Genomic DNA, 115343 nt, shown 5'->3' on the forward strand with positions numbered 1-115343 from the left:
TTGCCTAAAACAAAATAACGATTAGCCTCAACGATTGATGTGGCTGCACCACATTGCTCACATACTTTTTCTTCATAGCCAGAATTATTATCTCGGCATTTTTTGCATGAAACAAGGTGTGATAAACAAGGAAAAATAGCCGGGACGAATGCCCAGCTAATGATGAAAAACTTTATTCTCTAGACATGCCCGAGTGCTTGCCATTGAACTGTAGCCCCTCGTATGGCGCGTTGCTCTGGTCTTCAATTGCTTTATGGTACAAACCAATCGTAAATAAGCTGCCCTTACCTACCGTCGAGCTAACTTCAATGGTGCCACCAATACGTTTAATAATACCGTAACTAAGCGATAGGCCTAAGCCGGTACCATCTTTACGTGTGGTATAAAATGGGTCAAAAATACGGTTAAGTTCCTCTTCAGGAATTCCTTTACCTTCATCTTCAACTTCAATTTTTACTCCAACCGGTTCACCCTGCTGTACCCAATCATAAGTACGGATCCAGATTTGGCCCTTACCGTTCATTGCGTGAGCCGCGTTTACTACCAAGTTAATCAATACCTGCAATAACTGCGGACGGTTAACTTGAATAGGATAGCTAGCGTTAAGATCTTGATTAAGTACTACTTGCTGCTTTTGAATTGAATGACGTACCAACACCAACATCTCTTCGATAATTGGCGTGATCTGGTGCATTTCAAGTGGCGCGTTAAACTCACCAGGACGGCTATATTGCAATAAGCTACGGATAATCGTACTAATACGACCAACCTGCTGAATAACCAGCTCAATCTCTTCTTCTACATCGTCAGCTAGATCGCCTAACTCGTACTTAAGCAGCTCCATATTGCCCAAAATCACCGCCGTTGGGTTATTTATCTCATGGGCAATACCCGCTGTTAACTCACCCAGCGCGGTTAGCTTTTCATTGATCACCAACTGCTGACGGGTCTCGTTAAGCAGTGCTACGTTAGCTTGTAGCTCCTCAGTTTTCTCTTGTAAGCTGCGAGTACGCTCTTCTACTTTAACTTCTAGTTGTTCTGCCGCCGCTTGAATTTGGCTATTGCGACGCTGCAATAGATCAAGCATACGGTCAAATTGCTCGGCCAAGTTAGATAGTTCATTATCACTATCTAAACCTAATGAACCGATACGTAAGTTGCGTCCAGATTGCACCGCTTTCACCACATGGTGAATACGTTCAATGGGTTGTAATAAGCTGTAAGCACCACGATAAACTAACCAACCCGATACCAGTAGTACCAACATCAAAATGGTGCCGAGCTCGATAATGTTCAGCAGGTAGTTATGGATAAATGGTGACTCTGAAAAGCCAGTGTAGATCATACCAATACGCTTGCCGTTGATATCTTCAAGCGGGGAATAAGCTGAAATAAACCAATCGTTAAATACAAACGCACGATCGACCCAAAGCAGGCCTTGATTAAGTACTTTTTCACGCACCTCTGATGACACTAAGCTACCCAAGGCACGGCCTTGCTGGTCATCACCTTTAGGAAAGAAGTGCAGCGGCACGTTAGTACTAATACGGATATTATCGAGGAAAATAGTCACAGTACCGATAGAGCGTTCAGGTAATGTGCCTTTGTCGTAAACCAAGTCACGAATATGGTCAACAATACGGGTATCGCGGTTTAGCATGATCCCACCGTCGAGATACCAAGCCACATGACCATCTACACCGACGACAGGTAGTAAGCTACGGCTAAGTAAACCGCGCTTCTCTTCATGTTTAATCGGCTCTTGCGCCCGCTGAGTTTTCATCACGGTCACTTTAGCTCTGTCGGCAAGTTCAGGATCAATCCGTGCCAAGCGACTAGGCTCAAGTACCATAAGTCCAGAAAAAGGCTCGGTTCCTTCAATATGCGGTAGCATCTGGCGTAAATCAGGATCGGCAGCAGCATCAGATACGTTGATAAGACGTAAGAAGTCTAAATTAAGATCTTTCTTCGCTTTATCTAATACCTGCTGCAGATTAGCCTGCTGCACACTCGAGTCTTTGTTTATCTGTCTAAAGTCATTTTGAAATGGCCAAGACTCCATTACCAGCTCAAGCTGCTTTTCTTGATTGTCTTGTACTGTTATTAGGGTGCTATTTGCCACGGTCAAATCGGCTTTGACCTTCATAAACAGCTGTTTGCCTGTGTAGCTAATATTCCAATAGATAGTAATAAAAACCAAACTCACCAGTGTTAGCAAAATAGGCAACAGGGTTAAAATCAAGATGCGATAGCGCACCTTAGCCTGCATTTGTTGCCAGCTAACACCAAACATATTGGAAAAAAACGACACCTAGACTCCCCTTAGAGTGACTTTGTAATAACTATTCTTCTTTGTCGGCGTCACCGCCAAACCACTCTTTATATTTACGATCCAACGTCTTACGTGAAACCCCTAGGTCTCGTGCTGCCGCAGATTTATTACCACCGTGCAGATCAACGACTCGAGTTACATGGTCACGCTCAACATCTTTAAGCGCCCATTGTAATGGATAACCTGACTCGACTGCCATTTCCGCTTTAGGTTGAACCTTCCAGTACTCTGCAGGCGGCTTACCTAACAAGATGCAACGTTCGATCATATTGCGTAGTTCGCGAATATTACCCGGCCATTCGTGCTGTTGCAGCTTTAATAAATCTTCATGGCTCCAAACAACTTCTTTTACGCCTAACTCTGCCGCTAATTGGCAGGTAAAGTGATGCGTTAGCTCAACAATATCTTCAGGACGTTCGCGCAGTGGCGGAATCACAATGTCGAGTACGTTCAAGCGATAATATAGATCACGTCTAAAGTTACCCGCTTCCACTTCTTCAGATAACTTGCGGTTAGTTGCCGCTAGAACGCGCACATCAATATTGATCTCTTTCTCGCTACCGACAGGGCGAATGGTACGTTGCTCCAGCACACGTAATAATGCCGTTTGCATCTTCAGCGGCATTTCACCGATTTCATCAAGGAAGATTGTACCGCCAGAAGCAAAACTAAATAGACCTTCACGATTACCCTTAGCACCAGTAAACGCACCGGCTGAGTGGCCAAATAGCTCGCTTTCGAGTAACTCTGGGGCAATCGCGCCACAGTTAACCGGTACAAACGGTCCTTGGCGACCACTAAGGATATGCAGCTGGCGAGCCACTAACTCTTTACCTGTACCCGATTCACCTTCTATCAGCACCACAGCATTGGTTGGCGCGACACGTTCAATAACGTGCTTAACCTCGGTCATGGCATCGCTTTGACCAATAATGGTTGAAGATTGATTGAATGACACTTCGCGGCGTAACATCAGGTTTTCACGCTTTAACAGACGGCGTTCAATACAGCGGTCAACCGCTTTCATCATCTGCTCAAGGTGGAATGGTTTCATAATAAAGTCTGACGCACCGGCGCGCAGCGCTTTAATAGCCACATCCATATCAGCGTAACCTGTCATAAAGATGATGTCTGAACGTCTTTCTTGATCGTTCAATGCCTCATGCCATTCAATACCAGAACGGCCTGGCAGACGAATATCGACAATTAGCAGATCAAAATGGCAACGCGAACGTAGCTGCTCAGCATCTTCAACACTCGATGCCGTTTCAACTAAGGCAAACTTCTTGGCTAACGCTTTTTTCAAAAAGCTGCGCATGCCTGGCTCATCATCAACAATCAATACAGATACAGCGGAAGGAAGTGGCTTCATATTATTCATTCTCTGTCCCACCTTGTCTGTCAGGCGGACATTTTGACTCATTATATACAGAGTCTATCATCGAACTCGTCTAAATTGGTCACTATGAACCATGTAATCGCGATCTTGGGACATAATGTCTGTGACTTTTCTGCCACCGACGGGATCTGGATCACACAAGTGATACAAGTGTGAACTCAAATAATGCAATCTAAGTATGGCATCAAACTTGCTTTTAACGGGGGTATTCGATTTTGTTCAGACCCTCAGGTATCGAGAGGTCTATTTTATTTTCCATAGGAGCTAAAATGTTAAACCTTAAACGCGCTATTGGTCTTGCGGTTACCGCAGCACTATTTGTTGGTATGCCAGTTCAAGCTAATGAAGTGATTAAGCTTGCTACAACTACCAGTACTGAAAATTCAGGCCTACTAAAGAACCTATTACCAAAGTTTGAAGCTGAATCTGGCTACAAAGTGCAAGTTATTGCAACAGGTACAGGTAAGGCGCTAAAACTTGCTCGCCAAGGCGACGTTGATGTGGTTATGACTCACGCTCCAGGCGCTGAAGCAAAATTCGTTGAAGAAGGTTACGGCCGTCTACCACGTGGCATTATGGAAAATGACTTCGTAGTTCTTGGTCCTAAGAGCGACCCAGCTAAAATCCGTTCAAGCAAAACTGCTGAAGAAGCCTTTGCTAAAATCGCTAAATCAGGTGTGCCTTTCATTTCACGCGGTGACAATTCAGGCACCAACATGAAAGAACTACTAGTATGGAAGAATGCTAAAATCACTCCTGACTTCAAAGGCTACACTTCAGTTGGTCAAGGTATGGGCAAAACGCTATTAATGGCTAGCGAATTAGAGGCTTATACGCTATCTGACCGTGGTACTTTCGTTGCTTATTCAGGTAAAATAGACCTAGCAGTTGATTTTGATGGCGGCCCAGCACTCGCTAACCCGTACCAAATCATCCTAATCAGCGAAACTAAGTACCCAACGCTAAATCACAAAGGTGCTCAAGCACTAAGTGACTGGCTGATCGGCGCTGAAGCGCAAGGCATGATCAACAATTACAAGGTTCAGGGAGAACAATTGTTCAAGGCAACATATAGCGAATGAATGAAGGCTGGTTAGCCCTTATACAGCAGGCGTTAAGCCTGCTGTTTTCATTGGACCCCGAAGTGTGGTCCATTATTTCCGTTTCTTTTGCGGTATCTTTTGCGGCTTTGGCGATTACGCTTCTGCCCTCTATGGTGCTGGGCTTTCTATTGGCCTTTACCCGTTTTCCGGGCCGCTGGTTAGTCACCAACCTTATCCAAACTCTGCAGTCTATCCCCACAGTTGTCATTGGCCTTTTGGTTTACCTTCTACTGACACGCATGGGTCCGCTAGGCGATTTAAAATGGCTATTTACCCAGCAAGGTATGATATTGGGGCAGATGATGATCTGCGCACCAGTGCTTGTTGCTATGAGCCAAGCCGCCTTTACCAGTGTTGACCGCAGAGCCTGGGAAACCTCTCGCACCCTAGGCGCACCAGCACTCAGCGCTATATGGGCTGTCTGCAGAGAGCTGAAAGTTCCACTATTATTAGCTATTGTTGCTGCCTTTAGTCGTATTCTGACTGAAATTGGTTGTTCTATGATGGTTGGTGGCAACATTGCAGGGGTGACACGAAACATTCCAACAGCTATCGCATTGGAAACCAGTAAAGGTGACTTTGCCCAAGCTATTGCACTCGGGCTAGTACTACTGGTACTTGCACTTATTTTAAACTTTGCTTTAGGTACACTAAGAGGCAAAGCTGAGCCGAGGAGTCATTAACCAATGACGACTATAATGGCAGCGAAAAAAGCCACAAACACAGCAAGAATCATTGCGAAGAATATTGATATGCGCTTTGAAGATAAGCATCTTTTTAGCGCAGAGAAATTAGTGTTTGAACAAAACCGCGTGATCCACCTGCAAGGTGATAATGGCTGCGGCAAAACCACGTTAATGAAGTTACTAGCTGGCTTTAATCAGCCCTCTAAAGGCACAATTTACGCCGAAGGTTTTGCGATGGCTCCTTGGTGGCGCAGTAAGTCTATTACCGGTAAAGCACTGTATTTGCACCAGCACCCTTACCTGTTTGAAGGCAGTGTGTTGTATAACCTAACGTATCCACTGAGGTTTTTAACCGCAGATAAAGAGCAGCTAAAAGCCCGCACTGAGCTAGCAATTGATAAAGCGCAGTTGCGCCATCTATTAAGCCAAGCCGCATCAAGCTTGTCTGGCGGTGAAAAGCAGCGTTTAGCCATTGCTAGAGCTTGGATCATCCAGCCTAAGCTATTAATGCTTGATGAACCCACCTCCAATATGGACAAGCATTCTCAGCATTTAGTGCTGCAAATGATCACCGACTTAAAACAACAAGGCACTGGTATGCTAATTAGTAGCCATCAGACTTGTATGTTAACTAAAGTATGCGATCATGCTTGGCTTGTTAGCAATAAAACCATCACCACCGACAATGTCAGTGCTTTTAACTGCGTTGATGATACTCAGGTTGAACTTTCGACAAGTTTGCACGTATCGGTAGGATAGGTTCATTAGCAATTTTTCAGTAAAAACAGCAACAAATAATTAGGTAACAGTAATGGCAGCACAAGTTGATGCAGTAATCCTTGCTGGCGGTATGGCCAGACGTATGGGTGGAAACGATAAAGGTTTAGTCGAACTGAGAGATCAGCCAATGATTAAACATGCTATTGATCGGATAAAACCTCAAGTTAAGGAGATCCTGATCAACGCAAATCGTAACCAAAACCGTTATTCTGAGTTCGGTTTTAAAGTGTTCAGTGACCAAGATAGCGGCTATTTAGGCCCATTGGCTGGCATGATCACCGCAATGAGCGAGACTAATGCAGAATATTTATTGGTCGTTCCTTGCGATTGCCCACTGTTACCAACTGATTTAGTCGCTAGAATGCTAGCGAAATTAACGGCTGAAGATGCTGAACTTGCAGTAGCAAGTGACGGCAAGCGCGAGCAACCTGTAGTTATGTTGCTAAAGCCGAGTTTACGTGCATCAATGAAAGCCTTTTTAGATGCTGGAGAACGCAAAATCGATTTTTGGTATGCCAAGCACCATTATGTCGTCGCTGAGTTTGCCGATCAGCCCAATGCGTTTGTAAACGTAAACACACCAGAACAAAAACAGCAGCTAGGCGATGCCATAGCTAATGAAGAAAATCACTAGAGGTGTAAATGAGCATACCTTTTACTAATCCGTTACCGATCCCAGTACTCGGATTCTGTGCCTACAGCGGCACAGGCAAGACCACATTATTAAAGCAATTAATCCCAGAGCTTAATCGCCGTGGTGTGCGACTCGCAGTCATTAAGCATGCTCATCATAACTTCGATGTCGATATTCCAGGCAAAGACAGCTACGAAATGCGCAAAGCTGGCGCAAAGCAGATGCTAGTTGCCTCTCATGTGCGCTGGGCGTTAATGACTGAAGATGCCAAAGACGGCGACCCTGAGTTACCGCATTTGCTAAAACAGATTGAAGCCGACAAGGTTGATATCGTCCTTGTTGAAGGTTTTAAAAAGCTCGAACTTCCTAAGATAGAACTGCATCGCGCCGCACACGGCAAGCCTTTCATCCATACTCACGACGATAACATCCAAGCGATTGCTTGCTGTGATGACACCGAATTACCGAGTGAACTGCGCCGTTTAGATATCAACAATGTAGCGCAAATTGCCGACTACGTCGGCGAATACATTGCCGCGTGGCAGCCTTGCCCTGTTGATCTGCCTATGGCGCCAGCTTGTGGCTGTGAACTCGATACCAGCACTACGCTGTCAGTTCGCCAAGGTATTGATAAAATTCTTTCTTACGTAAAACCAGTAACCGCTATCGAGTCAGTTGATCTGGACGAATTAGAAAACCGCGTACTGGCAAGCGACGCCATTTCTCCTGTGGATGTGCCGCAGCACACTAACTCAGCGATGGACGGCTACGCATTTAAGCTAAGCGACACAGCAAATGCATCATACAAGATGGTTGGCGAAGTCATGGCAGGCCACGCTTATAACGGCACCATTGCTAATGGTGAAGCCGTGCGCATCATGACAGGCGCGCCACTACCGGCAGGTGCAGACACCATTCAACTACGTGAACTTGCTAACGAGCAAGACGGCGCAGTTAGCTTTGAAGGCGACATGAGCCTAGGTCAACACGTACGCCAAGCCGGTGAAGATATTGCTCAAGGTGCAACCGCCTTAGCCGCACATTCTCGTCTACACGCTGCAGAGCAAGGCTTATTAGCCTCATTAGGTTTTGGTGAGTTACCGGTATTTAAGCGTCCAAAAGTCGCTGTATTCTCAACCGGTGATGAAGTTTGCCAGCCAGGCGAGCCCCTAAAAACCAACTGCATTTTTGACTCAAACCGCTACACCATTAAATCAATGGCGAAAAAGCTAGGTTGTGAAGTCATTGATTTAGGCATTATTCAAGATTCTGAAGCAGCACTGGCGCAAGCGTTAAAAGATGGCGCAGCCAAAGCTGATATCGTGATCAGTTCAGGCGGTGTATCAGTCGGCGATGCCGATTACATTAAAACCGTACTAGAACAAGTTGGACAAATTAACTTCTGGCGCATCAATATGCGTCCGGGTCGCCCACTGGCCTTTGGTCAAATCGACGATAGCTTATTCTTCGGTTTACCAGGTAACCCAGTCGCGGTAATGGTATCGTTTTTACAGTTTGTACAGCCAGCCATTCGCAAGCTTGCCGGTGAGCAAAACTGGAGCCATACCATGGTGCCAGCGATTACCGACAAACCGCTACGTAGCCGCACAGGCCGCACCGAGTTTACACGCGGCGTGTATCACTTAGCGGCAGACGGCAAGTTACATGTAACTACAACAGGTGCTCAGGGCTCAGGGATGCTTAGCTCTATGGTAAAAGGAAACTGTCTCATCGTGATAGGCGAGAAAGATGACCAGTTAAATCCAGGTGACACAGTTTATATTCAACCTTTTGCCGACCTCCTTTAAGAGGTCATGTAGGTAGCCAGTATGAGTTTGATCGTTGACACTTTTGGTCGCACGGTAGAATACCTGCGCCTTTCAGTCACTGACCGCTGTGATTTTCGCTGCGTGTATTGCATGAGCGAAGATCCGTGCTTTTTAAGCCGAGAACATGTTCTTAGTCTTGAAGAGTTAGCTTGGGTCGCACAAGCCTTTACCGAATTAGGTGTAAAGAAAATCCGCCTAACGGGTGGCGAACCGTTAGTGCGCACCGACTGTGATCAATTGGTCAAACTACTGGGTAAACTCCCCGGACTTGAAGAGTTGTCGATGACCACCAACGGCTCGCGTTTAACCCGCTTCGCCGCAGAGATGCACGACTCAGGCTTAAATCGACTCAATATTAGTCTCGACACTCTAAAACCAGACTTATTCACCAGCTTAACCCGCAACGGTAAAGTCGACCGCGTCATCGCCGGCATCGACGCCGCCATCGCCGCAGGTTTTAAGAAGATTAAAATCAACGCAGTGATTTTGCGTGGTCAAAACGATGATGAAGTCTTAGATCTCATCGAGTTTTGCCGCGAACGCGACCTCGATATCGCCTTTATCGAAGAGATGCCATTAGGCGTCATCGATGAGCGCAAGCGCAGCCGCCATTGCAGCAGCAAAGAAATTCAAGACATCATCAGCGAGCGTTATGAGCTTATTCAGTCAAACCGCCGCACAGGTGGCCCAGCGCGTTACTTCACCATGCCCGGCAGCGACATCCACGTAGGATTTATCTCGCCCCACAGCAACAACTTCTGCCACGAATGCAACCGCGTCCGCGTCACCGTAGAAGGCAGATTGTTATTGTGTTTAGGCAATGAAAACTCGGTAGATTTAAAAGCGATAGTGCGTGAATTCCCCGGCGATATTGAAAAGCTAAAAGTGGCGATTCTAGACGGCATTCAACACAAGCCAAAAGAGCACCATTTTGACCCAAATGGGGAAACACAGATCTTGCGGTTTATGAACGCAACGGGCGGTTAACTGTTGCTTGAACAGTTACTTATTCGCTTGTTGGTGGTCTGGTGTTTTCTGCAGCCACAGAGCTGACTGTTAGCTTATGTTTTAACTTAGCTGTACGCTAGATACATAAAACCCGACGTAAATGTCGGGTTTTGTTTAGTTCCATGACACTGTGTAAAATAAAAACAACTAATAGTTTTATTTTACTCTTAAGCCTAAGCCACGTTTTATCATAGGCATTACGCCTGAGCAGAATGAACATCCTTTATCGACGATAACACCGCACATATTGCCATTATAACAAGAAATAGCTCACTAGCCTCTGGGTCGCTATTTTTAGCTTCAGCAACCATACTGTATTTTTGGCTTGAAACGTAATTTATTAAATCTGTCACTTTGTGCTCAATTCCCTTTGGCTCAAGGCTATGTGCAAGCTTATTTCTTAAAGAATTTAGTTTCTTTGCCGCCAACCAAACCCAACCAAGTTTAGGTGTTAGAGGGCAGATAGCCTCTACTAAACAAATTACTTGATGACATTCAAATGAAGTACCATTTGATCCTTCTAAAGCATGTGGTTGATTGAGCGATAATTTAAATATCTCCCTTAGAATCTCCTCTGCCAAAAGATGACCCTTTAAAATTTGTAAAGTTAAATCATCATTAAAAGGATAGTGCTTTGAGAACTTATCTCCGTCTATATCTATCAACTACATTCCCCTAAAAAATATCATGCTACGATTTATACCAAGCACAAAGTTGGCACTACCTATTCTTTACCTTTAATCCTGAGTTCTTTTAGATCACTTCTATTTTTCTTTAAAAACTTATTCGGTGATTTAAAGCCATTAATAACTGTTCCAAAATCATCAAAATGATAAAAAGTTAACGACAAAATACCTAACATATAAAAACCACCAACTAACTTATATAAACCTTGTTCCAGATAAAGAAAAGTAAAGCCGGTAAAGCACATTAGCATAGTCATTAAAACAACTAATCCTATGTTTCTTGCACAGTATGAAATCAACAATTTATTATCATTATCAATACTTTTAAACATAAAGTATTGCCCTCTCAACTTTCCAATTCTATGAAACCTCAATCTGCGATTTAACTTTGCTATTTGTTGTTTAAAACTATTCGCAGCCTTAGAAAATAAAAAGTTAAACCCACCAATCACTGTGATAGTTGCAGCTAGAAAATTCAATATATCAAACCAGGAAACTGTAGATAGCACTTTAAAAACCTTAAATATTATTCAGATTGTATATTCTTTAGCTTATCGCTCTTCAAACTGTTATCCAATAGAAAAGAACACTCAAGTAACCACATTTAATAATACAGAAAACACCAACTCTCCATCGAAAGTGACTCCAATTGCCTGCGGCAGGTGTATCTGCAGGTTCTACCGTGACACGCTGTAACTCTTCATAAAAGAAAGGGTCCGTGGAGGCTCGACCATGACATCCATGACATCCATGTCATGGATGGTCACGGCCGCATCTACACTGGGTTCGAAAAGCACAACCTTTTAACCTCTGCGTAGACCTATAAAAAGACAAAGAAGACAAAGAAAATATAGACACACCAAGACCAACAACGACTCAAAGGTTACAGAAAACGCCAACTCCCCATCGAAGTTGCCGAAGTCATTGAAGAACAATCGCGTGAGCGAGGCATGGATGCCGAGATAGCCTTAGGTGATCCATGGATGGCGAATATGAGGCGATAGCGATTGTCGAAAATGAGTGAGGATTAACAACTTCGTAGGGGCGGCAGGGGTGATCCAAGAGGGGATTGCTGTTGATCCCCTCTTGGCCGAGTGTGAGCTGGAAGCTCACGACCTTTATCAAGCGCAGCTTGATTGCTTAAGTTGTTAGACGAAGTCTAACTTAAAGGTCAAGCGTAGCCTGATACATTAAAAAAAACGAGCATGAGTCTCGTTACTCAAACATCTGATGACTCTTGATCAAAGTACACGATGGGTCATCTTCGCGTTTATTGATATTAACCAACTGGTAAGCAGCCTTAATCTCTTTACCAATTTGCTGGTTTACCGATTCAACACCACTAGCCTCAACAGCCTTAAGGTAAGCCTGCATCAATTCACGGTCATTCTGAATGATCAAAAAAATCTCGTTAGATAACTTCTTATTTAGCTTCTGCACAGCCAATTGAGCAATTTCTTTAGGTAACATGATTATTCTCTTCAAGTATCAGCTAGATCGCTGATTTCATAGTTATTAAGCGACTATACACCGAAAAATATGAAATGAGTTAGCAAGCTAGAATAGCAATAACATTAACTCAGAAGCCACAGAAAACACCAACTCCCCATTGAAGTTGCCGAAGTCATTGAAGAACAATCGCGTGAGCGAGGCATGGATGCCGAGGTAGCCTTAGGTGAGCCATGGATGGCGAATATGAGGCGATAGCGATTTTCGAAAATGACTGAGGATCAACAACTTCGTTAGGGGCGGCAGGGGTGATCCAAGAGGGGATTGCTGTTGATCCCCTCTTGGCCGAGTGTGAGCTGGAAGCTCACGACCTTTATCAAGCGCAGCTTGATTGCCTTTAACTCAGGCGCAGCCTGACAGAATTATCAAACGAAGTTTGATTGCTTAAGTTGTTAGACGAAGCCTAACTTAGAAGTCAGGCGCAGCCTGATAAATTCATCAAACGAAGTTTGAAACCAACCATTTGTGGTTAAACCAACTTGCAGATACACTTATAAAATAACCACTCATACAAACAACCACATAAACAATGGCACTCTCACGTAAAAAGTGGAACACCATCATTATCGTCGCCTCCGTGCTGATGATCTCCGTGCTGACTGTGATTGAAAAAAACAGCCAACAAACACCACTGCATACCCAAGCCCTATTTGATAAAGCGGCGCCATTATCACAACTACAATATGGTGAGCATTGGTTGCAGAAACGCCAATCTGGCTGGCAATGCAGTAGCAATGTGCTCAACTGCTTAGAGTGGGCTAACGCTTGGCAGCAAGTACATATCTCCGCACTAACCGATAAACCAGAAACGGCAGGTGAACCGATAGAGTTAGTGATTCAAGTGGATGATCTCGATGATGCGCAGCTGTGGGTATTGTTTCAACAACAAGGTTTATTAAAGTCGCCCGCAGGCAACTGGTATCAAGTGCCACCCAGTCTACGCGAAGCACTCAAACCGATTATTCGCGCGCAAGTAAACTGATCACGCTAAATACTCGTAATGGCAGTTATCAATAGCAGCATAGAAAAATAACAACAAGAGAGAATATAAATGCCGGAACTTCCCGAAGTTGAAGTCACTCGCCAAGGTGTATCACCTTATCTAATTGATAACCAAGTCACCGACTTAATTGTGCGTAATCCGTCACTGCGTTGGCCGGTACCTGAAATTGCTAAGCAGATTGTTGGTCAAACCATACGAAATGTACGCCGCCGCGCTAAATACTTACTTATCGACACTGATGCCGGTACCACTATTGTCCATTTAGGCATGTCGGGGAGCCTGCGTATTTTGCCTGCTTCAACCCCGGTTGAAAAACACGACCATATCGATTTAGTGCTCGCTAGCGGCAAAGCACTGCGCTACAACGATCCAAGACGCTTCGGCGCCTGGCTCTGGTGCGAGTTACCGGAACAAGCACACCCATTATTAGCTAAATTAGGCCCTGAACCGCTGACTGACGCCTTTAATGCCCCATACCTATTAGAGAGTTTGGCTAACAAGAAAAAGGCCATCAAGCTGTGTTTAATGGACAATCACATTGTGGTTGGTGTAGGGAATATTTATGCCAATGAAGCGCTATTTGCGGCAGGGATTCATCCGCAAGCAGAAGCAGGCAAAGTCGATGCGGAGCGGATTGAGATTTTAGTCGCTGAAGTGAAGCAGATCCTTGCTGGTGCGATCAAACAAGGCGGCACCACCCTTAAAGACTTTACCAATGCCGATGGTAAACCGGGATACTTTGCGCAAAAGCTGCACGTTTATGGCCGTGGCGGTGAAACCTGTACTCAATGTGGCCATCTACTCAGTGAAATTAAGCTTGGCCAACGGGCGACGGTGTTCTGTAGTTTATGCCAGCAAAAATAACCCGCTAGCGCATATCAAGTTACAATGGTTAAGCGAGATTACTTCTCTTCTATGATCTCGCTTATCTGCTGCCTTAAGCGAGTTTTATACAAGTAAAAGGCGATGATTGAGGCACACACAAATAATCCCGCGCTGATTAGTAAACTGGTATTGTCTGACAGTCCAAGTCCTGCTCCAGCAAAACTAAACACCATCATTTGCGGAATAAAACCGATACCACTGCCAGTAAAAAAGCGCCAAGCACTAATGTGAGTTGAACCCGCAGCCAGATTGGTCAGAAAATTGCTGCTCAGCGGCAAAATACGGATCATAATCATCTTCAATATCGTGCGCTGAACAATTAAATTCTCTAGGCGAGTCAACTTAGATTGAAAGCGTTTTTTTAAGCTATCCCTAAACACAAATCGAGCAAAATAGAAGGTAAGAACGCAGCCTAGTAGCGCCGATAAGCTCCCCACTAGCGCGCCTTTTATCCCGCCAAGTGCAAAACCAAAAGCAAAAGCCATAAACTGCCTTGGCCCACCAACACTGGTATAAGCCGCGCCAATAAAAAATAGCACCACAAGGCCCTTATCACCCTGCTCAGCTAAATAATCGGCAATCCAGTTACTATCAGCAACCGTTGCAAATGCGCCTTGTTGAAACGCGTAGATAACCAGCGATAGCACGGTAATAACTGACAATATTTTCGCAAAACGCTTCATACCCAATCCGCAATCATTGTTTAAACGCCCAAGCTGTCCAGATCTAGTATCAGCAGCAGTAAAAAAGCCAACGTATCAACGTTGGCTTTTTCAATGCTAAGAGGTTAATTAAAACTTATATTCGTATGTACCGAATACCGTTGCATTGGTGTCACTTTCTTGTACCTCAAACTCTGATTGAGATACTGTGCCACCCACACTCATCATGCCGTACCAAATAGGCATTCGATAGCTCAGCTCTAACATCAACAAGTCCTCTTTAAGAGGTTGTGGCGCCCAGCCGTGAGTAGGGCTTTTGCCGTCTTTGTTTAGCTGTGCATAACGTAGTAACGAGGTAAAACCTTTACTATTGGCAAACTGGCCTATTAACCCTAACACGTAGACATTCGCGTCACTGTCGTAAGTGCTGCCTAGTGCGCGACCGTAGTAACGTGAACCACTTCTATACGTTGAGTGCTCATAAAAACAGTTGAAGGCGTTTTCATCTTCGCCACAGAACACCATGGTATCTGTGTATTCGAGGAACAACTTATACTGCTGACCGTCGAAGTTAAAACGTGTATCAGCACCAAACATTGAGCCACAATCTACGATATCCCAAGGGGCAGAGCTCTTAGCGTCTTCACAAGTTCTTTGGTAATAAACCCCAAACGGCACGTTGTACCAAGTGTCGCTAAAGCGAATATCATAACCCGCAATTTGGTTACCATAGTTAGAACAACCGAATTCATCTACGTTATCCGCGCGACAATCGCGTTGACCCGTAATAGACTTAAACGCACTGTCCCAAGTACATTCTTGGCCTTCACCACAAAACTGTGTAGTCCATGACACGCCCATTTCTAATTGCTTAAACGGGCGGATTGAACCTCTAAAGTTCCACAGTAGTGCATTAGGAGCATAGCGCTCCTCTTCAAACATGCTGATGCCAGCACTCAAAGTCCATGGGCCTAACCACGACAACCAAGGTGTTTCAAATGCTTGCGCATTATTGCGGCTCAGCATCAATGATGGCATTGGCCTAGCGTTATTTGACTTGTGCAGTGACGAGTCAAAACCTGGGCCCCACCACTGTTCAACAGTGCCGGCGGTAAACATCCAATTACCCAGTGCCATAGCAAGATATGAATCGTCAAAACGGAATTCTTTATCGTCTAACGGATCATAGTTGGCTGATGCTGAGATCTTGTAAGCAAAACGGTCACCTAGATATTCATAAGAGGCCGTTGCTTCGCCTTGTTCGCGATAGTCTGAACCAAAATGTTGAAAACGTGCAGGGTCGCTAGCGGCAGCAAGCTTAATGCTGGCATTGCCACGATTATCGATAGCATTACGGTAATAAAAGTTCACCCGCGAAAAAGCATCAACCAGCGCTGGCGTTAACGTTGATGGCTCTACCTTGGCTAAGTCACCGCCAATACCAGACCACATCAATGGATAAGTATTAACAGGTACTGTGATCACACCGGCATCGGCCAGTGCTTGAATATCGGCACGCAAATAGATGTCAGAAGTATCAACCCATGGCGCTGCAGCAGCCATGCTTGAAAACATCAGTGTTGCAGCAGGTAATGTTTGCAGCGTTTTCACTTTAATAAACTTCAACATGGGTCGCTATTTGCCCTTTTTCATTAATGCATTGGCCACTTCGGCGTGAACAAATTGGCTCACATCGCCACCATGCAGCGCAACCTCTTTAACTAAGGTTGATGAAATAAATGAGTTCTCTTCTGCTGGGGTCAGAAACACACTTTCAAGATCTGGGCTTAAACGGCGGTTCATATTGGCAAGCTGAAATTCGTACTCGAAATCAGATACGGCGCGTAGGCCTCGCACTAATACGCTAGCATTTTGATCTTTTGCAAAATCAACTAATAAGCCACTAAAGCCAACGACTTCAACGTTATCAAGATGGGCGGTTACGGTTTTTAATAATTCAACGCGTTCATCAAGCGTAAATCTAGGCTGCTTAGAAGGATTGGCTGCAATACCAATAATCACGTGCTCAAATAGGTTTGCCGCACGCTCAATTAGATCGGCATGACCATTGGTCACCGGATCAAATGTTCCTGGATAAATAGCTCGCTTGTGCACGTTAAATCAGCCCTTAATCTTGTCATCAAGTGAACATGTAGTCACTCAAATTACTGTCCTGAAAGCAGGAGTTTTTAGGGGCTCTATCCTACTCGTTATGGGCTGATTTGTGAATCCAAAAGCAGATATTAGTAAGATGAATTAATACAGATTTAGCTTAGCGGTTAAAATTAGCTAACATTCAGCTTACATCTACGGCTTAGCTGGATTTTTTCAACGATGGCCAAGCTAAATCAGCAGGTTGCGACCATGTCATAAGCTGCTCTTTCACGGCGGCGGAATCAAATAGCTCACCAGATGGTGGCGCTACCGTATAGCGATAGGCTTGATCTAGGTATTGAAAATCTAAACTGTAAGCATGTAAATAACCTCTGTCAGCTGTCACGCCGCCGTATAGGGTATCGCCTAGAATTGGCGTACCTATACTCGCTAATGCCACTCTTAACTGATGCGTCTTTCCGCTATGAGGTTTTAATAGATACAGGCGCTCACCGTCTCCAATTGAGTGCGAGAAAAACTGGGTAATCGCCGGGTTGTCTGTGGTGCGTAGCAACTTATGCATGCTACGACGAGATTTAGCCATATCGCCAATCACCCAGCCTTGCTTCTTTTTAGGTTTACCTTGTGCCAATGCTAGATAATATTTTTGCACTAAATGCGCCGAAAACATCCGCGTAAACTCGGCGGCGGCCTCACTGGATTTAGCTAAAATAATCAGCCCAGAAGTTAAAGTATCAAGTCGGTGAACAGAGTAAAGCTTTATGCCAAGATCGGCTTCTGCTTGGGCGACAACGCCTGCTGTGCCATCTTGGCTATGAAAGTGAACTTCTGCCGATTTATTAATGACAATAAAATCGCGCTCATCGGCAATGACTTGGTACATATTGGGCGTTCTCAAAGATTGGCAAACAGGCGCTAAGGCCTATATTGCTGACTAAAAGGTGATGATCACTTTTAGTCCAGGCTGATTATCGGTTAAGGCTATTTTAGCATTATGGCGCGACAGAATCGCCTTCACCATAGATAAACCTAAACCTGTACCTTTATGATGGCGACTAGGGTCTAAACGCACTAAACGCTCAAACACTTTTTCCCTAGAGGCTTCGGGGATCCCTGGGCCGTTGTCTTGAATAGCAATGACGTTTCGATTTTGCGAAATGCTAATCTCTGCGCCTTCGCCAGAATACTTAATCGCATTATCGACTAAGTTAAATAGGGCTTGGAACAACAAATATTTATCACCGCTAACCTGAAAGCCTTCACCTGTAGTCAGTTTCAATGACTGACCATTAAATTCGGCCATAGCCTCTGCCATTTCAAACAAATCTTGGCTAATGGTTATTAAGCTCACGTCTTGTAATTCAAGGGTTTGTTGCCCCTCTTCAATACGCGTTAACGACAGCATGGCATCGAACGTGGCTAAGCAGTGATCCAGCTCTTCGGTAATAATCGCGCAGCTTTCTTGTAACTCTTCTTGCGGCTTACTCGGTAATTGTTCTAAACCGATACGAAGGTGTGACAAGGGGGTCCGCAAATCATGGGCAATGTTATCGGTGACGCCACGCACTGCAGCTAAGTTCTTCTCTAGTGCATCGAGTACACCATTAAATTGTTTAGCCAACATATCGAATTCGTCTTGGCGCCAACTAACAGGTAGGCGAGTTGAATATTGCCCTTGCTCTATACGCTTACTCAAACGGTTATATTGCACCAGGCGGCGTAAAATCGCTTTGGAAAACAGATAACCCAACGCCAATGTTAGCACCACGGTTAACATCAAGGCGGTTATCGCTGCGTTAGTAAATTTGTCAATTAGGCTGCCGAGCTGATCGACACGAGTTGCAATAAGCATAGGCCCGTAGCGGGTCATCACCATGCCACCGGTTAAGATATGCAGCTTTTCAGGCCCACCAGTAAACACCGGAAACTCGCGTTTTTCCGGTAACATAGGCATATCTTTAGGGATCATGCTCAACGAGCCGACAAGATCGAGCGAGTTGCGCCAAACAATAAGGGCAACTTTAGGATCGGCACTACGCACCTGAGTCGCAAAGCTGCGACGATCAAGCGTTAATGCCATTTGTTGGTAGCGGGTTTTTTCAGCGTCGAGATGCAGGTCCAGCTGATACTCTTGTTCATTGATCAGCTGGCGGTACATCCCCAGTAACAAGGTGCCAATAATGACAGTTACTAGGGCTGAGAAAATAATGGTAATGCGCCAGGCACTACTCTGATAGGGCTTAATGCCCTTGGCGTAACCGATATCCAGCACCTCGAACAGTTTCGATTAATTCGCCATGACCCAGTTCTTCAAACTTACGTCTTAGCTTGGCGATATGTACGTCGATAACATTAGTGCGTGGATCGAAATGGTAATCCCACACAGCTTCAAATAACAGCGTACGGCTAATCACTTGATTCACGTGTTCCATAAGGTATTTAAGTAGCTGAAACTCTTTCGGCTGCAGTAAAATTTCGTGGCCATCTAGGGTCACTTTACGTGTCAGTAATTCAATCGTTAATGGACCAACATTGAGGTCAGTAATCGTTGGTTGTGATTCACCACGTTGCATTAGCTTTTCGGCCCGAACCAATAGCTCAGAAAAAGCAAAAGGCTTAGTCATGTAGTCATCACCACCTGCACGTAGGCCTTTGACTCGCTCATCAACATGGCTCAGAGCTGACAAAATAAGCACCGGCGTTTGGCTGCCGGTAGCGCGCAATGCGGCCAACAGTTTTAAGCCATCAAGCTGTGGCAACATACGATCAAGAATGATCAAGTCGTACTTCATGCTCGTCGCTAACAACAAGCCTTGATGGCCGTCGGTTGCGGTTTCTATATTGTGCCCTTGCTCAACAAATCCTTTTACGACATATTCGATGGTAGTCGCGTCATCTTCAACCATGAGTATTTTCATGTTTAATCCCATTTGAGCAGTGGTAGTAATTGTTTATTTTCAATATCAAAGGCTAGCTTACGCTTACCGTCAATATCAAGGATCTCTAGTTCGATATAACTAATCCCAAGATCATTATCGACTTCGGCCTTAATAATATGGCCTTCACTTTCTTCGGCGACCAAGGTCAGCATTTCCGACAGCGATAGACCATTTTGTTGCAGCATCATCACACCGGACAATTCGTCTTTGTCATCTTTATCAAGACGCTCAACTTCACGCTCTTTTAAGCTGCCATCTATCGCACGGTATTCATATTCAGTAATGGTTTTTGCTTGTGGGTCAATCATCTTAAACTCGTAGATTAACTCCCCGTTTTCGATATCGGCCTCAAATTCAGAGATCACGCCTTCATGCTGCTGCTCAAGTTGCTGCATCATTGCAATTGGCAACGGATACTCTCCCGTTGTCATCAATGAATACAAGCCTTGTCCAGCAAACGAGCTACCAGAAACTAACAACAAACCAATTAGCCAGCGAGCCATGGCTCCTCCGAAAAATAAACGCTAAACCACTTTCAATAAAGGATTATTCAGAAATCAGACGTATGCTGTCAATTTCTATTTCAATACCTTGCCATTCATCGTCAACTTCGCCGACCAATGTCACTTTAGAGTCACTTGAAACTTCAATATCACGCCAAAGCGCATTATCTATTTCAACTTCAACGTCACCGCTATCATCGCGGAAAAGGTACTTTTCATCGCCTAAGCTTTGCACTAAATAACCGGTAAGCTCAACTGGAGTATCGTCTTTTGCTTTAGCCGCATCAGCCGCTGTTTTTACGTGATTTGCAGGGCCAGGACCATTGTAGGCAGCCATAGCTGGAAGCGTTAACACTGCAGACAACATAATTAAACCAGTTAATTTCTTAGACATAAAATAAAACTCCTCACTAATGTAGGAGCACATAGTATGACATTCTATATAACATCTAGATGGAGCAAAGATTAAACTTTGATCATATGCTTAACCTTAGCTTAATTAAGAGTTTGCCAAGCTTGAACAGCCACTAATCCAATATATAGATCAACTCTGATTGTAGAGCGACTGTGATTTCAGTACCAACTGTTAGTGTTAACTTTTTGCACTAAATACAGCTACACTAATCTAAGATATGGATCAGCTCAGATTTCAGCGCGACTGTGGTTTCAATAACAACAGCTAACTCTAGCTTCTCTGCACTAAATCCAGCAGCACTAATCTAAGATATGAATCAATTCTGACTTGAGTGCGACGGTAGTTTCTGTTCCGACTGCCAGTTCTAACTTCTGTGCTAAATGTAACGGAACTTCAGCATGGATCTTATGCTCAACCCCAACCACACTCGCTAACACTCTTACGCTTTCGCCCATCACCAGCATTGAGTCGATGGTAATGTCGAGTTTGTTAAAGCTACGACACAACCTGCCCTTTTTAATCGAATTAAAGCGTATGCCTTGATTAGGAATAACCCAGCGTACTTTGGTGCCCACATCTAAGCTGTCAAAATAAGTACTCGCAATTAAATGCTCACCAAATTTAAGCCAAGTGATCTGCCGTTCTTCTTCTTGCGCTATCACTTCAGCATCAAAGATATTACGCAGACCCATCTGTTTAGCCACAGCTTCATCTCGTGGACGAGTCAGCACTTCATGGGGCCTACCTTGCTGCAACATCTTACCTTGGCTAATCAAAATCATGCTGTCGGCTAGCAAGAGTGCTTCATTTAAGTCATGAGTCACCATAATAACGGGAATAGCCAACTGCTCTTTAAGTCTAGCTAGCTCTAGGTATAAACGTTCGCGGGTTTCTCTATCAACCGCAGAAAAGGGTTCATCAAGCAATAACACCGATGGTTCACGCGCAAGCGCTCTCGCCAGCGCTACACGCTGTCGCTGACCACCTGAAAGGTGCGCAGGCAATCTATCAGGCAAGCCATGCAGATTAACTCGCTCTAGCCAATCCTTTGCTCGCGCTTCGCGCTCCGCTTTAGGGATATGGTCTAACGCGGCCACCACATTTTGTAACGCGGTTAAATTAGGGAACAGACCAAAGTGTTGGGGCACATAGCCTAAATGACGTTGCTGCGGCGTGAGTTGCACTTTATCGGTATCACTAAACCATTGGCGATCACCGTAACGGATCTCACCATTTTCTGGCTGTGATAAACCAGCAATCATCCGCAGTAAGGTTGATTTCCCCCCGCCAGATGGGCCAACAACAGCCAGTACTTCACCGGCTTTGCAGCTAAACTCAGCATCCAATTTAATCGGCTTGTTTTGTTTAATCCGGCAATAAAGATCAGCGACGGTTTGCGACATGCTGGCCTCCAACACGGCGTGATAGACTGGTGGTTAATGCCAATACCGTAATCGCAAACAAGAGTAATACCAGCGACATATTACCAGCACTGGCAAAGTCGAATGCTTGTACGCTGTCATAAATAGAAATTGCAATCGTCTTGGTCTCGCCAGCAATGTTACCGCCCATCATCAGTACCACACCAAACTCACCCAACACATGGGAGAAGCACAATACAATAGCGGTTAGTACACCCGGCCACACCATAGGTAGCTCAATCTTGAATAGCACTTTTAAACGGCTCATACCGCAACAGGCCGCCGCATCACGCACGTCTTCAGGTACGGCTTCAAATGCTCGCTGAATTGGCTGAATCGCAAACGGAATATTGACTAAGATGGACGCGACCACCAGCCCAGAGAAATGAAACACCAGTTGATGACCAAGCAATTGCTCTAGCATACGGCCAATCCAAGATTCACTGCCTAAGCCCACCAGCAAGTAATAACCGATTACTGTAGGTGGCAACACTAAAGGCACCATCACTAAGGCTTCAACCCAAGATTTACCCGGGAAATGGCGATAAGCCAAAAAACGTCCCGCTATAATAGCTAGCGGGATTAAGATAAGCACAGTCACTGTGCTGAGCTTGATTGATAGCAGTAAGGCTTGCCAATCCATTAATGAGTCGCTCTCGCAAAGCCGTAATCGGCAAATACAGCCTGAGCAGCGTCAGATTGTAGGTAGGTATAAAAGAGTTTAGCGGTTTCACCTGCTTTCAAGGTCAACACCATACGCTGATCGAGCGGCGTATAATATTCTTGCGGGATCACCACGTAATTTGCCCGGGCCTTAAACGGTTTAGCCACCGCTAACGATAAAGCGACTAAGCCACCTTGCGTTGCGCCGCTCACCGCAAATTGCGCTGCTTGAGAAACGTTTTCGCCAAACACTAAATTCGGCTGAATATCTTGCCAAAGCCCCAGTTTTTGCAGCACTTCTTTAGCGCGCTCGCCATAAGGTGCGTGGTCAGGATTAGCAATCGCAAAACGTTTGAGCTGCTTAGCCTCTAAAAACTGCTTCACTCCCTCTAAATTGGCATCTAGCGGTAAAGGTGAAGACTTAGGTGCGGCAATCGCTAATTGACCTACGGCGTAAATCACACCTTGATCAGGTGTTTGCTGCGCCTTAGCTAACTGAGTGATATAACGCTCGTCAGCCGATAAAAATAACTCAAAAGGCGCGCCATTACGGATTTGCGCTACAAAATTACCCGAAGAACCATAAGAGATCCGCACATTACGGCCAGTCTCATCGGCAAATTGCTTGGCGATATCATCGAGAGCAAATTTAATGCTCGACGCCGCCGCAATAGCTGGAACATCTTGCGCTGCTAAAACCACTTTACTCATTGCTAAAAAGGGCAGCAATAATGCCAGTAACATCACCCTAAACTTCATTTAGCCAATCTCCTTGCGTCCTTTAACAGCGCCAATGTAACGCTTTACTTATCCCACATTTTTGCAGCTTGCTCATCAGCGTCACGGGCTTCAACCCAGTTAGCGCCTTTGTCACCGGCCTCTAATTTCCAAAACGGCGCTTTGGTCTTTAGAAAATCGATTAAGAACTCACAGGCAGCAAATGCCGCTTTACGGTGTGCGCTAGTCACGCCAATAAATACGATTTGCTCACCCAGCGCCATAGCGCCAACACGGTGAATAATAGTGACATTGTTTAGCGGCCAACGCTCACGCGCCTCAGCTTCAATCTGATTAAGCACCGCTTCTGTCATGCCAGGGTAATGCTCAAGCGTTAAATCAGTTACCGCACTACCATCATTAAAATCACGCACTTTGCCAACAAAAGTGACGACTGCGCCATCGCTGTTATCTTGGCTGATTAAGTGATATTCCTCTGGAACATTAAAGTCCTGAGTTTGTACTCGGATCATCTTAGCCTCCAGTTACTGGTGGGAAGAATGCCACTTCATCACCATCTACAATAGCGCTGTCCCACTGGCTGATAGTTTGGTTTACCGCAACTAACAGTTTGTCTGATGCCAGTACTTTAGCCCACTTGTCATCTGTTGCAGCTAAAGTGGCACGTAGGCCTTCAGCTGTTTGGGTGTGTTCACCGGCTTCAACTTTAACGCTTGCGGTGCCTAGGAGCTCTCTAACTTGTGCAAAAAATAATACGTTAATCATAATCTTCTCTATACCTTAAAGTGCCCAGACTTACCGCCACGCTTCTCAGTTAAACGTACCTGAGAAATCACCATATCTTTTTGAACTGCTTTACACATATCGTAAATGGTCAAGGCGGCTGTAGAAGCTGCTGTTAATGCTTCCATTTCTACACCCGTTTTGCCAGAAAGTTTACATAAGCTACGGATCCACACACGGTTGTGCTCAGGCTGCGCTTCCAGCTCAACTTCCACCTTGGTCAACATAAGAGGATGACATAGCGGGATCAAATCAGAGGTTTTCTTTGCCGCTTGAATACCAGCGATACGAGCTGTAGCAAATACATCACCTTTGTGGTGGCTGCCACTCATTATCATCTCTAGGGTTTCGCTCGCCATTTCAATGTAGGCTTCTGCACGCGCTTCACGCTCTGTTACAGACTTATCGGTCACATCTACCATGTGAGCATTGCCATCTGCATTAATATGGGTAAAAGCATTGGTCATTAGAGTTACGCCTTTTTCTAAAAATATGGTCAAAGTACCGCAATATAGAGCTCTAACAAGGTCTATTCGGTGATTTTTTTCACGTGCATCACAAAGTTACAAGGGCGATGTGTTGCATCAAGTTGTTCTTTAATCAGCTTATTCCAACCAGTCTTACACGCCCCCGTTGAACCTGGTAAGCAGAAGATTGCCGTTTTATTAGCAAAACCACCCAGCGCGCGCGATTGCACTGTTGAAGTGCCAAGTTCGGTGTAAGTAATATGGCGAAACAACTCACCAAAGCCTTCAATCTCGCGATCAAATAACGGCTTAACTGCTTCAGGTGTGTTATCTCTATCGGTAAAGCCTGTGCCACCAGTGGTAATAATCACTTGCACTTCATTCGATGCTATCCATTGAGATAACACTGAGCGGATCTGGTATTTGTCATCTTTAATAATCTGGCGGTCAGCCAAAGTATGACCCGCTTCTAGCAATGCACTTTCAAGGAAAGCACCAGAAGTATCAGATTCAAAGTTACGGGTGTCAGATAAGGTTAAAACAGCAATGTTTAGCGCAGTAAACTTGCTTTGAGTGCAGTGTCCCATAATGGTCTCTTATTTTACCGAGTCATATTTTACTGAGTCTTGGTGACAATTATACCTAGTTTTTGACGCAACTTACGTTGCGTCAGATCAGAGTTTAATTAGCCGCCAATAGATGCCAAGTGCTGTGTTACACCTGTAATGCCGTCATGTAAGAAGTGAGTTTCTTTTTTCTGGGCAAGTTGGCCATGCAAACGCTCAATCAACTCAGCTTGCTGATCTGGTGTCTGCAGTAAGTCACGTAGATCCACACCATTTTCGGTAAACAGGCAAAGGTGCAATTTACCTTTGGCAGATACTCGCAAACGATTACAGCTAGCACAGAAGTTTTTCGCGTACGGCATAATCAAGCCGATACGACCTTGGTAATCTTGATGACTGAAGTTTTGCGCTGGACCATCGTCAACCGCAGGGGTGTCAAACTGCCAACCCGCATCTTCTAGCTGCAACTTGATATCATTACCGGCTAAGTGATGCGCCTTAAAGTAATCATGGCCTAAGCCCGTTTCCATTAACTCAATAAAACGTAAGTCAATTGGGGTACTTTTAATCCAGTGTAAAAAGCGTGGCAGATCTTTATCGTTCAGGCCTTTTAGCAGCACAGCATTGATTTTTACTCGCTCAAAACCCGCTTCTAATGCCGCATCAACACCACGCATCACTTCATCAAACTTATTCTCACCCGTGATCTGGTAGAACATTTTTGGGTCGAGACTATCGACCGAAATATTGATGCGTCTTAAGCCTGCATCATACCACTCTTGGGCATGTTTAGCTAAGCGATAGCCGTTAGTGGTCGTCGCAATGGTATTGATCTTATCGTTATCTTTTACGATACGGATAATGTCAGTGAAGTCTTTTCGCAAAGACGGCTCACCACCAGTAATACGGATTTTTTGAGTGCCGACCTGTGAGAAAGCCGAAACTAGATGCTCGATTTCATTGAGATCGAGAAACTTTGGCTTACCATCAGGGCGGTAGCCATCGGGGAGGCAATACGTGCATTTAAAGTTACATACGTCAGTTACCGACATACGTAAATAATGAAACCGTCGACCAAAATTGTCTTGTAGTTGGGACATGATCACCTTTCCAAGTAAGGGGAGGTGAGATCATTTCTTTTCTCACCCCGGTGGCGTTATTGCCACGGCTAAAAACCCGTATCTGTCTCGACGTAGGGTAAGAAGCTCGGAGAACCGTCAACCTTGATTATAGGCGTATTTGTGTGACAAACCATACCCTTTAGGCCACATTTCTCGTCAAAAACCATCACATATAAAGTTTTTGTGACAGTAATCACGCCAAAAAACGCTTAAAATATCTGCATTACAAGCATGGAAACGCTGTGACCTTGCGCGATTTTCAGGTAAGGTGAAACAAAACATTAAAACACCCGTTTATAGTGTGGTTGATTCAATTTGCACTATTGTCATCGGGGGAAAGAAGGAAAGGTGATCTGATGGAACGCGAATCGATGGAATTCGATGTAGTAATCGTGGGTGCAGGCCCCTCAGGATTAGCTGCTGCATGTCGTTTAATGCAAATATCTAAAGACAGTGGCCAAGAGCTGACTGTTTGTGTTGTCGAAAAAGGCTCTGAAGTGGGTGCGCACATTTTGTCTGGTGCAGTATTTGAACCCAAAGTACTCGATGAGTTATTTGACGATTGGCGCGATAAAAACGCGCCTTTAAACACCGCTGTGACTGACGATGAAATCTATATGCTTAGCTCGGCAAGCGATGCCCGAGCGATGCCCAACTCGCTTGTTCCTAAGACTATGCACAACCATGGCAACTACATTATCAGTGTCGGGAACCTTTGCCGCTGGCTAGCTGAGCGCGCCGAAGAATTAGGCGTTGAAGTATTTCCTGGATTCCCTGCCAGTGACCTGCTGTTTAACGAAGATGGCAGTGTTAAGGGCATTCAAATTGGCGATATGGGCGTAGGTGAAGATGGCCAGCCTAAAGATGGTTATGAACCAGGTATGGAGCTACACGCTAAATACACCGTATTTGGCGAAGGTTGTCGCGGCCACCTAGGCAAGCAACTGATTGAGAAGTTCCACCTCGATAACGGCAAAACACCGCAGCATTACGGCTTAGGCTTTAAAGAAATTTGGACAGTGCCGAGCGAGCAACATCAACTTGGTAAAGTGGTCCACACCGGCGGCTGGCCATTAACGGAAGGCGCTTCGGGTGGTGGCTTTATGTATCACCTAGAAAACAATCAAATAGCTGTAGGTTTAATTGTTGACCTTAACTACAAAAACCCACATCTAAGCCCGTTTGATGAGTTCCAGCGTTTTAAAACGCATCCAGTGATTGCTAAAACCTTAACTGGCGGCGAGCGTATTGCCTACGGCGCGCGCGCAATCACCAAAGGCGGCCTCAACTCTCTACCTAAGCTCACCTTCCCTGGCGGCATGATTATTGGCTGCGATGCTGGCACACTGAACTTTGCCAAAATTAAAGGTACTCATACCGCGATGAAGAGCGGTATGTTAGCCGCAGAAACACTAGCCCAAGCTATGATGGCCGGTGTTGAAGCCGGTAAAGATCTTGATTGTTTGCAAGACCGTTTTGATAAAAGTTGGCTCAAAGAGGAGCTCTATTGCTCTCGCAACTTTGGCCCTGCAATGCATAAATTCGGTACCTACTTAGGCGGTGCATTTAACTTTATCGACCAAAACTGGTTCGGCGGTAAATTTCCTGTCACCCTCCGTGATGAAAAACCGGATTACGCCCAAATGGCAGAGTCCAGTGCTTACAGTAAAATTGATTACCCTAAACCCGATGGCAAATTAAGCTTCGATAAGCTGTCATCGGTTTATCTTTCAAATACCTTTCATGAAGAAGATCAACTGTGCCATTTGCGATTAAAGGATGCCCGTATCCCGATTGATGTTAATTTGGTTAAGTTTGATGAGCCAGCGCAGCGCTATTGCCCTGCTGGCGTATATGAAATTATAGAGGAAGCCGGTGAGAAAACCTTCGTCATCAATGGCCAAAACTGTATCCACTGTAAAACTTGTGACATTAAAGACCCTAGCCAGAATATTACCTGGGTAACACCTGAGGGTGGCGGTGGTCCAAACTACCCGAATATGTAACTTGATATAAACCAAAACTCTGTATTTAAATAATGTAAACGCACACCAAAAGGTGTGCGTTTTGGGTTGCAGAGCAAACAAAAACTCGACATAATCCGCCGCTCTAATAAAAGCGTACAAATTTCAGACTGAAATTCAGATACCTACCTTTAAATCCTACAGTTTATATCCATTTACTCGTCATCGACTTCATGGGCTACATTTAGCTTGTGTGCTTGCTGACAACTCTGCAATTAACAACTTCCGGTCATGTACTTGGCTGTATAGGCAATCACATTTTTATGAAATTGAATATGCTCACCATCAAACAGAAAATTCTGCTTACCGTCGCTCTAGCAGTATTACTCTCGACAGCTCTTGTCGGTATTCTGAGTCAACAAAGCGCTAAACAAGTGATTGAGCAGCGCATGCTAAGCTCTGAAATGCCTAATATCATGGCGCAGATCCGCAATAAGCTTGAGTTAAATATCTCCAGCTTAATGCATGCTGCCGAGCAGTTAGCCAATAACAGAATGCTATTACAGTGGCTCGAAGAAGATCGCCCGCAAAGTCATGAAGCACTGGTAGTCGATCTGCTGGGTGATTTAACTCGTCAATATGGTTTAGCACAAGCCTCTTTTGCTGATAGAGAAACTGCAGCTTATTACACCCAAGATGGCTTCTTACGCATTTTGTCACCAAACCAAGACAACTGGTTTTTTGACTACAAAAATAGCGGCCAAGAAAAGATGCTCAATGTGTTCACTGAAAGCAACGGTGAAGTAAAACTCTTTATCAACTACCAGCAGCCACATGGTCGCGGTTTGGTAGGCCTTGGCAAGTCACTTGATGATATGGTGCAATTACTACGTTCATTTAAAATTGAACAATCGGGTTTTGTTTATCTAGTGGATGCCAAGGGCCAAGTAAAGCTGCATCAAGATACCCGCCAAATTGGCCAAGCTAGCATCAACAGTCTGTATCCGGGACTTAATACTGCCGACTTAATGCAGAAAAACGATTTTAGTCTTATGAAAGCAGAGCTAAATGGCGAATCAATGCTGATCGCCAGTAGCTATATTCCATCAATGGACTGGTACTTGATCGCGCAGGTTCCTGAAGCAGAAATTTTCTCGTTACTTGAAGACTCAGCGTACAAAATCTTAATTTGGACTGCGATTATTGCTGCTACTTTCATCGCGCTCGCAAGTTTAGTGGCAAGCTCTGTAAGCCGCCCTATCGCTAACGTCGCCAATATGCTCGACAATATTGGTGAAGGTGAAGGCGATCTACGTCAACGCTTACCGGTTGAGGGTAACGATGAGCTGGCGCAATTAGCTAAAGGCTTCAATAGCTTTATCAGCAAAATTCAGGCATCAGTGATAGAAGTCGGTGAGGCTAGCGCTCAGCTGACAGCATCAGCTAACGATGTCTCACGTCAAGCGCAGCGCACATTAGCAGACAGCCAACTGCAAAAAGACCAAACCATTATGGTGGCGACTGCGATTAATGAGATGGGCGCAACAGTTAATGAAATAGCTAGCAATGCCGCCCAAGCAGCAGATACTGCTAGAGCCGCAGATACAGACTCAAATAACGGCCAAGTGGTAGTAACCCGTGCCCGCGAGACGATCAATCAGTTATCTGATGATGTTGAGCAAGTGGGTGAAGTGGTTGAGTCTTTAGCAACACATACCAAGTCTATCGAGTCTATTTTGGATGTGATCCGCGCTGTATCAGAGCAAACCAATTTACTCGCACTGAACGCTGCAATTGAAGCTGCGCGTGCAGGTGAGGCTGGTCGTGGCTTTGCTGTAGTAGCCGATGAAGTGCGTAACTTAGCCTCACGTACAGCAACGTCGACCAACGAAGTACAAGTGATGATCAATAAGCTACAAGCTGAAGCCACCCGCGCAGTAGAGGCAATGGAGCAAAGCCGTGCCCGCTCAGTCGCGGGGGTAACTGCGGTCGATGAAGCTAGCCAATCGCTAACTGGAATTAGTGACCGTATCGGCTCTATCAGCGATATGAACACTCAGGTAGCCGCCGCAACAGAAGAGCAATCAACCGTGGTTGAAGATATCAATCGCAATGTCAGTGATATTAATGATATTACTCAACGCACAGCTGAAACTGCTGAAGATGCAGCACAAGCAAGCCAGACACTTATTCAATTAGCCCGTAGGCTCGACTCACTCGTCGCCAGCTTTAAAGTGTAATTCAAATAAAAAACCGCCTAATGAAAGCTCAATAGGCGGTTTCTTTAATGCTGATAACTCGCTTACACTTTATTCAGCTCTTGGCTTAATAAAATTAATCGTCAGCGGATATTTATAGCTTTCGCCTTCGCTGGCTTTAATCGCTGCAATAATGGTAAACACTATGTCAGCTATGGCTAATATTGCTAATAGGATAAAACCGATACCTACCAACATTAAAATCGCGCTAATAGTGACATAGATAAATAGACTAATTTTAAAATTTAGACAGTTACGGCCACATGATTCCACAAATGGAAACTCATCGCGCTTCATCAACCACACGATCAATGGTCCCAAAATACTGCCAAATGGCACTAGATACCCAGAAAAGCTTGCTACTTGTACGATGATCCCCATATTTTTTTCATCTTGGGTCATGCATTTCACTCCTTTGAATTATAATATTAAAATCTGTTGAATAACGTTTACCGCAGCCTACTTTGGGCCATATAAGCGCATCTGCCAATCTTCGATTGCTTGATTCTCAATACGGCGTTGTAAGCTATTTACCCATGCCACAGCTAGCCCATCGCAGTCAGCTAAACGCTGATACTCCAGTGCATCAAACTCAGGTAAGAAATAGATATGCATCGCTTCTGCAATGCTGATATCCGTCAAGCGCTTAACTAACACAACCGAGTCATTTGCAGATATGGTCCCTGGTGTTAATACACGGTAGAACCAACCGCAGCGTCCACTTTGCTGCATCGCTAGCGCAAACTCTTGATGGCCAAATTGGCGATTAAGCTTAAAGCAGGGGGAGCGCGGCTGAGTCACCTGTAATTCAACATCACCAATTTTGATGATATCGCCAATATGCACTTGGGTTTCATCTAGGCCAACGGTACTAATATTTTCGCCCATAGCTGGTGCATCTTTAAAGCTTGCCATCATATCCCAGCGACGATACTGACCGTAGTGTTCTCTAGGAAAATGATGTAATACCCGGTCAGCGCCGCCATGATGCTTAGGATCTGCTTGCACGTCGCCCACGACACCTAACGCCCCAACAGTTAATGCTGTTACTGCGTTTTTATTATTTATTCCTGAGGTAACACCACCAAGATCGACTATCACTTCGCCTTGATATAGGCCTGAGATCTGTTCAGCTAAAGTTTGCACCGGCATCAAATCCACTCTATTGAAAAACTTAAACTATCCTAACATTGCTGGCATAAATTAATGCAGCTACTTTATCAAGATAAATACCAATCAAACTAATACGACAGGACCACTCTATTTCGTCCCTGCTCTTTGGCTTGGTAAAGTGCGATGTCGACTCGGTTAATTAACTCTTCAGCTTTTTCTGCGTGACGATATTCAGCAACGCCACAACTAATCGTCACATTAATCTGACTACCATTAACGCTCAGCTCTCGCTCAGCGACTAATCCCCTAATCCTTTCGGCCAATTCACCACCTTGGCTTAAACTGCACTTAGGTAGCAAAATTAAAAACTCTTCACCTCCCCACCGGCACAATAGCTCTTCTTCACCCAATTGGCCCTTAAGCAGGTGACTTAATGTTTGGATAACTAAATCTCCGACATTATGACCATGACTATCGTTAACCTTTTTAAAGTGGTCAATATCCATCAACAATATCGAGATCGGCGAGCCATCGAGTACCGATTGCGTCAAGACTTTAGCAAAGTGCTCTTCAAAGGCCTGGCGATTTGCCGCGCCGGTAAGCTTATCTGTTGATGCCATGACTTCCAGTTTGCGCTGATACTTTCCAAGAGTCATATTAGCTATGATTAACACACCGATGGTAACTAACAGGCTCAAACCGATATTAACCCAAAAGGTGGTCAGTAACTTTTGTTCACTTTGGGCATCGTCCTGTTCTACCACCAAATGCCACTTAAACTCTGATACCAAACGACTATTTAGATAAACCGTTTGCCCTTCTTTTTGATAAGCAAAAGAACTGCTTGGGCTGGTAAGAATACGTGTCGCTAACTTCTCAAGCCCCGGGCTGTCCTGTAAGTTCGAAGCTCCTTGATACAGCTCACTGTGAAGAGTGATATTACCTTGCCTATCAGTGAAATAAACATTGCGATTATAGCGCTGCTGATATAACTCAATCAGGCGCTTTACACTTTCAACGGCTAAACCAACGCCGGTAACCCCGATAAAATTACCGTCAAAGTCGAATACTTTATAATTTACATAAATCACGGTGCGATTTTGATCAGCACTATCAGGATCGATATTCACTTCATAGTGCTCTGACTTAGGCAGTGATCGCACCCGAAAATACCAAGCATCATCAGGGTTAATATCTTCAATTCGTTTAAGTACGCCGCTGGAGTGGTAATAATTACGGCTAGACTCAGACACAAAGAAGCTGGTCACTGTTTCGTATTTTTCTTGGATCTCTTTCAGATAACGGATCAAATCATCGGGAGTTTGCTCTTGATTAATCGCCCAATCTCGAACGAAAGTATCTTGAGCCATGAGTGAGGAAATAAAAATCGGCCGTAATAAATCTTGTTGGATTTCAGAGTAAATATTATCGCTGGTTAACGGCAGATTATTATCTTTAATTTGTTTACTTAATGAGTCATGAGCAACTTGATAGCTTATGCCACTGGTCACCGCAAAGGCGGTTAATAATAATAACGACAAAATCCAAATAAAACGTTTCTTATCGCTAAAAACTCTATTGCCCATATAACAGCCCTCACTCAACTACAGTGATCTAACTTAGTGAAACACAATGATTGTTAAACTTTTGTGAATAATAACCAAAAAAGATAGCGCTCGCACGACTTTCGATGCAATCGCCTTAGAAACTAAAAAAAATGCCCTGTTAGGGCAACAGGGCATAAATAGACAAATTGGAAGTATTACAGTCAGAGATTATCTGCTTACTATATTAAGCAGCAAAAATGACTGTCATATGACGCCAAGATGACAGAACTAAGTCAGCGTTGAACTTGGAGTCAGCCAAATTAAGGTGTTTCTGTCAGGTAATGCTTTAAACCTTTACCTGGGATTGAGCTATTGCAAGCCACAGCAAAACCGGACCAAACAGCAGCTTCTTGCATAGATCCTAAAATGCTTTGCTGACGAACTAAACCATGAATAAGCCCTGCTGCATAAGCATCGCCCGCGCCTGTGGTATCGATCACATCACTTGGTATGGCAGCAACCCGCTTGGTTTCTTTTTCGCTATAAAGCGTCGCACCATTTTCGCCGTCAGTTACGACAAAATACTTAAGTTTATCGCCAGCTATCGATTGTGCGAATAACCAAGGTTCCCCATCACAGCGCCCCTCCATATCACTGAGCGACGCTATTAATATATGGCAAGGTCGAGAACGCTGATCTTTGGCTAATTGTGCAACTACCCAGCAGTGATTCATCGCCGTTTTCGCCCAGCTAGCCGCACCTTCAGTCGACGAGTTGATATATAGTGCATCGACATCTTGCCAGTTTGGCGGCAATGGCAACTCAAATTTGGGTCGCTCAGGTCTGATAATGGTGCGCTCACCGTCAGGTGTCATCATCAATAACATTTCGCAAGTATTGCCTGCACGCCTTTGGATCAAACTGCAATTGATCCCTTGGGTACTCGCCTCAGCAAGCAACCAGTCTCCGACGTCATCTCGGCCCACTTCTGTTACCAGCGATACCTGATGTCCAGCCCAGACGAGGCCTATGCCCGTATTGGCACCACCACCACCTAAACGCTGACCACCATCTTGATAATGGAATCGTCCACCTGTTTTAAGAGGTTGGTTGAGGTTGAAAATACGATCGCAGTTGAGGTTTGCTACCAACAAGATATTCGCCATAACAGCTCGATATAAACAAGAGTTCATTCGATAGTAAGAGATTTTATTCAGGGTTCCAAGCTCTGCCCTGAAGTAACGACAGGGATAAGGCTTTTATCGTTAACCCTGTAAGCGATCTCTTAAGCTAGTGTAAGAGCTAATACCCAGCGATTAACACCTTGTTTTTGCACTTTATTGGTAACTTATTGAAAATAATATTATCAAAGCAGAGCAATTCGCTAGAAATCAACTATTATTAGCATACACAAGCCGATACAGCGCTACGCAAATAAAAATTTGCGATATAAGATATTGGCAAGCCTACTTACAGGATAGTTGAATGGACTCAATTATTGGCATCCACGACCAAATGGAATTTGGCACGACACCAGAAGCACAATTGGCTCGCTACCAGGCGTGTTTGTTTGAATTTGAGCAACTGCAATACACAGATGACTATGTGTTGCAGATCAAAGAAGACATCAAGAAATTACAGCGCCTAATAGAAACAAAAGGGTGAAGCTTGTTAGCTTCACCCTTTTTTGTATCTAATAACCGCCAACGGTAGCTGACGGCAAATTACGAGTCTTACATATCGCAAGCTTTAAGTGGCTTACGTAGCTGAGCGCGGACGTTATCCATGCCAGAATAGAACTCTTTCATCATCAACAATCCCATCATCTTACCGTTATCGGTGATAATCAGGTTGTCTGGATCAGTTGGGTCATTCTTAATTGCGCCGATGGCTTTCATCGAAGTCATCTCTTTAAATAGCGCAGTGTCTAAGTTAACCCCAAATGTTTCGCGGAAATACTTACGTGATAGGCGACCCGAGAACATGCCTAATAGGAAGCGATACTGCATCACTTCTTTACGACCATAGCGCTTCTGTTGGTCCACACCCATTTTGCCATTCGCAATACGCTCTTGGTAATTACGCAATGAGAAGGTGTTTACATAAAGCGTGTCATTTAAGAAGCTAAATGAGCCCGAGCCCACGCCTAAGTATTCATCAAAATCAATCACATACTCGTCAAACCCTTCATCATTTGCTTTACCAAACGCCCATGCCGATAGCTGGTTATATTGACCGTTAAGGCTGTTTAGGATTTGACGATACTGACGCGCCATATCACCTTGAGGAGCCGCGAGCTTACCTTTAACACTCTTACGAGTTTGGTGAGTGATCATTAATGGGTAAGTGGTGATTTGGCGAGGATCAAGCTTAGATGCCATATCCAAATCATGCTGGATCACTTCGTCAGTTTGACCACGGAAACCAAAGATAAGATCGACATTGATGATTGGAAACAGCTCTTTGGCCGCCATGATCTTATCAAACGTCTGCTGGCCAGTACCGAACTTTTCAATACGGTCTGTCATCGCCAAGATGTCGTCATTAAAGCTTTGTACGCCGATAGACATACGGTCGACTAGGCCTTCAAGCTGCTTAAAGCCTTCGCTATCTAAGTGTTGCGGATCTGACTCACATGAGACTTCTTTAATACTTGGGAACAGCTTTTTAGCATGCTCAATAGTTCGTGCAAGCTCATCTTCTAATACCGTGGTTGTACCGCCACCGATATACATAGATTCAAAGTCATAACCTAAAGCTTTAACCATATCCATCTCTTTACGCAAAGAGATGAAGTAAGCGCGTGCCTTGTCTTCTTTAAATAGGAAGCGATGGAAAGTACAGTACGAACATAAGGTATGGCAAAACGGTACATGTGCATACAACATATACTTCTTACCTTCGATTGGGTTTGGCATCATTTCAGCCGAAACCGTATCGAGTCGTAAATTACGATCCACATAAAACTGCATGACTTTTTCCATACCGCTAATCATCCAGTCAGGCGTAGTGATGTTGGCGTTATAAGGTTGAACTGAATCAGGCAGAATAATTGACGACATATAAATTCCTATAAAAGAATGCTAATGGCAAAAGAATCGGAAACATTGGAATGCACTAGCGATGAGCAAAATTAGCACTTTAAATGAGCTTAAAACGTGATTAGGTTACGATTTAGCGTTTCCTATCAATGAAATGTAAGTTTTTTTGTTAAGTAAGTCATACTTTAGCGTTTGCGCATAAAACGTACAATGCTTCACAGATAAAAAAACACCCCAGCTACGAATAGCTGAGGTGTTTAAGCATTAAGTGAAAAGAGGATTACTCTTTGTACTTAAGCGTACCGTTTTCTTTGATCTCATCGAACCAAAGATTGTGGTGCTGGCTTGCCCATGTTTCGTCACAGTAACCAGAAACCATACACTCCATACCACCTTCAGACATAACCGTTGCCATAAAGATATGCACGATTGAGAAAGCAGTAATGATAATAGCACTGACTGAATGAAGAATTAGCGCGATTAAGCTTAGTGTGCGGCTAGGCTCGAACAAGTTCGGGAATAGTAGCAACATACCAGATGCAGAAATTACTAGGCCGAAAGCAGCGAATGCCCAGAACCATAATTTCTCACCCGCGTTAGCGAAACCAGCGTCTGGGTGCTTACCTTTGAATGGACCGAAGTTGATGTAACCACCAACAACCATCATCCACTTAAGGTCATACATCTTAGGCATCTGGTTCTTAGCCCATAACGTCACCATTAGCGCCCAACCTAACATGAACGGAATCGCCATGATGTCGTGGATCTGCTTAGAAGCGTTAACTAGACTAGCCCATAGGCCTTCACCGATGTAAGGCTGAACGAAGTATCGGCCAGCAATTAGCATTAAGCCTGTTAGGATCAATAGCAGACAAGGAATCGCACCTAGCCAGTGAATTGATACGTCAAACTTAGACCAACGGTAAACCAGCTTGCCTGAGTAACCACCGTGAAGCTTAGAAATTCCATTCACTTTGATAAACAGGACAAAAATAATGATCATGCCGAACAAGGCAGCCATTAATGCTGGAGCAAGAATATCACTACGCAATTCAAGTACACGTAAGTCATACGTGTTGATTGCTTGCGTGTGGAATTCACTTGTTGAAGTTGTACGACCTTCTTCGCCCGCTTTTAGCTGAGCCCAGATTTGGCCGTTGTTCACTTCAATAGTGTCACCCACTTTATCAGTAGCGTTAGCAAATACAGACACACTGAAAAACAGTGCAATTGCTACGCCTATGTGTTTTAACCATTTGTTCATAATACGTCCTCTATTACCACTGGGCGGCTCACGTTAATGAGCCACTCAGGGTACGCCAGAAGTTAGTCAACCTAAGTTGATTAACCCCAAGCTGCGTTTTTAGAACCACGGTATGCAACACGCTCACGGAAGATTGAAGAAACAACTTCTGCATCACCCGCTAGTAGCGCTTTAGTCGCACACAACTCAGCACACATAGGTAGCTTGCCTTCAGCGATACGGTTTGCACCGTACTTCTGATGCTCTGCCTCAGAGAAGTTCTCTTCTGGGCCACCCGCACAGAAAGTACACTTATCCATCTTACCGCGAGCACCGAAAGCACCTGATTTAGGGAACTGTGGCGCGCCAAATGGGCAAGCGTATAGGCAGTAACCACAACCGATACACGTATCTTTGTCGTGAAGTACGATGCCGTCTTCTGTCTTGTAGAAACAGTTTGCAGGACAAACTGCCATACAAGGTGCATCATCACAGTGCATACAAGCAACAGAGATAGAGGCTTCGCCTTTAACACCGTCATTGATAGTCACTACGCGACGACGTTGAATTCCCCACTCTAGAGCAGAGTCGTTTTCGTTCTTACATGCTGTGACACAACCGTTACACTCGATGCAGCGCTTGGTATCACATAAAAATTTCATTGTAGCCATTCTGGCAATTCTCCTAGCTAATACAGCAATTAAGCTTTAGCAATCTGACAAAGTGTGGCTTTAGTTTCTTGCATCTGAGTCACAGGGTCATAACCGTAAGTCATTACCGTGTTACAAGATTCACCCACTACGTAAGGCTTAGTGCTAATTCCACCAGATTCTGGATATTGCAGATCTTCACCGTGCATTACACCCGCGAAGTGATAAGGCATCCAAGTGACACCAGCACCAACACGTGGAGTTACCATCGCCTTGATCTTGATGCGTCCGCCTTCAGCACCTTCAACCCAAACGTCATCACCGTCACGAATGCCGCGATCTGCCGCATCAGCTGGGTTAATTTCGATGAACATTTCTTGTTGAAGTTCAGCCAACCATGGGCAAGAACGAGACTCTTCACCACCACCTTCGTACTCAACCAAACGGCCAGAAGTAGAGATTAGTGGGTACTTCTTATCTAGATCATCGCTAATAACCTTGTCTTGTAACGTTTTGTACAAGGTTGGTAGACGGTGAACTTGCATGTCGTTATGAGTTGGGTATTTCTCAATTAGATCGCGACGTGCTGTGTAGATTGGCTCACGGTGAACAGGCACTTCGTCTGGGAAAGTCCAAACGCGACAACGTGCTTTAGCGTTACCGTATGGCACCATGTTGTGTGCTAGCGCAACACGTACGATACCGCCACCTAAGTCAGTAGCCCAAGTACGGTTTTCAGCTAGTGCTTTCTCTTCAGCAGTTAGCTCATCCCACCAGCCAAGTTGCTTCAGCATCTTGTCATCAAATTGTGGGTAACCGTCTTGAATGTCAGCATCAACAGAAGCTGAATCTTCAGCTAGGATGCTTACGCCTTCGTGTTCAACACCAAAACGAGCACGGAAGTTACCACCACCTTGGTTAACGTTCATACCTGTGCGGTATAGAATCTGTGTACCAGGGTGCTTCTGCTCTGGAGTACCCCAACATGGCCAAGGTAGACCGTAAGTCTCGCCCTTGTTCACGCCGCCAGCAGCTTCTAGCGTTTCAGAAGAGAAATCGCCCCAGTTCATGGTGTGAGCACGGATACGCTCTGGGCTCCAACCTGTGTAACCCACTGAACGCATACCTTTAGTGTATTCGCGCATGATGTCATCAGGATCAGGCATGTTGCCATTAACCTTGATGTGCTTAGTCCATGTGTCAGCAATGCCTACATGCTTCGCTAAGCGGTACATGATTTCTAGGTCATTCTTAGACTCGAATAACGGCTCAACAACCTGTTGGCGCCACTGTGCACTACGGCCAGAGTTGTTTACAGAACCTTCGCCTTCGTACTGAGTAGCAGCAGGTAGGATGTAAACGCCATCTTGACGACGGTGCATAACACCCGCCATTGTTGGATACGGATCAACAACAACTACAGTTTCTAGCTTGTCCAATGCGTCACGCACTTCCATCTGACGCGTTTCAGTGTTCACTGATTGGCCCCAGAAGAATGCTAGACGTAGGTTATCTTTTTGAGCAAGAGTGTCTTTAGCGTCTAACACACCATCTTGCCAGCGAGAACATGGCATACCAGGAGTAGTCATAGGGCTACGACCTAAGTAAGACTTTTGGTCGAAACGTGCTTTAACTGAATCGAATGGTAGATCCCATACGCGAGACCAGTGGTGCCATGCGCCTTCACCAACGCCGTAGTAGCCTGGTAAGTTATCGAATAGCAGACCCATATCCGTTGCGCCCTGAACGTTGTCGTGGCCACGGAAAATGTTAGTACCACCACCAGACACACCCATGTTACCTAGCACTAGCTGCAGGATAGAGTACATACGCGTGTTAGCGTTACCAACGTGATGCTGAGTACCACCCATACACCAAATTACAGTACCTGGACGGTTAGTCGCCATTTGTTTAGCAGCAGCATAAACAGCTTCGCGAGATACGCCAGTTACGTTTTCAACTTCTTCAGGAGTCCAACGCGCAGCTTCTTCACGGATCTTGTCCATGCCGTAAGCACGTGTACGGATAAACTCTTTATCTTCCCAACCATTTTCAAAAATGTGCCACATTAGACCGTAAACCAAAGGAATATCGGTACCTGGACGTAATGGTAGGTGGATATCAGAATGCGCCATAGTGCGAGAGAAACGTGGATCGGCAACAGTCATTGTTGCGCCGCGCTCTTTGGCGATTAAAATGTGCTGCATCGCTACTGGATGCGCCTCTGCTGGGTTTGCCCCAATCAGGAAGATATTTTTTGCGTTACGAATATCGTTGAAAGAGTTGGTTTGTGCACCGTAACCCCAAGTGTTCGCAACACCAGCAACCGTCGTTGAGTGACAAATACGTGCTGAATGGTCAACGTTGTTTGTGCCCCACATTGCCGCTAACTTACGGTACATGTATGCACCTTCGTTAGAGAACTTCGCACTACCCATGAAGTAAACTGAGTCAGGACCTGATGTTTGATTGATCTCAAGCATCTTATCGCCGATTTCAGAAATAGCTTGTTCCCATGAAAGCTTCTTCCACTTACCGCCTTCAAGCTTCATTGGGTACTTAACACGCTTATTTGAATGCGTGTGGTAACGTAAGCTCGCGCCTTTAGCACAGTGGCCGCCAGAGTTGAATGGGTGGTCAAATGCAGGCTCTTGACCTGTCCAAACACCATTTTGAACTTCTGCGTATAAACCACAACCTACCGCACAAGCACTACATACAGTACGCTTGATTTCAGTTGGTGCGTCATGAGCTACAGTTTGCACTTTAGCTTCTGCTTTACGCATCATGCCTGTGCCTAATAAAGAAGCTGCTGCGATACCACCAGATGTGATACCTGCTTGCTTCATAAACTGACGACGGCTAATACCTAGAGTTTTTTTCTCTACGGTAGGTGCCGCGTTAGATTGGCGAGTTAACTTCATCGCTGTACTTCTCCTAAACTAGCCGCGTAAGCTATTGTAATAACTGCGAATATGTGCAGTTTCATGATAGCCATCTACATTTTTGGTGCTAACTTTCGTTTCACTTGCTTGAGCAACACTTACGCCAGTTGCGGCGATAGCAACACTTGCAGTGCCGCCGATAGTTAGTGCTTTCAGCAAAGATCTGCGATTCAGATCAGGCTGTTGCTTTTTCATTTTCACTCCTAGTAGGAAGGAATAGTTTTGTTTATAAACACTTAAGATAGATCCAATAACGCTACGACTTGCAACGCAGGTTAACCGCTTGTTAATCAGTCGGTTAACATTGTAAAAAGTGTATATTTACTAGAGTTATCCCCAATATAGCCGGCGTAATATAAAGAATTTCAATGGCCGAAAAGTTGATCTAAATCTGATTAAATCTTCGATTTTAGCCAAATCAGAACAAAAGTGTTAAGTAGAGCATGTTTTAATAAGACAACTTAAGCTCAGTAGCAAAATAATCCGCAACAAACTATGAAAACAAACCTTAAAAATAACTTAAAGTCATAAGCTTAAAGTACAAAGCGCCAACAACACCAATAGTTAACACGTGTTTCCGCCAAAGCCGCATTAACTAGCATCTAAAGCTACATTTAGTGTTTTTTAGCATTAGTTTGTTGGTTAACTGTAATGCCAAGCAGTGTAATAAGTTGAGCGGTACCAAGAGTTCTGGGCAAACGAATTTAAGACGCAGATAGGCAGGAAATGTGGCTCTGTTAGTAAGCGAGCCTCCGAAGCAGACTGCCTAATGTAACTATGGCTGACGAACTTTCGAGATACTGATGCTCTGCGTGCTAAATACAGCGCTCAGAGAGCACACTCCATGACTAGCAAGTAAGATTTAGGGAAGGCAGAATGACCAAGCGCACATTAGGCGTCGCTATGAGATACATGGATAAGGGCTAACAAGCCTTATAGTGGCTTGGTATCTGCAATCGCAGTAAAGCTGGTAGACACTTGGTAGGAATAGCTAATAGCGTTTATAAGTAAGAGCTGTAAGCAAAAAAATGCCCCGACTCAGTCAGGGCATTTAACGACAATATTCAGCGAATACTATTCTTTGTACTTAAGCGTACCGTTTTCTTTGATCTCATCGAACCAAAGGTTATGGTGCTGGCTTGCCCATGTTTCGTCACAGTAACCAGAAACCATACACTCCATACCACCTTCAGACATAACCGTTGCCATAAAGATATGCACGATTGAGAAAGCAGTAATGATAATAGCACTGACTGAGTGAAGCACTAATGCAATTAGGCTTAGAGTGCGGCTAGGCTCGAATAAGTTCGGGAATAGCAACAACATGCCAGAAGCAGAAATGAGTAAGCCAAAAGCAGCGAATGCCCAGAACCATAATTTCTCACCCGCGTTAGCGAAACCTGCGTCAGGATGCTTACCTTTGAATGGACCGAAGTTGATATAACCACCAACAACCATCATCCACTTAAGGTCATACATCTTAGGCATTTGGTTCTTAGCCCATAATGTCACCATTAACGCCCAACCTAACATGAACGGAATTGCCATGATGTCGTGGACTTGCTTAGCACCGTTAACCATTGCCGCCCATACGCCTTCGCCTATGTATGGCTGGAAGAAGAAACGCCCTGCAAGCAAGGTTAAGCCAGTTAAGATCAATAACAGACAAGGAATCGCACCTAGCCAGTGAATTGATACATCAAACTTAGACCAACGATAAACCAGCTTACCTGAATATCCGCCGTGCAGCTTAGAAATGCCGTTCACTTTGATAAACAGCACAAAAATAATGATCATCCCAAAAAGGGCTGCCATTAATGCTGGCGCAAGAATGTCACTGCGCAATTCAAGTACACGTAAGTCATACGTGTTAATTGCTTGGCCGTGGAACTCACTCGTTGAAGTGGTATAGCCTTCTTCGCCCGCTTTTAGCTGAGCCCAGATTTGACCATTATTTACTTCATTAGTGTCACCCACTTTAGGGCCATCGTGGGCAAATACCGACACACTAAATAACAGTGCAATTGCCACGCCTATGTGTTTGAACCATTTGTTCATGTCACCTCCTGATTGCTGCAAGCGATCTCAATGAGACAGCTTGCAGCGATTATGGACTAACTCAATATTTAAGGCTTAGCCCCAAACATTTTTGTTAGAACCACGGTATGCAACACGCTCACGGAAGATGGCAGAAACAACTTCTGCGTCACCCGCTAATAGCGCTTTAGTTGCACACAACTCAGCACACATAGGTAGCTTGCCTTCAGCGATACGGTTTGCACCGTACTTCTGACGCTCTGCTTCAGAGAAGTTCTCTTCTGGGCCGCCGGCACAGAAAGTACACTTGTCCATCTTACCGCGAGCACCGAAAGCACCTGATTTAGGGAACTGTGGCGCGCCAAATGGGCAAGCGTATAGGCAGTAACCACAACCGATACACGTATCTTTGTCGTGAAGTACGATGCCGTCTTCTGTCTTGTAGAAACAGTTTGCAGGGCAAACTGCCATACAAGGTGCATCACTACAGTGCATACATGCTACTGAGATAGATGCTTCGCCTTTAACACCGTCGTTGATTGTCACAACGCGACGACGTTGAATTCCCCACTCTAGAGCAGAGTCGTTTTCGTTCTTACATGCTGTGACACAACCGTTACACTCGATGCAGCGCTTGGTATCACATAAAAATTTCATTGTAGCCATTCTGGCAATTCTCCTAGCTAATTCTGCACTTAGGCTTTAGTGATCTGACAAAGCGATGCTTTGGTTTCCTGCATCTGCGTCACAGGGTCATAACCATAAGTCAATGCAGTGTTAGCTGATTCACCAATAACGTAAGGAACCGTACCTTCTGGGTAGTTAGGCGCTAAGCTTTCGCCGTGCATCTCACCCGCGAAGTGGTAAGGCATCCAAGTAACACCAGGCTTAACGCGTGGAGTGACCATTGCCTTAATCTTAATACGACCACCTTCAGCACCTTCTAGCCATACTGTGTCGCCGTCACGAATGCTGCGATCTGCCGCATCAGCTGGGTTAATCTCAACAAACATCTCTTGTTGAAGTTCTGCCAACCATGGGTTTGAACGCGATTCTTCACCACCACCTTCGTACTCAACTAAACGACCAGAAGTCAGACCTAGCGGATACTTAGCTGCTGAGTCTATATCTTGAATAGTCTTGTACAGTGTTGGTAGACGGTGTACTTGCATGTCAGCATATGTTGGGTACTTAGACACAAGATCACGACGTGGCGTATATAGCGGCTCACGGTGAACAGGTACTTCGTCTGGGAATGTCCAAACAATACAGCGTGCTTTAGCGTTACCGAATGGAATACAACCGTGCTTCATTGCCACACGTTGGATACCACCAGAGATATCGGTCTTCCAGTTCTTACCTTCAGCTTCAGCTTTTTCAGCCGCAGTTAGGTCGTCCCACCAGCCAAGTTGCTTAAGCATGTCAGCTGTGAACTCTGGGTAACCGTCTTGGATTTCAGCGCCTTTAGAGTAGCTACCTTCAGCAAGTAGGTTCTTACCTTTATACTCAACACCGTAACGAGCACGGAAGTTACCGCCACCCTCAAGTACGTGTTTGTTTGTGTTATAAAGGATCTGGGTACCAGGGTGCTTCTGCTCTGGTGTACCCCAACATGGCCAAGGTAGACCGTAGGTGTCACCCTTAGCAGGGCCGCCAGCAGCTTCAAGCGTCTTGTTGCTGAATGTACCCCAGTTTTGGGTATGTAGTTTCAAACGCTCAGGGCTTTGACCTGACATACCAATAGTCCACATACCGCGGTTGATTTCGCGGGTAATGTCCTCAATAACTAATACGTCATTTGCATCTTTAGCAATACGCTTAGTGTATTCATCTGCAAAACCAAGCTTTTGCGATAGACGGTACATGATCTCAAGGTCAGTTTTAGATTCGAATAAAGGCTCAATAACCTGCTCACGCCACTGTTGTGAACGGCCAGAGTTAGACACAGAACCTTGGGTTTCGAACTGAGTTGCAGCTGGTAGCAGATAAACACCATTCTTACGACGGTGCATAACACCCGCCATAGTTGGGAATGGATCCACAACCACTACGGTGTCCATTTGGTCAAGTGCATCACGCACATCACGCTGACGGGTTTCAGTGTTAACCGATTGACCCCAGAAGAACGCCATACGCACGCGGTCTTTCTGCGCTAGCTTTTCAGGTGTTTCTAACACACCATCATGCCAACGAGAACAAGGGATACCTGGGGTGTTCATTGGGATGCGACCTAGGTATGAGTTTTGGTCGAAACGATCCTTAACCCAACCGTAATCTAGGTCCCAAACGTTACACCAGTGCTTCCAAGAACCCGTCTTAAGACCGTAGTAACCTGGTAGCGTATCGAACAATAGACCTAAGTCAGTTGCACCCTGCACGTTATCGTGACCACGGAAGATGTTAGTACCACCACCAGACACGCCCATGTTACCTAGCGCTAGCTGCAGGATACAGTAAGCACGAGTGTTAGCATTACCGACGTGATGCTGAGTACCACCCATACACCAAACAACCGTACCAGGACGGTTATCAGCCATCATTTTAGCCGCTTGGTAAACTTCTTCTTCTGTGCAGCCTGTGATGTTCTCAACTTCTTTAGGTGGGAACTTCTTCACTTCTTCACGAATTGTGTCCATTTCGAAGACACGTTGCTCGATAAATGTCTTATCTTCCCAACCGTTTTCGAAGATGTGCCAAAGCATACCGTAGATAAATGGAATATCTGTACCTGGACGTAAACCACAGTGCAGATCGGCGTGAGCAGCTGTACGAGAGAAACGTGGGTCAACCACGATAATCTTAGCGTTATTCTTCTCTTTCGCGATCAAGATATGCTGCATAGCAACAGGATGCGCTTCAGCCGGGTTTGAGCCGATGAAGAAAATTGCGTTTGCATTCTGGATGTCGTTGAAAGAGTTAGTTTGCGCACCGTAACCCCAAGTGTTGGCAACACCGGCTACAGTGGTAGAGTGACAAATACGTGCAGAGTGGTCGACGTTATTCGTGCCCCACATTGCCGCAAATTTACGGTACATGTAGCAGCCTTCGTTCGAGAACTTAGCACTACCCATAAAGTAAACAGAGTCAGGACCAGATTCTTTACGAATGGTCTGCATTTGGTCGCCAACTTCGTTGTAAGCTTGCTCCCAAGATAGTTTCTTCCACTTGCCATCAACAAGCTTCATTGGGTACTTAAGACGCTTTTCACCGTGACCATGTTCACGCAGTGCAGCACCTTTAGCACAGTGACCGCCGGCGTTGAATGGGTGATCGAAAGCTGGCTCTTGACCTGTCCACACACCGTTTTGTACTTCTGCGTATAAACCACAACCTACCGCACACGCACTACATACAGTACGCTTAATTTCAGTTGGTGCATCATATGGCACGTCTTTGGCTTCTGCACGACGCATCATGCCGGTGCCCAACAAAGAAGCTGCTGCGATACCACCAGATGTAATACCTGCATGCTTCATAAATTGACGACGACTAAGACCTAGAGTTTTTTTCTCTGTGGTTGGTGCCGCATTGGATTTGCGAGTTAACTTCATCGCTTAAATTCTCCTAAACTATCCGCGTAAGCTGTTGTAATAACTACGGATATGCGCAGTTTCATGATAGCCATTGTCATTCTTTGCACTGACTTTAGTTTCACTTGCTTGGGCAACACTGACGCCTGTCGCGGCGATAGCGACACTTGCGGTGCCACCAATGGTCAGTGCTTTCAGCAAAGATCTGCGGTTCAGATCAGGCTGTTGCTTGTTCATTTTTACTCCTGGAAGATAAGGAATACTCTCATTATAAAAATTAAGATAAGTCTAATAATGCTACCGTTTACAGCGACAACCATGCGGTTGTTAAACCAATGTTCCGCATTGTAAAATTTGTTTACTTATTAGAGGTATCCAACAAAATTGCAGGGCTAATATAAAGAAAATTAGCTTAAGAAAAATTGATCTGAGATAGGTTAGATTTCGACTATTAGGAGGGGTAAGGCAAAAGTGTTAACTGGCGCATATTTAAAAGCGAAAAAACTGTGTAGTAAATCAAAATAGCACAAGTGATTAGACGGTTGAGCCTCATTTTGAATTTAACAAATACAGAACATCACAGGATTTGCTTATATAAATGCTAATTATTAACATTTGAAATTAGGCGGGGATATTTTTTATACAAAACCCTATTTAAACTCGCCATGACAGTTCACCCCTTCAGATCCAGCTAACACTTATTTATCACCAATAAGCAACAATTTGAAAAGTGATTAATACGACCTAAGAGATCCTAATGGAGATAGGTCTAATATAAACTACTGATAACCCTGTTTTTATATAAATAGGATAACGTCGGCTCTACGTAATTGACTGGCTTAGTGCGGGTAATCTAACTAATACCAATTACTTGGTTATTGAGCTGCCTCTGAATAGAGCTGAAGGACAATCTGAATGAGAAGAAAACAAAAATGCCCCGACAAAGTCGAGGCATTTTTAGATGAAAGCAAAACTAACGCTAGTCTCTATAAACTATGCTGTTATTTTCTTTAATTTCATCGTACCAAACGTTGTGATGTTGAACAGCCCAGTTTTCATCACAGTAGCCTGATACCATACACTCCATACCACCTTCGCTGAGTACTGTCGCCATCCAAATATGAACGATAGTAAATGCGATAATAATAATGGCACTAATCGAGTGAATTAACAGTGCTGCCATTGACGCTTCACGCGGCAAATCAAGCCCAGGTAACACCAACATTAACCCCGAAGCTGCGATAAATAAGCCAAACAATGCAAGGCTCCAGAACCACAATTTCTCACCGGCGTTAGCAAAACCACTATCAGGGTGCTTGCCTTTAAATGGACCAAAGTTGACGTAACCACCAACTACTAAGAACCATTTTAAGTCATACATCTTAAAGGTCTGCATTGGCATCCACTTAACGATACACAATATCCATGACACGATAAAAATAGGACTGACCCAATCGTGCACAGTTTTGCTACCGTAAATCAGTGCAGCCCAAAGGCCTTCACCTATGTATGGTTGCAATACATACCGACCTAACATGATGTTAAGTCCCGTGAATATTAGCGCTAAACAAGAAGCCGCCATTATCCAGTGGATCCACAAGTCAGCTTTAGACCAACGTAGTACCATCTTGCCTGAAAAGCCCTTACTTAACTTTGAAGGACCATTTACTAGGTAGAAGAATAGGAACGCTGCAAATACGCCAACAACCGTAATCCCCATAACAGGAGTTAAATACTGATTGCGAACGTTTTTACCTTCGTTACCCACTACGTTAATTAATACACCTGGCTCAACACCTTCTGCCACGGTGTAACCTGACTCACCTGCTTTTACTGCACGCCAAAGATCAGCGTCACTGGTTTTAGCCGCCTGCTGTTGACTCGATTGTTCATCTGCAGCCATTGCGGAGGTGCTAAGCCCCAACCCCATTGAAAAAACCAAAGGGATAACTAGCAAAGCAAAAAGGCTGCGCAGTGATTTCATAAACATACTCACTCCTTTATTGGGCTAAAAACCAACGCTTTTAGCCCACTCAGCCCTGCTAACCAGTAGTTGGGGTGTAACCCCAAATAGTACCTGGTGCGCGTCGTGCAGCAGAACGTTCACGGAAGATATCAGATACGACACCTGCATCACCCGCCAACAGTGCTTTAGTTGCACAAAGCTCTGCACACATTGGTAGTTTGCCTTCAGCAATACGGTTTGCACCGTAAAGCTTACGCTCAGCTTCAGAGAAGTCTGGCTCAGGACCACCGGCACAGAAAGTACATTTATCCATCTTACCGCGGCTACCGAACGCATCCTTTTGTGGAAACTGTGGCGCGCCGAAAGGACAAGCATAGAAACAATAACCACAACCAATACAGGTTTCTTTATTGTGTAATACGATGCCATCTTCAGTACGGTAGAAACAATCTGCCGGACAAACTGCCATACAAGGTGCATCCGTACAGTGCATACACGCGACTGAGATTGATGCTTCACCTGGCTCACCGTCATGTAGAGTAACTACGCGACGACGTTGGATCCCCCAGCCAATGGCTGAGGCGTTTTCGTTTTTACATGCTGTGACGCAACCGTTACACTCGATGCAGCGCTTGGTGTCACATAAGAATTTCATGACTGCCATAATGGCTTATCTCCTCATCAAGTTAATTAGGCTTTGCTGACCTGACACAAGCTCGCTTTCGTCTCTTGCATCTGAGTCACAACATCATAACCATAGGTCATTACGGTGTTGGCGGCTTCGCCAATCACGTAAGGAACCGTTCCTTCTGGATAGTTCTTCTCTAGGCTCTTGCCTTCGAATACACCCGCGAAGTGATATGGCATGAAACATTCACCTGGCACAACTCGTGGAATGACCATAGCCTTAACAGTGATCTTGGCACCTTCTGGACTATGAACGAACACATCATCACCATCACGAATACCGCGATCAGCAGCATCTGCTGGGTTGATCTCGATAAACATCTCCTGCTGAAGCTCAGCAAGCCATGGGTTAGAACGTGTTTCTTCACCACCACCTTCGTACTCAACCAAACGGCCAGTAGTAATTACTAATGGGAAGCCTTTAGTGAAATCCTGCTCCTGAATTGTTTTATACAGGGTAGGAAGTCTTGCAACCATACGGTCTTCGTAAGTTGGGTACTTAGCAACCAAGTCACGACGAGGCGTATATAGCGGCTCACGGTGTAGTGGAATATCATCAGGGAAGTTCCAAACAATACAACGCGCTTTCGCGTTACCGTAAGGAATACAACCGTGCTTAATCGCTACACGCTGAATACCACCAGAAATATCGGTCTTCCAGTTCTTACCTTCTGCATGGACTTTCTCTTCTGCAGTAAGGTCGTCCCACCAACCAAGCTGCTTAAGCATCTTGTCGGTAAACTCTGGATAGCCATCTTTGATTTCACTGCCCTTAGAATAAGAACCTTCAGCCAAAATGTTTACGCCATTATGTTCAACACCATAACGGGCACGGAAGTTACCACCACCGTTTATGACTTCACGACCAGTGCGATACAAGATCTGTGAACCTGGGTGCTTCATCTCTGGCGTACCCCAACATGGCCAAGGTAGACCATAAGTCTCACCTTTAGCTGGGCCACCTGGTGCCTCAAGCGATTTAATATCGAACGTGCCCCAGTTTTCTTGGTGCATCTTCAGACGTTCTGGACTCTGACCTGTGTAACCAATGGTCCACATACCTTTGTTAAATTCACGAGTCATATCTTCAATCAACGGCTCATCGCCATTAACCTTGATATGCTTACAGAATTCTTTCTCGATGCCCCACTTCTTGGCTAGCTTGTACATGATCACATGGTCAGGCTTAGACTCGAATAGTGGTTCAATGACTTGAGAACGCCACTGCAGTGAACGGTTTGAAGCCGATACTGAACCATAAGTTTCAAACTGTGTTGCAGCAGGTAGTAAGTAAACGCCATCGGTACGCTCGTGCATAACACCAGCCATTGTTGGGAATGGATCCACAACTACAACTGTCTTCATTTTGTTTAATGCTTCACGCACTTCACGGCCACGGGTTTCAGTGTTAACTGACTGACCCCAGAAGAATGCCATGTGAATATTGTCTTTCTGAGCAATCTTAGACTTGTCTTCAAGTACACCATCGTGCCAACGAGAACACGGAATACCGGTTGATGTCATAGGATCTTGGCCAAGGTGTGGCTGTTGATCAAAGCGGCTCTTAACCCACTCATAATCTAAGTCCCACACATTACACCAGTGCTTCCAAGAACCGGTCTTAAGACCGTAGTAGCCCGGTAGCGTATCGAACAATAAACCGAAGTCCGTTGCACCCTGTACGTTATCGTGACCACGGAAGATGTTAGTACCACCACCAGACACACCCATGTTACCAAGGGCAAGCTGTAGGATGCAGTAAGCACGAGTATTAGCATTACCCACGTGATGCTGAGTACCACCCATACACCAAACAACAGTCCCCGGCTTAGTTTCAGCCAGTAACTTAGCAACGCGGTACATCTGCTCTTCAGTCGCACCAACAATGTTAGCCACTTCAGCTGGAGGATATTTCTTCACCTCTTCGCGGATACGTTCCATACCGTAAACACGCTGGTCGATAAAGGTTTGATCTTCCCAACCGTTTTCGAAGATGTGCCATAACAAACCATAAATGAAAGGAATATCCGTACCTGGACGAATATGCACGAACTCGTCAGACTTAGCTGCAGTTCGGGTGAAACGAGGGTCGACAACGATAATTTTCGCGCCGCGCTCTTTACCTTCCAAGATATGTTGCATCGCAACAGGGTGAGCTTCACAAGGGTTAGAACCAATAAACATCATCGCTTTAGCGTTACGAATATCGTTAAACGAGTTAGTTTGCGCACCATAGCCCCAAGTGTTTGCAACACCGGCTACAGTGGTAGAGTGACAAATACGTGCAGAGTGGTCGACATTGTTGGTGCCCCACATTGCCGCAAACTTGCGGTACATATAAGCTTGTTCGTTAGAGAACTTGGCACTACCCATGAAGAATACTGAGTCAGGACCCGATTCTTTACGAATATCTAGTGCTTGCTGACCAACTTCTTCAATCGCTTGCTCCCATGAAAGACGCTTCCACTTGCCGCCTTCTAACTTCATTGGATACTTAAGACGCTTCTCACCGTGACCGTGTTCACGCAGCGCAGCACCTTTTGCACAGTGTCCACCAGCGTTAAACGGGTGATCGAATGCAGGTTCCTGACCTGTCCATACGCCGTTTTGAACTTCGGCATAAACGCCACAGCCAACAGAGCAGTGAGAACAGATAGTACGTTTAGTTTCGGTGGGGGTGTCGTGGGGAATATCTTTTGCTTCAGCTTTGCGCATCATTCCTGCGCCTAGCATTGATGCCGCTGCAATACCGCCTGTCGCGAGGCTCGCGGACTTGAGGAATTGGCGACGGTTTAAACCTAAAACTGCTTTGTTGCTTGCTGCAGCTTGGTCTGTTTTGCGGGTTAATCGCATCACACTCTCCTTTAATTATTTACTGCGCAGTGTGTCGTAATAACTACGAACATGGTCAGACTCTTGGTAGCCGCTGCCTTTTTTAGCAACTGGCGTTGCTTCAGGTTCTGCGGCAAGAGCTTGTCCACTTGCAGTTGCAACTGCGCCAGCCGCACCGCCGATTGCCAATGCTTTAAGCAATTGACGACGGCCCATGTCGGAAGCTTGCTTCTTCATAGTGTCTCCTTAGATTTCCTAAAATTAAGATAAAATGCTTATCACTAAACTCTCTATCCAGTTCTTGTTGGGCTCTTATCAAATAAGACTCCCATTTTTTGTCTATGTCAGCTCAGATCTATCGATTAACAAACTCTGAACTGACATAAATCTAAACCTCTACCTGCGCTTAAGACGCTAACTCATTGGTCGATGGCTCAATCTTTTCTATACTTTCCGCTTCGCTACCTGGGCAGTTAACCGGAATGTTTAGACTTAACTGTTCAAACTCTTTCGCTTCAATCACGAAGAATGCTTTAGCAAGCTGAGCCACTGTTGCATAGAAAGCAGCACTTGGTGCCTTTGCTAAGCTATCGCAGAAGCGCTCAATCCAGCTACCCATGTGGCGCTGGTAGAAAGCAAGCTGACGGTAGCCAGGAGCTTCTAAAATCAAGGTGCCCATCACTTCGCAAAGTGCAGCAACATGGTCTTCTGGTTCTTTAACTTCTTCTTCACGCTCAAAACCTAATTGCATTAGGTCATTACGCAATAAAGCCAATGGCTTATCCATCAATGAGCCAGTCATAAACCAGCTACCGTAAGGCAGGATTTCGCCACAACCTACACCAAGGAACACGTTAAAGTACTCATCTTCAAGTTGTTCATCACTGAATTGCTGTGCGGCCAATTTAAGTCCAACCCAAGCTTTAGTCATGTCGCTGTCGTCGTCAGCGTCAATTTCTAAGCCCGATAAGAACGCAAGCAACTCAGGGCTTGGTTGGCGACGTAATAACGCTGCAAGCAACTGATAAATATCGGCTCTTAGCTCATCGTTTTCTGAAACTTCTCTTACTAATTCGGTCATGGTTAAACTCTTATCGCAGTTGCTTTTCAGGATCTTGAAGAATGTCTTCAAACATGTCTTTAACTCGACAGTCACCACACATCTTTAAACGGTCTGTGTTGGCACTGAAGGCACTGTGGGTTCCAACCACATCTAACATCCGTTTCACCATGGATTGCGTTGCGAACGGTGTGCCGCAAGTAATACATTCGAACGGGGCTTCCTCATGCAGGGTTTGACGCTCCTGACGCGCAGCTTTATCGAGATTAACCTGAGGCGTTAAGCTGATAACTTTCTCAGGACAAGCTGCTTCACATAAACCACACTGTACACAGTCTTGCTCTACAAAGTGTAATGCCGGGCGATCGCCACCATCGGTCAATGCCCAAGTAGGACAAGTCGCCACACAAGACATACACAAGGTACAGTTCTCAGTGTTTACGCTAACTTGGCCGTATGGAATATTGCTTTGAGATAAGCAGGTATCAACCGATGCAGCTTGTTCATTTAGATGATCGATGGCGTTGTAAATAGTTTCACGCTTAGTGGTTGCAGCAAATTCAGCAGGCACTATCACTGGCCAGCTTGCACTGGTATTAAGCAGCTCAGACAACTCACTCGCACCCGCTTCAGTCAAATGCGCTTCATTGATTAAGCTAATGCGTTGTGGCTGACCCATTTCATCAAGAATATCGTTCGCTAATGAAAGCTCACCATTAAGCATCTGCGTCAATGTTGGTGCAGTCACATCTGTTTGCAGAACCAAAATTTGGCGTGCGCCCCATGCTAGAGCAGACAACCAATGATCCATGCTCGCAACCGTGATCTCTTCCATTTCAATTGGAATGATTTCACCAGCAAGTGCGTCAGTCACTAACTGTGCGCCTTTACCCATATCATGGAAAAGAATAACCGGTGCAACCTGCGCTTCTGCGCGGAACTTAGTCACTAGCTTTTGCAAGTAAGTATGCATAGCTTGCGGTGTTGGCAAGTCATAACTAATCGCGCCTGTTGGACAAGCATTAGTACAACTACCAGCGCCATGACAAAGGTATGGGTCTATTTCAATCTTCTTGGCAACGCTAGAAATAGCATCCGCTGGGCAGAAGTTTAAACAACGCGTACAGCCTTCATTACCATTACGGTTATGAGCACAAATATCGCTGTTAATTTTCACGTAACGTGGCTTATCAAATGAACCGATAAGATCTGGTAACTGTTCAAGTGCATCAGCCAGCTTAGCTTCATCCTGACCGACATAGAAATAGCCTGGCGGCAGCATTTCTAGGTTGATGCATGGGCTCATGCTCAAATCAAGGATCAAGTCGAAGTGGGCTTTACGAATAGCCACAGTGCTTAGTTCTGCACTGCCGTTATCGTGCTCAACCTTAACTTGGAACTGGCCTAAGAAACCTTTAATTTCGATTAGCTTGTTATAGTAACTTTCTACGTTTTCAGCAGCATTCATTACTTTTTCAAGGTGATCTTCATCTTGGCTAGTAATTGGCTCGTTGGCTAAAATCGCGCACTGCCCCATGCTGGACAATTTGTCTGCCGCTAGGCGCGCCAAATCTTCCGGGCCGATCACCAAGACGTTGCCTTCGGTGGTGTAGCTAACGGTCGGTGGGATCAGATTTTGAATCACCTGAGTCCCTGCAAGGACCTTTTGACGAACCTCTTTGAGTCCGACTTGCGTTTCACTATTGCTCACATTGCGTTCCTGAACAGTTCTTTGGCTGCTTCCGTATACGAGTACCGCTGTTCTCATCATGCCTATTATTGGCATCAGCTTTTTATTACTCACTAATATAGCAAATCACATACCAAATTTGTGGAATTAAAAACACTCTATAGTGACGTTAAACAACTTTTCCAGTTGGCACATCGCTGCTTTTTGGTTCATTTTGGGACAAGCTATCTTGCTGACCGTCCAAAATGTCCGATACTGCGTCAGTATCACTTAAAGATTTATTTTCAACAGAATTTTCAGCCGCAATCATCTCATCTGATACGTCTAATTCGTCTTGTTCTAACTTTTCTTCATCTTTGTCTTTAACCATATGACGGAAGACTTTTTTAGCGATTTCTGCCGATACATCTGGTGTTAGAAGAGGCTGATTACTGTAATCAAGAGCGTACTCAAGCAGTCCATCAATCTCATTATAGTGGGGCTGCTTCCAAAGGGCTTTTAGTGCTGCAGACTTAGTCGCTGGATCAACATTGGCGCCCATAAAGCTAGCAAAGCTGCCACCGACTTCGATTTTCTCAGGATCGGGTAGGTCCTCAGCAGTTAGAATTTTGTCAGGATCTGCTTCTACTCGTGTTTCATCAGTCGATTGTTGCAGAGCGTTTTCTGCAACTTGCTCTGATTCAGCTTGCTCTTGTGCTGCTAACGCCTGCTCTTCAGCCAACTTCTGCGCAGCCTCCTCTGCCGCAGCAACTTCTGCTTCTCCCTCAGCTTCTACCTGTTGCTTACGCAGGTTCCAGCGAGATAAAAAGCCGCTCATAGTCTATCTTCCGTATGATTTGTGCTTGGGCCTTCGTTCTTACGGCGGTTAACATGTTTGCGACGGTGTGCGCAAATTTCAACCTCGCCATGACGAGTAATAAAGGCTTCAATCCAGCAAGCAATAGCCTTCGGCATAGGAATGTTTAACACTGGTGTGTCTGCTTCTAAACAACCGGCCGCAACATTCTGATCGGCTGAAATTGCTACAGGCTTCCACTCGCCTTCTTCGTTTTCATCACAAACGATGTAAAGCATAGCGTTATCCATATCAATATTGATACGGTAACTACCGCGCTCATCTTTATGTAGCTCAAGTAGGACTAAGTTGGCACCCTCAGGTGCAGCGTGGGTAGCAGGAAGCATCTGATCGACTTCCCACTGTACTGAGGTCCATCTTCCGACTTGCTTCTCTGTCTTTTTAAGAGAAACGTACATTGGCCATTGGCTTTCGGTATGTTGCATTCAGTCTCCGTCTTGCCTGAGGTGGCTGCCGACATAGCAGTCCCACTAAATAAATTCTCCCTTAAGTTAAAGCAATATATGTGCCATACAATATCAATTAAATAGTTTGAACTAGATCAACTATTCCATCCAAAGACTAGGACATTTTGTCTAAATAGCAATTATAGGTAGGACATAAAAGGGCGACCCTAGCAGTAAAAATGTGATCAACCACTAACTTTAACTCCCTATACATTTAGGTATAGATATTGCTTAGTACTAGGCGCAATTATTTTCTTTATCAGATGATGGGTCATATGACAGCACATAAAAGCAATCCAAAGTTAATTAAAACCGATACTAACGTCCCTCTGACTATTGCGGTAACCGCAGTCAATGAGAATGGCGAAACCGTGGATAAATTCATTGCTTGTGAACGCCCCCTTACTGTTTATCTAAACTGGCAGCCAATTGTCACCTTAATGACATTAGGCGCGCGCGCCGAAGCCTTGTCTCTTGGATACCTTAAAAATCAAGGGTTTATATCTGACATCAATAAGTTAGAGTCTGTCATTGTTGATTGGGATGTAAACTCTGCTGCTATTATTACTGCTGAAAAAATTGAAAACCTAGATGAAAAGCTATCAGAAAAAACCGTAACTACGGGCTGCGGTCAAGGCACTGTTTATGGTGACTTTATGACAGGTCTAGATGATATTGAATTGCCGACACCACAGCTTAAACAAAGCATGATTTATAGCCTGTTAAAAAATATCAGCGCTTACAATGAAACCTATAAAAATGCTGGTGCTGTTCACGGTTGCGGCTTATGCCACCAAGATCAAATTGTTGGTTTTGTTGAAGATGTCGGCCGTCACAATGCAGTTGACACGTTAGCTGGCGAAATGTGGCTCAACCAAGATAGCGGTAACGACAAACTGTTTTATACCACTGGTCGCTTAACCTCTGAGATGGTGATTAAAGTTGCCAAGATGGGCATTCCAGTTGTGCTATCGCGCAGTGGTGCAACCCAAATGGGCTTAGAGCTGGCGCAGAAACTTGGCATCACTATGATCGCTCGTGCCAAAGGTCGCCACTTCTTAATTTATAACGGTGCAGAGAATATTGAATTTGATGCTCTTTCTTAAACCATACAACCTCAAGACAACCATAAATTGCGTGACAAGGATTAACAATGACTGAGCCGACTGAACTGATCTATATGAGTGCCAAGCAGGTATCTGAGTACCTAGATCTCAATGAGAAGAAAGTCTACTCAATGGCCAATGATCGCATTTTACCCGCCACTAAAATTACCGGTAAATGGTTGTTCCCAAAGATCTTGATTGATAGATGGGTGATGGACTCATGCCACAGCGGTATGCTGTCAGACCGTATGCACATCACGGGTAGTGACGATCCTTTGTTATCTATGCTAGTGGCAAGAATGATGTCGCAAGTCGGCAAAAGTGAGCTCATTAGTTACAGCTCAACTGGCTCACGCTTAGGTCTAGATCTATTGTCTCGCGGTTATGCTGATGTGTGTACTTTACATTGGGGCAGCGTGGAAGAGCGCAGCGTGCGTCACCCTGCACTATTACAGGGCTACGCTAACCACCAACAGTGGGTCATGGTTCACGGCTATACCCGTAAACAAGGCTTGATGATGCGGCCTGATATGCACCATCGCTGCCAAGAGTTGGACAAAGTGTCGCAACAGTCATGGCGCTGGGTAGCACGCCAAGCTGGTGCGGGTAGCCAACAACATTTAGAGCAATGGTTAATGAAGCAAGGCGCTTCTTTTGAAGAGTTGAACTCGAGCATTGTGGCTCAAAGTGAACGTGAACTGGCGGGGTACATTGCCCGTAACAATGCTGATATTGGTTTTGGTTGTCAGTCGGTCGCACTAGAAAGTGGCCTTAGCTTTGTACCGTTAGTCACTGAGTCATTTGATTTTGTGATGCCACAAGGCATTTACTTTAGACGTCAGCTACAGCGACTATTTAATTTACTGGCAGAGCCACAAACTCAGCAACTTGCAGCAACTTTAGGTGGGTATGACTTAACCGATTGCGGTAAATTACTCTGGAATGGTCAATAAGCTCTGCTTTTAGCCTGTCGAGATTAAAAGGGCTTACATTGAGTCCCTTGGTGAAACACTAATTGCCATAAATCTTGCTGCTTACGCCAAATAGAGCTACGAATAGAAAAGCTGATGACATTGTCATCGGCTTTTTTTAATTTAGCACGATAGGTGACTTGGCAAATATCCTCAGCTAACTCTCTCACTGCAAACTGACTCGACTCGATAAGTGGTGCCCGTTCATCTGGCAGCCTCGCTAGAATCTCTTGCTTTCCGAAACTACAGCCAGTAGCCGAAAACTCAATAAAGTCTTCGCTCACAAGTCGAGTTAATTCGGAGCAGGAGCTACGTACCTCCGGTTTTTGTAGGTACAGTTCTAGCTCTACAAGTAAGTTCTCTAGTCTGAAATTCACAATAGAATCCAACTATCCCCAATGAGAAGTGCTGATCTTAGTCTAGGATAAGTTTTGGATTTTTTAAAATAGCTCAAACGCTTATTTGGTTTTAAGCTAATCTATTTGTTTCAAAAGCTGTCAGCGCTAGCCCTATGCGTCGCGAAATTTTTGCCATTGGATCCGCTGCTCAGGTTTTAAAAACGTCCAAGCCAACACCCGAGTAATCTTGTTGCCTTGATGCATCTCAATTTCCTTCACTTCTGTCGCTTGGACTTGTTGCAGTAATCTCTTGGCGGGTTTAAGGTTATCCTTTTTAGACACTAAGGTGGTAAACCACAAGCACTGCGCCGCAAATTGACGACTCTCGTTAATCATCAACTTTAAAAATGCTTGCTCGCCTCCCTCACACCATAACTCCGCTTTTTGGCCGCCAAAATTAAGTACTGAATCTGATTTGTTTAAGCTCAATTTAGCAACTGGCTTTGCGGTACCTTTAGCCGCCTTATTTGCGGCAAGGTTTTTAAGCTTACGAGTGGTACCTTCACTAGCCTCGGCTAATGAAGCGTGAAATGGTGGGTTGCATAAAGTCACATCAAAACGTTCATTCGCTTGAATAATGCCACTAAAAACCTGCTGTACATTAGTTTGTAGTCTGGCACTAAACTTATTACTAATCTTATCGTTAGCATTAAAAATCTGCTGCGCATTATCAATTGATAGCGGGTCAACATCACTACCGACAAAATCCCACCCATAAGATTGAATACCTAAAAGCGGATAGATAACATTCGCCCCCGTGCCTATATCTAAAGCGCGAATCCTTGCCCCTGTCGCTAACCGTGTTTTATTACCGCTATCGACTGCTAATAGATCAGCAATGTAATGAATGTAATCAGCTCGTCCGGGGATAGGTGGACACAAGAAACCTGCAGGTATATCCCAATGTTCTACACCGTAATGCAGTTTTAATAGGCCTGCATTAAGCATTTTAACCGCTTGAGGATCGGCGAAATCAATTGATAAGTTGCCATAAGGATTAGGTTTAACGAACGGTGTTAACTTTGGAAATGCAGCGATAAGTGCCACAAAGTCATAACCATTATTATGTAAATTTCTTGGATGTAACGTTTTCGTTGGCTGTGAAGATTTTAACTTAGTATGAGCTGGCACTTGCTTACCCGCTTTAGCTTTAGCTTGAGTTTTAGCTGTAAAGCTCCCAACCTTTGCACGTTTTTTATCGGCAGGCTCACGTTTAGGTGTCGAAGCCTTAGTCGGCTTGTTAACTGCATTAGCAGATTTGTTTTTTTGGTTCATGATTTAACGCACTGACACCTAAAAGAACACAAACACAATCGTATTTGCATCAAAATTAATCGTATAGATACTTAGTAAACAGCAAATTAACCACTAAAGGCTCACCCACTTCTTGCTCTAAAAGACGGTTTATCATTTCATAGCATTCACGACGGATCTCTTCTTTACCCGTTAATGATTTGACCTTGTCTTCGGTTTGGTTACCCAATATTTCAACAATAGCAGCTCGTAAAAGTGGATCGTGTCGCTCAAGGCTCACGAGTTGCTCAGGCTTTTTAACCATAAGTTCAACGCTGATCCTGACATAGCCAAGCTTCTTTCTATTGGCAATATAGTTAGTCACGATCTCAGGCTCAAAGCCATAGTAAGCGTATTCTTCTAGTGCTTTGTCGTCTGCAGCAAATACATTGATACTGCTAGATAGCAGTAAAAGTAATACAGCGATGATTATTTTCATTTTACACTGACTCCCTAGTCTAGATTCGATGAGATAACTTCTGTCCATGTACTTTAACGCCATCATCAACGGCCAAAACTGACAATGTCTACCTGCAACGCTACGGGCATGCTAGACTGCTTCGGTTTGCTGTATTGTACCGAGAATTAGATGACTGTGACTAGGTTAAGCTTTCCTTATGGTGAATCAATCCAATGGTTTTCACCAGAAAAAATCACCAACTTACCCAAGCAGCCCTTTCAAGAGTGGCTATTAAGCACGTGTAGCTTAACCCAAAAACTCAAAAAACAGTGCCAGCACTTTGAAGTCAAAATTCTTGGCGAAGACACTTTGGCTCCATTAGAAGAATCTTTTGGCAACAAAAGTATGTGGGTGAGAGAAGTATTGCTGATTTTAGATGGAACACCTTGGGTCTTTGCCCGTACTTTAATTCCCGGTGAACTACTCGAGAAAAAACAGCAAGAATTTTTAGGCCTAGGCGTTAGACCACTAGGTGAACTTCTCTATTCTGCCGACGAATTTACACCGGGAAAAATCGAAGTCGCCCACTTTGAAGCGTGTTGTAAGATAGCCAAATTAGCCGAGTCACTGCAGCAAGATGTTAGCGGCCCGCTTTGGGGGCGTCGCCGCTACTTTCAATATGAAACCGAACAATTGGTTGTGAGTGAGGTTTTCTTACCTGCCGCGCAACAGGCAATTGAAAAACTATAACTTTACCTATTTAAAACGCCCTAATATGGGCGTTTAGTCAGCATTATCTATATTGTTTAACCATGACTGGTAAATCAGTAATAGCACCGAAGCCGACCAGCTAAAGTTAGTACAATGCAACCCCTCTCCAGTAAGTGGGTGGTAATTCTCTCGAATTGGACTTTGCCCTAATATCCCTTCCCCCTGACTAATCAGTTGGTTTGCCAGTAACCGCGCCTGTGATCGATAACCGTAGCGCTCTATCCCTTGCAACCCAAATAGCGCCTGATCTAACCAAACCGGGCCACGCCAATATTGAGCAGCCGCGAAATTAGGGCTGTCGGCGCTAACGGTCGGAAACGGAATTAGAGTACCAAACTGGTTTTTAGCTAAATGGCGTTCAACAATAATCTTCGCTTGAGCATTACTAGCAGCGCCGGCCCATAAGGGCAACCAGCCTTCAACACCTTTTCCTTGCGCGATCATTAATTGGCTGCCAGTTGCGCTATAACGAATATCATAGAAAAACCCTGACTCAGGATCGTACATTTGCATCTGGATCTGCTTAGCTAACCTAGTCGCTTCAACATCCCACCTCTGCACATCCGCATAATTCAATACTTCTGCTATCTGCTGTAAAAAGCGCTTTTCAGCATACAGATAGGCATTCAGATCAACAGACTCCTGCGACACAGAGTAACCAACCAGCTGATCCGCACGGCTGTTTTGCCATATCGACAACTCACCATCAACATCAAACCTTGGCGCGTTATCCATTCCAGACTCCCATGCAGCAGCCTCAATAACAGCTTCAATATTAACTGTGCCGTCTTGATTCAAATGCATTGGATGTAAATTAGCACCGTACTCAGCAAGACCGTTATTATTGTTGTCTCTGTTGTGATACCACCACTCATGATAAGCCACTAATTTGGGGTACATCTCTTTTAAAAAGGTTAAATCTTTATCTTGCAGATATATTTGCCATACTGCCCAAGCGGCTAGTGGAGGCTTGCCGTTACGTTCATTCCAATTGCCGCCTTTGCCACCACGCTCTGCGTCTTTATTATAAAAAATCGCATCGGGTAAATTGCCTGCATCTTGTGGCCTAACTGGATCTTGCGCGGTAAATTGGTAATCAAACATAGCGCGCACATTGGATTTGGCTAAATCAGTATCGAAACGAGCTAAAGCCACAGCCTGCTTCCAGGTGTCCCAAGCCCAAACACCATTAAACCATTTGTAGGTAATTGATGGTGTGACCGCATCATGTAAAATAGCACCAGCAGGACTACGCCAATTATGCAGCAGGGTCATCATACTTTTTACAGCTAGTTGGCGTACATTTTTATCGCCACCTTGCATAAGATTATCAAGCCTTGCCTGCCACTTACTGCGATTATTAATAAGCTGAGTTTCAATCAGCTGCCAATCAGGCTGTTTATGTGCGATACGCTCTGCTTGAGTATGAAAATAGCGCTGAGCCGATAAAAAACTATGCCGTTCTCCTGCTTCGATAACTATAGGCTCTGCAATGGCACCATAACCTGATTTGTCGTTCGGCATAATGTTAATATCACGATCAAACCATAACTCATACTCGGCATCCGCCAATTGGATCTGCCAAGTATCCATTACTGGGTTAAGTTGCCAGCGAATATAGTTTGCAGTGGTTTGTACTTGTTTTACTAAGTCATAACTCGGTAGCGAGGGGGGCGAAACAAAGGGAGTACCATGCCAGACAAGTTGCCAATTTTGTGGCTTATGAGACAGATTTATTAACTCGGTACGGATCACTGCGGTGCGGTTATCACTATAACTTAGGCTTAAATTAACCTGCAGATCTGACCAAGTAAATGACTGAACCAGACCATCAGGCTGGCTGTAGATCTCAACCTTACTAGCACTTTCAAATGCAATAAACTCGTCTTTATCTAAATTAATTAACTGCAAACGCTGCAAGCTATCGCTTAGATGCAGGCTGTATTCTTGTGCAATGAAAAGTGGTCCAGTAAAACTGCCATAATAATCAGCATTATCGGGCAGGTGAAAACCATGCCAAGCCCCCATATCGGTATAGACAGAACCTATTGCTAAATTACCTTTAGCATCTCTAGCTTCCATTGATGCTGGCGTGCCCTGATAAGGCAGTAAATTGTGATAGTCAGGAGAGTCGATACTCGAAAGGCTAGCAATACACAGTAAAAGGCAGTTAAGCATGAGTTTTTATTTTTTTGGATATTATATCCAGAGTATTGCAGGCTAAATTTTGTTCTGCAAGCTCATTCAGCGCAACCACTGCGCCAATAATCATAGTAACCAAAGCTGACTTGGCGTAGTTACCGAGCCAACTTAAATCGAATTACGCGGTTTAAAGGCCGGTATGGCTAATATAATTGGCCACACCATCAAGGAACATTTGCACCGAAATCATCACTAAAACCATCCCCATCAATCGCTCAACCGCTGTTAGGCCTTTCTCGCCTAAAACTTTGGTAAATAGCTTATAGAATAATAAAATCACCGCACTGGCTCCCCATGCGGATAACAAAGCTATGGTCCAGTCAGTCATTCGAGTGCTGTCGGTGTGTGCCAATAAAATGAGTGCAGCTAACACCGATGGGCCAGCCATCAAAGGAATCGCCATTGGTACAATAAAAGGCTCTTCACCTGCAGCTAAACCAACTACTCCACCGGGTTGCGGGAAGATCATACGGATAGCTATAAGGAATAAAATAATACCGCCCGCAATACTAACGGACTCAGTACGTAGGTTAAGGAAGCTTAAAATGGCTTCACCGGCAAACAGAAATAACATCATAATCACCAGCGCTATCAGCAATTCCCTGATCAACACTCGTCGACGTTTTTTCGGTTCAATATGGCGTAGTATGGACGCGAATATAGGTAAGTTACCTAACGGATCCATAATAAGAAATAACATGACTGCGGCTGAGAAAGTATCCATAGATAAATGATTCTAATCGTCGTAAAAGGTAATGTTCTATACTGCGTTACCGACAAACTAACAAATAACCAGCAACTAACACCATAAAAATTCACAATATACTTTAATTAGCTGTGACTGAATATCAATGTAAATTAAACATTGCGCTCTGCTAATTCGTTACAACACTGGTATACTATGGCGTTTTTTTCGCGCTGCCAGTTTAATTTGGAACTCAATGCTGTATCTCATAGCTAGCTGTATTGCACTATTACTCGGTCCACTGTTTTACCGATTCTTTTCGGAAGGTAATGGACTACAAAAAGGCCTAGACGGATTTATTTTCGTATCTCTGGGCGGCTTAGTGCTGATCCATATTCTGCCAGAACTACTAGAACATGGCGGATTCCTTGCGATTGTCTTTGTGATAATAGGCATGTGGGGGCCAACCCTCAGTGAGAAACTGTTCCATCGTTATTCAGAAGTGACCCATAACCTAACCCTATTTTTAGGTATTGGTGGCTTGCTGCTGCATACCATTACTGATGGTGGCGCAATGATCTTAGCGCAGCAAGAAGGTAACTCGCCTTTGCTAGCGCTAGGTATTATTTTACACAGGCTACCCGTGGGTGTTGCTATTTGGTGGCTGCTTAAACCGCAACTTGGCAGCCGCTGGGCGATGGCAGTGCTGGCCGCAATGATGCTACTAACTGGCTTTGGTTACTTTGCTGGCGAGCAACTACTGTCTCATTTAAGCCTTGAAAATACTGTTTACTTACAAGCATTTGTAACTGGCTCTATTTTGCATGTAGTGCTGCATCAGCCTCATGGTTCGCCAGATACAGATAAGCAAGGCAAGTTTGAATACCAAGCAGGTATTGGTAGCTTACTCGGTATTGTATTGCTGGTTTTATTATTGATGATGGATTCAGGTGGCCACGAGCATCACCACCATAGCCATTCTACCGAACATTTACTCGACTGGATGCTGACCATAGCGCCAGTACTATTACTTGCTTATGCCGTAGCAAGCTTGCGTTATCACTTTGGCCTTACGCCGCATAATAAGCAGCTTAGTCGTCTTTGGTTACAACGTCTGCTCGGCCCAGAAGCCATTATTATCACTGGTTTATTACTAGGCCCTATGTTTGCTTTACTACAGGCAGTCTCGGTATTGGCAATTGGTTGGCAGCTAACCCGTTGCAATGTTGAACCTACCGATCCTCACGACCATCTACCCAATTCAGCATGGCGTTTTGGCTTCGCGCATTTAGTCGATAGAAGCGCCCCGTGGATTTTACTAAGCTTAGTGTTAGCTAACTTAATTGGTCACCCAGCAGTACCGTTATCAAGCCCGCTAGTGCAAGTAATCGTACTACTTTTAGTGTTCTTACCAATGCGCTTCTGTAATTTAGGCGCGGCAGTATTATCACTATCATTAGCTTATAGTGGCTGGACAACAACAGCGGTGATGTTGCCATTAATCGCAGCACCAATATTTAATTTAGCCCAGTTGAAACTGATGAATTGGACACAAAAAGCTAGCCTCTTTGCGCTGCTTATCGCCTTACTAGGTGCAATTGAGTTATTACATCCTAAATGGCAAGCCATGGTGCATTTGCCTGCAATGCTAAACAATATCTGTTTAGTCATAGTGGCTATTTTATTTGCAACTAGCTTGCTTAGATTAGGGCCTCGTAAGTTCTTAAGCCGATTAATGTTGCTTAAGCCAAAAACACATGCCCATTCACATGATCACGGACATTCGCACGCCAACGAGCATAGCCATAGCCATGATGAGCACAAACATAAGCATCATCACTAGTACCAAGTCTCACTATAGGTTCTAGCTTTTCTAAGTCATGGGGATTAGTCTTTAGCCATGACTTAGAATCGAGCAGCCTATATGTGCATACTATTTGTAGCGCTACAAACCCATCCACAATATCCGTTAATCATCTGTGCAAATAGAGACGAATTTCATCATAGACCCACAGAAGCCGCCCATTTTTGGCCAGAACAAGCATCATTATTAGCAGGTAAAGATCTAGAAGCTGGCGGCACTTGGCTAGGAGTTAGTCAACAAGGGAAAATGGCTGGTCTTACTAATATCCGCGCACCTGAATTGAATCAAAATGATATGAAAAGCCGCGGTGAGTTAGTGCTAAAAGCCTTAACGGCCGATGGAATCAACCATCAATGGTTACAAGACTATAGTCGTTTCTATAATCCTTTTAATCTACTTTTTGGTGATGAAAATCTACTACAATGCTTTGACAGCCGCAGCAAAACACTAATACAACTTAGCCCTGGATATCACTCTATTAGCAACGGTGCACTTGATGATATTTGGCCCAAAATGGCCCGTGGTACACAAGCAATAGAGCAACATCTTTCTACTAACCTTAAGCCCGATGTTGATGCCCTGCTATCCATTATGACAGACAATACTCAAGCCCCTGATACAGAACTGCCAACTACAGGTGTCAGCCTAGAATGGGAACGCCATCTATCGTCGATTTACATTAAGCATCAAGAATACGGTACCCGCTCAACCAGCATTATTCTAAAAGATCAGCAAGGAAAGCTGCATTTCACGGAGGTGAGATATGACGGCAAAGGCCGTAACTTGGGTAGAGAAGAGTTCTTTATCGAACCGAATATTCTCGCTTAATTTAGGTCTTTTGCGTTGGTCTGACGTAGCGAAGCGTTGCCAATCAGCCAAAGTGAACCAAAAACCAGTACTGCGGTAGCTAATAGAAATGCCATAACAACTCCTTTTTATTTCAAATCGAGCTAAGCTGGTTCCCGTTATTCAGTCGAACTGGCTTAATCTGAAGTATGGTCATGGGTTATCACCCAGCGGTCATCAATTTTCTCAACGAGTAAAGTAAACACGCCGTTAGGATTATCTTTAGCGCGTTCTAATGACCAGCGGCCAACCACTATCGCGGCGTAATTACTGAGCATTTTAGTTTCTTTAATCGTGAAGGTCAGCGTGCCTAAGGTCGCTTTATCTGGATAGTGTTTCTTATAGGCAGCAAGCGTTTCTTCCCAGCCATAACGAAATTTACCATTAGAAACGAAACGCATTTTTTCGTTATTCCAATAGCCTTGCATATAGGCATCTAAGTCACCGCGGTTCCATGCAGCTTCTTGTTCGGCCAAAATACTCGCAATATCATCTGTTGGTACCGCATTGACGTTAAAAGCTAAGCACAACAATACGACACTAATTGCTTTTTTAAACATTGCCACTCTCCAGTCTGGCTTTATTGGGTGTACTATACCTTAATTAAGCGTCTTACAACCTAACAATTGGCCAAAGCCGCATATAGCAACAATACTCCATAAAAAGGCCTGAAGGTTTCATTATATGTTTCAAATATTTTGTAAAGGGCTGTTTAAGCTCATTGGCTGGAAGATCTCCGGCGACTTACCCAAAGATAAACAGTTTATTGCGATTGTCGCACCACACACGAGTAACTGGGATTTTATTATCGGCGTCATCGCCCGCGGTGTTTTAGGTGCGCAAATTAACTTTTTAGGTAAACACCAACTGTTTATTCCGCCTTGGGGCTGGTTCTTTAAGGCTATTGGTGGCACACCTGTAGATAGACGTAAAAGTAATAACCTCGTTGATGCTGTAGCTGATCTATTTAAAACTAACCCTAAATTTAGTTTAGCCTTAGCCCCTGAAGGCACTCGTAGCCCAGTCACTCGCTGGAAAACAGGTTTTTACCATATCGCTAATAAGGCTCAAGTCCCAATTGTTACCGTCGGCTTGGATTTTGCTAAAAAAACCGTAGTTATTGCTGATGGTAAAATGCCTACTGGTGATATTGAGCAAGATATGAATGAAATCATCGACTTTTATCGCTCGATCGAAGGTCGTCACCCTAAACTCATTCCCGATTTTACCCTTTAACTACCTACCGAGACAATTGCCTAAATTATGACTGGCGGCTATAGTGCTGCCAGTCTTTTAAAATTGTATAAAATCCTATGAGCTTCGATACCTGGTTACTCTACCTTTTTGCCATCTTATTAATTGCCGTTTCACCGGGTACGATGGCAGTTTTATCTATGGGCCATGGCATTCATTACGGTAAAAGCCGCAGCATAGCTACAGCATTTGGCAGTGTCACTTCAGCGTTAATATTGATGATGGCATCTGCAGCAGGTTTAGGTGCATTACTCAGTGCAACTGAATATGGCTTTACTATTTTAAAATGGTGTGGCGCAGCTTACCTGCTATTTTTAGGGGTAAAACTCTTACTCACTAAAGGCGATGGCAAAGGCTTAGAGCTCAAAAATATTGAAGGGAAAGGTACGCCAAAGCAGCTATTTAAACAGGCTTTTTTCGTCGGTATTAGTAATCCAAAAGATCTACTTTTCTTTGCTGCGCTATTTCCACAGTTTATTGATATCGGTGCGCCACAAGGACCACAGCTAGCCATTTTGGCCACGACTTGGGCCGTGGTTGATTTTAGCTTTGTGATGATTTACGCCAGCATGGCTAACGTATTAGCACCAACACTTAAATCAAGTAATAAACTGCATTGGTTTGATAGAACCAGCGGTGGTGTATTTGTGGCTCTAGCAGCTATTTTAGTTTCTCGAGAAAACTAATACAAAGTTAAGCAGAAAAATAGCCCACAAATAAGCCAGCATTAAGCTGGCTTATTTGTATTGGTTGCGGGCTAACACACCGTTAATGTCTTAAGCTGCGAATATCTGCTCCAGTTGGACCTTGATAAACCCTTAAATCGAACTCTGGCAATATGGCAAAGATATGATCAAAGATATCTGCCTGAATCCCTTCATAAAATTCCCAGCGCGTATCATTAGTAAAAATATACAGTTCAATCGGTACCCCGAGTTCTGTTGGCGCTAGTTGGCGCACCATCAAGGTCATATCTTTACGAATTTTATCATGCTGAGTTAAGTACTCTTGGATATAAGCTCTGAATGTACCTAAGTTAGTTAAATGACGACTATTAACATACATTTCAGCATCTTCAACTTGAGCGTTATAGGTAATGATTTCTGCCGACTTTGATGAGAAATAATCTTTAAGGTAGTTAATCTTACTCAAACTGCGCATGTCGCTTTCAGTTAAAAAACGCACCGATTGAATATCGATTTGCACCGCACGTTTAATACGACGCCCACCAGATTCAGACATACCGCGCCAGTTTCTAAACGAGCCGGACGTTAATGAGTATGCAGGCAACATAGTCAGGGTCTGGTCAAAATTACGCACTTTAACTGTGGTTAACGACACCTCTTCTACCGTACCATTAGCACCGTAATTATCCATTTCAATCCAATCACCAGGGCTAACCATGCGATTAGCCGCTAACTGAATACCTGCGACAAAGCCTAAAATGGTATCTCTAAATACCAACATGACTAAACCGGTCGCGACACCTAAACCACTTAAGAAATACACTGGAGACTGGTCGGCCAACACCGAGATAGAGATGATGATAGCCACAAAGAACATAAACAGCTTAGCCAGCTGCACAAAGCTCTTAATCGGTAGTCGACGGCTCACTAAATTATAATCAGCAATTTCATTGGCAGCGTCCAATGCGCTATAAATCGCGCGGACGAACAACACCACAATAGTCACATCTAGAAATCGGTCACTCAGACTACTAAGCACCTTATGATCATTTAGTGCCAATGGCAGCAAGATGTTTAGGATAAGAATCGGCACCATAATAGCCATCTTTTCCAGCACCTGGTGGCGCATAAAGATGTCGTCCCAATGGGCTTTTGAACGTTGGATCACCAAGTTCATGGTGGTAACCACACCACGTTTAACAAAAAAATAAGCAGCGAAAGCAATAATTAAACACGCTATCACCATAATAGTGCTTGAGATACCATCTGAAGGCTGGGTATCTATGCCCATATTAGTTAACCACTGAGCAATTCCCGCTCGTAACTCTTGGTCCAAAACCTTTCTCCTACTGCGCTAAATTTTGCGCATCAAACTATTTAAAACCAGCCTACATCATCACAAAGCAATAACAACATAGGTGTTACAAATATCTATTATTTCAGTCATTTTAGCACTGTTGGTTGACTGTAAACCAAAGATTCACAACAATCTATCGCCATAAGTCTGACGTTGGAGAAAGAAGCATGATTAGATTATTGCTAGCTAGCTTAATCGCTTGTTGTAGTGTTAACGCTATGGCCAATGATTTTAGCCTGGAAACAGAAACTAAACCCGCTCCAGTTATGGCTATAACTTTAGACTATATTCCAGCGACTGAAGATATGTATGGCATCACTTTCGCTCCGCGCCACTATGATCGCGACTATGCCAATTGGGGATACTACATTGGTTATGCCCAAAGTCAGAAAGAAGACGTTTATGTTGAGCCACCGGGTGAAGCTTATACTAAAGACTCGCTATGGCGCTTTGGCCTGAGTTATACATTGACTACAGATTTAAGCATCTATGGCGGCGCAGCCGCCTATACAACAGAGTTTTCTTCAACCACTAACATTGTGCCTTATGTCGTCGGTGCAGAACCCGTTTGGGAAACCGATAAAGACACCACTTGGGGCGCAGAAATCGGTCTACGCTACGTCATAGGCAAACACTTTATGATAGGTGCCGGATATAACTCCGCTACCGAATCTGCAGTAATCAGCATTGGTTACTCAATGTAGCCAGCCATAGGATAGCAACTCATCACCAACCAAATCGCCCCTTTATATTATTATAAATCTGCCTGCTAGCTCAGGCAGCCATTTCCTCTAGTTTAAATCAAGCTTACGCCTAACCTCGACAAATCATAAATAGCTGCAAGCTCATTATTACCTATTAGTAAAAATCATTTTCAATTTGAGCTAATTATCATTTCAAATGGAAAGAGTAAACTCTGCTCCATCGATTGAGCACTGCCCGTTACGGCAGGTGCTTTAGTCAATTTTTTTATTCTCAATCTATCCAGTTTTTTATTTAACAAATTAATTTTAAAACTTAAGGAAATATTATGAGCAGCGTATTTTACATGCCTCCTATGACTCTTATGGGCCAAAACGCAATTCAATCTCTAGGCGCAGAGCTAGCAAACAAAGAGCTAAGCAAAGCGCTTATTGTTACCGACAGCGTACTAGTTGAAATTGGCTTAGTTAATCGACTAACTGATGAACTTAAAAGCCATAACATCAACTTTGCGATTTATGATGGTGTAAAACCAAACCCAACTGAAAAAAACATCGAAGATGGCCTTACGCTACTTGCACAAGAAAACTGTGACTTTGTTATTTCATTTGGTGGTGGTTCATCACACGACGCGGCCAAAGGTATTGCATTAGTTGCTGCAAACGGTGGCCATATTCGTGACTACTCAAAAGGTGTACACACATCTAAAAAGCCACAATTACCACTAGTGACCATTAACACTACCGCAGGTACTGCGTCTGAAATGACCGTATTTGCCATCATCACTAACGAAGCTGATGAAACTAAATACCCTGTAGTTGATAAGCACTTTACCCCAATTATTGCGGTAAACGATTCAGAGCTTATGGTCGCTATGCCTAAGTTCCTGACTGCTGCAACCGGTATGGACGCACTAACTCACGCTGTTGAAGCCTATGTTTCTACTGCAGCAACGCCAATTACTGATGCCTCTGCTATCAAGGCAATTGAGTTAATCTCACAGAACTTAGCGACTGCTGTTGAAAACGGTGAAGATCGCCAAGCTCGTGATGCTATGCAATACGGTGAATACCTTGCAGGTATGGCCTTCTCTAACGCTTCACTTGGTTATGTGCACTCTATGGCACACCAACTCGGTGGTGTTTACGACTTAGTACACGGTCTATGTAACGCAATTCTTCTTCCAGAAGTATCACGTTTCAACGCGGTAGCCACACCTGCACGTTTTATTGATATCGCTAAAGCTATGGGCCTAGATGTATCTAACATGACTCAAGAGCAAGCCATTGAAGCCGGTATTGCCGCAATCGAAGCGCTTTCGCAACAAGTGGGTACAGCACAACGCCTAGCAGACTTAGGGGTTACTGAAGATAAACTCGCATTTATGGCGCAAAATGCCCTAAACGACGCATGTTCTTTAACTAACCCGCGTAAAGCAAGCCTTGAAGAAATTATCGAAATTTTTAAAGCACGTTTATAAGCATTAGCCTACGCAATTAAAATATTTATCAACATAAAAAGGGAAGGCATAGCCTTCCCTTTTTTTATAATAACTCTCTATAAAACTTAGCCTCAGACCATAATATGCAAAACCACCACTTAAGATTTAATTAAAGTAATTAAATACACGACAATAAAACACAGAACCTTTAGCCTGATACTTTCCAGCTTTAAAAGAATTGAAGGGTGTATTACCAGAATAATTGTGTTGGGTAAAAAATGAATTATCCACATGCATACATGAAACGCTATAGTCAGCGGTTCTTATTGCACCGATAACCACACTGATAACTATCACTAATACTTGAAAAGTGATAATTGTAGCTATCGTCCATTTAAGTAACTTCATGCTTCCCTTTCTTTAGCAAACTAGATAGTTTAATCGCCTTAAAATTAATAATTTAAGCTAGCGTTAAAATTGCTTTCGAGTGTAATCGATAGCATAAATCGCATCCACGGCTAAAAGCCCCTGCTCAGCGAAAAGAGTGTTTTGCGCATACATAACAACACAGAACATCGCTGTATCTGTGCGAAATGGCAACTCATGCAGAAACCTCGCATATGACAATATTCTGAATCTAACCGGTATTAATCCAACGCTAGTTTGTCTATGCTAGAGCAATCAACTTAAATAGGTTAATTGCCATGTATAAAGCCCTACGAATCTACGCCTCTATAGCGTTACTAATCAGCTCCATTCCAGCCTTTGCTGCAGAGGTGACAAGAGTCACCCTAGAGAATGGTGCTACCGTAAAGCTCAATGATGATTTCACTTGGGAATACGTTATTTTAGAAAGCCAAGCTAAGCCAGATGCCGCAGTACCAGTAACTTTACCTGCAACTGTTGCTGCAGCTTCGACGGTAGAAAATACCGCAGCAACAATTACCGAAAATGCTCCAAATTCTGCAACTAAAGAAACACTCACTTCTAGCGCTATCGCTCAATCTGCCCTACTTAAATCCACTGCCAAAAGCGGTGTAAAAATCAGTTTTGCTAATAGCCAGTGGGATGATGATGGCCGTCTAGGACTTACCTTTGAACTCAGTAGTAATAGCCCAGAACACTATGTCATGATCGAACTTGAAATTAGCTTGTTTGCTGACTCAGGTCTTCTGATTAAGAAAGAGGATGTTAAAGCATGGCAGGCCATTTTTAGAATGCCAGACTCCTACTTGCGTAAAGGCCAAACTCGCGAGAGTCGCGTATTTTGGATAGAAGGCATCGACAAGAAGCAGTGGACAAAACAGTTAATGAGCTTAAAAATGGGTGAGATGGATTCACGTATGTAATACCTTTCCAAACACAAGTTCAACCAATAGAACAATAAAAGCCTGCTTAGTTTATCCAAGCAGGCTTTTTTATATTTTACTCCCACACTCTAGTCAGATTATTATTAAATATTTTTTATTTTACAAACCAAAATCATGATAAAAATTTATTATAAAAACAAAAAATAAACCGAATAAAAAAAGCAAACACATCGACACGCACTCACTCACACATAGCGACTTACAAAGAGTTGCACAGCATATTGCACAATAAGACTATCGATATATTACTCACAATATTACACAGATGATTTTATTTTGAATTTAAATTAAAAATAATCCCGCACTACTTTTCCGTCAGCAACAAATTACTATCAAAGTCAGCTGAAAAAAACACCTAAGCATATTTTCACAGAGAGACAGCCAAAAAAAAGAGCCCGTAGGCTCTTTTCACTAATGATCTTATAACAGTCAATTAGCCACTTACAGGCTTGGCAAGATATCTGCTGGCAGGTAAGCGTTGTAGCTTGCGGTTAGCAGTAGATCTGTTGCCGCTTCGATATCTGGACCGAAGAAACGATCCTTATCGTAGTAAGTCACTAGCTCACGTAACTCGGCTTTTGCTTGTGCAACAGCCACACTTGGTTGTAATGGTGCACGGAAATCTAAGCCCTGCGCTGCAGCTAAAACTTCAACCGCCAGCACACCACGAGTGTTTTCCGACATGTCACGTAAACGACGCGCCGCGAAGGTCGCCATCGAGACGTGATCTTCTTGGTTAGCCGAAGTTGGTAAACTATCTACTGATGCTGGATGAGCGTAAGTCTTGTTCTCTGATGCCAATGCGGCGGCAGTCACCTGCGCAATCATAAAGCCTGAGTTTACCCCGCCATTTTCAACCAAGAACGGTGGCAGCTTAGATAGGTTTGAATCGATAAGTAGTGCAATACGACGCTCTGCAATCGAACCTAGCTCGGCAATCGCAATCGCCAAGTTATCGGCAGCCATGGCTACAGGTTCAGCGTGGAAGTTACCACCCGAAATAATATCGCCTGTGTCTTGGAACACTAATGGGTTATCAGTAACGCCATTCGCTTCAGTGCCTAGCACTTCTGCCGCATGACGGATTTGAGTCAAACATGCACCCAATACCTGTGGCTGACAACGTAATGAATACGGATCTTGTACCTTTTCACAGTTAACATGATCTAGGCTGATCTCAGACTCATCACCAAGCAAGTGACGGAACACTGCAGCTGAATCAATCTGACCTTTTTGGCCGCGAGCAGCGTGAATACGTGGATCAAACGGGCTACGACTGCCCATTGCCGCTTCAACGCTCATAGCGCCGATCACAGAGCTTGCTGCAAACAGATCTTCTGCGTTAAACAGGCCTTCCAGTGCCAATGCCGTTGACGCTTGCGTACCGTTAAGCAAGGCTAAGCCTTCTTTTGCAGCCAGTTCGATTGGCTTAAGCCCAGCAATTTCTAGACCTTCAGCCGCAGTGATTAGCTCACCTTGATAGCTCATCTCACCTTCGCCAAGTAGTGGCAAACACATGTGCGATAGCGGCGCTAAGTCACCCGATGCACCAACAGAACCTTTTTCTGGTACACATGGATAAACACCGGCGTTAACCAAGGCTATAAGGAAGTTGATCACCTCTAAACGAATGCCAGAGAAACCACGGCTTAGCGAGTTAATCTTCAATACCATCATCAAGCGCACTGTGGCATCTTGCATGTATTGGCCGGTACCTGCTGCGTGCGACAATACGATTGAGCGTTGCAGCAGCTGTAAATCATCAGCAGCAATCTTAGTGTTGGCAAGCAGACCAAAGCCGGTGTTGATGCCGTAAACCGTACGGCCTTCGTCCAATACTTGCTGCACTAAGCCAGCGCTAGTATTGATGTCAGCGATAGCGCTTTCGGCTAGTTCTAGTGTGACTTTACCGCGGCTAATTTCACGGATTTGCGCAAGGGTTAAGGTACCCGGAGTTAATACTAAATGACTCATTTAAATGCCTCTTATTCTTATACTGCTCGGTATGAGCGGCTTATAGCATTGGCAGGTCTAGGCCCTGCTCTTTTGCACAATTTTTAGCGATATCGTAACCTGCATCGGCGTGACGCATTACGCCCGTTGCAGGGTCATTCCACAGCACGCGACCTAAGCGCGCTGCCGCATCATCAGTACCATCAGCCACAATGACTACACCTGAGTGCTGACTAAAGCCCATACCTACACCACCACCGTGATGCAGCGATACCCAAGTTGCGCCACTTGCCGTATTCAGCAGTGCATTCATTAATGGCCAATCTGATACCGCATCAGAGCCATCAAGCATAGATTCGGTTTCACGGTTCGGGCTAGCAACAGAGCCAGAATCTAAGTGATCGCGACCAATCACTACTGGCGCAGAAAGTTCGCCATTTTTAACCATTTCGTTAAAGGCGAGTGCCAAACGAGCACGGTCTTTTAGACCTACCCAACAGATGCGCGATGGTAAACCTTGGAACGCAATGCGTTCACGTGCCATATCCAGCCAGTTATGTAGGTGTGGATTGTCAGGAATAAGCTCTTTTACTTTAGCGTCGGTCTTGTAGATATCTTCCGGATCGCCAGAAAGCGCTACCCAGCGGAACGGACCAATACCTTCACAGAACAATGGACGTACATAGGCAGGCACGAAACCTGGGAAGTCGAATGCGTTTTCAACACCTTCTTCAAATGCCATTTGACGGATGTTGTTACCGTAATCAGTCGTCGCCGCGCCTGCAGCTTGCAGTGCTAGCATCGCCTTAACTTGTACAGCCATTGACTGCTTCGCCGCTTTAACCACAGCAGCTTCGTCAGTTTTACGCATCTCGATGGCTTGCTCTAACGTCCAACCTTGCGGCAAGTAACCGTTTAGCGGATCGTGCGCCGATGTTTGGTCAGTCACCACATCTGGGGTAATGCCGCGCTCAACTAGCTCGGCAAATACGTCAGCCGCGTTAGCTAATAGACCAACAGAAACAGGCTTACCGCTCTTATTGGCTTCATCGATCATTGCCAACGCTTCATCAAGGGTAGTAGCTTTCTTGTCGACATAACGAGTACGTAGACGGAAATCGATGCGAGTCTCATCCACTTCACAGGTCAATACCGAGTAACCCGCCATAGTGCCAGCTAGCGGTTGCGCCCCCCCCATGCCACCTAGGCCGCCAGTTAAGATCCACTTACCAGCAGATGAGCCATTAAAGTGCTGCTTAGCCATAGCCACAAAGGTCTCGTATGTGCCTTGCACAATGCCTTGTGAGCCGATGTAAATCCAAGAACCCGCGGTCATCTGGCCATACATAGCCAAACCTTTTTTATCTAACTCATTAAAGTGTTCCCAGTTAGCCCAATGCGGTACTAGGTTTGAGTTAGCGATGATCACACGAGGTGCATTGCTGTGGGTTTTGAATACGCCCACTGGCTTACCCGACTGCACCATAAGCGTTTCGTCTTCTTCAAGACGTTGCAGTACTTCAACAATTTTGTCGTAGCATTCCCAGTCGCGGGCTGCACGGCCAATACCGCCATAAACCACCAAGTCTTCAGGACGCTCAGCTACATCTGGGTGTAGGTTGTTCATCAACATACGTAGCGGTGCTTCGGTCAGCCAGCTTTTGCAGCTTAGCTCTGTTCCTGTCGGCGCGATAATGCGGCGGCTTGGATCGTGTCTCTTATCCATCGGTACTACCTCGTTCAATTTGTTTTTATGTTTTTTTATCTGCTTGTGAAGCTTTTATATTTACTGCTTTGCTCTAAGAGCCGTGTGCAACTGGCGCTAACTAAACGTCAGATGACCACCTAATCTAAAACGACTTCCTGGGTGCACTAAACGTGCAAAACTAACCACACCTTGGCGCGACCAAGTGCGGCGAGAGATCTGTAAACACGGCTCAACAGCGGCAATTTCCAGCAGCGCCAGTTGAGCTATATCAGCCATTTTGGCTTCAATGGTGTGCTTAGCTTCAGTTAGCGGAGCCACCATCGACAAGTATTCGTGGGGAGTTTGCTTGGTAAAATCTTGGTCTAAATATTCAGGCACTAATCTAGGGTTAACGAAACGTTCTTCTAGTTGCAGCGGCGTACCTTGCTCGCAGTGCACTAATACTGATTGGTAAACTTGGCTGCCTTCTTCAAGCCCTAAGGCTATGGCAATCGCGCCGGTTGCGACTGTTTGCGTCAGCAGCACTTGCTGCACGCTATAACCATGACCACGGTCTTTTATCTCATCAGCAATATTGCGAATAGCCATCATCGAAGACTGAGTTTTAAGCCCTGCAACGAAAGTCCCTAAGCCTTGAGAGCGTTCTAACACACCCGACTCTGTTAACTCCGTTAATGCACGGCGTGCTGTCATACGACTGCAACTAAATAGTTCCGACAGCTGGTTTTCAGAAGGCACGCGGCTGTCTTCAGCCCATTCGCCTGATTCAATTTGCGTTAAAATGTATTGCTTGATCTCTTCAAATTTTGGCGTTGCCATTGGCCATCCTATTGTCGCTATCTTTAGGTGCTTTTTTGTTTAACGTGCTCAAAAACTCGGCTACAATCCTAGCTTGTATATACAAGTAAATACAAGCTAGCTCACAAATTATTTTTAGTGTTAGTATTCCTATACAGCAAAAAGCAACCAAAAAGAGAACTGCATCATGTCGTGGGATCAAGTCTGGATAGATATCAATATCGCTACAATGTCGCCAAATATTTCAGAGCCTTACGGTGCAATTACCGATGCAGCCCTTGCGGTTCAAGATGGTAAAATTGCTTGGGTCGGTAAACGCAGCGATCTGCCAGAATTTGATGTATTCGCCACGCCAATCTACAAAGGCAAAGGCGGCTGGATCACCCCGGGATTAATTGATGCCCACACTCACTTAGTGTTTGCCGGCAATCGCGCCAATGAATTTGAATTGCGCCTGCAAGGTGCCAGTTATGAAGAGATCGCTCGCAGTGGCGGTGGCATCATTTCAACCGTTAACGCCTGTCGTGAAGCCGACGAAGCTGAGCTATTTGAACTAGGCCGCCAACGCCTAAACGCACTGGCTAAAGAAGGTGTCACCACAGTGGAAATCAAGTCAGGTTATGGCTTAGATATCGAAACCGAACTGAAGATCCTCCGCGTTGCCCGTGAGCTAGGCAAACACCACCATGTGGATGTTAAAACCACCTTTTTAGGCGCGCACGCGATCCCACCAGAATATAAACATGATAGTGATGCTTATGTAGACTTAGTCATCAACGAGATGCTGCCGAAAGTCATTGCCGAAGATCTTGCCGATGCAGTCGATGTATTTTGCGAGAATATCGCCTTTAACCTTGAGCAAACCGAGCGTGTGCTAACCGCAGCAAAAGCTGCAGGGCTACAAATCAAACTGCACGCCGAGCAGTTATCAAATATGGGCGGTTCAGCCCTCGCTGCCAAGCTAGGCGCCAAGTCAGTGGATCACATTGAATACCTAGATGAAGACGGCGTAAAAGCACTAAGTGAAAGTGGCACCTGCGCCACGCTATTACCCGGCGCATTCTACTTTTTACGTGAAACCCAGCACCCGCCTATCGATTTACTGCGCAAATACAAGGTGCCTATGGTGGTTGCCAGCGACTACAACCCCGGCTCATCGCCACTTTGCTCAAGCCTATTGATGCTCAATATGGCCTGCACTTTGCTGCGTTTAACCCCAGAAGAAGCGCTAGCAGGCATGACCCGCAATGCTGCCAAAGCTTTGGGTATTGAGGATAAAGTCGGCGTTATTGAAGTCGGCATGGTCGCCGATTTCTGTATGTGGAATATCAGCACGCCAGCGGAACTGGCTTACACCTATGGTGTGGCCTCGTGTGTGGATGTGGTTAAGAATGGGCATCTCGTACACCAATGATGAGCTATGCCTGAGCGATGAGGCATGTTCATCGTTTTTGGCTTACTGTTTGGCCTCAGTGTTTACCTTTTTGGTGTGGCTTAAGGGTTCGGAGTCGCTAATGACTTAGCAGATCGCTGCTAAGTCTAAATGCTACCAATGACCTGCGGTCGGCGTATGTGTTCCAGCCATCTTCCTGTCTGATGACACAGGTGCTCCCAATAGAGTTTCTCAGTTGCGGTTCACATCTGATGCAACTAATTGCCTGCAGCAGGCGTATGTGCAGACGCTGCCGTGACACGCTGTTAATCCATCCCTGGAAGCTCGGCCATGACATCCATGTCATGGACGGTCACGGCCGCATCTGCACTGTGTTAGAAAGCATTACTCTCAGACTATTGCAGATTTAGTACGACTACTTGTTGCATAGGAGCAAATGTACAATGGATATAATCAGCAATCGCACAAGCTCCCAAGGGTTCACTTTAGACTTAAGCAGTTTAATTAGTTTACGCATATCACTTTACCTCTAATCAGCTATTTGATTGTTCTGTCAGTAATTATGCGTAAGGAAAAAAGCGAATAAACAGGGAAAATAAAAACTTTATTTTCCCTTCTTGATATTCTCCTTTAGCCATTTAATCCTATTTACCGAATTATTTTTATCCCACCAGTCATTAAACTGCTTTCTTCCTAGCGTATTTTCAGTTTCAGGACTTGCTATGACCCCTTCCCTATCGTCATATGTTTTTATCATTCTCAAAGCATCCTCAATGGTTCCTTTTTCTGTCATAGATTTAATGCTATTTCTAAAGTCTGAAGCTTTACCATGAAAAAACTGTTCAGTAACAGCGTGTTTTTTTCCTGTTATATAAAGAGCATATAAAGCAGCCCAATTTCTTTCCGTGTTTCTTTTTCGGCCTTGCTTTTGTTTAAACGGATTTTGACCACCCAAGTATTCTTTCAAGACTAAAGCGACTTCCTTATCTGCAGTTGTATATTCAGACTCAAACTCAAAGTTCTGAATGTTTTTATTCAAAAAGGCTTTTACATCTTCTCTATTTTCATCATATTGAAGTGAAATACTATCCGCTAATTCGCGTATAACCTTATCTCGCAACCCATTTAAGTTTTGGTACTTTTTTTCCGTCAGACGATCCGTAACCCAGCCTTCAACACGTCGCTTTAACCTGATTTTTTCTCTTTGTTCGTTATTCATTTTTAGCTCTGTATACCTGCGAGGTTTATCGTTATAAATTAAAAACATTCAAAGCGTGTCCAACCTAAGTTCTTGATATTAATTCTTCTAGAATTACTTTTGATATAAAAATCGCACCACGCTCACGGGAAACACCAATTCCCCATCGGAGTTGCCGAAGTGCGTAGATAACTCTTCACCTTCAAGAATGCCGTAGAACCATCATGGATGATGGTTCAGGCTCGGAGGGACATGGATGTCCCATCTGAGCCGTTAGGCGATTTTTATTGGAGCATGAGGATCAACAACTTCGTCGGGGCGGCAGGGACTCTTTATGAAAGAAATGGCCAAGAGGGGATTGCTGTTGATCGCCTTTTGGCCGAGTGTGAGCTGGAAGCTCACGACCTTTATCAAACGAAGTTTGATTAGCCGTAAATGTGGGATGGAATCCCACGACTTTGGTTGTTAGACGCAGTCTAGCTATAGAGTTCAGGCGTAGCCTGATAGCTCTATCAAAGTTTGAAAAATCAAACCTCAACTATGAGGCGGATAGCAAATACCAATGTATAATCAAAACATACCAACTCTAACCTGCTGATAAATGTCTAAATACTTATCCAAACTACTCATTGCGATCTGCAGCATAACCGCTATCACCATAGCGAATGTCGCTAGCGCTAATAGTAGTGAATTAGACCTAAACGACTACGAAGACGATGTCGCAGCACTGCTACAGGAATATCAAGGGCAAGACTCTTACTCACGACCTATCGTGCCATCGGTTTTGGTATATAAAGAAAGCGTGCAAGCCTCGACTTATGTCGACTTTAAACGGGGTTTGATCTTGGTAGAAACCCGCACTAAAGCGCAGCTTAAAGAAGCTGTCGTACAAGTATTATTAACCCAAATTGATCCAACTGTTATCGATGCACAAACCGCTGAAGACTTTGGCTTAATCAGCAAAAAGAAAAAGCCCTTCTTTTGGGGGCAGGTACTCGATAAAGACGGCAAAGCCATTGAGTTTGAATGGCGTGCATCACGCTATGCCGACTACCTAGTAAGTAAAAGCAAGCGCAGCAACTCACGCTTTCAAGTGGCTATCCACATGGTGAAAGAGCACACCACTATTGCCGGTAATAAGTATATTAACTATGCCCGCAATGCGAGCCGTAAACATGGTATTAGCACCGATTTGATCATGGCAATTATCGAGACTGAAAGCTCGTTTAACCCACTGGCGCGCTCACGCTCTAATGCGCTTGGTTTAATGCAAATTAAGGCCAATACCGCAGGGCGCGATTACTTCAACTTAATTCAAGGCTATAAGCATACGCCATCGTCGGCGTACCTTTATGATCCGGCGAAGAATATTGAGGTCGGTACAGGTTACTTAAAGATCCTTTCAAGCCGCTACCTTAAGGGCATCACTCACCCTAAAAAACGCGAATATGCGGTGATCTCTAGCTATAACGGCGGTGCGGGTAATCTATGGAAGAGCTTAGACTCACGCGGTAATCGCACCAAAGCGTTAGCACGGATTAATAAGATGACCGTTAGCGAGTTTTATTGGTTTCTGACTCATCGCCATAACCGCGAAGAGACGCGTAACTATTTGAAAAAGGTCAGTAGTCGACAGAAGAAATACCTGTAACAGCATCTAAATATCACTACAGCGCTAGCCACAAGGCTAGCATTTTAGTTTGCGCGAAATAAACACTAAAGCTTGCTATTCTGCTTAACCATAACAACCGCGAAGAAACCCGTAGCCAATTGAAGAACCGCCCGAAAAAAGTCAGCAGTCGAAAGAAGAGGTATCTCTAGCCTTACGGCTAAAAACTAAAACGATAGCCGCAGCTATCGTTTTCATTGCAATCAAAAATCAATCTTAGCAACTTACCTATTAAAGCTTGCTCTGCTGCTTATACTTAGCCAGCTTATTGTTGTACTTATTTTGATAAAAAGGATGATCAGTAATATCTAGAGCCAAGGTTTGATACTTAATCGCTAACTCTATTTCTCCTTGCTTGGCATAAGCCCCTGCAACTGCGTCATAGGCTATATAAGCTTGGGGATCATCACTAATCGCTACCTTATATACCGCAACAGCCTTACTTGGCTCTGTCTCCAGAAAAGAATCACCTAACTTAATCAATGAGCTAGTCGCAGGAACTTTAAAGCCGTACTTTTGCTCAGAAAGATACTGATAATGAGCTAAAATAGCATTAGTGCCTTGCTTAGAAACATCAGAATCTACAGCTAAAACTTTATGATAGTCATCAAATAAAGCTTCAATTGCGTAAGCTGTGGCAAGTACAGGTTGAGTCATATAATAACTGCCATCAAAACGCTTTATTTGGTAGTCCAATACCTGATTACTGTTCGTTTTGATTATGGTTTCCATTTTAGCAAACGACGCTAGTTGTCGTTGTTCAAAGCCGCTATCACTGGTGCTCATAAACAAGAATCGAGGCTTGCCCTGCATTGCGGCAAGCTTTTTAGGCGCATCTTTAATAACGTAGGCAAAATCTTTACTAAGAACAGGGCTTGCGACAAAATAGGCATTAAATAACTGTGGACGATTGAGCAAAGTGTACAGCCCGAGACCTGCATTACCTGTAAAGCCATTTAGAATTTTAAAGCCGTTAGTGCGGTAATTTTTATCTATAGCTGGCAGTAGATCTTGTTCAAGATAATCTAATAGCTTTTGATTACCTTGCTCTTCAATAGCTAATGCTTTTAACTCTCCTAACCCTTTATGGCCATCAGGCGCAGTAACGATAATAGTCTCTAACCAAGGCCAATCACCGTTATGGCTCATCCAATCATGCATACCAGCGAGCAACGCTTGGCTTCTAGGATGAAAATCAAATAATACGACATACTGCTTATTTGTTTTTTTGCCATAGCTAGGTGGCAAAGTCACTTTAAACTCTGCTGGCTCGATTAAATCGGAAGTCACGTTCAGTGTTACAAGTGCAGTATTGTGTTCATCTGCAATTGAAAAAGCAGAAAGACTCAAGCCAACAATTAGAAAAAATATCCGTTTAATCATTAAAAATATCCATATTTGAATTTATCGTATGACTTACCAAGTCGACATAAGGAAGTCTCTTATACGATCTCTGTCAGTTTCTGCATTACACGAAATCATTTCACCACATGATCTTCCTCTCAGCATGGTGCCTGTTCCAGGAGTAGCATCTGGAATATTTCTTCTCAATAAAGCAATATGATAAACAAACACTTCTTCTAGCTCAGGAGCTCTGACTTCTATGACTTCCATTTCACCTGTTGGTGCGAGAATACGACTAGAGTTACCGTCATTATTTTTCTGCTGTTTTTTGGCCAAAGTAGCGCGATTTTTTAACTGCATATCTAACTGAATAGCACTTAAATCTGACAATAGATCTACGGTATCAGGGTGCTCAGCTTCATAAGATTTTGATAAATAGGACTTTGCTTTTGCAATATCTTTTTCAACAATGTCCCCCTCCAAATACAGCATACCAAGTAGGTGGGCCGCCTCCGCCAAATCAGAGCGATTAGCGCTTCGTAAATACCTCATCGCTTTATCTACATCTTGATGTTCACCATCTTGGAGATAAATAATCGCCGCTTTATATTCAGCAAAAGGATTGTTGTATTTAGCCGCACGTCGATACCATTTTGTTGCCAAACGCATGTCGACCTCAGTGCCGTAGCCGAGTCGATACATTTCCGCTAGCGTATACATAGCATCAGAATGCCCATAACGAGATAAGGTTTTATACTCTTGAAAATTCTTTTCACAGTCAGCCATTTCACATGGTTCAACCATAATAGAGATAGAGCTAACCTTTACTTTGGCAACCGCATTAGCCATAAAAAAAGGTAATGTCGATACCGTCATAAAGAAACAAAAATAAGTTATATATCCTAGTCGCATATTAAAACTCCTTCCCTTGAGCTTTTTACGTAAAAAAAAGTATGATATTTAACCAGCCAAGTGTCAAATATCATACTGAATTAACTATGCCAAAATATTCGCCGCATCTATTAGGGTGCATGTGATAATTACACTAGCCAAAGCAAGTAATTCAGCTTAGGATCTGAGCAATAACAGATCTCGACTAATTAGAATAACCAATCAAGTTGAATCAGTATGATTGGTACAATGTACATTGCGGAGTGACCAAATATTATGGGTATCAGAGCCATTGTTGTAGATACAGCCGGTACGACTACTGACCTTAACTTTATTGAAGATGTACTTTTTCCATATTCAGCTAAGGCCTTACCCGCTTTTCTTGAAGAAAATAAAGATAATGTACTTGTAGATAACTGCATTTGTGACGTGCAAGATATTGCGCTTGAGCCTGATGCAAATCTTGCTCGCGTGACTGAAATTTTGCTGCAGTGGATTGAAGAAGATCGTAAAGCCACACCACTGAAAACTTTACAAGGTTTAATCTGGAAGCAAGGCTATGCCAATGGAGAGTTTAAAGGCCATATCTTCCCTGATTTTATCGAAGCACTTGATGGTTATAAGCAGCAAGGTCTGCGTGTTTATAGTTTCTCTTCTGGCTCAGTCGAAGCCCAGAAAATGCTATTCAGCCACAGTGATGCGGGCGATTTAACTGACAAGTTTAATGGCCATTTTGATACCCGTACAGGCAACAAACGTTTCAAACAAGCTTACTGTAATATCGTCAATACGATTAGCCTTAGCCCGAAGCAAATCCTATTTGTATCTGACGTGCTCGAAGAGTTAAAAGCAGCTAACGAAGCAGGCTTAAACGTTGTACAAATGGTACGTGATGACAGCCAGCGCACTGGCGACTTTAAAATCATTACTAACTTTGCCGAGTTAAAGATCGACTAATAACTAGCGAATTAACATATAAAAAAGGGCCTCGATGGCCCTTTTTTATTATTTTTTGAAATCAACTATCAGCAGGAAATGCAGGTGAAATACACTTTTTCACCTCAAAGCGAAACCCATCTTGTTGTGCTTCATCTTGATAGATTTCCATTATTTCATAATCGTTTAACTCAACAACTCTTGAATCGACACTTTTTTGGCAACGAGACTTACTGTCAGCTTCAAACTCAAATGCAAACAGAGCAATCATCTGCCGTACAAAGGATTGATATTTATAGCGGGTTTGCAAATATTCATCTTGAAATTCTTGCTCAGCAGTCCCTACATCTGTATTCACCGTAATCAAAGGTTGCTCAACACCTACCGAGATGTCTGAGGTTAAATTTCTCTTTAAAGCTTGGCCATCCAGCTCTGGCACAATATATAAAACTAAATGTACCAACAGACCAGTGGCTAACATCAATCTAAGTAACCAGGTGGTTTTTTGAAAGTGTGCATTTTGAGTTAATTGCGGAAGTGCTATACCGATAGGTTTTAAGAAAATAAATAACACAAAATAAAATGGCACCAGCAGCTGAGCAGCTAGAATCACCAATGCGGTAATAAACACGAACCAAACAGGAATATATAGTAAAATCGCTAAATTATGGGTGTAAGCAAAATGTGTTGCCGACACGCCAATAACATCATTAACGACCCCGCCAGCCCAGCTCAATGCAAAATTAGCAACCACAGCATAAAACAGTAACAACAAAGCCTTACCCATTAAGCTATGCCAAATTCGCTCAAATAGAGGCAACAACTCGATAGCTAGCGCCAATACTGTTATCGCGGCTACCCAAGAAAAAGAGTCAGAAAAAATAGCGAGCAGAAATGCGAATAAATAGAGGTATTGAGCAAAGGTCAATATGGACAGCTTTTGACCCAAGCTCGAGAATTGCTGGTACAAGTCCTCAAACGAAGCACCTATATCCGTCACTACCCTTGGCATTTTTATTATTTTTTTTGTTGCCGTCATTGAAGTTGCTAATCCATGCAAGTGAAATAACGTTCAACAATAAACGCTTTTTAACAATTCACCAACACTAGAGCGAGTCTATCAACCTATTTATTTAGCCGAATTACGACGTATTAACCTATCCCAGTTATCGCTTTGACGTGCATATTCTTGTTGGCACATTGCCGCCCTATCCTCTCTCTGGGCAGAATCTTGTAATAGAGCTGCATATTTGGCGGGATCACTGCCATAAATTAAACAAACGGTTGAGTGGTAGCGCTGAGCATCTAAACTATGTTCGCCACTAAAATCATCTTCAACCAACTCATCAATTTCTTCATCTTCTAGTGCAAATAGGTCTGCAGCACTTAACGCGATCTCTGCACCATTTTCAAATGCATTAATGAGTAAAAGAGTTGCTAAGGTATCAACGGCATCCTCTTCACGGCCAAGTATGATTACCTCATTAGCATAGAGATATGCATGACCATATTCATGGCCTAGAGTATGTAGAATGGCATCTTGAGTCGCCTCTTTTGGGCTGACTCCGGTTACTTGATAATTATCATTGGTAAATCGATTAAGCACTTCAGTGACAAAGTGATAAGGAATTTGAATCTGCATCAACTCAGGATCAAATAAAGGTCCATCTTGAGCCCCATAAACAACAGTTAGCTGATGTTCCATAGGCAGTACTAGATAAAGCTGTTGTAACTGCGGCTCAATCTTTTTAATTAATCGATATGCCTGCACCTCTTGTCGAGTTTCAGTCTCAATAAATCGATTAACGGTAGCGGCTTTGCAGCTTTGGCCAAAACAAAGCAATACGCCGACAGCCAACACTTTTAAAATTCTTTCCATATAACCCAAGTTACCCTTACCTTGTTGCCAGCCAAACATGCTGTTATGCTGACTAAAAGTTAAACACTTGTTTAAATATCAATATAAAATCACTAGAGATCATTATGGACAACTTTCTCAAGCAATTCCCAATTAACACTCAAATTGTTGTTGCATGGGGCGAAATGGATGCCCTACAGCACGTCAATAATGTGGTTTATTTTCGCTACTTTGAAACTGCTCGCATCGACTTTTTCAATCAAATAAACCTACTTGATGAGTTACAAAAAACAGCCGTAGGCCCTGTGATAAGCGAAAATCAGGCTCGCTACAAACGCCCTGTTACTTTTCCAGATACCTTAACCGTAGGCGTCAGTATTAGTGACATTAAAGATGACCGGTTTATGATGCACTACAGTGTGTATAGTCAAAGCCAAAAAGCAGTCACAACAGTGGGTTCATCACAGGTGGTAATGTTTAACTTTAAGACAGGGCAAAAAGCCAAGCTTACGCCAGCATTAATCGATGCTTTGCAAACCTATGAGCAAGCTTAGAGAGCTCATAAACTAAAGCACCGCATATAGGAGTCTTAGATGACTGAAGTGACCCACCTAACTAATGAAAGCCGTTTTGTGATTAATCTTGATGGTGCTCAAGCCGTATTAGCCTATGAGCTTTATGATAATAGCTGTAACTTTAACAACACTTATGTGCCACCAGAGCTTCGGGGCAAAGGCTTAGCAGAAAAGCTAGTTCGCCATGGCTTAAAATGGGCTAAGACACAGCAATTGGAAGTTGAAGCGAGCTGCTGGTATGTACAAAAGTTTTTAAAAACCAGCTAACACTCACTTCCACCTAACAAATACGGTTAACAGCCTTAGACATTTACACCGCGAGCGACTCGCCTGTTAACAGTGCCAATTGCTCACGAATACTCTCGCTCAATGGCTGGCTTTTTTCACTCGAATAGTCGTAATGCACCATAGTAGTTTGTGCTTCTGCGGTCTTTTTACCGTTTTGCCAGCAACTTTGAGTTAGCTCAAAACTGCTATTACCGATCTTGCTAACCCAAGTTTTCACTTCAACATCACTTGCAAAATAAGTCGGTGCATTAAAGCCAATAGTAAAACCTGCCACAATCAGGTTCCACTTCGACAAATCTTGTGTCGGATTAAAGATCTTAAAAATAGGCTCGCGAGCCGCCTCAAACCAAACTGGGATCACTGTGTTATTTATATGACCTAAGGCATCAGTTTCACAGAACCTTGGTTGTAGAGTTAAGTTAAATGCTGTTTCAGACACAGGTAACAGTCCTTATTGTTATTATTATCAATTTGTCTTGTCATCATTCTACCGATAAATGACACACAGAGAAGAGCTTAGCCCTCAATCTATCATGCACAAATGGAAGCTAACTAGTCCACAGGCATAAATACCAACACTATCCGTCCATGGGCTTTTACACAAAGACTGGCATAAATGTTCCAGACATAAAAAAGGCACGCTAATGCGTGCCTTTCTATTAAAATCTTTTAGCCAGTATTAACGGCTATACATCTTGTCGATTTCACGTGCGTACTTGTTGTAAATCACTTTACGACGAAGCTTCATGGTTGGGGTAATTAGACCCGCTTCCATTGAAAATGCATCCGGCAACAAGGTGAACTTCTTAATCTTTTCAAAGCCTGCTAGCTCGCTCTGTAGTGTCTTAAGACGTTGCTCAAAATGTTCAACCACATGAGTATGACGCAACAGATCTAACTGTGACTCATAGTGGACGCCTTTTTCTTTTGCCCACGCTTCTAGCGACTCAAATGCCGGAACAATAAGCGCTGTTACGTAGTTACGTGCATCAGCAACAATTGCAACTTGTTCGATGAATGGGCAACAACCCACTTTACCTTCAACTCGTTGCGGTGCAATGTACTTACCGTTCGAAGTTTTCATCAGCTCTTTGATACGGTCAGTGATAAACAAGTTGCCATTATCATCGATACGACCTGCATCGCCAGTTTTTAGCCAACCATCTTCAAATGCTTCTGCAGTTTCCTCTGGACGATTGTAATAGCCACGCATCACCGTATCGCCACGAACTAAAATTTCGTTGTCTTTACCCAGTTTAATTTCAACTTCTGGTATTGCCTGACCATTTGAACCCGGTACACGGTTACCTAAAGTATTACAGGTTGCTGTAGCAGTAGTTTCGGTCATACCGTAACCACACAAAACCGGCACATCAATACTTTGGAAGAAAGCGCTAACATTTGGATCCAGTGCAGCACCACCACAAGGCATAAACTTAAGGCGACCACCTAATACTTGCTTAAGCTTACTGAAAACCAGCTTATCGGCTAGTTTCCACTGCAGGCTTAAGCCTAAAGAAGCTTTATGACGACCTTGACCAACTTCAGACTGTTTATGACCAACAGACATCGCCCAAGTGAACATCTTCTGACGCATTTCAGGGGCTTTGATTACTTTATCTTGTACAGCACTGTACACTTTTTCCAAGAAGCGTGGCACCACGCAAAGTGTATGTGGACGCACTTGTACAATCGCTTCTTTAACCGCCATAGGGTTAGACAAGTAAACGTTATGGCCACCACGTGATAATACGTAGAAGCTCCAACCGCGCTCAAAAACATGGCTTAACGGTAAGAAAGCTAAAGACACATCACCAGGTGTGAATGGTAAAAAGTTATCGTGTTGGCGCACCATAGACGCGATGTTACGGTAATCCAGCATCACACCTTTTGGATCGCCTGTCGTGCCTGAGGTATAAATCAGGGTCAGCAGATCATCTAGGTTTGTGTCACCTAAACGCTTAGTTAGCTCAGCATCTGCAGCCTCATCAACTTCACGTTCAAGTAATTCGTCTAAATAGAAATGGTTTTGTGGATCTTGTAGCTCAACAGATTTATTGAACACCACTATTTTGGTCAAGCTGTCACACTGACTCATCAAATCGCAAGCCATTGCGTAATGCTCTGCATCCCCAACAAAAATCAGCTTTGCTGCTGCATCATTAACGATATAAGCCGCCTGCTCCATCGTGCTTGTTGGGTAGATAGGCACAACAACAGCTTTAGCTTTCAATAGGCCTAAGTCGGCACAGGTCCACTGTGGGCAGTTCTGCGACAAAATAATTGCGCGGTCTTGTGATTCAATACCAAATTGGATCAACACTCGTGCAATTTTAGAGGTAATAGTATCAAATTGAGCCCAGCTCACTTGATGCCAAGGCGCTAAAGTTTCGAAGCCTTCAAGTGCAGTCGCATCGCCAAGTGCTTGGCTCTGTTGCTGTATTAATCGTACTACGTGATATTGCTCGAGCGACATAAAATAGCTACCTTTTAGCTTACAAGTGTTCCGCTTTGACGCAAGTTTACTCGAAGAAACTCTAAACACTAAGAGTTTTTGCTCTATTTTTGTTAACTCAAACACAAAAAAAGGCCGTCCTGAGATGTCGACGGCCTATATTTAACAACTATTCTTTTAAGCTAAGTATCTTAATTAAAAAACAAATAATTTATTAACAGCTGTACATTTTAGCTCTGATTACTCACGCAACAAATCAGATTAAATTTTAATCATCTTTATGTTTTTAACCGTTATCATGGCCGTATTAAAACTATGATTGTAGTAAATCACCACGCCATAAACGGTACTTTGCCAAGCCCAAAGCAAATAAAGAAACAGCCAAAAATAGCAAATCCCATTGCACTAAACTCCATACCTGTTGACCAATTTCAACATCGGATAACCCTGCGGAAACCCAGCCCGAAAGTAAGCCAACCAGAAAAATTACCCCAGAGATCTGCAAAGATGTTCGACACATAGAACCAAAAGCTAAAGTTGCGGCACAGCCAAAACATGTCGTTAAAACAATATGCAGCCAAATGGATAGGCTAATCATTGGGTTTAATAAACTCACTAAACTTGCGGTAACCACCATGCTTACAACCAAAATAGCCAGTAATCGATATTGTCCTTGCATAAACGCATTTATCATACCTTGCTTGCCATCAAAGCCTGGTAGTACAAATAAGCTTTCAACTGAACGCCAACGCTGAATACGGGTCCAGTGCAACATGCCACATAGGATACAATTGAACTGCACCAGTAAAATCAAAACTGGAAACGGTGTCTCTAAATAATGCGTAACAACAGCCAGCAACAAGGTAAACAACGGCATGGCTATAATCATGATGCTAAACACCGGACCAATAAAATAGTTAGCTGGGTGCAAGCTGCGTTCAAGACGGTTTAATAAACTAAATGACTGCGGTGAAGGCAACCAAAACCACCCCATCTCTAAGCCATTTAAATACACGGCACGGGCTTTACTATTCCACCCTAAAGCAAACAGCTTACGCCATAAAATTATTGCTGAAGCCACAATAACAAGTAGCATTATCAAGCCTGCCCATGACGGCAGCAAGTCAGTTAAATAGGGCGCCATAGGTAGGGAGATATACAGCAAGAATGACAAATGAAACGCATTGCTCTTAGTTAGGCTTAAGTATAAAAAGCCTAAGCCAAAAAGCAGTGTTAATTGTAACTCGGTTATTTTTTCAAGCGCATTATGTGCGACTAAAAATACTAAGGCGATGATCAGGCTGACAGTCAGTAGCATAGCAGCCTGCAACAACACGCTTTGCCGATACTGTGGTACTAAACTCGCCCATTCCGTTGCCGCTAACCGGTTCATCTGCCAAGCAATTGCGACACAGGTTGAGGCAACAAACATGTTCATCAATAAGATTAAGGTATCGACTTTACGTTCTGCATCGTCCGGCAGCAAAAAAGGTAAGCCGATTGCCATAACTAAACCCAAGAAGCCAACGCCAATAAAGCTGGCACAACCTAGATCAAACACCCATAAACGCAAGCAGCCCTTTAACCATTTACCCGAACGAATAAACGCCCAACTCATGAGTGTAGCTCCATGAAGAGTTGTTCAAGGTTAAGTGACTCAGCACTAATCAGTCCGTCAAACTGCTGCTGATAGTTATCCACCAGCACCTTATTACCATTACGATTCAAAACGCTTAGCTCTGCCGGTAATTGAGTCCCCTCTTTCAAACTCAGTAGTTGCACCTGCTCTCGAAGTTCATCAATCTCTTTAAACAGTACTAATTCACCTTTTTTAATCAATGCTAAATGGCTGGCAACACGTTCAAGATCTGAGGTGATATGAGAAGAGAAGAGCACACAAGAGCCTGATTCGATCGCGAGATCAAACAGATCTGCCATAAATTTACGTCTTGCTATGGGATCTAAACTTGCGACGGGTTCATCTAAGATAAGGAGTTTAGGACGGTAAGACATGGCCATGATGAGCGCCAAGGATTGGCGTTGACCTACAGATAAGCGCTGCACTTGCTGCTTAGGTTCAAGATCGAAACGTTGCAACCACTCCTTCTCTAATGCCATATCCCAATCGGGATAAAAGCTACGGTGTAAATCAAGCGCCTTTGCTACGCTAAAACCTTCGTAACCAAAAGGTTGCTGCGGTACATAGCCTATTTGGGTTTTGAGCTTTGAGCTTAAGTCTTTCACTGAACTCCCGAGCACGCTTACCTCGCCCAAAGAGGGTTCGATAATTCCCAGAGCACAGCGCATTAAGGTCGATTTACCTGCCCCATTTTGGCCGAGTAACCCAACTACCATGCCAGGATATAACTGCAGACTCAGTGACGTTAACGCATTCTGGCCGTCAAAATCTTTGCTAACCTCGGTAAAGGCCAACGTCGGTGCTTGCTTCATTTCCATCGAAAATTGTCCTTTGGTCTTACTTTTCGCTTAGCGAGATCCGGCTTACTTTTGCCAGCGTTCTCCTACTAGGGCTTGCAGCCCATTCAAATCAATCCCCAATTGCTGCGCCTGTTTAATGAGTGCATCTACAGGCGTAATCAATAATTGGTTGCTATTACTAGCTTCATTTTGCGCTTTTAGTGCCACTCGTGTGGGCTGACCACGTCGGCGCTCCAGCCAACCTTGCTCTACAAGTTGCTGAATAGCGCGCGATACCGTCATCGGGTTCACGGTTAGATGCTCAGCCATCTGCCGTACTGATGGCAGTACCTGTTCACTTTGCAGTTGGCCCCCCACAATCAAACGTACAATCTGCTCGCTTAATTGTCGATAAATGGGTTCACCACTACTAGGGTTGACATTTAGTTGTTCTAACATTAGCCTTTAGTCACTGTATTAATACATTGATACACCGATACAGTACAAAGTTAACATAGATACGCTAAATTGCAAAAAGGAATCAGTATCATGCTTCATGGAATGTACTCTCAATTATGCGCTCGGGTAACACCTGCATTATGGCGCCACAAGCCAGCAGTCATTGCTGTGCTACTAGGAGCAGGCTTGGCTATTCCTTCTGCACAAGCTGACACCCAAACGGCGGTAGCAACCTCAAACGACCAACAGGCGTGCTATGTAGACGGTTTATCTGAGCAGATGCAATGCGGCTCTATCTCAGTTCCTGAAAATTATGCCAAACCTAATGGCAAACAGATCCAAATTCATTACGTGGTTATGCCGTCCACCAAGCCCAACAATAAGTCCGAAGCCTTACTCGCTATCGCAGGCGGTCCTGGGCAGTCAGCGATTGAAAATGCTAAAGGCTTCGATCGCATGCTTAGCAAAGTGCGCCAAACAGAAGATGTCATTCTTATTGACCAACGCGGTACTGGCCAATCAAACCCGTTGCAATGCATTGGCGACGGCTTTGAAAGTGCGCTAGCAGTTAACGAAAGTGATTTTGACACCCGAGTTGAAACTCAAAAATGTTTAGATGAACTTGATGCCGATGTGACTCAATATGGCAGTTTAAGTGCACTTAAAGACTTCGAAGCAGTAAGACAGCACCTTGGCTACCAAAAATTGCACCTATATGGCGTATCTTACGGCACACGTATGGCTCAGCTGTATATGCGTCATTATCCACAAAGCCTAGCTACGGTAACTTTGGACGGTGTAGTCCCTATGCAGCAAAGTGTATTAGCCATTGGCAACGCCATCGCTAGAGCATTCGATTTGTTAGTTGAAGATTGCGCTAACAACACTCTTTGCCATACACAATTTCCTGACCTTAAAAGCGATCTTGAAAAAGTCGATGCAGAGCTAGCAATGGCGCCCAAAATTAGCCAAGTACCGGATCCATTAACTGGCGAACTCACTCAATTGACCTTAACCCGCAGCAAGTTTAAAGGCTCGCTACGTATGGCCTTGTATTCTCCAAGTACCCGCTCACTTATTCCCCATGCGATTCATCAAGCAGCTAATGGCAATTTCCAGCCTATTACCGGCCTCTACGCTATGGGGATTGATAACGCCGGTATCGCTATGGGTATGCATGCCTCAGTAGTATGCGGTGAAGATTGGCAACGCATTACCCCAGAATTACGCGCTAAAACCAATGAAAGCTACTTTGGTCAAGAGATGCTAAAAACTTTTGCAGAGTCTTGTGCGGTATGGAATATGCCAGCGGTAGATGCCAGCTTTAGCCAACCCATTGCCAGCGATATTCCAACTTTACTGCTATCAGGTGAGTTAGACCCTGCTACGCCACCAAGCTGGGGGGAACTCGCCATGGAAAAACTCAGTAATGCCAAGCACTTTGTCGCACCTTATGCAACCCACGGTGTGGCATATCAGTCTTGTGGTAATGACCTAATCGCCGAATTAGTTGAACAAGGCTCGGTAGCAGAATTAGACGCTGAATGCCTAAGTGAGGATATTCGCCGCAATTTCTATCTCAATGCCAGCACGGTAGAAGCTATTCCAACTGATGCAGACGAACAAACAGCCCTGAATAAGTAAGGAAACGACCATGATACAAGTATCAAATTTATCAAAACACATCGGAGATGTGCAGGCGCTGAACGATTTAAGTTTCTCTGCGCTTGATGGCCAAATTACGGGGCTACTCGGCCCTAATGGCGCAGGTAAAACCACCTGTTTACGTACCGTATTTGGCCTATTAAAACCTGACCAAGGTAACGCTGAAATTGATGGTATCGATATCGCAGTGTCACCGGTTGCCGCTAAGCAGCAATTAGGCTTGTTCCCTGACCCTTTTGGTTTATATGAGCGTTTAACCCCACGGGAATATATTAGCTATTTTGCCGAGCTCAATGGCTTATCGCGCAAAGAGGCAAAAATCGCCACCAGCAATGTGATTGAACGATTACACCTTGCCGATATTGCCGACAGACAGTGCAAAGGCTTTTCGCAAGGTCAGCGAATGAAAACTGCATTGGCACAAGCCATAGTGCATCAGCCAACCAATATCATTCTTGACGAACCAACCCGCGGTTTAGATGTCATGAGCACCCGTGTACTACGTGATATTTTGCGCGACCTTAGAGACCAAGGCCACTGTGTATTATTTTCCAGCCATGTGATGCAAGAAGTTGCTGCGCTTTGTGATCAGGTGATTGTAATGGCTGAAGGGCGTGTCGTGGCAGTAGGTAGCCCTGATGCGCTTTGCCAACAAACAGGAAAAGCATCACTCGAAGATGCCTTTATTCAATTAATTGGCACCGACGAAGGCATTGCAGCCTAATTAAGGCTGATAAAAGGATTTTAATATGAGTAATAAAATAATCACCATGATCCGCAAAGAGCTGATCGATGCCGCTCGCGATAAACGCTCAGTAATGGCGGGTCTATACTATGCAATTGGCACACCGTTATTAATGTGCGGCATGTTCTTTTTGCTAATAGGTCAACTTACCAGCCCTGAAGATCTCAATATCAAAATAGATAATGCTAATGGCGCCCCTGATCTAGTGAAGTTCCTTGCTAGTCGAGGGATCAGCAATGGTGACAGTGATGCCGAAGACACCAAAAATATTCAACTCATCATTAGCGATGACTATGCCGCGAATATGGCTAAGGGCCTGAGCGCCGAAGTGATTTTAGTCGCCGACGCCTCTAATGAAAAACTGCAGAATTCGATCCGTCGCCTAGAGAAAAGCTTGCAGGAATACAGTGGTGAAATGGGCAGTTTACGCCTGATTGCACGCGGCATTGATCCACGAGTGATGCAACCTATTAAGGTTAATGTAAAAGATGAAGCCACACCGGATTCTAAAGCGGGTATGATCTTAGGTTTAGCCACCATGACGATGATCTATGCAGTATTCATCTCAGGCATGAACCTCGCAATCGACACCAGCGCCGGTGAGCGTGAGCGTAATTCACTGGCATTGTTATTAAGCCACCCAGTCTCGACTTGGGAGATTGTGATTGCCAAGATTACCGCGGTGAGCATTTTTGCCATGGTTGGCTTAGTACTCACCTTGCTCATTTCTAAGCTAGCTTACAGTTTTGTTCCCTGGCAAGAACTAGGCTTTGCGGTCAGTGTAAACGCCAACTTTATTGTAATGATGCTAATCGTTGGCCTGCCTGTAGCAATCATGGCTGCTTGCTTGCAGCTATTTGTTTCCTTTTTGGCAAAGAGCTTTAAAGAAGCCCAGTCCTACATCACTATCGTGTTAATGGTACCTATGATGCTCGCCATGGCGGCAAGCTACAACATCGCACCAGACACGATTCAATGGTTGCCTATTTCAGGCCAATTACAGGCGTTAATCGAGTTTATTAAGGGGCGAGAACTACCTCTTACTCAACTTGCCGTGTCTTCAACCTTCACTTTAGCAATTGCCTTAGGTTTAGCTATCGGCATGCAAAAATCACTCAAAAGCGAGAAGATTGTATTTGGTTTATAAATCATCTAAAGGGCTTAACGCAAAAACCGTTTAGCCCTTGCAAATTTACATCACTCTTTAAGAAATAAGGATATAGATTATGGAATTTATCGATAAGATTTTAGCTAGCGACAATACAGGATTCATGGCTCTACTCGGTCTAGGTGTGTTAGCTATTTGGTTCCTACCTGCCATGCTTGCTTTGGCATTTAACCGTAAGCATTTCAAACTTATCTTGCTGGCATGCATTCCAGCTGGGTTTTCGTTAATTGCATGGGGCGGCGTAATGGTTTGGGCGACAACAGGTAAAGCCGTTGATAAATATGCCAACCGTGCTAATGCCCAAAGTTAACTATCAGCAATATTTGAATAAAGGAGTACTACAATGGACTTACCTATGATTGTTTTAATTGTCGCTATCGTTGCTATCGCCACTGCAGGTGAAGCGTTTAAGCACTATTTAAAGTCACGCAAAATCACTAGTTCAGAGATCACTAACAATGAACTTGAACTGCTGCGTAAGCAAAACCGCCACCTTGAACAGCGAGTTGAAGTGCTAGAAAAAATCGTTACCGATAATAGCTACGATTTAAAATCGACCATCAATGCATTGTAAATGTTAGCAACACCGCCTATTACCCATAGGTTAATCAAAACGCGATAAGTAACTGACATCGCCGCATTAACAGCAGTCATGGGTATTAAATTTTTGCCGGTAAGCACTCGGTGATAAGCTCGTCGTTTGTATAAACAACTTTCTGAATGAACTGACATCTTCATAACCCACCTCAACCACGATTTGCTCAATAGCTAACTCTGTGGTCTCTAATAAACGCTTAGCTTCATCAACTCTCAGCCGCTGAATATAACTTGCAGGCGTCTCATCTATCGCCTTTTTAAAACGACGAATAAGCGTGCGTTTTCCTACCGCAAATTTATCGGCTATATCATCTAACAGTAAATTTGATTTAAGGTGCAATTGCATCCAGTCTTGAATGCGATTTACCAGTTCATCTTTATGTAATGGCTCTGCGTCTAAGGTCATAAAGGCTTGTTGCGAGGTTCGATTTGGATCAATTAACAGCACTTTAGCCATTTGAGTCGCAATTTGCTCGCCAACTAAGTTCTGTACTAACAGTAACGCTAAGCTCAAATTTGCCGTAGTCGCGCCAGCGGTATAGAACTGCCCATCATTAAGAACTACGTGCTCACTACACAAATTCACTCGCGGAAAGCTTCGTTTAAATAGCTCTGCAAGCCACCACACACAGGTGGCCTTTTTTCCATCTAGCAGGCCTGACGCCGCCAGCAATAAGGTACCTGAACAATAAGCCGCTATCGGTTTTTGGCTTTCGGCAAACCTTCTCAAGGTCTGTAAGTGCGGCTTAAACTCTTCCTGATAATCATTAAACTGCTTACGATTGGTGATAGTCGCAGAGGCAACAACTACCGCGTCTGCGTGGCTGAGGTAATGCGCTGCATCATCATGAGCGATCACTGGCAGCTGTACATTATGATCGCTTTTTATCGGCTCTCCATTCGGTGAAATAACCGCGCATTCAAATAAGAGTTCATCGGCATCAGGATGTGTGATCTGCCAGTAGGTATTACAGAAACTAAACACATCCATAAAACTTAAAATGCCACCAGCAACGGCATTGTCTGCGGCTAATACGACTATCCGTTTCATATCACCTCTCTTCACAGTATCACTCAACTGTCACTTATCACCCTAATTATGTCAATAATGACACTTAAACGAGCTTTGTCTAGTTTTTATACTGTTGGCATACCGTTAGAGTTACAGGAGCGACAAGATGAAAAGAGATGGAGAAATGAATCAACTAACACTCCGCCAAGTGAATGGAGTTACGGCTAATCGCCTTGTTAGTAGCGTATATTTAGTCCTCAGCTGGAGCCTATTAATCTGGCTGAATTTCAGCATTGAGCCTAATCTGTTTGGTCACTTTATCGCAATTCCAAGTTTACTGTTATTAAATGGGTATGGTGCCTATGCGATTGCGCAAAATCCTAAAAATAAAGCCGCTAGTTTGAACTAGCGGCTTTATATAAATAATGAGTTTTTGGCTAAGTTTAAATTTTAAACTCTTGTACTAATCCAGATAAACGCTGAGCCATATTTGCTAGATTCTCGCTCTCTTGCGAACTTGTATTCGTCCCAACTGCCGTTTGCTCGGCCGCATTGCTAATGTTAACTATATTGGTATTAATCTCTTCTGAGACCGTACTTTGCTCTTCAGCAGCAGTAGCAATTTGGGTGTTCATATCGGTAATTGTAGCAATTGCCTTGGCGATGCTTTGTAGCACCTCACCAGCACTTCGGGCATGGTTAACGCTGTCATCAACATACTGACGGCTGTCGGACATGGCGTCTGCAGCAAGTTTTGCTCCCCCTTGCAGCTTCTCAATCATACGTTGAATTTCTTCTGTGGATTCTTGAGTGCGGCTCGCCAGAGTTCTGACTTCATCTGCCACCACAGCAAAGCCTCGGCCTTGCTCTCCTGCTCGCGCAGCTTCAATTGCCGCGTTCAAGGCTAGTAAGTTAGTTTGCTCAGCAATGCCTTTGATTACATCTAAAATAGAACCAATCTGATGGCTATCATCCTCAAGATCTTTTACCACCTGTGAAGCCCGCTCAATTCCTACGGCTAAACCTTCAATGGTTTGCACTGTATTATTCACCACAGTTAAACCCGCTTGTGACTGAGTGTCGGTTTGTACTGCCGCATCTGCAGCGTCATTAGCATTCTTTGCTACTTCAACCACAGTTGCAGTCATCTCGTTCATCGCCGTAGCAACCATTTCCAGCTCGTCTCGCTGCATTTGCACAGAAACAGCGGCGTCAGCGGTAATACTTGCCATTCCTTGAGAGGACTCAGCCAATGAAGAGGAAGTTTCTGCCACACTATGCAAACTTGTTTGAAATTTATCTAACATCAAGTTAAACGAGCCAGAAAGCAGCCCTAGCTCATCTTTAGAACCAATATCAATTCTACGAGTTAGATCCGAATCTGCTTCGATAGAAACAATGGACTGCTTCATGCTCTCAATAGAGCGCAAAATAGTACGAGAAACAAAAAATAGGATAAAGCCAGCTAAAGAAAATGAACCTAAAGTGATCGCAAATAACTGCTGGCGAGTGCTTGCCAGTGCACTGATGGCTTCAGCCTGAATTTGAACCCGCAGCGCCCCTTCCGCTTCGGTTAAATCTCTAAAAGTGCGTCTTGCTTCATTAGCAAACGGACTCGCACCAACACGGTATTCAGCCCAAGCTTGCTGCAACACTTCAGGTCTGCGATCAAGAGATTTAAGCGCCAACATGCGGTTGCGTCCATCTTCTAAAAATGCTTTTGTCGATTGCTGAGATTGTTCTGCCAACTGACGAATATTACGTCTTGCAGTATCATTGACGATAGCACCAATAGCAGTATCTAAACCTTCGAAATGGTTATAAATATCCTGGATACGTGCATCAAGTAAGTTATAGTTTTTACTAAAGTCATCACCTAGCATAATGCTGCGAGATAAGCGTGAGACGTAATTCATATCGCGGTTAATTGATAGTAGATATTTCTGACTACTCACCGCAGCTTGATCATACTCATTAAAACGCTGCTCTACTTCATCTGTGGTATATACAACATCAACTAAAATCGCACACCCTGCCAGACCAAATACCAACATTACCGCCATCAATTTACGTTTAATACTTAATGAAGCTAGCCAATCCATTTTACTACCCTGGGTTAATTATCAGCGCTAAGCGCATTTTTGCTTCAGGATAAAACAAATAAGGTTAACTTATTAAGCTATATACACATTCTAAATGTAAAACGTTGTGAAAAAATGTAAAAAACCAGTAAAAACAAAGCCCAGCAAAAGCTGGGCTCAATAAAACCTAACTAACAAAGTAAATCAATTACTTAGCTTTAGGCCTAAACGGTTTGATCACGGACTCATCACATTCTAAGAATGGACCATCCATCAAGTCGATGCAATATGGAATCGCTGGGAACACTGCATCCAGACATTCACGGATCGATTTTGGCTTACCAGGTAAATTCACAATCAGTGAATCGCCACGTAAACCTGCAGTTTGGCGTGACAAAATTGCCGTTGGTACAAACTTTAATGATTCTGCACGCATTAGCTCACCAAAGCCTGGCATCATACGATCACAAACAGCCTCAGTCGCTTCTGGGGTCACATCTCGTTTTGCTGGACCAGTGCCGCCAGTAGTCACGATTAAGCTACAGTTTTGCTCATCAGCCATCTTAATCAGAGTCGCCGAAATCACATCTTGTTCGTCTGGGATAACCTCATATACAGGTTCCCATTCAGAGGTGAGGTACTCGTTAAGTACATCGATAATTGCCTTACCAGAAAGGTCCTCATAAACGCCCGCACTAGCTCTATCACTTACCGTTACAATACCGATTCTAGCTTTACTCATTTCTCTTCCTTCAATCTGATCTTAGATAAACTACTTAACTAACAGTTTATCGTGAACGTCTCTATAGTGTGGCTTTAAAGTAGCATAAAGTTAACTAATTAGATTTGATAAGTACGACGTCTACTAAAAAATAACTGACCAAGTATTTATGATTATTTGCTAACCAACAAACCCTGCCAGCACAAAATAAAAGCTGAACTGAGCCCATTTACTACAAACGAGAGATAGATCTCACTTTTTTTGATATTAGCCCTCGCAACAACACTTGTTTTCGACAAATTCTACCGTACTCTTGCGCTTACTCGAATTCAGCAGAATTGGCACCATGTCAGGGGACTATACTTGAACAGCAAATCAGGCTTATTGCGCGTTATTCTAACGTTAGCAGCTATGCTTTTTTCTACCGTTATACATGCCGAAATCACTTCACAAAATTTGCCAACCAAAAGCAGTGAACAACCATACTTTAATAACCTAAAAGACGCTGAAGCGCGCAGTTTGGCTTATGATGATGCTATCGAAAAAATCGAGACTCAAGAAGATAACTGTAATACAGACCAAACTTGTGATGCCTTAGACACCGCAAAGACCGATCTTGAATATGGTAAGCACAACCATATCGCTAAAAACGGTCTAGCTATGTTCGATATCTTAGGCGGCCCAGCATTTACCCCTGAAAATGGCCTAATGATGGCTCTAGGCGGTCTTTACTCCTTTAAAACAGAGCGCGATCAAGCCGAGCTGCAACGCTCGAGTGTGTCTTTGTTTGGTATCGTCAATAAAGGTGATGGCGATGTAGGTTATAGCCTACGTTCAAAACAGAATCTATTTTTCGATAATGATGATATTCGTTATAACGGCCTATTTGTTTTAGCTGACCAAAGTGAAAACTTTTGGGGGGTGGGTTATAACGCAGGTAAACAGCAAGCTGCGTCGGACGACACTTTGCTGAATAAAACCGCCTTGACCTATAATGCCAACTTGGATTTTAAGAGCGATTACGGTTTCTATTTTGGGCCTGCATTGCGGATCAATTACTTCAAGCCTGATGAAGACAGCTTGCCGCCTACAGCAATTGACGACGAAAATTTCCAACAATTTAAAGATAAGCCTTTGTCGATAGGTTTAGGTTTTTCAATTAATTACGACAGCCGAGATGTCACTGTAAACGCATGGCAAGGCCAGTACCTTAACTTTGAATACATCAACTATAGCCCAAGCTTTGGCGGCGATAACCAGTACCAAAAAGCACTGATAGATCATCGTTATTACCACGCCTTAGCAGTTGGCAAAGTTTTGGCTTTCTATAACGCTTACCAATGGAGCGAAGGCGATGTGCCTTACTATGATCTGCCAACATTAGGAGGTCAATCTTCGCTGCGAGGCTTATATCAAGGACGCTATCGCGACACTGAAGCGATAGAGCATACCCTTGAGTATCGGCATACTTTTTTACGCAATAACGGCGAGTTGTCAGCACACGGCATGACACTATGGGCGGGCATTGGTTCTGTTGCGGGCACCGATACCCACCTTTATGAAAAACTTCTATATAGCTACGGCATAGGCTACCGCTACGAACTACAACCAAGAATGAACGTACGTGTTGATCTTGGCTTTAGCGATGGCGATAGCGGTTTCTACCTCACCTTTACCGAAGCCTTTTAATTTAATCCAGAGACACAGAATAAATGAACAAACATTTAGTGATTGTGATGCTATTGAGCACCTTCACCACACACGTGTGGGCAACTAGCGACACTAGCGATATTGAACGCAAGCAACCGGCTCATTGGAGTCATCTACCGATTTGGGGCGATAAAGCGCGTGAACTTGGTTACGAACTGCCGATCCCTGTTGGTTTTAATATTTATTACAACAAGCAGTCGGTAGCTTACGATGCCAAGGACAACTTCAATCTAGGCCTAACAGGCAGTGGTTGGCTGCATAATGTAAATGCCAACGTGGTTATCCCTGCAGATGATGTGATCATTACCGGCGAAGATGAAAGCATTCAGCTCAGAGCTGATGCCTGGGTGCTACCATTTTTAAATATTTACGGCTTAGCGGGTTACACCAAGGGCCATAAAGATATTCTGGCAGATTTAAGCAATGCTGAAGGTTTAGGTAATAGTGGCATTAATATGGTGTTACCTATCCCAATTGAATACACAGCTTACAACTTAGGCTTAGGTGCAGTACTTGCCGGGCAAGCAGAAGTTATTCCTGGGATGCATCCGTTTATTTTTACCGGCGTGGCTGCATTTACTAATTCTTGGACCACCACGACTGACAGCACCATTCAAACCTATATTGGCTCAATCCGTATGGGGCAAAGATATGATGTAGGTGGCGACAAGCTCGCTTTCTTGTTAGGTTATAACTACCAGATGATCAATCAAAAGATTGGTGGCAGTTACGACTTCAACATTCCATTGTTAGGACGCCCAGGTGGTATTGCCATCGATTATGACGTGCACTTAGTCAGCTCAGAAAGCCACAACATGTCAGTTAGCATGGTGTATGACTTTGGCCCTAAAGATGAGTGGAACGTATTTATTGAATACGGCTTCTTAAACTGGGATCAAGTACTGCTATCAGTTGGCCGTCGCTTTTAATCAACAAAATGTACCGTTCAAGGTGCTCGCTAGCACCTTGAATACTTTCAATCACGGTCTTCTCGATAACCAGTATTTTTGCTTCCAATAACTATTCTTTAAACTAGAAATCATCACACCTTGGCTTGTAGAGGCATGCAAAAACTGTGAGTCTCCAATATAAATTCCCACATGGCGGCTGCTCCAGCCAGTTTTAAAGAAAACCAGATCTCCAGCCCTTAACTGACTTTTACTCACGCTCTTACCGATACTTTTCTGCTGCTCAGTGGTTCTTGGCAGCTGGCGACCAAAATGATTTTGAAAAGTAAGCAATACAAAGCCTGAGCAATCTATACCTGATTTACTCATTCCTCCTAAGCGATATGGAACCCCTTTCCACTCCCGATGCGTTTGTAATAATTGAGTTTTTACTTCAGCTTCATTAGACAAAGATGCCTTTTTTGTTGGCGATACCGACTGAGGCGGTGCGCTTGAACATGCACTCAACAGTACAGCTAAAAGTAAAACAATAAGAAGTTTCATCTGCATCCAATTTTTAAAACGTTCATTTAATTCCAATTTAAAATTATAACAGTCGTTTATTAAGTGAAAATAAATGCTCACAGCAGCTATCAAATTTATTTATTTAAACTATACCTAAATATACGCGCTAGTTAATTAAAGGATTTGCCCATGGAGAAATACTTATTTAGTCACCATCATCATAATCAATTTAATCTTTCTAAACTGGAAGAAGAGGAGTCTACTCTAGTTGAAGAACATGCAAGCACCGAGGAGCAGGAAGACGAAACTTACAGCTACATCCTTGGCTATAACTGATAATGACGCCGTTGCTAATGTTATTGTTATTAGCGCGGCGAAACATCTTAGACCTCTGCAGCACTATTGATATCCCCCCAGTAAACCCCTATTAAAAATCATCAGCTTTGATTAAGACGATTAATTACGCCTCTTTCTCAATAATGGCAAAATCTTGCCTTCAATTATCAATAAATACTATCACAGGCTATTTTAAAATAAGTTAAACAGCCTCTTCCAAACCATATTTATTCAAGCAATCGTCTATAAGTTTAATTGTTAAGCAAAAAGTAATGATATAAATTCATTCTATTGCCACTTAGCCTAAATTCTTTTTAAAGCGCATCGAGGCCACAATTAATCCAATGACAGTAAATATAGCGAGCCAAGTAACGTCATAAGTCATATCCATAATTTCAACATCGCGCAGCACAACACCACGGATTAGACGCATAAAGTGCGTCGCAGGCAGCAACTCAGCGATGTATTGAGCCTCAATAGGCATGCCCTCATAAGGAAACATAAACCCTGATAATAGTATTGATGGTAACAGCACGAAAATAGTCATCTGCATCGATTGCAACTGACTTTTAGCTATGGTGGAAATAACTAAACCTAAAGTGAGACTTGCCATAATAAACAGTAAGGTAGCCCCTGCAAGCTGTAGCAAACTGCCGTTAATAGGTACATTAAACACGCTATAGCCAAGACCAAGAATAATGATCACCTGCACGATGCCAATAAGCATGTAAGGGATAATTTTCCCCAGCATCAGCTCAATAGAACGTATCGGTGTGGTAATTAGCATCTCTAAGTTGCCACGCTCACGTTCACGCACAATGGCAGCAGAGGTAAACATGATCATGGTCATCGTGAGGATCACGCCCACCAGCCCAGGCACAATATTCACCGCCGTTCGCTGCTCGGGGTTATAAAAAAGTGCCACCTCAAAGGTCGGAGTAATTCGGTTTGCAGGTAAACCTAATAACTCAGTTAATGGCATTGCACGTAGCCCTTTTATCGCTGCAGCCACCATAGTATCTGAACCATCGACAATCCACTGCGCCACAGGGCGACTCGTTTCTTCATCACTAGATGGAGGCGTTCCAAGGCCAACCGTTTTATGCCGCACTAAGCGCTGGCTAACATCCTGTGGGATCAACATGACTGCGCGAACATCTCCGCGAGCAATTGCCGCCTGAGCAGACTCGATATCATGAAAGTGCTCGGTAAACTGCACCACTTGAGTTGCAGTAACGGTTTGAATTAATACTCTGCTTAACGCTGTCTGGCTTTGATCAACTACGCCAACCGGAATATCACGTATATTGGTGTTAATGGCAAACCCAAACAACATCAACTGAATAAGCGGGATCATAATCACCATGCCAAAAGTCATTCTGTCTCGCTTTAGCTGGGTGAGTTCCTTAATCACAATTGCCTGTAACCGGTAAAGTGCTTTCATTGACGCCCCTTGCCGGTACAAGTAACAAACACATCTTCAAGACTTGGACGAACTAACGTGAACGCATTAGTACTTAAAGCGGTTTGCTGTGCTAAAAATACCAAAGGATCCGAACAACTATTTTTGACTAGCACTCTCAACCTAGAGCCCAGCTGCGCCGCAGTAATGACTTCAGGCAATGCAATTAACGTTTGCTTGAGTTGGCGTAATTGACTCGACTCAACCTCAACCACCTGCGCCCCCATATTTTGCATTAGCTCATCAGGTGAACCATCGGCGCGCTTCACTCCAGCCTCTAAGATGGCTAGTTTATGGCAACGCTCAGCTTCATCCATATAGTGGGTCGACACTAAAATAGTGGTGCCTTGCTCACACAAATCAAACAGTTTCTCCCAAAAATCACGACGATTCTCAGGATCTACAGCAGATGTAGGCTCGTCTAAAAACAATAACTCAGGTTTATGTATAGTTGCTGCAGCTAAACCGAGACGCTGTTTCTGGCCGCCACTCATGCTCCCCGCAAGTTGATCGGCCTTTTGATCTAAGCCATAAGTTTGCAACAATTCAGTAATCCGTGTTGCTTGCTCTGTACGAGATAAACCATAGATTTGGGCGATAAACTTAAGGTTTTCTTTAACGGTTAAATCATCATATAAAGAGAATTTTTGCGTCATATAACCAATTTTAAGACGCAACTTTTCCGCGTCTCGTGGCAAGCTCAACCCTAAAATATCTATTTCACCAGAGGTTGGCAGCAGTAATCCTGTAAGCATACGGATAGCGGTAGTCTTACCGCAGCCATTTGGGCCAAGAAACCCATAGATTTGCCCCTTTTCGACTTCAAAATCAAGATTATCGATAGCCTTTAAACGACCAAAATGGCGACTTAAACCTTTAGTTTTGATGACCGATTGACTCATGGCATCTCTACCTGAGCTGGAACCCCACTAGGTAATACCGCTGCACTATCGGGTAACTGCACTTCAGCTAAGTACATTAAACGGGCACGCTCTTCCTGATTCAGCGCGTAGTATGGCGTGAAAGCTGGCTCATTCGCGATCCAACGAACCTTACCTTGTATGGGATTATCTATGCCATCAACATAAACCTGCAACACATCGCCAATGTTAATTTTCACGCGATAAGGCTCAGGCACATATATCCGAGCAAATGGTGCCTTACCCGCAAGCACAACTGCCAATGGGCTGCCTTGAGTCACTCGTTCGCCAAGGTTCCACGGTAAATTATCTAAAATGCCATCACGGGTTGCTCGAATAGTTAAGTCATCCAGTTTTTTCTGCTCTACCAATAACACTGCTTCAGTAGCTTCAAGGTTTGCAAGCGCAAAACGAATATCCTCTTCGCGAGAACCTGCCACTAACTCACGTAACTGCTCTTGTGCACTTTCAAGGCTAGCAGTATCTGCATCTCGGCCAGCTAATGCTCGGTCAAGATTGGCCTTACTGGCGAGATTATCTTTTGCCATACTGGCAATACGGCGGTAATTGGCTTGGCTTTCTTGCAGCGTCGCTTTGGCCCCTGACACTTTTGCTCTAGCGGCAGCTATTTCCTCTTCACGAGCACCTTTAAGCAGCTTCTGGTAATTAGCGGTAGCTTGGGCAACATCGGCTAGAGCCTTCGCTAAATGAGCTTTTTGCAAAGTGTCATCAAGCTGCACCAATACCGCGCCTTTAGTAACTGCGCTCCCTTGCGCTACAGGCAGTGCAACCACCACTTCGTTAGTCGTCGCAGTGAGCGCAATACGTTGTCTTTCAAGGCTACCAAGCGCCATAGAAGCGTCGCCGTCATCACAGCCAACCAGCAAAAATAACACAGATATCATCAATAATACGCGCACAGTTACCATCCTTTAGAGCTTGTACAAAACCGATGTTTATCTAGCCAAGATACGCTTAATCTATAACGAATCAAGTCAGTTAAATCTTATCTAACTATTCATTTTAACGATTGAATGACAACCAAAAAAGAGCACCTAAGTGCTCTTTTTTAGTTGTCATGCAAACGATGAGCTTAAGACTACTTAGCTCGCTCAGAAGTGTAGATATTCCACATCATCGCAGTACCAGACTCTTGCCAGGTAGCTACCGCAACCAGGCGGTGCTCTCGACCAGAAACAGCTTGAGGCATATGATTTTGCTTAAAATATACTTCCTCTTTAATCCCATTAGCAGGAAAGCCCTGCTCAACGGCAAGTTGAGTAATATAATCAACTCGGCGCTTAGCTAGCGCATGATTATAGTCCTCGCTACCTTCAACGCTGGTGTCACCCACGAGATATAGCGATGGCGCCTGTTTTTGGGCTAAACGTTCAATAATGCCTCGCCATTTATCAGCCTGTTCCGGCTCGAGCGTGTCTTTATCGAAACCAAACATGATCACTCTAAAGTCTTCTTTTACTGTCACTTCAGGGCTTGGACAGCCATCATTATCAATAATCGCTCCCTTACTCGTTCCTGCGCATTTATCACGAGCATTGATCACTCCATCAATATCGCTATCTAGCAGATCTCTAGTCTGTGGCTCCACAGCAAATGGTTCAGCAGTTTCTGCGCAACCTTGCAAAAACAAACAGCTCAGCAGCATACATTGAGTCATTAAAAGGCGCATATTACTTCTCCTCCGTCCAAGCTTCTGGGGTATCGACACGGAATGACTCCATTAAATAGCCAGTGGCATTTATCAAACGATAAGCCGCAATATTGTAATTATAGTGCGAGGTAATATAGTGTTTACGCGCTAAGAACACTTCAACCTTGGCATCCAGTACATCAAGTAATGAACGGCGACCTAGCTCAAATTGCTTGTTATAGCCTTGCTCAGCTTTTACAGCTTGGTCGACATTCTCACGATAAAACCCTCGCTGCTGACCAATAAATTCATAAGCATTCCACGCCAAGCGCGTGCCTTCTTCAACTTGCTTTTGGGTATTTTTGCGAATTGCTAATGATTGCTGATAACGCCAAGACGCCGCTTCGGTACGATCGGTTGTGGAGCCGCCGCTAAATAGGTCGTAGCTGAGCATTAACATGGCACGAGCATCTTCATCAGGGCCTTCAATACCGCCAATATTGTCGTTTTTATTGGCCTGTAGCTCTAACGATAAGGTTGGCCAAAAGTCACTTTTCTCTCGCTCATGTTGCGCACTAGCAGCCTGTGTATCTAGGATTGCGGCATCGATTTCAGGATGGTTTTCCAATGCTAAACGAATGGCATCCACCAAATTAGTCGGCACAAAATTAAAATCTGGCTGCGGGTCGTGTAAATCTTTCGGTAACTGGCCGACTAAATCGTAGTATCGCGCCTGCTTATCCATCTGGTTATTACGTGCCGATAGATAACCTGATTGACTGGTGGCTAAACGCGCTCGCACTTGCGCTACATCGGAGTCACTACTCAAGCCTTTGTCTCGGCGTGACTCAATATTTTTTAGCACTTCTTGGTGCTCTTTAATATTGCGCTCAGACAACTCAACAATTTTGTTAGCCATCGACAGCTCAAGGTAGACACGGCTGACTTCTAAACTAAGGTTTTCAGCATCAGACAGCAGACCTAAACGCTCAGCCTCCTTTTCAAAATCGAGTCTATCAATCTCAGATGTGGTTCGAAATCCATCAAACAACAGTTGTGACACTCGTACGCCAATTTCGCTGCGATCAAGTTCGGTATCAACCCGCTGACCACTGTTATAGCGCACGTTTTCATAACCTACGCCGCCGTATAGTTTTACTTGCGGTAAGTAATCACCAACCGCTGCGCGCTTATATCGTACCGCAGCTTCAAAGCTAGCATATTTTTGCTGAATACTTGGATGATTGTTAATAGCCTCAGCCACAGACTCTTCAAGCGTCAGTGCGTGGCTTTGGGCTGACAGTGTCAGTATGGGTATAAGTAGCAGTCGTCGCATCGTATCCTTACCTTATGGTTCGCGAAGTGCATTCGCTTTAGCGCGTAATAGAGGCTTTAGCCAATAATTTAAAACTGTTTTCTCACCGGTTAAGATGTCTGTACTAGCTTGCATTCCCGAGATAATCGGCCAGCCATTGAGTACGTTTTCTTCCGTTTTTACATGAGCCTCAAAATAGGTGGTGCCATCATCTAGTTGTTGAGCATCCGAGCTCACGTAAATGACTTCACCTTTAAGGCCGCCATAAATAACAAAATCATAAGCAGTAAACTTTACCGTCGCCTTTAAGCCTGTGTGCACAAAGGCGATATCTTTAGGCGCAATACGGGTCTCAATGATTAACGCTCCATCCTGGGGGACCACGCCCATTATTGACTCGCCGGGTTCAACTACCGCTCCTATTGAGCGTACTAATATATTGGTTACATTGCCATTTATTGGCGAATTGATTTTAGTTCTGGCTAAACGATCCGCCAAAGCCTTGATGCTTTCGGTTAAAGCATTAAGCTCATTCATCACCTCATTTCGCTCGGTTTCTGCTCGGCTGATAAAGTCCAAGGCCACAGTTAGATACTCAGCTTCAGCCTGACTTTGAGCTGCCTGTAACTGCCGTGCATTTGCCTTAGATGCCGAAAGCTCGCCTTTAAGGCCAATCTCATCACGCTCAAGTTTTAATAGTTCTAGCTCGGCAACCGCTCCTTCTCGCACAGCGGCGCGGGTCATTACTATCTCTTGCTTCACTAATTTCAAACCACTGAGCTGAGCTTGCACAGTAATTTGTGCCTCGGCTATCGCTTGTACCTTTTGTTCGATCACCTGAGCTGCCTGCTCTAACTGTGATGATAATTGCGATAACCGTGAACGAAAAATAGCCTTGGAGCGATTACTGACTCTTCCCTGTTGCGCGCTGATCTCGACTTGAGAAATGTACACTCTATCTCGCCAGTCATTAGCTTTATCGTCGATAACAACAGAGGCAATTTCAGCATCTAAACGTGCTTCTTGCCGCTTAAGTGCCGAGGCCTGAATATTGGCCTCATCAAATGCTGAGGCGAAACGTAACTCATCTAGGATTAATAGCGGTTGCCCGGCCTTTACAGACTGACCTTCTTTAACTAGCACCTGCTTAAGAATGCCACCATCTAAGCTTTCAATTTGTTGCACGGCTTGCGTCGGCACCACCATACCCTCGCCTACAACCACCTCTTCTAACTTAGCGAAAGAAGCCCATACAACAGTTGTGACAATAAGCGCGGCAACCAGCAAGATAACTTGATTAGCTCGTTTGGCGCCTTCTAAATGTTTGATGTGCAATCGGCCGCTCATTTCTGCTCTCCTTTTTGGCGCACATTCACGGCTTTAATCCGGCTTTTTCCTCGCAGGTTCAATTCGGTAGGCGTCTGCTCTAAAGTAATCCGCCCTTTATCAACAACTAAGATGCGATCGCAAAGACTAAGTAACTTTGGGTTATGTGAAGCGATAACCATAGAGGTATCACTAACCTGCGATAAACAAGCGATGATTTGATTTTCAGAACGCTCATCCATAGCACTCGTGGGCTCGTCCAGCAGCAGTAACTTGGGCTGGCGTAGCAAGACTCTCGCTAACGCAATTGCCTGACGTTGCCCCCCAGATAATTGCCGACCAAATTCTCCAACTTGGCTATCGAGGCCACTTCCCAAACGGTCCATCAGTTTATCGATACCCGAGCTCGTTATCGTGTTCGCTAGCTGATTCTCATCGACCCTTTTAAGACCAAACAACAAGTTGTCCAACACACTCCCATAAATAAGAGTCGGCTGCTGCGACATCCAACCAATCTGCTCTCGAATATCGCTCACTGCCCACTGGCGAGCCTCTAAATGGTTATAAAACAATTGACCACTGCTCAACTGATATTGCCCAGCTAGGATTGATAACAAACTCGACTTGCCTGCTCCAGCAGGACCAAATAAGCCAATTTTCTCGCCCGGCTTAATATCAAGGTTCACCTCAGTAAATGCAGGTAAGGGGTGGTCTGGGTAGGTAAAGCTAGCGTGGCGTAATGACACAGCCCCATTAAAACCGACAGCTGTACTCGGCTGACTAGCAAAATATTGCTCTTGTGGTAATTCAAGAATAGAACTGACCGCAGTAATTGCTGACTGTGTTTGTTTAAATTTAAGTAGCAACATTGAAATTTGATTGATGGCATTGGCGGCTCGCCCGCTCAGCATCACAATCGCTATCAGCCCCCCCATACTTAAGTTACCGGCATAAATTTGATACACGCCGGAGATAATCAAACCAATAGTCACTAACTGCTGACTATTCATTACACTATGGCTTAAGGTATTTGAGGCAATACGAGACTCATTTTGCCAGTCTGCTAGGCTACTAACCGTGTCATCCCAAATGCGTTGCGCCTTGGCTTCGCCATTATTTTGCTTAGTTTCCACTAGCAAATTAAGGGTTTCGATAAGATGAGCTTGGCGCTGCGTCGACAGCTGTGACGTATGTTCTATGGTCGCCATTAGCTTTTTTTGCATCACGAAACTAATGAGTAGCAGCAACAGCATGCAGGTAAGCGGCACTAAAACCATGTAACCGCCCAACCAAGCAATCAACGCTAAAAACAATACGGTAAATGGTAGGTCGACCGCCGTCACTAACGTTGCAGAGGTAATAAAGTCGCGAATACTATCGAACTCTTGCAGCTGTTTAGCAAAAGCACCTGCTGAGGCTGGGCGGTTTTCTAAACGCATACCGAGCACTTTAGAGAACAAAATATTCGACATTTTTATATCGACTTGCTTACCCGCTACGTCCGCTAAACGTGTACGTGCTTGCTTCAATAACCAGTCAAATATAATGGCTAAACTGGCACCTGTTGCCAACACCCATAAGGTATCAATAGCTTGATTGGGAACAACGCGATCATATACATTCATGGTGAACAATGGCGTCACTAGCGCTAGAACATTTATCGCCAGCGAGCCCAGTAAAAAACTACCATAAAAAGGTTTCACCTCATCGAAAGCCGCTAACAACCAGTGTCGTTTAACTTTGAGATGATGCTCCTCACTACGAGCATCGGTGAGCAGTTTACGTTGTACATGCCAACTGTCTTGATGATAATTTTGCTTAAACTCCGCTTCGCTAATCACCTGCTCTGAACGAGCCGAAATTAATAACCAGTCACCGCTAACATTTTTATCGAGTAATGCTGGCTCAGTTTGTTTTGAAAAGACAATGGCCGGCAGCGCCATCTTAGTTAACGTTAGGTTCTGCGCTACGGCTTCAATTGCCACATTGTCACAAGCCTGCACTAACTCAGCTGTTGTTAGTCCACCCTTTTTATGCACTATATGGCTAAATAGCATCTGCTCAGAACATTCTAGCCCTAGGCGTTGGCACAAGAGTAGAATGATATTAGCAAGGTTATCTTGTTGCATATTTATCATGGTAATTGACTCAATAGCGCCATCTCATCTTCAATTTTTGAGATAGCATCGTTCACTGAATTGGCATATTCATGATCGGTTGTCGGATTTGCCGTAACTTTACCGTCTTCGCTTTGAGCCATACTCTGCTTAATTGCTTGAGCAAGCGGATTATCTTCAAAACGGACTCTAGAACCGAGCGCTTCCTCATGCCTCATCTCATCTTCTAAACTGTGCCCTGGTCTTAGTTCATTTATCATTTCGGCGGTAGAGTTAAATGAATTAACCATGACTGAAGGTGCAGTAATATCAACAGTTACATTAATCGTTTCAACGGCTCCCTCTGCTGTGTCAGAGCCTAAACTTGCGGTTGGGTCTAAGGTTAAGTTAAATGAGTCTCCGTCGTTTGCACCAATAACTTTTAGCGTCGCAACATCCTCAAAATTGACAAACCATGTACCGTCTCTTTCGCTACCAGCAGATAATGTCATGCCAGCTGGTACGCCATATATGGTTAATACACCAGACTCATTCGCAGCTGGATTTTGCAGTGCAATACCGAGGTTTAAAGCCACATTATTAACATCATTAGCTAACACATCGCCAACCTGAGTCCAGACTGGCGCATCAACTTCAGGGGTTATCTCTACCTCAAAGGTAAGCACCTCAGTAGCGCTTTTATCCGTTTGTAAGCTACCTAATACTAACGCGCTATCAATTGAAGATAACTCTATTTGTACATCTAAGGTACCGAAGGCTAAATCACCCGGGTAAAGTAATAATTGCGAAATCTGCGCCCCCGCATTTATCACAGCAAAGTAACTATTGCTGGCGGCATCAAAACTAAATGACACAAACTCACTACCGATTTTTATTCCCTCTAACCCAACTAAAGCCGATGCATCGTTAGAACTGACAATCACTTTGATGGAAAGCACTTCAGTAGCATCAAATTCTGCGATTTTTGCATTAAAATCGATACTAATAACTTCATCTTCTACGCTGGTATATTGGCTATCAGGCGGTGTTATTACCTCGACACCATCAGCCACTGGCGATACGCCCACCAAGATATCAGCTGATGTCGTCACGAAATCAGACGTACCTAACTCTTGGGTAATAGCCTGAATGGACAATGGAATATCACCACTAAAATCTAGTGGCGGCTGCATCACTAATCCAGACAGTTGCGCCGGAGTGACTGACCAAGAGTATGTTGGCGAGCCATTAAAGCTGCCACCATCGGTACCATCATTAGGAAGTTGAATTAAGTTGCCACCATCTTGGTAATACAACACTGCGCCACTTGGCACACCATGTATGGTTAGATAAATCGCTTCTGATCCATCTAGGTCAATTAAACCTAGCCCAGCGGTATCGAAACCAGACAGTGCAATGAGACTATCCTCTTGACCTTGGACAACCTGTGTCCCAGCAGGTAAATTGGCGGCATCAGTAACAGGTGTCACCTCTATGGTGAAGGTATTTTCAAACGCTGCCTGATCAGTAACATTTACGCCATTAATCATTGCGGTATCGATACTCGTTGCAGAGAACTTTAATCGAAAGTCACCACTTAAATGCTCAGTGGGCGCAAACTCAAGTAAGGCTAATGACGCATTGAGTGCTGCCATATTGCCGCCAGTAAACTCCCAAGTATCAGTTGTACCAGCTTTTAATGACCATAAGCCCGTCACGTCTTGC

General features: G+C 44.1%; 110 protein-coding genes and 1 riboswitch (1 of these 111 running past the window's edge). Of the genes, 36 read left to right on the top strand and 74 right to left on the bottom strand.

Annotated features, from left to right (window positions below; translation table 11 throughout):
* Window positions 1–172: 172 nt before the first annotated feature.
* Window positions 173–2311 (bottom strand): sensor histidine kinase, encoded by a 2139-nt coding sequence (locus tag AB4298_RS04700; RefSeq protein WP_371985881.1) that lies wholly within the window; start codon window positions 2309–2311, stop codon window positions 173–175.
* A 31-nt stretch (window positions 2312–2342) separates the two neighbouring features.
* Window positions 2343–3725 (bottom strand): sigma-54-dependent transcriptional regulator, encoded by a 1383-nt coding sequence (locus AB4298_RS04705; protein WP_346347789.1) that lies wholly within the window; start codon window positions 3723–3725, stop codon window positions 2343–2345.
* Window positions 3726–4000: 275 nt separating this feature from the next.
* On the opposite strand from AB4298_RS04705, the gene AB4298_RS04710 reads away from it, so the two are divergent.
* From AB4298_RS04710 to moaA (AB4298_RS04735), 6 genes are read left to right on the top strand one after another with little or no spacing between them, the layout of a single operon-like run.
* Window positions 4001–4813, top strand: a complete 813-nt coding sequence (locus tag AB4298_RS04710; RefSeq protein WP_371985882.1) for an ABC transporter substrate-binding protein — start codon at window positions 4001–4003, stop codon at window positions 4811–4813.
* A complete protein-coding gene (locus AB4298_RS04715; protein WP_220779850.1) occupies window positions 4810–5517 on the top strand; it encodes a TupB family ABC transporter permease in 708 nt (235 codons plus the stop codon). The genes AB4298_RS04710 and AB4298_RS04715 overlap by 4 nt, the downstream gene beginning before the upstream one ends.
* Window positions 5518–5520: 3 nt before the next feature.
* Window positions 5521–6279 (top strand): ABC transporter ATP-binding protein, encoded by a 759-nt coding sequence (locus AB4298_RS04720; RefSeq protein ID WP_248999661.1) that lies wholly within the window; start codon window positions 5521–5523, stop codon window positions 6277–6279.
* Window positions 6280–6331: 52 nt separating this feature from the next.
* Window positions 6332–6934, top strand: a complete 603-nt coding sequence (mobA, locus tag AB4298_RS04725; RefSeq protein ID WP_248999662.1) for a molybdenum cofactor guanylyltransferase MobA — start codon at window positions 6332–6334, stop codon at window positions 6932–6934.
* Between the two features lie 8 nt (window positions 6935–6942).
* Window positions 6943–8742: a bifunctional molybdopterin-guanine dinucleotide biosynthesis adaptor protein MobB/molybdopterin molybdotransferase MoeA gene (locus AB4298_RS04730; protein WP_371985883.1), complete on the top strand. Its 1800-nt coding sequence runs from the start codon at window positions 6943–6945 to the stop codon at window positions 8740–8742.
* 21 nt (window positions 8743–8763) lie between these two features.
* Complete coding sequence (gene moaA, locus AB4298_RS04735; protein ID WP_371985884.1) at window positions 8764–9750, top strand: GTP 3',8-cyclase MoaA; 987 nt, start codon at window positions 8764–8766, stop codon at window positions 9748–9750.
* Window positions 9751–9968: 218 nt separating this feature from the next.
* Here the strand turns inward: moaA (AB4298_RS04735) and AB4298_RS04740 are convergent, their stop codons facing one another.
* The 3 genes from AB4298_RS04740 to AB4298_RS04750 form a co-directional block, all read right to left on the bottom strand.
* The gene (locus tag AB4298_RS04740) at window positions 9969–10436 is read right to left on the bottom strand and encodes a hypothetical protein (RefSeq protein ID WP_371985885.1); all 468 of its coding nucleotides are present in this window, start codon (window positions 10434–10436) and stop codon (window positions 9969–9971) included.
* 59 nt (window positions 10437–10495) lie between these two features.
* The gene (locus tag AB4298_RS04745; RefSeq protein WP_371985886.1) at window positions 10496–10966 is read right to left on the bottom strand and encodes a hypothetical protein; all 471 of its coding nucleotides are present in this window, start codon (window positions 10964–10966) and stop codon (window positions 10496–10498) included.
* Between the two features lie 706 nt (window positions 10967–11672).
* Window positions 11673–11927 (bottom strand): hypothetical protein, encoded by a 255-nt coding sequence (locus AB4298_RS04750; protein WP_220779837.1) that lies wholly within the window; start codon window positions 11925–11927, stop codon window positions 11673–11675.
* A 568-nt stretch (window positions 11928–12495) separates the two neighbouring features.
* On the opposite strand from AB4298_RS04750, the gene AB4298_RS04755 reads away from it, so the two are divergent.
* Both AB4298_RS04755 and mutM read left to right on the top strand, forming a co-directional pair.
* Window positions 12496–12948: a hypothetical protein gene (locus AB4298_RS04755; RefSeq protein ID WP_371985887.1), complete on the top strand. Its 453-nt coding sequence runs from the start codon at window positions 12496–12498 to the stop codon at window positions 12946–12948.
* Window positions 12949–13017: 69 nt separating this feature from the next.
* Complete coding sequence (gene mutM, locus AB4298_RS04760) at window positions 13018–13833, top strand: bifunctional DNA-formamidopyrimidine glycosylase/DNA-(apurinic or apyrimidinic site) lyase (RefSeq protein WP_248999667.1); 816 nt, start codon at window positions 13018–13020, stop codon at window positions 13831–13833.
* Window positions 13834–13871: 38 nt separating this feature from the next.
* Here mutM and AB4298_RS04765 read toward each other — a convergent pair whose 3' ends face one another.
* The 16 genes from AB4298_RS04765 to moaA (AB4298_RS04840) form a co-directional block, all read right to left on the bottom strand.
* Entirely contained in the window at window positions 13872–14537 is a 666-nt protein-coding gene (locus AB4298_RS04765) for a TVP38/TMEM64 family protein (protein ID WP_248999668.1), read from the bottom strand.
* Window positions 14538–14645: 108 nt separating this feature from the next.
* On the bottom strand, window positions 14646–16145 hold the full coding sequence (locus tag AB4298_RS04770) for a capsule assembly Wzi family protein (RefSeq protein WP_248999669.1): 1500 nt from the start codon (window positions 16143–16145) through the stop codon (window positions 14646–14648).
* Window positions 16146–16151: 6 nt separating this feature from the next.
* A complete protein-coding gene (coaD, locus tag AB4298_RS04775; protein ID WP_248999670.1) occupies window positions 16152–16631 on the bottom strand; it encodes a pantetheine-phosphate adenylyltransferase in 480 nt (159 codons plus the stop codon).
* Window positions 16632–16830: 199 nt separating this feature from the next.
* A complete protein-coding gene (locus tag AB4298_RS04780; protein ID WP_248999671.1) occupies window positions 16831–17514 on the bottom strand; it encodes a TIGR01621 family pseudouridine synthase in 684 nt (227 codons plus the stop codon).
* Between the two features lie 51 nt (window positions 17515–17565).
* Complete coding sequence (locus AB4298_RS04785) at window positions 17566–18789, bottom strand: sensor histidine kinase (RefSeq protein ID WP_248999769.1); 1224 nt, start codon at window positions 18787–18789, stop codon at window positions 17566–17568.
* An 82-nt stretch (window positions 18790–18871) separates the two neighbouring features.
* Window positions 18872–19549 (bottom strand): response regulator transcription factor, encoded by a 678-nt coding sequence (locus tag AB4298_RS04790; RefSeq protein WP_248999672.1) that lies wholly within the window; start codon window positions 19547–19549, stop codon window positions 18872–18874.
* Between the two features lie 2 nt (window positions 19550–19551).
* A complete protein-coding gene (locus AB4298_RS04795) occupies window positions 19552–20073 on the bottom strand; it encodes a hypothetical protein (RefSeq protein WP_248999673.1) in 522 nt (173 codons plus the stop codon).
* 43 nt (window positions 20074–20116) lie between these two features.
* Entirely contained in the window at window positions 20117–20467 is a 351-nt protein-coding gene (locus AB4298_RS04800) for a YgiW/YdeI family stress tolerance OB fold protein (RefSeq protein WP_248999674.1), read from the bottom strand.
* Window positions 20468–20787: 320 nt separating this feature from the next.
* Window positions 20788–21891, bottom strand: a complete 1104-nt coding sequence (locus AB4298_RS04805) for an ABC transporter ATP-binding protein (RefSeq protein ID WP_371985888.1) — start codon at window positions 21889–21891, stop codon at window positions 20788–20790.
* The gene (gene modB, locus AB4298_RS04810) at window positions 21872–22552 is read right to left on the bottom strand and encodes a molybdate ABC transporter permease subunit (protein ID WP_248999676.1); all 681 of its coding nucleotides are present in this window, start codon (window positions 22550–22552) and stop codon (window positions 21872–21874) included. The genes AB4298_RS04805 and modB overlap by 20 nt, the downstream gene beginning before the upstream one ends.
* Window positions 22552–23331: a molybdate ABC transporter substrate-binding protein gene (gene modA / locus AB4298_RS04815; protein WP_248999677.1), complete on the bottom strand. Its 780-nt coding sequence runs from the start codon at window positions 23329–23331 to the stop codon at window positions 22552–22554. The genes modB and modA overlap by 1 nt, the downstream gene beginning before the upstream one ends.
* A 44-nt stretch (window positions 23332–23375) precedes the next feature.
* The gene (moaE, locus tag AB4298_RS04820; RefSeq protein WP_248999678.1) at window positions 23376–23822 is read right to left on the bottom strand and encodes a molybdopterin synthase catalytic subunit MoaE; all 447 of its coding nucleotides are present in this window, start codon (window positions 23820–23822) and stop codon (window positions 23376–23378) included.
* A gap of 1 nt (window position 23823) precedes the next feature.
* Window positions 23824–24075 carry a molybdopterin synthase sulfur carrier subunit gene (gene moaD, locus AB4298_RS04825; protein ID WP_248999679.1) on the bottom strand — a complete coding sequence of 84 codons (252 nt, stop codon included), beginning with the start codon at window positions 24073–24075 and terminating at the stop codon, window positions 23824–23826.
* An 8-nt stretch (window positions 24076–24083) separates the two neighbouring features.
* Window positions 24084–24560 carry a cyclic pyranopterin monophosphate synthase MoaC gene (gene moaC, locus AB4298_RS04830; RefSeq protein ID WP_041411171.1) on the bottom strand — a complete coding sequence of 159 codons (477 nt, stop codon included), beginning with the start codon at window positions 24558–24560 and terminating at the stop codon, window positions 24084–24086.
* 62 nt (window positions 24561–24622) lie between these two features.
* Window positions 24623–25147, bottom strand: a complete 525-nt coding sequence (moaB, locus tag AB4298_RS04835) for a molybdenum cofactor biosynthesis protein B (protein WP_248999680.1) — start codon at window positions 25145–25147, stop codon at window positions 24623–24625.
* Window positions 25148–25245: 98 nt separating this feature from the next.
* On the bottom strand, window positions 25246–26226 hold the full coding sequence (gene moaA / locus AB4298_RS04840) for a GTP 3',8-cyclase MoaA (RefSeq protein ID WP_248999681.1): 981 nt from the start codon (window positions 26224–26226) through the stop codon (window positions 25246–25248).
* Window positions 26214–26350: riboswitch (molybdenum cofactor riboswitch) on the bottom strand. Its footprint overlaps the gene before it by 13 nt.
* Window positions 26351–26603: 253 nt before the next feature.
* Here moaA (AB4298_RS04840) and AB4298_RS04845 point away from each other — a divergent pair.
* Window positions 26604–28253 (top strand): electron transfer flavoprotein-ubiquinone oxidoreductase, encoded by a 1650-nt coding sequence (locus tag AB4298_RS04845; RefSeq protein WP_371985889.1) that lies wholly within the window; start codon window positions 26604–26606, stop codon window positions 28251–28253.
* A gap of 281 nt (window positions 28254–28534) precedes the next feature.
* Window positions 28535–30451, top strand: coding sequence for a methyl-accepting chemotaxis protein (locus tag AB4298_RS04850; protein ID WP_371985890.1), 1917 nt, complete (start codon window positions 28535–28537; stop codon window positions 30449–30451).
* Window positions 30452–30520: 69 nt separating this feature from the next.
* On the opposite strand, the gene AB4298_RS04855 is transcribed toward AB4298_RS04850, so the two are convergent.
* From AB4298_RS04855 to AB4298_RS04870, 4 genes are all read right to left on the bottom strand, one after another.
* Complete coding sequence (locus tag AB4298_RS04855) at window positions 30521–30871, bottom strand: DUF4870 domain-containing protein (protein WP_248999684.1); 351 nt, start codon at window positions 30869–30871, stop codon at window positions 30521–30523.
* A 57-nt stretch (window positions 30872–30928) separates the two neighbouring features.
* On the bottom strand, window positions 30929–31621 hold the full coding sequence (locus AB4298_RS04860) for an MOSC domain-containing protein (protein WP_371985891.1): 693 nt from the start codon (window positions 31619–31621) through the stop codon (window positions 30929–30931).
* 89 nt (window positions 31622–31710) lie between these two features.
* A complete protein-coding gene (locus tag AB4298_RS04865; RefSeq protein ID WP_248999686.1) occupies window positions 31711–33168 on the bottom strand; it encodes a sensor domain-containing diguanylate cyclase in 1458 nt (485 codons plus the stop codon).
* 281 nt (window positions 33169–33449) lie between these two features.
* Complete coding sequence (locus AB4298_RS04870; RefSeq protein ID WP_248999687.1) at window positions 33450–34295, bottom strand: PfkB family carbohydrate kinase; 846 nt, start codon at window positions 34293–34295, stop codon at window positions 33450–33452.
* A 319-nt stretch (window positions 34296–34614) separates the two neighbouring features.
* Between AB4298_RS04870 and AB4298_RS04875 the strand changes: the two genes are divergently transcribed.
* Window positions 34615–34794, top strand: a complete 180-nt coding sequence (locus tag AB4298_RS04875) for a hypothetical protein (RefSeq protein ID WP_248999688.1) — start codon at window positions 34615–34617, stop codon at window positions 34792–34794.
* Window positions 34795–34862: 68 nt separating this feature from the next.
* On the opposite strand, the gene AB4298_RS04880 is transcribed toward AB4298_RS04875, so the two are convergent.
* The 17 genes from AB4298_RS04880 to AB4298_RS04960 all read right to left on the bottom strand — a co-directional run bounded on the left by AB4298_RS04880 (window position 34863) and on the right by AB4298_RS04960 (window position 56091).
* A complete protein-coding gene (locus tag AB4298_RS04880; RefSeq protein WP_248999689.1) occupies window positions 34863–36191 on the bottom strand; it encodes a coproporphyrinogen III oxidase family protein in 1329 nt (442 codons plus the stop codon).
* Between the two features lie 259 nt (window positions 36192–36450).
* Complete coding sequence (locus AB4298_RS04885; RefSeq protein WP_248999690.1) at window positions 36451–37434, bottom strand: formate dehydrogenase subunit gamma; 984 nt, start codon at window positions 37432–37434, stop codon at window positions 36451–36453.
* A gap of 80 nt (window positions 37435–37514) precedes the next feature.
* Window positions 37515–38084, bottom strand: coding sequence for a formate dehydrogenase FDH3 subunit beta (gene fdh3B, locus AB4298_RS04890; protein WP_248470346.1), 570 nt, complete (start codon window positions 38082–38084; stop codon window positions 37515–37517).
* 29 nt (window positions 38085–38113) lie between these two features.
* Window positions 38114–40987 (bottom strand): formate dehydrogenase subunit alpha, encoded by a 2874-nt coding sequence (locus AB4298_RS04895; RefSeq protein WP_248999691.1) that lies wholly within the window; start codon window positions 40985–40987, stop codon window positions 38114–38116.
* An 18-nt stretch (window positions 40988–41005) separates the two neighbouring features.
* A complete protein-coding gene (locus AB4298_RS04900; protein WP_028766715.1) occupies window positions 41006–41203 on the bottom strand; it encodes a twin-arginine translocation signal domain-containing protein in 198 nt (65 codons plus the stop codon).
* 879 nt (window positions 41204–42082) lie between these two features.
* Entirely contained in the window at window positions 42083–43066 is a 984-nt protein-coding gene (locus AB4298_RS04905) for a formate dehydrogenase subunit gamma (protein WP_371985892.1), read from the bottom strand.
* 75 nt (window positions 43067–43141) lie between these two features.
* Window positions 43142–43711, bottom strand: coding sequence for a formate dehydrogenase FDH3 subunit beta (gene fdh3B, locus AB4298_RS04910; protein ID WP_248999694.1), 570 nt, complete (start codon window positions 43709–43711; stop codon window positions 43142–43144).
* Window positions 43712–43740: 29 nt separating this feature from the next.
* Window positions 43741–46596: a formate dehydrogenase subunit alpha gene (locus AB4298_RS04915; RefSeq protein WP_248999695.1), complete on the bottom strand. Its 2856-nt coding sequence runs from the start codon at window positions 46594–46596 to the stop codon at window positions 43741–43743.
* Window positions 46597–46614: 18 nt separating this feature from the next.
* Complete coding sequence (locus tag AB4298_RS04920) at window positions 46615–46812, bottom strand: twin-arginine translocation signal domain-containing protein (protein WP_248999696.1); 198 nt, start codon at window positions 46810–46812, stop codon at window positions 46615–46617.
* Between the two features lie 742 nt (window positions 46813–47554).
* Window positions 47555–48565 carry a formate dehydrogenase subunit gamma gene (locus AB4298_RS04925; protein ID WP_248999697.1) on the bottom strand — a complete coding sequence of 337 codons (1011 nt, stop codon included), beginning with the start codon at window positions 48563–48565 and terminating at the stop codon, window positions 47555–47557.
* 52 nt (window positions 48566–48617) lie between these two features.
* Complete coding sequence (gene fdh3B / locus AB4298_RS04930) at window positions 48618–49205, bottom strand: formate dehydrogenase FDH3 subunit beta (protein ID WP_220779766.1); 588 nt, start codon at window positions 49203–49205, stop codon at window positions 48618–48620.
* Window positions 49206–49231: 26 nt separating this feature from the next.
* Window positions 49232–52081, bottom strand: coding sequence for a formate dehydrogenase subunit alpha (locus tag AB4298_RS04935; protein WP_248999698.1), 2850 nt, complete (start codon window positions 52079–52081; stop codon window positions 49232–49234).
* A gap of 15 nt (window positions 52082–52096) precedes the next feature.
* Window positions 52097–52297: a twin-arginine translocation signal domain-containing protein gene (locus tag AB4298_RS04940; RefSeq protein ID WP_248999699.1), complete on the bottom strand. Its 201-nt coding sequence runs from the start codon at window positions 52295–52297 to the stop codon at window positions 52097–52099.
* 169 nt (window positions 52298–52466) lie between these two features.
* Window positions 52467–53141: a TorD/DmsD family molecular chaperone gene (locus tag AB4298_RS04945; RefSeq protein ID WP_248999700.1), complete on the bottom strand. Its 675-nt coding sequence runs from the start codon at window positions 53139–53141 to the stop codon at window positions 52467–52469.
* Between the two features lie 10 nt (window positions 53142–53151).
* A complete protein-coding gene (locus AB4298_RS04950) occupies window positions 53152–54831 on the bottom strand; it encodes a 4Fe-4S binding protein (RefSeq protein WP_248999701.1) in 1680 nt (559 codons plus the stop codon).
* Window positions 54832–54979: 148 nt separating this feature from the next.
* On the bottom strand, window positions 54980–55627 hold the full coding sequence (locus tag AB4298_RS04955) for a DUF3306 domain-containing protein (RefSeq protein ID WP_371985893.1): 648 nt from the start codon (window positions 55625–55627) through the stop codon (window positions 54980–54982).
* Window positions 55624–56091, bottom strand: a complete 468-nt coding sequence (locus AB4298_RS04960) for a DUF3305 domain-containing protein (protein ID WP_248999703.1) — start codon at window positions 56089–56091, stop codon at window positions 55624–55626. The genes AB4298_RS04955 and AB4298_RS04960 overlap by 4 nt, the downstream gene beginning before the upstream one ends.
* Before the next feature lie 284 nt (window positions 56092–56375).
* Here AB4298_RS04960 and AB4298_RS04965 point away from each other — a divergent pair, with 284 nt between their 5' ends.
* Window positions 56376–57218, top strand: a complete 843-nt coding sequence (locus AB4298_RS04965) for a formate dehydrogenase accessory sulfurtransferase FdhD (protein WP_371985927.1) — start codon at window positions 56376–56378, stop codon at window positions 57216–57218.
* 47 nt (window positions 57219–57265) lie between these two features.
* Window positions 57266–58171 (top strand): substrate-binding domain-containing protein, encoded by a 906-nt coding sequence (locus AB4298_RS04970; RefSeq protein ID WP_248999705.1) that lies wholly within the window; start codon window positions 57266–57268, stop codon window positions 58169–58171.
* Between the two features lie 23 nt (window positions 58172–58194).
* On the opposite strand, the gene AB4298_RS04975 is transcribed toward AB4298_RS04970, so the two are convergent.
* The 3 genes from AB4298_RS04975 to AB4298_RS04985 all read right to left on the bottom strand — a co-directional run bounded on the left by AB4298_RS04975 (window position 58195) and on the right by AB4298_RS04985 (window position 60319).
* Entirely contained in the window at window positions 58195–58566 is a 372-nt protein-coding gene (locus AB4298_RS04975) for a nuclear transport factor 2 family protein (RefSeq protein ID WP_371985894.1), read from the bottom strand.
* 132 nt (window positions 58567–58698) lie between these two features.
* Entirely contained in the window at window positions 58699–59862 is a 1164-nt protein-coding gene (gene rlmF, locus AB4298_RS04980) for a 23S rRNA (adenine(1618)-N(6))-methyltransferase RlmF (RefSeq protein ID WP_371985895.1), read from the bottom strand.
* A gap of 55 nt (window positions 59863–59917) precedes the next feature.
* The gene (locus tag AB4298_RS04985; RefSeq protein ID WP_248999708.1) at window positions 59918–60319 is read right to left on the bottom strand and encodes a flagellar basal body-associated protein FliL; all 402 of its coding nucleotides are present in this window, start codon (window positions 60317–60319) and stop codon (window positions 59918–59920) included.
* 150 nt (window positions 60320–60469) lie between these two features.
* Here AB4298_RS04985 and AB4298_RS04990 point away from each other — a divergent pair, with 150 nt between their 5' ends.
* Window positions 60470–61030: a chorismate--pyruvate lyase family protein gene (locus tag AB4298_RS04990; protein ID WP_248999709.1), complete on the top strand. Its 561-nt coding sequence runs from the start codon at window positions 60470–60472 to the stop codon at window positions 61028–61030.
* A 33-nt stretch (window positions 61031–61063) separates the two neighbouring features.
* Here AB4298_RS04990 and AB4298_RS04995 read toward each other — a convergent pair whose 3' ends face one another.
* Together AB4298_RS04995 and AB4298_RS05000 are read right to left on the bottom strand one after the other, a co-directional pair.
* Window positions 61064–63229 carry an MGH1-like glycoside hydrolase domain-containing protein gene (locus AB4298_RS04995; RefSeq protein WP_371985896.1) on the bottom strand — a complete coding sequence of 722 codons (2166 nt, stop codon included), beginning with the start codon at window positions 63227–63229 and terminating at the stop codon, window positions 61064–61066.
* A gap of 151 nt (window positions 63230–63380) precedes the next feature.
* Window positions 63381–63977, bottom strand: coding sequence for a YhgN family NAAT transporter (locus tag AB4298_RS05000; protein WP_248999711.1), 597 nt, complete (start codon window positions 63975–63977; stop codon window positions 63381–63383).
* 217 nt (window positions 63978–64194) lie between these two features.
* Here AB4298_RS05000 and AB4298_RS05005 point away from each other — a divergent pair, with 217 nt between their 5' ends.
* Window positions 64195–65781, top strand: a complete 1587-nt coding sequence (locus AB4298_RS05005) for a metal transporter (protein ID WP_371985897.1) — start codon at window positions 64195–64197, stop codon at window positions 65779–65781.
* Between the two features lie 81 nt (window positions 65782–65862).
* The gene (locus AB4298_RS05010) at window positions 65863–66630 is read left to right on the top strand and encodes an NRDE family protein (protein WP_371985898.1); all 768 of its coding nucleotides are present in this window, start codon (window positions 65863–65865) and stop codon (window positions 66628–66630) included.
* A 155-nt stretch (window positions 66631–66785) separates the two neighbouring features.
* Here the strand turns inward: AB4298_RS05010 and AB4298_RS05015 are convergent, their stop codons facing one another.
* Window positions 66786–67208: a YybH family protein gene (locus tag AB4298_RS05015; protein ID WP_248999714.1), complete on the bottom strand. Its 423-nt coding sequence runs from the start codon at window positions 67206–67208 to the stop codon at window positions 66786–66788.
* A gap of 124 nt (window positions 67209–67332) precedes the next feature.
* Here AB4298_RS05015 and AB4298_RS05020 point away from each other — a divergent pair, with 124 nt between their 5' ends.
* Together AB4298_RS05020 and AB4298_RS05025 are read left to right on the top strand one after the other, a co-directional pair.
* Entirely contained in the window at window positions 67333–67884 is a 552-nt protein-coding gene (locus AB4298_RS05020) for a lysophospholipid acyltransferase family protein (RefSeq protein WP_248999715.1), read from the top strand.
* Window positions 67885–67961: 77 nt separating this feature from the next.
* Complete coding sequence (locus tag AB4298_RS05025; RefSeq protein ID WP_248999716.1) at window positions 67962–68588, top strand: LysE family translocator; 627 nt, start codon at window positions 67962–67964, stop codon at window positions 68586–68588.
* A gap of 82 nt (window positions 68589–68670) precedes the next feature.
* Here the strand turns inward: AB4298_RS05025 and AB4298_RS05030 are convergent, their stop codons facing one another.
* Complete coding sequence (locus AB4298_RS05030) at window positions 68671–69924, bottom strand: mechanosensitive ion channel family protein (RefSeq protein ID WP_248999717.1); 1254 nt, start codon at window positions 69922–69924, stop codon at window positions 68671–68673.
* A 188-nt stretch (window positions 69925–70112) separates the two neighbouring features.
* Here AB4298_RS05030 and AB4298_RS05035 point away from each other — a divergent pair, with 188 nt between their 5' ends.
* From AB4298_RS05035 to AB4298_RS05045, 3 genes are all read left to right on the top strand, one after another.
* The gene (locus AB4298_RS05035) at window positions 70113–70649 is read left to right on the top strand and encodes a TonB-dependent receptor (protein ID WP_371985899.1); all 537 of its coding nucleotides are present in this window, start codon (window positions 70113–70115) and stop codon (window positions 70647–70649) included.
* A 326-nt stretch (window positions 70650–70975) separates the two neighbouring features.
* A complete protein-coding gene (locus tag AB4298_RS05040) occupies window positions 70976–72127 on the top strand; it encodes an iron-containing alcohol dehydrogenase (protein ID WP_371985900.1) in 1152 nt (383 codons plus the stop codon).
* A gap of 665 nt (window positions 72128–72792) precedes the next feature.
* Complete coding sequence (locus AB4298_RS05045) at window positions 72793–73437, top strand: DUF3157 family protein (RefSeq protein ID WP_371985901.1); 645 nt, start codon at window positions 72793–72795, stop codon at window positions 73435–73437.
* 462 nt (window positions 73438–73899) lie between these two features.
* Here the strand turns inward: AB4298_RS05045 and hutH are convergent, their stop codons facing one another.
* The 3 genes from hutH to hutC form a co-directional block, all read right to left on the bottom strand.
* Window positions 73900–75432: a histidine ammonia-lyase gene (hutH, locus tag AB4298_RS05050; protein WP_248999719.1), complete on the bottom strand. Its 1533-nt coding sequence runs from the start codon at window positions 75430–75432 to the stop codon at window positions 73900–73902.
* Window positions 75433–75472: 40 nt separating this feature from the next.
* Complete coding sequence (gene hutU / locus AB4298_RS05055; protein ID WP_371985902.1) at window positions 75473–77137, bottom strand: urocanate hydratase; 1665 nt, start codon at window positions 77135–77137, stop codon at window positions 75473–75475.
* A 96-nt stretch (window positions 77138–77233) separates the two neighbouring features.
* The gene (gene hutC, locus AB4298_RS05060; RefSeq protein WP_371985903.1) at window positions 77234–77938 is read right to left on the bottom strand and encodes a histidine utilization transcriptional repressor HutC; all 705 of its coding nucleotides are present in this window, start codon (window positions 77936–77938) and stop codon (window positions 77234–77236) included.
* A 166-nt stretch (window positions 77939–78104) separates the two neighbouring features.
* On the opposite strand from hutC, the gene hutI reads away from it, so the two are divergent.
* Window positions 78105–79331 carry an imidazolonepropionase gene (gene hutI / locus AB4298_RS05065; protein ID WP_371985904.1) on the top strand — a complete coding sequence of 409 codons (1227 nt, stop codon included), beginning with the start codon at window positions 78105–78107 and terminating at the stop codon, window positions 79329–79331.
* 583 nt (window positions 79332–79914) lie between these two features.
* On the opposite strand, the gene AB4298_RS05070 is transcribed toward hutI, so the two are convergent.
* Window positions 79915–80529 carry a hypothetical protein gene (locus AB4298_RS05070; RefSeq protein WP_371985905.1) on the bottom strand — a complete coding sequence of 205 codons (615 nt, stop codon included), beginning with the start codon at window positions 80527–80529 and terminating at the stop codon, window positions 79915–79917.
* Window positions 80530–80760: 231 nt separating this feature from the next.
* Between AB4298_RS05070 and AB4298_RS05075 the strand changes: the two genes are divergently transcribed.
* Window positions 80761–80937, top strand: coding sequence for a hypothetical protein (locus AB4298_RS05075; protein ID WP_371985906.1), 177 nt, complete (start codon window positions 80761–80763; stop codon window positions 80935–80937).
* A 172-nt stretch (window positions 80938–81109) separates the two neighbouring features.
* Window positions 81110–82159, top strand: a complete 1050-nt coding sequence (locus tag AB4298_RS05080) for a murein transglycosylase domain-containing protein (RefSeq protein WP_371985907.1) — start codon at window positions 81110–81112, stop codon at window positions 82157–82159.
* Window positions 82160–82408: 249 nt separating this feature from the next.
* Here AB4298_RS05080 and AB4298_RS05085 read toward each other — a convergent pair whose 3' ends face one another.
* Window positions 82409–83560, bottom strand: a complete 1152-nt coding sequence (locus tag AB4298_RS05085; protein ID WP_371985908.1) for an alpha/beta hydrolase-fold protein — start codon at window positions 83558–83560, stop codon at window positions 82409–82411.
* A 33-nt stretch (window positions 83561–83593) separates the two neighbouring features.
* A complete protein-coding gene (locus AB4298_RS05090; protein ID WP_248999727.1) occupies window positions 83594–84433 on the bottom strand; it encodes a tetratricopeptide repeat protein in 840 nt (279 codons plus the stop codon).
* A 255-nt stretch (window positions 84434–84688) separates the two neighbouring features.
* Between AB4298_RS05090 and mtnC the strand changes: the two genes are divergently transcribed.
* Window positions 84689–85369, top strand: a complete 681-nt coding sequence (gene mtnC / locus AB4298_RS05095; RefSeq protein WP_248999728.1) for an acireductone synthase — start codon at window positions 84689–84691, stop codon at window positions 85367–85369.
* Window positions 85370–85430: 61 nt separating this feature from the next.
* On the opposite strand, the gene AB4298_RS05100 is transcribed toward mtnC, so the two are convergent.
* Together AB4298_RS05100 and AB4298_RS05105 are read right to left on the bottom strand one after the other, a co-directional pair.
* Window positions 85431–86387: a hypothetical protein gene (locus tag AB4298_RS05100; protein ID WP_371985909.1), complete on the bottom strand. Its 957-nt coding sequence runs from the start codon at window positions 86385–86387 to the stop codon at window positions 85431–85433.
* A gap of 90 nt (window positions 86388–86477) precedes the next feature.
* Entirely contained in the window at window positions 86478–87227 is a 750-nt protein-coding gene (locus AB4298_RS05105; RefSeq protein ID WP_371985910.1) for a DUF4344 domain-containing metallopeptidase, read from the bottom strand.
* A 104-nt stretch (window positions 87228–87331) separates the two neighbouring features.
* On the opposite strand from AB4298_RS05105, the gene AB4298_RS05110 reads away from it, so the two are divergent.
* Together AB4298_RS05110 and AB4298_RS05115 are read left to right on the top strand one after the other, a co-directional pair.
* Window positions 87332–87760, top strand: coding sequence for an acyl-CoA thioesterase (locus AB4298_RS05110; protein ID WP_248999731.1), 429 nt, complete (start codon window positions 87332–87334; stop codon window positions 87758–87760).
* 39 nt (window positions 87761–87799) lie between these two features.
* Complete coding sequence (locus AB4298_RS05115; protein ID WP_371985911.1) at window positions 87800–88048, top strand: GNAT family N-acetyltransferase; 249 nt, start codon at window positions 87800–87802, stop codon at window positions 88046–88048.
* Between the two features lie 43 nt (window positions 88049–88091).
* Here AB4298_RS05115 and AB4298_RS05120 read toward each other — a convergent pair whose 3' ends face one another.
* From AB4298_RS05120 to AB4298_RS05140, 5 genes are all read right to left on the bottom strand, one after another.
* Window positions 88092–88508, bottom strand: coding sequence for an acyl-CoA thioesterase (locus tag AB4298_RS05120; RefSeq protein ID WP_248999733.1), 417 nt, complete (start codon window positions 88506–88508; stop codon window positions 88092–88094).
* A gap of 240 nt (window positions 88509–88748) precedes the next feature.
* Window positions 88749–90545, bottom strand: a complete 1797-nt coding sequence (locus AB4298_RS05125; RefSeq protein WP_371985912.1) for an AMP-dependent synthetase/ligase — start codon at window positions 90543–90545, stop codon at window positions 88749–88751.
* Window positions 90546–90837: 292 nt separating this feature from the next.
* On the bottom strand, window positions 90838–92142 hold the full coding sequence (locus tag AB4298_RS05130; protein WP_248999735.1) for a hypothetical protein: 1305 nt from the start codon (window positions 92140–92142) through the stop codon (window positions 90838–90840).
* Window positions 92139–92981 (bottom strand): ABC transporter ATP-binding protein, encoded by an 843-nt coding sequence (locus AB4298_RS05135; RefSeq protein WP_371985913.1) that lies wholly within the window; start codon window positions 92979–92981, stop codon window positions 92139–92141. The genes AB4298_RS05130 and AB4298_RS05135 overlap by 4 nt, the downstream gene beginning before the upstream one ends.
* Before the next feature lie 45 nt (window positions 92982–93026).
* Complete coding sequence (locus AB4298_RS05140; protein WP_248999737.1) at window positions 93027–93401, bottom strand: GntR family transcriptional regulator; 375 nt, start codon at window positions 93399–93401, stop codon at window positions 93027–93029.
* 90 nt (window positions 93402–93491) lie between these two features.
* On the opposite strand from AB4298_RS05140, the gene AB4298_RS05145 reads away from it, so the two are divergent.
* The 5 genes from AB4298_RS05145 (at window position 93492) to AB4298_RS05165 (ending at window position 97553) form a co-directional block, all read left to right on the top strand.
* Window positions 93492–95045 (top strand): alpha/beta hydrolase, encoded by a 1554-nt coding sequence (locus AB4298_RS05145; RefSeq protein ID WP_248999738.1) that lies wholly within the window; start codon window positions 93492–93494, stop codon window positions 95043–95045.
* A gap of 10 nt (window positions 95046–95055) precedes the next feature.
* On the top strand, window positions 95056–95790 hold the full coding sequence (locus AB4298_RS05150; protein WP_248999739.1) for an ABC transporter ATP-binding protein: 735 nt from the start codon (window positions 95056–95058) through the stop codon (window positions 95788–95790).
* A 25-nt stretch (window positions 95791–95815) separates the two neighbouring features.
* Window positions 95816–96958, top strand: a complete 1143-nt coding sequence (locus tag AB4298_RS05155) for an ABC transporter permease (RefSeq protein WP_371985914.1) — start codon at window positions 95816–95818, stop codon at window positions 96956–96958.
* Window positions 96959–97037: 79 nt separating this feature from the next.
* Window positions 97038–97289: a superinfection immunity protein gene (locus tag AB4298_RS05160; RefSeq protein ID WP_248999741.1), complete on the top strand. Its 252-nt coding sequence runs from the start codon at window positions 97038–97040 to the stop codon at window positions 97287–97289.
* Window positions 97290–97322: 33 nt separating this feature from the next.
* Entirely contained in the window at window positions 97323–97553 is a 231-nt protein-coding gene (locus AB4298_RS05165) for a hypothetical protein (protein ID WP_220781575.1), read from the top strand.
* 66 nt (window positions 97554–97619) lie between these two features.
* Here AB4298_RS05165 and AB4298_RS05170 read toward each other — a convergent pair whose 3' ends face one another.
* Entirely contained in the window at window positions 97620–98627 is a 1008-nt protein-coding gene (locus AB4298_RS05170) for a GlxA family transcriptional regulator (RefSeq protein WP_371985915.1), read from the bottom strand.
* Window positions 98628–98754: 127 nt separating this feature from the next.
* Here AB4298_RS05170 and AB4298_RS05175 point away from each other — a divergent pair, with 127 nt between their 5' ends.
* On the top strand, window positions 98755–98997 hold the full coding sequence (locus AB4298_RS05175) for a hypothetical protein (protein ID WP_371985916.1): 243 nt from the start codon (window positions 98755–98757) through the stop codon (window positions 98995–98997).
* Between the two features lie 34 nt (window positions 98998–99031).
* Here AB4298_RS05175 and AB4298_RS05180 read toward each other — a convergent pair whose 3' ends face one another.
* Entirely contained in the window at window positions 99032–100690 is a 1659-nt protein-coding gene (locus tag AB4298_RS05180) for a methyl-accepting chemotaxis protein (protein WP_371985917.1), read from the bottom strand.
* Window positions 100691–100877: 187 nt separating this feature from the next.
* Complete coding sequence (gene mog / locus AB4298_RS05185; protein ID WP_202723686.1) at window positions 100878–101411, bottom strand: molybdopterin adenylyltransferase; 534 nt, start codon at window positions 101409–101411, stop codon at window positions 100878–100880.
* 342 nt (window positions 101412–101753) lie between these two features.
* On the opposite strand from mog, the gene AB4298_RS05190 reads away from it, so the two are divergent.
* Together AB4298_RS05190 and AB4298_RS05195 are read left to right on the top strand one after the other, a co-directional pair.
* A complete protein-coding gene (locus tag AB4298_RS05190; RefSeq protein WP_371985918.1) occupies window positions 101754–103079 on the top strand; it encodes a BamA/TamA family outer membrane protein in 1326 nt (441 codons plus the stop codon).
* 23 nt (window positions 103080–103102) lie between these two features.
* The gene (locus AB4298_RS05195; RefSeq protein ID WP_371985919.1) at window positions 103103–104029 is read left to right on the top strand and encodes a hypothetical protein; all 927 of its coding nucleotides are present in this window, start codon (window positions 103103–103105) and stop codon (window positions 104027–104029) included.
* 51 nt (window positions 104030–104080) lie between these two features.
* Here the strand turns inward: AB4298_RS05195 and AB4298_RS05200 are convergent, their stop codons facing one another.
* Complete coding sequence (locus AB4298_RS05200; protein WP_248999746.1) at window positions 104081–104551, bottom strand: NlpC/P60 family protein; 471 nt, start codon at window positions 104549–104551, stop codon at window positions 104081–104083.
* 150 nt (window positions 104552–104701) lie between these two features.
* On the opposite strand from AB4298_RS05200, the gene AB4298_RS05205 reads away from it, so the two are divergent.
* Window positions 104702–104848: a hypothetical protein gene (locus AB4298_RS05205; RefSeq protein ID WP_248999747.1), complete on the top strand. Its 147-nt coding sequence runs from the start codon at window positions 104702–104704 to the stop codon at window positions 104846–104848.
* Between the two features lie 298 nt (window positions 104849–105146).
* Here the strand turns inward: AB4298_RS05205 and AB4298_RS05210 are convergent, their stop codons facing one another.
* The 8 genes from AB4298_RS05210 to AB4298_RS05245 all read right to left on the bottom strand — a co-directional run.
* The gene (locus tag AB4298_RS05210) at window positions 105147–106292 is read right to left on the bottom strand and encodes an ABC transporter permease (RefSeq protein ID WP_248999748.1); all 1146 of its coding nucleotides are present in this window, start codon (window positions 106290–106292) and stop codon (window positions 105147–105149) included.
* On the bottom strand, window positions 106289–107212 hold the full coding sequence (locus AB4298_RS05215; RefSeq protein WP_371985920.1) for an ABC transporter ATP-binding protein: 924 nt from the start codon (window positions 107210–107212) through the stop codon (window positions 106289–106291). Before AB4298_RS05215 ends, AB4298_RS05210 begins: the two co-directional genes overlap by 4 nt.
* Entirely contained in the window at window positions 107209–108159 is a 951-nt protein-coding gene (locus tag AB4298_RS05220; protein WP_371985921.1) for an HlyD family secretion protein, read from the bottom strand. The genes AB4298_RS05215 and AB4298_RS05220 overlap by 4 nt, the downstream gene beginning before the upstream one ends.
* A 170-nt stretch (window positions 108160–108329) precedes the next feature.
* Entirely contained in the window at window positions 108330–108920 is a 591-nt protein-coding gene (locus AB4298_RS05225; protein ID WP_371985922.1) for an OmpA family protein, read from the bottom strand.
* A 1-nt stretch (window position 108921) separates the two neighbouring features.
* The gene (locus AB4298_RS05230; RefSeq protein WP_371985923.1) at window positions 108922–110217 is read right to left on the bottom strand and encodes a TolC family outer membrane protein; all 1296 of its coding nucleotides are present in this window, start codon (window positions 110215–110217) and stop codon (window positions 108922–108924) included.
* Window positions 110218–110229: 12 nt separating this feature from the next.
* Window positions 110230–111543 carry an HlyD family type I secretion periplasmic adaptor subunit gene (locus AB4298_RS05235; protein ID WP_371985924.1) on the bottom strand — a complete coding sequence of 438 codons (1314 nt, stop codon included), beginning with the start codon at window positions 111541–111543 and terminating at the stop codon, window positions 110230–110232.
* Window positions 111540–113660 carry a type I secretion system permease/ATPase gene (locus tag AB4298_RS05240; RefSeq protein WP_371985925.1) on the bottom strand — a complete coding sequence of 707 codons (2121 nt, stop codon included), beginning with the start codon at window positions 113658–113660 and terminating at the stop codon, window positions 111540–111542. Before AB4298_RS05240 ends, AB4298_RS05235 begins: the two co-directional genes overlap by 4 nt.
* On the bottom strand, window positions 113657–115343 hold the final stretch of the coding sequence (locus tag AB4298_RS05245; protein ID WP_371985926.1) for a T1SS-143 repeat domain-containing protein. 7049 nt of this gene lie beyond the right edge of the window; the window shows 1687 of its 8736 coding nt (coding positions 7050–8736); its start codon lies off the right edge, out of view; its stop codon occupies window positions 113657–113659. Before AB4298_RS05245 ends, AB4298_RS05240 begins: the two co-directional genes overlap by 4 nt.

Origin of the sequence: Shewanella sp. 10N.261.52.F9, from assembly GCF_041471165.1 — a bacterium.
Lineage (GTDB): Bacteria > Pseudomonadota > Gammaproteobacteria > Enterobacterales > Shewanellaceae > Shewanella > Shewanella marinintestina.

Bases quoted from the DNA above. Each gene is read 5' to 3' on its own strand.
- AB4298_RS04710 (WP_371985882.1), top strand. From the start codon at position 4,001: ATGTTAAACCTTAAACGCGCTATTGGTCTTGCGGTTACCGCAGCACTA.
- AB4298_RS04715 (WP_220779850.1), top strand. From the start codon at position 4,810: ATGAATGAAGGCTGGTTAGCCCTTATACAGCAGGCGTTAAGCCTGCTG.
- AB4298_RS04720 (WP_248999661.1), top strand. From the start codon at position 5,521: ATGACGACTATAATGGCAGCGAAAAAAGCCACAAACACAGCAAGAATC.
- mobA (WP_248999662.1), top strand. From the start codon at position 6,332: ATGGCAGCACAAGTTGATGCAGTAATCCTTGCTGGCGGTATGGCCAGA.
- AB4298_RS04730 (WP_371985883.1), top strand. From the start codon at position 6,943: ATGAGCATACCTTTTACTAATCCGTTACCGATCCCAGTACTCGGATTC.
- moaA (WP_371985884.1), top strand. From the start codon at position 8,764: ATGAGTTTGATCGTTGACACTTTTGGTCGCACGGTAGAATACCTGCGC.
- AB4298_RS04750 (WP_220779837.1), bottom strand. From the start codon at position 11,927: ATGTTACCTAAAGAAATTGCTCAATTGGCTGTGCAGAAGCTAAATAAG.
- AB4298_RS04755 (WP_371985887.1), top strand. From the start codon at position 12,496: ATGGCACTCTCACGTAAAAAGTGGAACACCATCATTATCGTCGCCTCC.
- mutM (WP_248999667.1), top strand. From the start codon at position 13,018: ATGCCGGAACTTCCCGAAGTTGAAGTCACTCGCCAAGGTGTATCACCT.
- AB4298_RS04765 (WP_248999668.1), bottom strand. From the start codon at position 14,537: ATGAAGCGTTTTGCGAAAATATTGTCAGTTATTACCGTGCTATCGCTG.
- AB4298_RS04770 (WP_248999669.1), bottom strand. From the start codon at position 16,145: ATGTTGAAGTTTATTAAAGTGAAAACGCTGCAAACATTACCTGCTGCA.
- AB4298_RS04780 (WP_248999671.1), bottom strand. From the start codon at position 17,514: ATGTACCAAGTCATTGCCGATGAGCGCGATTTTATTGTCATTAATAAA.
- AB4298_RS04785 (WP_248999769.1), bottom strand. From the start codon at position 18,789: ATGTACCGCCAGCTGATCAATGAACAAGAGTATCAGCTGGACCTGCAT.
- AB4298_RS04790 (WP_248999672.1), bottom strand. From the start codon at position 19,549: ATGAAAATACTCATGGTTGAAGATGACGCGACTACCATCGAATATGTC.
- AB4298_RS04795 (WP_248999673.1), bottom strand. From the start codon at position 20,073: ATGGCTCGCTGGCTAATTGGTTTGTTGTTAGTTTCTGGTAGCTCGTTT.
- AB4298_RS04800 (WP_248999674.1), bottom strand. From the start codon at position 20,467: ATGTCTAAGAAATTAACTGGTTTAATTATGTTGTCTGCAGTGTTAACG.
- AB4298_RS04805 (WP_371985888.1), bottom strand. From the start codon at position 21,891: ATGTCGCAAACCGTCGCTGATCTTTATTGCCGGATTAAACAAAACAAG.
- modB (WP_248999676.1), bottom strand. From the start codon at position 22,552: ATGGATTGGCAAGCCTTACTGCTATCAATCAAGCTCAGCACAGTGACT.
- modA (WP_248999677.1), bottom strand. From the start codon at position 23,331: ATGAAGTTTAGGGTGATGTTACTGGCATTATTGCTGCCCTTTTTAGCA.
- moaE (WP_248999678.1), bottom strand. From the start codon at position 23,822: ATGATCCGAGTACAAACTCAGGACTTTAATGTTCCAGAGGAATATCAC.
- moaD (WP_248999679.1), bottom strand. From the start codon at position 24,075: ATGATTAACGTATTATTTTTTGCACAAGTTAGAGAGCTCCTAGGCACC.
- moaC (WP_041411171.1), bottom strand. From the start codon at position 24,560: ATGACCAATGCTTTTACCCATATTAATGCAGATGGCAATGCTCACATG.
- moaB (WP_248999680.1), bottom strand. From the start codon at position 25,147: ATGGGACACTGCACTCAAAGCAAGTTTACTGCGCTAAACATTGCTGTT.
- moaA (WP_248999681.1), bottom strand. From the start codon at position 26,226: ATGTCCCAACTACAAGACAATTTTGGTCGACGGTTTCATTATTTACGT.
- AB4298_RS04845 (WP_371985889.1), top strand. From the start codon at position 26,604: ATGGAACGCGAATCGATGGAATTCGATGTAGTAATCGTGGGTGCAGGC.
- AB4298_RS04850 (WP_371985890.1), top strand. From the start codon at position 28,535: ATGAAATTGAATATGCTCACCATCAAACAGAAAATTCTGCTTACCGTC.
- AB4298_RS04855 (WP_248999684.1), bottom strand. From the start codon at position 30,871: ATGACCCAAGATGAAAAAAATATGGGGATCATCGTACAAGTAGCAAGC.
- AB4298_RS04860 (WP_371985891.1), bottom strand. From the start codon at position 31,621: ATGCCGGTGCAAACTTTAGCTGAACAGATCTCAGGCCTATATCAAGGC.
- AB4298_RS04865 (WP_248999686.1), bottom strand. From the start codon at position 33,168: ATGGGCAATAGAGTTTTTAGCGATAAGAAACGTTTTATTTGGATTTTG.
- AB4298_RS04870 (WP_248999687.1), bottom strand. From the start codon at position 34,295: ATGGCGAATATCTTGTTGGTAGCAAACCTCAACTGCGATCGTATTTTC.
- AB4298_RS04875 (WP_248999688.1), top strand. From the start codon at position 34,615: ATGGACTCAATTATTGGCATCCACGACCAAATGGAATTTGGCACGACA.
- AB4298_RS04880 (WP_248999689.1), bottom strand. From the start codon at position 36,191: ATGTCGTCAATTATTCTGCCTGATTCAGTTCAACCTTATAACGCCAAC.
- AB4298_RS04885 (WP_248999690.1), bottom strand. From the start codon at position 37,434: ATGAACAAATGGTTAAAACACATAGGCGTAGCAATTGCACTGTTTTTC.
- fdh3B (WP_248470346.1), bottom strand. From the start codon at position 38,084: ATGGCTACAATGAAATTTTTATGTGATACCAAGCGCTGCATCGAGTGT.
- AB4298_RS04895 (WP_248999691.1), bottom strand. From the start codon at position 40,987: ATGAAGTTAACTCGCCAATCTAACGCGGCACCTACCGTAGAGAAAAAA.
- AB4298_RS04900 (WP_028766715.1), bottom strand. From the start codon at position 41,203: ATGAAAAAGCAACAGCCTGATCTGAATCGCAGATCTTTGCTGAAAGCA.
- AB4298_RS04905 (WP_371985892.1), bottom strand. From the start codon at position 43,066: ATGAACAAATGGTTCAAACACATAGGCGTGGCAATTGCACTGTTATTT.
- fdh3B (WP_248999694.1), bottom strand. From the start codon at position 43,711: ATGGCTACAATGAAATTTTTATGTGATACCAAGCGCTGCATCGAGTGT.
- AB4298_RS04915 (WP_248999695.1), bottom strand. From the start codon at position 46,596: ATGAAGTTAACTCGCAAATCCAATGCGGCACCAACCACAGAGAAAAAA.
- AB4298_RS04920 (WP_248999696.1), bottom strand. From the start codon at position 46,812: ATGAACAAGCAACAGCCTGATCTGAACCGCAGATCTTTGCTGAAAGCA.
- AB4298_RS04925 (WP_248999697.1), bottom strand. From the start codon at position 48,565: ATGTTTATGAAATCACTGCGCAGCCTTTTTGCTTTGCTAGTTATCCCT.
- fdh3B (WP_220779766.1), bottom strand. From the start codon at position 49,205: ATGGCAGTCATGAAATTCTTATGTGACACCAAGCGCTGCATCGAGTGT.
- AB4298_RS04935 (WP_248999698.1), bottom strand. From the start codon at position 52,081: ATGCGATTAACCCGCAAAACAGACCAAGCTGCAGCAAGCAACAAAGCA.
- AB4298_RS04940 (WP_248999699.1), bottom strand. From the start codon at position 52,297: ATGAAGAAGCAAGCTTCCGACATGGGCCGTCGTCAATTGCTTAAAGCA.
- AB4298_RS04945 (WP_248999700.1), bottom strand. From the start codon at position 53,141: ATGACCGAATTAGTAAGAGAAGTTTCAGAAAACGATGAGCTAAGAGCC.
- AB4298_RS04955 (WP_371985893.1), bottom strand. From the start codon at position 55,627: ATGAGCGGCTTTTTATCTCGCTGGAACCTGCGTAAGCAACAGGTAGAA.
- AB4298_RS04960 (WP_248999703.1), bottom strand. From the start codon at position 56,091: ATGCAACATACCGAAAGCCAATGGCCAATGTACGTTTCTCTTAAAAAG.
- AB4298_RS04965 (WP_371985927.1), top strand. From the start codon at position 56,376: ATGATGGGTCATATGACAGCACATAAAAGCAATCCAAAGTTAATTAAA.
- AB4298_RS04970 (WP_248999705.1), top strand. From the start codon at position 57,266: ATGACTGAGCCGACTGAACTGATCTATATGAGTGCCAAGCAGGTATCT.
- rlmF (WP_371985895.1), bottom strand. From the start codon at position 59,862: ATGAACCAAAAAAACAAATCTGCTAATGCAGTTAACAAGCCGACTAAG.
- AB4298_RS04985 (WP_248999708.1), bottom strand. From the start codon at position 60,319: ATGAAAATAATCATCGCTGTATTACTTTTACTGCTATCTAGCAGTATC.
- AB4298_RS04990 (WP_248999709.1), top strand. From the start codon at position 60,470: ATGACTGTGACTAGGTTAAGCTTTCCTTATGGTGAATCAATCCAATGG.
- AB4298_RS04995 (WP_371985896.1), bottom strand. From the start codon at position 63,229: ATGCTTAACTGCCTTTTACTGTGTATTGCTAGCCTTTCGAGTATCGAC.
- AB4298_RS05000 (WP_248999711.1), bottom strand. From the start codon at position 63,977: ATGGATACTTTCTCAGCCGCAGTCATGTTATTTCTTATTATGGATCCG.
- AB4298_RS05005 (WP_371985897.1), top strand. From the start codon at position 64,195: ATGCTGTATCTCATAGCTAGCTGTATTGCACTATTACTCGGTCCACTG.
- AB4298_RS05010 (WP_371985898.1), top strand. From the start codon at position 65,863: ATGTGCATACTATTTGTAGCGCTACAAACCCATCCACAATATCCGTTA.
- AB4298_RS05015 (WP_248999714.1), bottom strand. From the start codon at position 67,208: ATGTTTAAAAAAGCAATTAGTGTCGTATTGTTGTGCTTAGCTTTTAAC.
- AB4298_RS05020 (WP_248999715.1), top strand. From the start codon at position 67,333: ATGTTTCAAATATTTTGTAAAGGGCTGTTTAAGCTCATTGGCTGGAAG.
- AB4298_RS05025 (WP_248999716.1), top strand. From the start codon at position 67,962: ATGAGCTTCGATACCTGGTTACTCTACCTTTTTGCCATCTTATTAATT.
- AB4298_RS05035 (WP_371985899.1), top strand. From the start codon at position 70,113: ATGATTAGATTATTGCTAGCTAGCTTAATCGCTTGTTGTAGTGTTAAC.
- AB4298_RS05040 (WP_371985900.1), top strand. From the start codon at position 70,976: ATGAGCAGCGTATTTTACATGCCTCCTATGACTCTTATGGGCCAAAAC.
- AB4298_RS05045 (WP_371985901.1), top strand. From the start codon at position 72,793: ATGTATAAAGCCCTACGAATCTACGCCTCTATAGCGTTACTAATCAGC.
- hutH (WP_248999719.1), bottom strand. From the start codon at position 75,432: ATGAGTCATTTAGTATTAACTCCGGGTACCTTAACCCTTGCGCAAATC.
- hutU (WP_371985902.1), bottom strand. From the start codon at position 77,137: ATGGATAAGAGACACGATCCAAGCCGCCGCATTATCGCGCCGACAGGA.
- hutC (WP_371985903.1), bottom strand. From the start codon at position 77,938: ATGGCAACGCCAAAATTTGAAGAGATCAAGCAATACATTTTAACGCAA.
- hutI (WP_371985904.1), top strand. From the start codon at position 78,105: ATGTCGTGGGATCAAGTCTGGATAGATATCAATATCGCTACAATGTCG.
- AB4298_RS05070 (WP_371985905.1), bottom strand. From the start codon at position 80,529: ATGAATAACGAACAAAGAGAAAAAATCAGGTTAAAGCGACGTGTTGAA.
- AB4298_RS05075 (WP_371985906.1), top strand. From the start codon at position 80,761: ATGGATGTCCCATCTGAGCCGTTAGGCGATTTTTATTGGAGCATGAGG.
- AB4298_RS05080 (WP_371985907.1), top strand. From the start codon at position 81,110: ATGTCTAAATACTTATCCAAACTACTCATTGCGATCTGCAGCATAACC.
- AB4298_RS05085 (WP_371985908.1), bottom strand. From the start codon at position 83,560: ATGATTAAACGGATATTTTTTCTAATTGTTGGCTTGAGTCTTTCTGCT.
- AB4298_RS05090 (WP_248999727.1), bottom strand. From the start codon at position 84,433: ATGCGACTAGGATATATAACTTATTTTTGTTTCTTTATGACGGTATCG.
- mtnC (WP_248999728.1), top strand. From the start codon at position 84,689: ATGGGTATCAGAGCCATTGTTGTAGATACAGCCGGTACGACTACTGAC.
- AB4298_RS05100 (WP_371985909.1), bottom strand. From the start codon at position 86,387: ATGACGGCAACAAAAAAAATAATAAAAATGCCAAGGGTAGTGACGGAT.
- AB4298_RS05105 (WP_371985910.1), bottom strand. From the start codon at position 87,227: ATGGAAAGAATTTTAAAAGTGTTGGCTGTCGGCGTATTGCTTTGTTTT.
- AB4298_RS05110 (WP_248999731.1), top strand. From the start codon at position 87,332: ATGGACAACTTTCTCAAGCAATTCCCAATTAACACTCAAATTGTTGTT.
- AB4298_RS05115 (WP_371985911.1), top strand. From the start codon at position 87,800: ATGACTGAAGTGACCCACCTAACTAATGAAAGCCGTTTTGTGATTAAT.
- AB4298_RS05125 (WP_371985912.1), bottom strand. From the start codon at position 90,545: ATGTCGCTCGAGCAATATCACGTAGTACGATTAATACAGCAACAGAGC.
- AB4298_RS05130 (WP_248999735.1), bottom strand. From the start codon at position 92,142: ATGAGTTGGGCGTTTATTCGTTCGGGTAAATGGTTAAAGGGCTGCTTG.
- AB4298_RS05135 (WP_371985913.1), bottom strand. From the start codon at position 92,981: ATGGAAATGAAGCAAGCACCGACGTTGGCCTTTACCGAGGTTAGCAAA.
- AB4298_RS05140 (WP_248999737.1), bottom strand. From the start codon at position 93,401: ATGTTAGAACAACTAAATGTCAACCCTAGTAGTGGTGAACCCATTTAT.
- AB4298_RS05145 (WP_248999738.1), top strand. From the start codon at position 93,492: ATGCTTCATGGAATGTACTCTCAATTATGCGCTCGGGTAACACCTGCA.
- AB4298_RS05150 (WP_248999739.1), top strand. From the start codon at position 95,056: ATGATACAAGTATCAAATTTATCAAAACACATCGGAGATGTGCAGGCG.
- AB4298_RS05155 (WP_371985914.1), top strand. From the start codon at position 95,816: ATGAGTAATAAAATAATCACCATGATCCGCAAAGAGCTGATCGATGCC.
- AB4298_RS05160 (WP_248999741.1), top strand. From the start codon at position 97,038: ATGGAATTTATCGATAAGATTTTAGCTAGCGACAATACAGGATTCATG.
- AB4298_RS05165 (WP_220781575.1), top strand. From the start codon at position 97,323: ATGGACTTACCTATGATTGTTTTAATTGTCGCTATCGTTGCTATCGCC.
- AB4298_RS05170 (WP_371985915.1), bottom strand. From the start codon at position 98,627: ATGAAACGGATAGTCGTATTAGCCGCAGACAATGCCGTTGCTGGTGGC.
- AB4298_RS05175 (WP_371985916.1), top strand. From the start codon at position 98,755: ATGAAAAGAGATGGAGAAATGAATCAACTAACACTCCGCCAAGTGAAT.
- AB4298_RS05180 (WP_371985917.1), bottom strand. From the start codon at position 100,690: ATGGATTGGCTAGCTTCATTAAGTATTAAACGTAAATTGATGGCGGTA.
- mog (WP_202723686.1), bottom strand. From the start codon at position 101,411: ATGAGTAAAGCTAGAATCGGTATTGTAACGGTAAGTGATAGAGCTAGT.
- AB4298_RS05195 (WP_371985919.1), top strand. From the start codon at position 103,103: ATGAACAAACATTTAGTGATTGTGATGCTATTGAGCACCTTCACCACA.
- AB4298_RS05200 (WP_248999746.1), bottom strand. From the start codon at position 104,551: ATGAAACTTCTTATTGTTTTACTTTTAGCTGTACTGTTGAGTGCATGT.
- AB4298_RS05205 (WP_248999747.1), top strand. From the start codon at position 104,702: ATGGAGAAATACTTATTTAGTCACCATCATCATAATCAATTTAATCTT.
- AB4298_RS05210 (WP_248999748.1), bottom strand. From the start codon at position 106,292: ATGAAAGCACTTTACCGGTTACAGGCAATTGTGATTAAGGAACTCACC.
- AB4298_RS05215 (WP_371985920.1), bottom strand. From the start codon at position 107,212: ATGAGTCAATCGGTCATCAAAACTAAAGGTTTAAGTCGCCATTTTGGT.
- AB4298_RS05220 (WP_371985921.1), bottom strand. From the start codon at position 108,159: ATGGTAACTGTGCGCGTATTATTGATGATATCTGTGTTATTTTTGCTG.
- AB4298_RS05225 (WP_371985922.1), bottom strand. From the start codon at position 108,920: ATGCGCCTTTTAATGACTCAATGTATGCTGCTGAGCTGTTTGTTTTTG.
- AB4298_RS05230 (WP_371985923.1), bottom strand. From the start codon at position 110,217: ATGCGACGACTGCTACTTATACCCATACTGACACTGTCAGCCCAAAGC.
- AB4298_RS05235 (WP_371985924.1), bottom strand. From the start codon at position 111,543: ATGAGCGGCCGATTGCACATCAAACATTTAGAAGGCGCCAAACGAGCT.
- AB4298_RS05240 (WP_371985925.1), bottom strand. From the start codon at position 113,660: ATGATAAATATGCAACAAGATAACCTTGCTAATATCATTCTACTCTTG.